Origin of the sequence: Pseudomonas sp. So3.2b, assembly GCF_019464415.1 — a bacterium.
Taxonomy (GTDB): Bacteria; Pseudomonadota; Gammaproteobacteria; order Pseudomonadales; family Pseudomonadaceae; genus Aquipseudomonas; species Aquipseudomonas shahriarae.
The window spans coordinates 686,576-801,918 of the sequence record NZ_CP080494.1 but is presented as its reverse complement, the minus strand read 5'-3'; the positions used below and the strand labels follow the sequence as shown (position 1 = coordinate 801,918).

Sequence of the window (115,343 nt, the reverse complement as noted above, 5' to 3'; positions counted from 1 at the left end):
TAAAAACTCTTCTTCTACTTATCGGCAAAACTGCGCCAGACTATAGCCCGTTAAGGCGAAAAGCCAGTTCGGCCCACTCCGGGCGTGTTGACCGCAAGTGATGATCGCGCCCCAATCATGGCAAACGAAACGACAGTCCCAACTACAAAACCCAACTCTCTGGCTGGCTGGATCAAGCGTCTGGACGAGGTTCTCCTGCCCGTCCCGCAGGCGAGCCACATTGCCGTGTGCAAGGCCATCGGCGACAGTCGCCGTTCGTTGCGAGATATTGCAGAGCTGATGCAAGACAGCCCGGCACTGGTCCTGAGCGTCATGCGTGAAGCCAACAACCAGGCCCACGGCAGCCTGGCAGAGCCCGCAGAAAACCTTGAAGTGGCGATCAACCGCCTCGGCCTCAAGCGCACCGAAGAACTGCTCGCGCGCCTGCCGTCGGTGCCGCGCAATGAAATCCCCGTGGCCCTGCGCCAATTGCAGCTGATCAGCCAACATGCCTCGCAGCAAGCCAGCGGCCTGTTTGCCAGCCGCCTGGCGCGCCTGTGGCAGGATATTCATTGGGGCAGCCTGCTGTTTCTTTCACCGCTGTGGCCGATGGCCGTTGCCTACCCCAAGCTCCTGGAGGAATGGGAGCTGCGGGTGATCCACAAGGGTCAATCGGCACGCAAGGTCGAACAGGAATTGTTTGGCGTGCCCCTGCTGGCACTGTGCCTGGAGCTGACCGAGGCCTGGCGCCTGCCGATCTGGGTGTCCCAGGGCTACCAACTGCTGCTCAAGGAACAACGCTTACTGGTCAAGGCCCTGCACATCGCCCGCGATGAAGTGCCGTTGAGCCAGCAGCAAAAACTCGATGCCGACCCGGCGCTGCGGCGCTGGCTGAACCAGCCGGCCAATACCGTGCTACTGGCCAATGGTATGGCACTGGCGGCCCAGGAATCCTGGGCCTGCCCCCATACCCAGCGCTGGCAGTACCTCACCGCGTTGTACCTGCAACAACCACTGGCCGACGTGCAGCAACAGGTGCACCAACAGGCGGTCATCAGCGCGCGCCATACCCTGACCGCCGGTCTCTGGCATCCGGCACTGGCGCTGATCTGGCCGTGGCATGTGCAACGGGTGCATCGCGGCCTGCTGCCCGCACCGCCGCCGACCGCCGAAGCCCTGGCGGTGTGGCGCAAGCGTTGTACTGAGCTGCTGGTGGAGCCCAGCCGCTTCGCCAATGCGATGCACTTGACCACCTGCGCCAAGGAGGCCCTGGTTGCCAGTGGCATGCAGCGCGTGATGTTGCTGATGGCCGACAAGGCCTTGGCCACTTTGCGCGTGCATCAGGTCGATGGCCTGCCCAAGGACGCTGCCAACCTGAGCCTCGAGTCCGCACAAAGCACGCTGCTGCAACGCTTGCTGGAAAAGCCTGCGCAAGTGCGCCTCAACCCGGAAAATCACGCACAATTCGCGGTGCTGCTGCCTGCTTCATTGCGGCGCCTGTTCGTCGGCGAGCATTTGCTGCTGCGCTCCTTGAGCTGTAACGGCCGGGTGGTGATGCTGATGATTGCCGACCAGGGGGGCGGGCCGTTCTCCGAAACCACCGTGCAGGCCTTCGGCAAAACCGCCCAATGCATCGAGAAAGCCCTGCACTGCTTTACCAACCGCACCGCTTGATGCTTGCGTTACAATCGCCCTCTTTTATCACCCAACCTAGCGCCCGGGAGACCTCACATGCCTGACTTTTCTGGCTTGCCGCTGGTGATCGAACCCAGCGACCTGCTTAGTCGCCTCGCCGCCGAGCCGTTGATTCTGGTGGACCTCACCAGCACCGCCCGTTATGCCCAGGGGCATATCCCCGGCGCGCACTTTGTCGATCCCAAGCGCACCCAGTTGGGCCAGCCACCGGCCCCAGGGCTGCTGCCGGCCAAGGCCGACCTGGAGAAACTGTTCGGCGAACTGGGCCACACCCCGGATGCCACCTACGTGGTGTATGACGACGAAGGCGGCGGCTGGGCCGGGCGGTTTATCTGGTTGCTCGACGTGATCGGCCACAAGAAATATCACTACCTTGATGGCGGCCTACTGGCATGGCTGGATGAACAGCACCCCGTGTCCACTGAGGTCACCGCAGCCGTCGGCGGCCCGGTCAGCCTGACCCTGCACGACGAGCCCACGGCCACCCGCGAATACCTGCAAAGCCGCCTCGGCGCTGCCGACCTGGGCATCTGGGATGCCCGTGGCCCGCTGGAATACAGCGGCGAAAAAGTCCTCGCGGCCAAGGGCGGGCATATTCCCGGCGCAGTCAACTTCGAATGGACGGCGGGCATGGACAAGGCACGCAACCTGCGGATCCGCCGCGACATGCCGCAGATCCTCGAAGGCCTGGGCCTGACCAAAGACAAAGAAATCATTACCCACTGCCAGACTCACCACCGTTCTGGCTTCACCTACCTGGTGGCCAAGGCGCTCGGTTATCCGCGAGTCAAAGGTTATGCCGGTTCCTGGGGCGAATGGGGCAACCACCCCGACACCCCCGTCGAGATTTAAGGTTTAAGGACAGTTCATGAAAAAGCGTTTGTTTATCCTCAGCCAGTACCTGCTGCCCCACCACCTGCTGTCGCGCCTGGCCGGCTGCATTGCCGAATGCCGTGTGCGCTGGTTTAAAAATGCCTTCACCACCTGGTTCGCCAAGCGCTATCAGGTGGATATGTCCCAGGCGCTGGTAGAAGACGTGACCGCTTACGAGCACTTCAACGCCTTCTTCACCCGCGCCCTGAAAGACGGCGCCCGCCCCCTGGACCCAACCCCAGGCGCGGTGCTGAGCCCGGCAGACGGCGCAGTCAGCCAGCTCGGCCCGATCGAGCACGGCCGCGTGTTCCAGGCCAAGGGCCACAGTTTCAGCGTGCTGGAACTGCTCGGTGGCGACGCCGCCGTTGCCGCACCGTTCATGGGCGGCGACTTTGCCACCATTTACCTGTCGCCGAAGGACTACCACCGCGTGCACATGCCACTGGCCGGCACCCTGCGGGAAATGGTCTACGTGCCTGGGCGGATTTTCTCGGTCAACCAGACCACGGCCGAAAACGTGCCGGAGTTGTTTGCGCGTAACGAGCGTGTGGTTTGCCTGTTCGACACCGAACGCGGCCCGATGGCCGTGGTATTGGTGGGCGCGATGATTGTCGCGTCGATTGAAACCGTATGGGCCGGCCTGGTAACGCCGCCCAAGCGCGAGCTGAAAACCGTGCGCTACGACGAAGCCGCCCGTGCGCCGATCCACCTGGAAAAAGGTGCGGAACTGGGGCGTTTCAAGCTGGGTTCGACCGCTATCGTGCTGTTTGGGCCGGATCAGGTGAAGTGGGCTGAAGAACTGGTGGCGGGAACGCCGGTGCAGATGGGCCAGGGTATCGCGCTGCCAAAAGCCTGATCCGAATACAGCGAAAATCAAATGTGGGAGCGGGCTTGCTCGCGAAAGCGGTGTGACACCTTAGTTGACTGACACACCGCCTTCGCGAGCAAGCCCGCTCACACATTTTTGACCGCGTTCCTGTCGTTATTGACCGTCGCGGTCACGCAGCCCCAACAGATACAACACACCATCCAACCCCAAGGTCGAAATCGCCTGCTTGGCCGATTGCTTGACCAGCGGCTTGGCCCGGAACGCCACGCCCAACCCCGCAATAGCCAGCATCGGCAGGTCGTTGGCGCCGTCGCCGACCGCAATGGTCTGCTCCAGACGCAAACCTTCCTTGTGTGCCAGCTCCTTGAGCAAGTCAGCCTTGCGTTGCGCATCGACAATCGGTTCGACCGCCACGCCCGTCACCTTGCCATCCACCACTTCCAGCTCGTTGGCGAACACGTAGTCGATGCCCAGCTTGGCCTGCAATTGCTTAGCGAAGTAGGTAAAGCCACCCGAGAGGATCGCGGTCTTGTAGCCCAGGCGCTTGAGTTCGGCGAACAGGGTTTCGGCACCTTCGGTCAAGCGCAGGGAGGCGCCGATGGAATCGAGGACGCTGACGTCCAGGCCCTTGAGCAATGCCAGACGCTCCTTGAAGCTGGCGCGAAAATCCAGCTCGCCGGCCATGGCGCGCTCGGTGATCGCCGAGACTTGCTCGCCCACACCTGCGGCCTTGGCCAACTCGTCGATAACTTCGGCTTCGATCAGAGTCGAGTCCATGTCGAACACCGCCAGGCGCCGGTTACGACGGAACAGCGAATCTTCCTGGAAGGCGATATCCACGTTCAGTTCCTGGGCCACGCTGAGGAACTCGGCGCGCAAGGCTTGCGGGTCAGCCGGCTCACCGCGTACGGAGAACTCGATGCAGCCCTTGCCCTGGTCCGCCGGGGTGTCCAAGGGCATGCGACCCGACAGACGGTCGATATGGTCGATATTCAAGCCATATTGCGCAGTGATCGAGCTGACCCGCTGCAATTGTTCAGCGGTGACCTTGCGCGTCAGCAGGGTGACGATGTGGCGTTTCTTGCCTTGGCCGGCCACCCAGTGCTGGTAATCCGCTTCGGATACCGGGGTGAAACGCACCTGCTGGTCCAGCTTATAGGCGGTAAACAGGATGTCCTTGAGCACAGACGACGCCTGTTCGGTATCTGGAATCTCCACCAGGATGCCGAACGACAGGGTGTCGTGGATCACGGCCTGGCCGATGTCGAGAATGGTCACGCCACCCTGGGCCAGAACACCGGTAATGGCTGCGGTAAGACCCGGACGGTCAACACCGGTGATGTTAATCAGGACAATTTCGCGCAAAGCGCACCCCCGAGCTGGAAAAAAACCGCATTCTACCCACTTTCAGTGACCATCGGGCACAGCCAGCGCTTTGCCGGTCTTGGGCCTGTCGCTATACTGCGCGTCAACTTCACGGACCAAGAGCCGAGCGCAAGTGAACCGGCCCACGCCAGTAAAAACCGATAACTTCTTCCTGCTGATCTTCCGGGCACTGCGCCACCGCCGTGTACCGATCGCATTACGCATCGCCAGCCATAACGTGATCCTGGTCGCCCTGGCCCTGGTAATCTACGCCTGCGTGATGGGTTTGCAGTTCAAACAGGCCATGCACGAGCAAGCCGACGCCCTGGGCGAGAGCTTGACGACCCAGACCGCCACCTCGGCGACCGAGCTGTTGGTGTCCAATGACATCCTCAGCCTCAACGTGCTGCTCAACAACCTGACCAAGAACCCGCTGGTGGCCCACGCGGCCATCTACAGCGTGGACAACCGGATCATGGCCGAAGCCGGGCAACGCCCGAGAAACGGCCTGCTGGGTGAGGCCGAAGGCCTGTACCAGAGCAATATCACGTTTCAGGATGTGAAAGCCGGCCAATTGCGCATCAGCCTGGACATGCAACAGTTCCAGCAGCCGATGACCATCAGCCTGCAAAGCATGGGCATCCTCAGCGCGATCCTGCTGGCCTTGGCCCTGGCCTTGAGCCTGCGCCTGGGCCGGCATATCTCCACGCCGCTGATGCAGTTGCGCATCTGGCTGCGCGACATCGACGAACACACCCCGGCCACCGACCGCCAGGATGAGATCGGCGACCTTGCCCGCCAGTTGCACACCAGCTTTGCCCCGGAGCCGGTCATACCTGAAGCCAAGCCCGAGCCGGAGTTCGACGACACCGACTATGACGACGAACCCGAGTTCGAAGTGCGCAACCTGCGCGATCCGAGCTTCGACGAGTCGACGCCGATGGCTGGCCTCAAGCCGGCACCGCGTACGGCCATCAAGGCCGAAGAAGACCGCCTGGACGATGACGATCCGTTTGCCGACCTGCGTGACGAGTCGGCGCCAAGCCCGGTGGTCGCGCCTCGGCCTGCGAGCAGCCAGCCCCAGCACAGCGCGGTATTGGCCGTGCAACTGGGCGCCCAGGAGCAATTGCGCCGCCTGCCACGGGCACGCCTGACCGAGTTGCTGGAACGCTACCGCGATTGCCTGGACCAGGCAGCCTCGCTGTACCAGAGCGAACTGCACACCCTGAACGACGGCAGCACGTTGATGCTGTTCCACAGCGAAGACAGCGGCGAAGACTACCTGACCAATGCCATCTGCTGCGGTGAACTGCTGCGCGCCCTGGGCCATGCCTTGCAGATCGAAGTCGCCGACAGCGGCATCACCCTGCAACTGCAACTGGGCCTGACATTGGGCGATGATCTGTATGGCATGAGCCAGATTGATCTGCTGCTGACCGAAAACGCCCAGGACGCCCTGGCCTTGTCGCAACACAGCCGCAACCTGCTGCTGGTGGAGCGCAAGATCAGCGACGACGCCTTGATCCGCCAACGCGCACGTATCCGCCCGATTGCCAGCCCTGAAGGCGCGTGCTGTGTAGAGCGCTTGATGGAACCTTACCCGTCGATGCTGGAACGTCAGCTGGCACGGATGCATGAGACCCGCAACAAGCCAGCAATGTGACACAGGCTTGTGTGGGAGCGGGCTTGCCCGCTATAGCGCTGGATCAGTCATCAAGTGTCGACTGACACTGCGCTATCGCGGGCAAGCCCGCTCCCACATTTGATCTGCGCCAAACAAAAAGGCCCGCTTACTCAGCGGGCCTTTTATTTGGCTGCGATTCAGGTCAGAACCTGAACACTTCCATATCCGTACGAATCGGCGATGCCATCGGGATCTTCGGCTTTTCCGGGGCTGCCGGCTTGGCCGGCGCCGGGGCCTGCTTGCGCGGGGCCTCGGCAATCGGTGGCTGGTTGGCCAATGGCTTGAGGGCAACCGACAACTGCTCAGCCAAACGCTGCAACAACACGCCCTGGGCCTGGACCTGGGAAGCGGTGCTGCCGGCATGCTGCTCCTGCAGATGCACAATGCGGTTGTCCCGCACCTGGCCACGGCGGTCGATCAGGCGCCATTGCGCGTCAAGGATGGCCGGCTGCGAAGCCCCGGAGTCCAGGCGCGTGATAGTCAGCAACACCTGCACATCCGGCGTAAAGCTGGTGGGCGCCGGCGACAGCACCACACGCTGGCTGTCCAGATGGCCGGCCACCTGGCGCAGCATCAACTGGTTGATATCCGACGACAGGCTACCGGCCCAACGGCCGTCGATGGAGCCTTGCAGGCTGCCATCGTCCTGGCGTTGCAGCAGGGTTTCACGTTGCAGGTAATCGGCAACCACGACCGGCCCGAGCAAGACCGCCATGCCAGCACTTTGCGCAGGCTGCGCCGGATTTCCGCTATCCAGCTGGTACAGCGACACCGGTTGGTGCGTAGTGCAACCCGCCAACCCCAAAAGGCCAGCGAGCATCAAAAATAAAGGAAGGCGTGGAGCAGTCATCATCCCATCCAGGTGGCTGCCACAAGGCAAACCACAATGTAATACTAAAAATAACCTATACGCGCTCAGCCACGCCGGCGCTGGAAAGGCCATATCATCCGTGAATATGCGCCATGACTCCAGCGCGAAAGCGCCGATCTACGCGTTAAATCGTAGATCGGGTGCTCTATATCGCTTTAAGCAGGTGTTTCTACCAGCAAAGCATCCACCCGCTGGAAGCCACGGGGCAATTTGTTCCCGCGGCGTCCACGTTCACCCTTGTAATGCTCAAGGTCATCAGGGCGCAGGGACAGCGTACGCTTACCGGCCTGCAGCACCAGGGTAGAGCCTTCCGGGATCACCGCGATGTCGGTCACGTACTCTTCGCGACTGGCCACCCGCTCCCCTGGGATACCAATGATCTTGTTGCCCTTGCCCTTGCCCAACTGCGGCAGGTCGCTGATCTTGAACACCAGCAAACGCCCCTCGGTGGTCACCGAGGCCAGCCAATTGCCTTCACGGTCCTCGACCGGACGCGGCAGGATCACCTTGGCGTTGTTCGGCAGGCTCAACAGCGCCTTGCCCGCCTTGTTCTTGGCCTGCAAATCCTCGCCCTTGACCACGAAACCGTAGCCGGCGTCAGAGGCGATGACGTACAGCGAGTCATCATCGGGCAGCAATACACATTCAAAACTTGCCCCTGGCGGCGGCGCCAGGCGGCCGGTCAACGGCTCGCCCTGGCCCCGTGCAGATGGCAGGGTATGGGCCGGCACCGAATAACTGCGCCCGGTGGAGTCGATAAACACCGCGAACTGGTTGGAACGCCCGGCTGCGGCGGTCTTGAACCCATCGCCGGCTTTGTACGACAAACCGGTGGCATCAATATCATGCCCCTTGGCGGAACGAACCCAACCCTTTTCCGACAGAACGACGGTAATTTTCTCGTTGGGCAACAGCTCGGTTTCGGTCAGGGCCTTGGCTTCGGCGCGCTCGACAATTGGCGAGCGGCGGTCGTCGCCATAGGTTTCGGCATCTTTGATCAATTCGCTGCGCACCAGCTTCTTGAGCTTGGCTTCGCTGCCCAGCAGGGCTTGCAGCTTGGCTTGTTCCTTGAGCAGCGCGTCCTGTTCGTCGCGCAGCTTCATCTCTTCCAGGCGCGCCAACTGACGCAGGCGGGTGTCGAGGATGTAGTCGGCCTGGATCTCGCTCAGCTCGAAACGCGCGATCAGCTCGGCTTTCGGGTGCTCGGCGGTGCGGATAATGTGGATCACTTCATCCAGGTTGAGATAGGCGATCAGCAAGCCGTCCAACAGGTGCAGGCGACGCTCGACCTTGTCCAGGCGGAACTGCAGGCGGCGGCGCACGGTATTGACCCGGAACTCCAGCCACTCCACCAGCAGGTTGCGCAGGTTTTTCAGCTGCGGCTTGCCGTCCAGGCCAATGATGTTGACGTTGACCCGGTAGCTGGATTCCAGCTCGGTGCTGGCAAACAGATGCTGCATCAGCACTTCGTGATCGACCCGGCTATTGGTCGGGATGATCACGATGCGGCAAGGGTTCTCGTGGTCGGACTCGTCACGCAGGTCCGCCACTTGCGGCAGCTTCGACGGCTTGGCCTGCATCAGCGCGGCAATCTGTTCCAGCACCTTGGCGCCGGAGACCTGGTGCGGCAAGGCGGTGACGATGATGTCGCCATCTTCGATGTGGTACACCGCACGCATGCGCACCGAGCCCTTGCCGGTCTCGTACATTTTCAGCAGGTCGGCACGCGGCGTGATGATTTCCGCTTCGGTCGGGTAATCCGGGCCCTGGATATGCTCACACAGTTGCTCAACCGTGGCCTTGGGCTCATCGAGCAGGCGCACGCAGGCCGTGGCGACTTCACGCAGGTTGTGCGGTGGCACATCAGTGGCCATGCCCACGGCGATGCCGGTGGTGCCGTTGAGCAGGATATTGGGCAGGCGCGCCGGCAATACCAATGGCTCGTCGAGGGTGCCGTCGAAGTTCGGGCCCCAGTCTGCCGTGCCTTGGCCCAGCTCGCTGAGCAGCACTTCGGAGTAGCGCGACAGGCGCGCCTCGGTATAACGCATGGCAGCGAACGACTTGGGATCATCCGGCGCCCCCCAGTTGCCCTGGCCATCGACCAGGGTGTAGCGGTAGCTGAACGGCTGGGCCATCAGCACCATGGCTTCGTAGCACGCCAAGTCGCCGTGGGGGTGGAACTTGCCGAGCACGTCACCGACGGTACGCGCCGACTTCTTGTGCTTGGAGTCCGCGTCCAGGCCCAACTCACTCATGGCGTAGATAATGCGCCGCTGTACCGGTTTCAGGCCGTCACCGATATGCGGCAAGGCACGGTCCATGATCACGTACATGGAGTAGTTGAGGTAGGCATTTTCGGTGAAGTCAGCCAGCGACCGGCGTTCTACGCCGTCTAAGCTGTCTGCAAGGATGTCACTCATGCGGGCCTCATCATTGTCTGGTCTGGCGTAGCAGCAAGGTGCCGCCACGCTGGGTAAATTCAAGTTGTTTCAATGCGCTCATGCCCAACAGCACTTGCTCGCCACCCAGCCCCGGCGCCACCAGGGCGCGCACGTCCTGCAGGACGATATCGCCCAACTGCAGGCGGTCGAGGTGGGTGCGATAGCCCTGGCTGCGGCCGTTGGCGGTGCTCAAGGTCACCGGCAAACCGCGCTTGAGCCCCAGGCGTTCGGCCAACTCGGCCGGCACCGCCACATCGGTGGCGCCGGTATCGAGCATGAAATCCACCGGCTGGCCGTTGATCTGGCCAGTGGCGACGAAATGCCCCTGGCCGTTGCCGACCAGTTTCACTTCGATATAACCCTCGTGTTGCTGTGAGGTGACCACGGCATTGGGGTTTTCCTGCCGCGCCTCCCATTGCCCGAAAAACCGCGTGGCCAGAAACAGTCCGGCACCCCAGGCCACGAACATCAACACCCGCCCGGCACGCTTGCCCGGTGGTTGCGCACTCAAGGCTGGGCGCTCCAGCCACCGGCCGGGGCGGCAAAACGATAGACCATCGGGCGTTTTTCAGCATCGGCCCGAGCGCCGAAATTATTGTCGATGCCAATCCAGGCGCCGTCGGCGTCAATCAACAGGGCTTCCGCCAGGCCGTAGTTCTGGGGGTAACGTCGATTTGGCACCAGGGCCTCATCGGCATACGACCAGCACAACTCGACCTTGGCCGTCACGCTGTCGCGCCGGCAGATCTGGAACGCGTTGCGCTCCAGGGTAAACAGCTTGCCGTTGAACAACGCCAGGTCAGCAAAGTCCTTGGACACCGCCCTGGCCCCCGGAAACTGCGCCGGTTGCATTTCCTGGCCGGCTTCGCTCAACAGTACGCACGGGCCATCACAATCCCAAACGCTTTGCCCGCGCTTGATCGAGATCAGCCCGCGCCGCTCACGCTCGGCTGCCAGCCAGATCTGGTTGCCCTCGGGGTTGACCGCCAAGCCCTCAAACAGGGCATTGAAGTGCAACAACAGGCCACTGGCCCGCGCCTCGCGGACCATGCCAGGGGCAATCTTCAGCCACTCGGGATCACCGCTTGCCGGCACCTGCAGCACGGCCGCATGGGCTTCGCTGACGATATAGCGATTACCCGCGGCGTCACAGCTGATGCCTTCAAAATCCAGGTCGCCGCCGCGAATTACCGACGCCGCCGTGGTGCGTGCGCGCAAGCCCCAGGGCAGGCCAGACTCGGGCACCGGCGGCACGTTGATCGTTACCGTCTCGGCCTGCCAGGTGTCGGCGCGGGTATCGAGGCGGTAGATCTGGTCGTCGTCGCGGTCAGAGACCGTCCACAAGTCCTTGCCACACAAGGCCAGGCCCGACAGGTTGCCGCCGCGCATGCCGTCTACAGGGTGTTCGGACAACAACTTGAGCTCGGCCGCAGGCTGGGCAACCACTGGGGTAGCAGCCAACCCGCTCAACAACAGTATCGCCAGGGCGAAACCGCTGCGCATCAGCCCAATACCTCGGCCAGGTTGCCTTTGGACTCCAGCCAGGCCTTGCGGTCGCCGGCGCGCTTCTTGGCCAGCAACATGTCCATCATTTCCGAAGTGGCGGCATAGTCTTCGAGGGTCAACTGCACCAGGCGCCGGGTGTTCGGGTCCATGGTGGTTTCGCGCAGTTGCGGCGGGTTCATTTCACCCAGGCCCTTGAATCGGGTGACTTGTGGCTTGCCGCGCTTCTTCTCGGCCACCAGGCGGTCGAGGATGCCGTCGCGTTCGGCCTCGTCCAGGGCGTAGAAGATTTCTTTGCCCAGGTCGATGCGGTACAGCGGCGGCATGGCCACGTAGACGTGACCGGCATCCACCAGCGGGCGGAAATGCTGGACGAACAGTGCGCAGAGCAACGTGGCAATGTGCAGACCATCGGAGTCGGCGTCGGCCAGGATGCAGATCTTGCCGTAGCGCAACTGGCTCATGTCCTCGGCGCCTGGATCGACGCCAATGGCCACGGCGATGTTGTGCACTTCCTGGCTGGCCAGGACTTCGCTGCCATCGACTTCCCAGGTGTTGAGGATCTTGCCGCGCAGCGGCAGGATCGCCTGGAATTCCTTGTCCCGCGCCTGTTTGGCCGAACCACCGGCGGAATCACCTTCGACCAGGAACAGTTCGGAGCGCATCGGGTCCTGGCCGGCGCAGTCCGCCAGCTTGCCGGGCAACGCCGGGCCCTGGGTAATGCGCTTGCGCTCGACCTTTTTGCTGGCCTTGAGGCGACGGCCGGCGTTGTTGATCGCCAGCTCCGCCAGGGCCAGGCCCAGTTCCGGGTGCTCGTTGAGCCACAGGCTGAACGCATCCTTGACCACGCCCGAGACAAACGCCGCGGCCTCGCGGGACGACAGGCGTTCCTTGGTCTGGCCGGAGAATTGCGGCTCCTGCATTTTCATCGACAGCACAAAGGCGATGCGTTCCCAGACGTCTTCCGGCGCCAGCTTCACGCCGCGCGGCAACAGGCTGCGGTATTCGCAGAATTCGCGCATGGCATCCAGCAAGCCCTGGCGCAGACCGTTGACGTGGGTACCGCCCTGGGCGGTGGGGATCAGGTTGACGTAGCTTTCCTGGACGCTGTCGCCCCCTTCGGGCAGCCACAGCAAGGCCCAGTCCACGGCCTCCTTGTTACCTGCCAGGCTGCCGCAGAACGGCTCGTTGGGCAGGCGTTCGAACTCGCTGACCGAGTCTTCGAGGTAGGAGCGCAAGCCGTCTTCGTAGTGCCACTCGACCTTTTCGCCGGTGCCTTTGTCTTCAAAACTGACCAGCAAGCCCGGGCACAGCACGGCCTTGGCCTTGAGTACGTGCTTGAGGCGGCTGATGGAGAATTTCGGGGAATCGAAGTACTTCGGGTCCGGCGCGAAGTACACGCTGGTCCCGGTATTGCGCTTGCCGACCGTGCCGACCACTTCCAGCTCGGTGGCCTTGTAGCCATCGGCGAAGGTCATCTGGTATTCGTTGCCGTCGCGCTTGACCTTGACCCGCACCTGCGTGGACAAGGCGTTGACCACGGAAATACCCACACCGTGCAAGCCGCCGGAAAACTGGTAGTTCTTGTTGGAGAACTTGCCGCCCGCGTGCAGCTTGGTGAGGATCAGCTCGACACCCGACACGCCCTCTTCCGGGTGGATGTCCACCGGCATGCCGCGCCCGTCGTCGGACACTTCCAGGGAATGGTCGGCGTGCAGGATGACCTGGACCGACTTGGCATGCCCGGCCAAGGCTTCGTCGACGCTGTTGTCGATGACTTCCTGGGCAAGGTGGTTCGGCCGACTGGTGTCGGTGTACATGCCGGGGCGTTTGCGCACCGGGTCGAGGCCCGAGAGGACTTCGATGGCGTCGGCGTTATAAGAGCTAGCGCTGGGAGTGGCCATGGGGTCTCGTCGTGAGTCGTTCGATTAAAAAGTAACCTGCGGTTTCACAATGCGGTGAAATCGAAGGATTGGTACTGATCTGCACCAATGCCGGCAAAACTCAACAGCGCCGGCAACTGTCGGCCAAAGCCCTGGTAACCGTGGTCGCCGCCAGCCTGGATACGCAAGGCACAGGCCCGGTAATACTGCTCGGCGAGGCGATAATCCAGTGTTTCGTCCCCGGTCTGCAACCACACCTGATAGCGCTGGGCATCCTGGGGCGCTGCAACCTCAAGCTCAGCCAGGGCCGCGACGTGATCGTGGGTCAGTTCCCAGGTTTCATCGGTGTAGAGGTTCGTCTGGGTGCCCAGGTAACCGTCGAACATGCGATGGGGGCTGACCGCCGGGTTGACCAACAGCGCCTTGAGGCCATGGCGTTCGGCAAGATGGGTTGCATAGTAGCCGCCGAGTGAGCTGCCGACCAGCAGCGGCCGCCCCAGCTCGCCGATCGCCTGCTCCAGCTGGACCATCGCCTGGCGTGGGTGGTGATGCAAGGCCGGCACCCGCAGTTGGTCGGCCAGACCGAGACTGTCCATCACGCCCATCAGTAAGCTGGCCTTGGTCGAGGCCGGCGCACTGTTGAAACCGTGGATATACAAGATCGAAGCGGACATGCAGGGCTCTCCGTGCGTTATCAGCCAAAGGGGCGCAGTTTACAGGGAACGCGGGGGTTGTGGGTGCAGCCCATCGCCGCTGGCGGTACTATCGCTGACGCCGCGTTGATGAGCCGCCAGGCAGGAAAACCGCATGCAACTAGAATGGCTTGAGGATTTTATCGAACTGGCCCGCACCCGCAGCCTGTCGCGGGCCGCCGAAAATCGCTGTGTCACGCACCCGGCGTTCGGCCGACGTATCCGCGCCCTGGAAGAATGGGTCGGTACACCCTTGATCGAGCGCAAACAGCCCCTGTCACTGACGCCTTGCGGCGTGCTGTTCCTGGACGCCGCGACACAATCATTGCAACTGCTGACCACTGTCAGGGCGCAATTCAAAGGCACCACCCTGAGCCGCGACGAGCCTGTGCGCATCGCCACCGGCCGGACCCTGGCCAGCGATTTTTTCCCGGACTGGTACGAGTCATTGCACCAGCGCCTGGGCAATTTTGCGGTGTCATTGGTCACCAGCGGGGCGCAAGAAGCGATCAGCAAGTTATCCGCCGGTGAGGTCGACCTGCTGTTGAGCTTTTCCAGCCCATTGACCCAGACACTGCTGGGCGCGGAGCGTTGCGACTCCCGGGTACTGGCCAATGAGGAACTGTTGCCGGTCAGTGCGCCGGACGCCAATGGCCTGCCGCGCCAGCAGATCTGCACCGCGCCCTGCGCCATGAGCATCCCCTGGCTGGCCTTTTCTCCGTCCCTGGCACTGCGCGGCGTGCTGGCCCAGCACCTTGAGCGGCTGCCACAGCACCTGGCGCTGCGCATGGTCTACCAGGCGGACTCTTATGACGCCATCCTGGAAATGGCCAAGCGCGGCAGAGGCCTGGCATGGCTGCCGCGCATGGTGGTCAAGGATGCGCTGGCCTCGGGCGAGTTGCTAATTGCAGGCGGCCCCGAGTTTCACGTCGCCTTCGACGTCTCGCTGCATCGCCTGCACGCCAACCAGAGCGAAATGGTCATGAAGATCTGGGAAGGTCTGTGAACCTGTCGTTGCGCCAACAGCGTTTGCGCTCATAGCTTCTGGCATTGCATCAACTCCAAGATGCGTAAAACCCAATGCCTGTCGGCCCCGTGCCAAAACAGCTCAAACCTGTGCCGAAACGGCAATTGCTGTTCGTGCGCACTTGATTCAATTTCACCCGGGCTTTCACCCATAACAATTAATGCCTTCGATCTCGTCAGGCCGCGCTGCGGTTCGGCGAATCCGAATGCCAACTGTGAAACAGACCCGGTGCACACCCATGACAGTCCCATCATCCGTCTTATCATCGGCACAGGCTCCAACCCAGCGAGGTCCATGGAAGGAGATCGTCGCTGCCAGTGTCGGTAACGCCTTGGAGTTTTATGATTTGCTGATCTACGGCTATTTCGCAGTAGTGATCAGCAAACAGTTTTTCCCATCCGATAACGAAACCACCTCACTGCTGCTGGCCGTAGGCTCGTTTGGCATTTCCTTCCTGATGCGCCCCCTGGGCGCCATCGTGCTCGGTTCCTACACCGACAGGGCCGGGCGAAAGGCATCGTTAACGATGTCGATCATGATCATGCTGATCGGCACCGCAATGATTACCTTTGCCCCGACCTATGAGCAGATCGGCTTGGCAGCGCCGCTGTTGATCATCGTTGCGCGCATGCTCCAGGGCTTTTCTACGGGCGGTGAGTTTGGTGCGGCGACCGCATTCATGGTCGAGCACGCCGATGCCAAACGCCGTGGCTTCTTTGCCAGTTGGCAATTGTCGACCCAGGGCCTGGCGACCGTACTGGCCGCGGGGGTCAGTGCAATCCTCAGCTATGTGCTGTCGGATGTGCAGTTGAACGACTGGGGTTGGCGTGTGGCCTTCGGCTTCGGCCTGCTGATCGGGCCGGTGGGTTTCTATATTCGCACGCAAATCGATGAAACCCCGGACTTCAAGAAAACCGCCGCCAGCACAAAGTTGAAGACGCCGCTGCGCGATGTGTTGGTCAAAGGGCACGTCAGCCTGTTGCTGGCTATCGGCGTGGTGGCCGGGGCCACAGCATTCAACTATGTGCACAAGCTGTACATGCCCATTTATGCCCTTAAACAACTGAACATCACCGCCACCTCTTCGTATCTCGGGGCGCTGATGACTGGCGTGACCCTGATGTTGATGGCCCCGGTATTTGGCGGCTTATCCGATCGCTACGGACGCTTTCGGGTACTGACAATCGCCTTGCTGCTTACCGGGTTTTCGTCCTATCCGATGTTCGCCCTGCTCAACGCCTTCCCCAGCTTTTCTACGCTGCTGACCGTGCAGGCGATTGTCGGGTTGTTGATCGCTGCCTGCCTGGGGCCCATCCCGGCGATGCTTGCCGATATTTTCCCAACCAGCATTCGCGGGACCGGCCTGGCGCTGAGCTACAACTTTTCCGTCACCCTGTTTGGTGGTTTTGCGCCCTTGATCGTGACGTGGATGATCGACGCCAGCGGCAGCAAGCTGGCCCCCAGCTTTTATGTCATGGCGACCATTCTGATCAGCGTACTGGCGATTATCTGCCTGGGCCGACGCATGCGCGGCACCCACCCCGCTGCCCATTAAACAAACCCTTCTTGCTTGTCGCGCGCCAAGCCCGCGCGGCAAGTGCACACCTCGGTCAGTCGGAGACTGAAATGAAAACCCTTGAGCAGGTTCGTGCAGCACTCAAACCCTACCCCGTGGAGGTCCAGTTCCCTGATCTGAGCCAATGGAAAACCGGTAACTGCGGGATCGACTACATACACAGCTTCGACAGCGGCACGCCAGGGCCCCATGTGCTGATCATGGCACTGACCCATGGCAATGAAGTCAGCGGCGCAATCGCGGTGGACGCCCTGTTGCGTAGCGGGGTGCGCCCGCGCCAGGGGCGATTGTCACTGGGCTTTGCCAACATACAGGCCTATCAACGCTTCGACCCACAGGACATTGATGCGACCCGCTTTATTGACGAGGACATGAACCGCGTCTGGCTGCCATCAACCCTCGACGGCCCGCGCGACTCCGCCGAATTGCGCCGCGCCCGGGAGCTGCGCCCGCTGATCGACAGTGTGGATTTGCTGCTCGATATCCACTCAATGCACGAAGAATCACCGCCGCTGATGATGTGCGGTGCATGCGCCAAAGGCCTGGCGTTCGCCCAATCATTAGGCGTACCGGCAACCATCGTCGCAGACGCCGGCCACGCCAACGGCCGGCGCATGCGTGACTACGGCGGATTCGGCGATGCCGCCAGCCCCAAGAATGCGCTGCTGATCGAGACCGGCCAGCACTTTTCGAAAACCAGTGAACGGGTCGCCCTCGACGTGGCGGCCCGCTTCCTGATTGCGACTCAGGCAGTCGTCGAGGCGGATGTATCGACGTTTCTCAGCCAGGAAAAACCTGCAGCCCAGCAATGTTTGCAAGTCACCGACCCAGTGATCGCCCACAGCATGGACTTCAGTTTCACCGATGACTTTCGTGGCCTGGAGCGGATCAGCCACGCTGGCACGGTGATCGCCCGGGATGCCCAGCGCGAAATCGTCACGCCGTATGACAACTGCGTGTTGATCCAGCCTTCACTGCGGCATCTGGGGCAAGGCGTTACGGTGGTGCGGTTAGCGCGGGACTACCGTCAATAGATCAGTAGCCATTGCTACCGTAATCGACGGTGAAGGCAAACCCCTGGACCCGCTCTACGCCTGTTTCCAAGCGTCCATCGGCATGCAAACGCAGCCAGCGATAGCCAGGGGCCTGTTCGCTGACGTTGAAATCCTCACTGCCCGGGGCGAACTGGATACAGGTCGACGGCGACGCCAGCAGGCGCACGCCATGGCGTTCGCGGTCGATTTCCTGGTGCACATGCCCCCACAGCACCGCCCGTACCTGGGGAAACCGGTCGAGGACGGCGAACAGCGCCTCAGGGTTACGCAGGCCAATCGGCTCCATCCAGGCACAGCCGATAGGCACGGGGTGATGATGGAAGCACACCAGGTGATGGCGGCCCGGTGCTTCGCTCAACGCCTGGGCCAAGAGCTGCAGTTGCACATCCGCCAGATAACCCGGCACAGAGCCCGGCACGGCGGAGTCCAGCATAATGACCCGCCAGTTGCCCACATCCACCACCGGCTCCAGCAACGCACTGCCCATGGTGGCCTCGGCCATGACCTGCGGCTCATCGTGGTTGCCCGGGATCCAGCGCGCCGGGGCGCCGACCTGCTGGCTCAGTTCACGAAACAGCTGGTAGGACGCAAGCGTGCCGTCCTGGGACAGGTCGCCGGTGGCCAGCAGCAAATCAATCTGCGGCTGCTGGGCGCGGACCAGGTCAATCACCCGCTGCAGGCTGTCACGGGTGTTCATGCCCAGCAGCGTGCCGTCGGCCTCGGCAAACAGGTGGCTGTCAGACAGTTGCACCAGCAACGCCGGCGCATCAGGGTTCACGATGGATACGCTCGGCAAGGCGTTCTCCCAGGGCGATCACGAAAAATGGACAATGGGCGCAATTATGCTGGGGCAGGATACAAAGAGGAAACCCGTGAAGCAGACGCAGTTCACATCTACCGCACGACTTCAAACTCATGGCCCAACGCCAGGCAATGGCTCAACCACTCGCCGAGGAACACATTGAGCTGGGCTTTCTCATCGGGCTGGTGCATGAACACATTGGGGTAAGGATAGATGCTGCGAAAGCGCCGTGCATGTTCGGCGCTGACTACTTCGGCCATCTGTGCATCGTGATACACCTGCACTTCCAACTGCGGCACCGGCAGCCACGGCAGGCTGTGCTCCTGGCGCACCCGCAGGGTGCTGGTGTAGGGGCAGGTGAGGATCACTTCCAGGTTCAACACGCCGAGCATCTGGTCGCCGTGGGTCACGGCGATCCGGCGCGCTTCGGGCGCGTGGCGCATGTCCGGCAACAGGCGCATCAGCCGCGCGTAGTTAGCCTCGCAAGCGGCTTGCAAGCCGATCAGATCAACCCGGTAGCGTTCCCGTACCTTTACTGCCATAGCCCCCTCACTTCCGCGCGATTAAGCGCAAGCCATTGCAGGGCGATAATGCTGGCTGCGTTGGAAATTTTACCGTCGCGTACCGCTTGCAGGGCATCTTCAAAAGCCCAGACGGTGACACGGATATCTTCTGCCTCCTCGGCCAGGCCATGGATACCGCCGGCACCGGCACTGTCGCAACGCCCCAAAAACAGGTGGACGAATTCGGTGCTGCCACCCGGCGAGGGGAAATATTTGGTGATCGGCCACAGCGCGGAGAAGGTCAGCCCAGCTTCCTCTTCGGCTTCGCGGTGTGCAACCTCCTCCGGTTGCTCGTCCTTGTCGATCAGGCCGGCCACCATTTCCACCAGCCAGGGGTTGTCGGTGCGACCCATGGCGCCCACACGAAATTGCTCGATCAACACCACTTCATCGCGCTGCGGGTCGTAGGGCAGTACACACACGGCATCGTGGCGCACAAAAATCTCACGGTTGATAACCGGGCTCATGCCGCCATCGAACAACTCGTGACGCAGTTGCACGCGATCGAGCTTGTAGAAGCCGCTGTAGGCATTGTCGCGCTGAACCTCTTCGAATCTGGTCGGCGTCGATTTCGCACTGTCGGTCATATCAACCCTCGTTTAATCCGGTGTGTGTCTTAGCATCGCGCCATCCTACAGCGCTCGCGCGCCTCGGTGCAGCCCCTTTGCGGTTGCCGGGACGGGCGGCGGCGGTCACACTCACTGTAATCAGCTTAGTGGCGAACTGACTGGGATGCCGATAGTCGAAGCCCCATATCTTTCGCTCTTCTCCGCTTTATGAAGGACGCCCATGTCGCTGTTAAAAGTCGCCTCCGTGGCCTGTATTGCCCTGACGCTCGGTGCTTGCCAGAGCCTGTTCCAACCCAGCTACCGTGCGCCGCTGGAAGCCACTCGCGATGCCTCCGAGGTGGTGCAACCCGGCTGCACCACTGCCGATTGCCCGCTGGTGAACATCGATACGGTGCATTTCGCCAGCGAGCCCAAGCTCGATGCGTTGATCGAGCAACGCCTGCTGGAAATGACCCGCACCACCCCCGGCGCCCCGGTGCCGGCGACCTTGAATGCCTATCGGGAAAAATTCCTGCGTGAGTCCGGCCCGCGCAACAGCATGTATTTGCAGGCCAAGGTACGGGAGCAGCATGACGGCTTGGTGATCATCGAGCTGTCCAGCTACCTGGACACCGGCGGTGCCCACGGCGAACCCGGCCGTGGCTTCATCAACTACTCGCGCCAACAGCAAAAAAACCTGACCCTGGCGGACATGCTGCGCCCGGGCAAGGAAGACGCGTTCTGGAAAGCCGCCCAAGTGGCCCACAACAGCTGGCTGATCAGCACTCGCCTGAGCCTGGAGCCGGAGTACGTGAAAAGCTGGCCCTTCCAGAAAACCCCGAACGTGGCGCTGACCTACGGTGCCGTGGTGCTCAAGTACCCTACGACCACCATTGCGCCTTACGCCATGGGCCACGTCGAGTTGCAGATTCCTTACGCTCGCCTCGACGGCATCATCAAGCCTGAGCTGGTGCCCGTGCGCCGCTGAAAGCGCGCCCAAGGATAAATTGCAACAGCCCTGCCAGCGTCAGTGCCGGCAGGGTCGCGCCAATATCCGGGTACAGATTGACCAGCAGATGATAGGTACTGACTCCTCCCAGCCAGGCCAGCAATGCCGGCCAGCGCAGGCTTGTAGCCAGGGCCTGGCCACGCCGGCGCAGAATGAAGTGGTCCACCAGCACCACGCCAAACAGCGGCGCGAATACCGAGCCGATCAACAGCAGGAAGTTCTGATACTGGGCCAAGGGCGCAAAGCAGGCGATCAGCGTGCACACAAGCCCAATCGCCAGCGCCAGGTGCTCGACTTTCAGGCGCAATAGCATGCCGCTGGACACCGCCGCCGAGTGAATATCAGCGAAGGCGTTTTCTGATTCATCCAACAGAATCAGCAACAGCGGAATCCCCAGGCCAGCCCCGGCCAACGCCAGCAACAGCGCATTGACTTCGCCACTGGGCGCAAACGCCAGGGTGTAGGCCACGCCCAGGCTCATCAGCCAGAAACTACCGATAAAAAAGCCCAGGGCGGTGCCGCCGAACACACGGGTGGCGCGCTGGCCGAAGCGTGAGTAATCGGCAATCAGCGGCAGCCAGGACAACGGCATGGCAATGGCGATGTCAAACCCGACGGCAAACGGCAGCGAACCATCGCCGGCCTGGGCCCACAGCGCGGCCAGGTCGGCCTTGGCGAACAGGTTCCAGGTCAGCCACAGGCACGCCGCCAGCAACAGCCAGATCCCCCACTTGCGCAGGATCTGCCGCACGAAGGTCAACGGGCCGCTGACCGCGAGCAACGTGGCGAGGCCGCCGAAGAACACGGTCCAGAGCAACGGGCTGGCCCACAGGCTGCCGGCGCTGAAAGCCCGGGTACCCAGCAGGCTGGCGGCATCGCGCATGACAATAATCTCGAACGAGCCCCAGCCGATCAGTTGCAACAGGTTCAACAGCGCCGGCAGGCTCGCCCCCTTGGCGCCGAGGCTGAGCTTGAGGGCGGCCATGGACGACAGGCCGGTGTCACTGCCGATCACCCCGACGGCAGCCAGCAACAGCACGCCCACCAGGGTACCGAGCAAGATCGCCAACAACGACCCCGACATGCCCAGCCCCGGCGCCAACAGTGCACCGGTTTGCAGGACCATCAGGCCGATGCCGAGGGAGAACCATAGGGAAAACAGATCGCGGGCGCCGAAGACTCTTTTATCGGCAGGCACCGCGATGTCAGGGGAATAGGTGCTGGGTTGAATGCTCAAGGGGGTTATCTCAGAGGGACATGATCGTTCCCACGCTCTGCGTGGGAATGCCGCTTTGGACGCTCCGCGTCCGCTTTGTGACGCGCAGCGTCACGGGATGCATTCCCACGCGGAGCGTGGGAACGATCATTGGGCTCAGACCTTTTTGTAGAGCTGACTGCCTTCCTGCTTGAACCGCTCCGCCTGCTCGGCCAAGCCCTTGGCCACATCCACGTCCACCGCCTCGATGCGCTGGTTGGCCGCGTACTCGCGCACTTCCTGGGTGATTTTCATCGAGCAGAATTTCGGCCCGCACATCGAGCAGAAATGCGCGACCTTGGCCGAGTCCTTGGGCAGGGTTTCATCGTGATAGGAACGTGCGGTGTCCGGGTCCAGGCCGAGGTTGAACTGATCTTCCCAGCGGAACTCGAACCGCGCCTTGCTCAAGGCGTTGTCGCGGATCTGCGCGCCCGGATGACCTTTTGCCAAGTCGGCCGCGTGGGCCGCAATCTTGTAGGTGATGATCCCGGTCTTCACGTCATCCTTGTTCGGCAGGCCCAGGTGTTCCTTGGGCGTGACGTAGCAGAGCATGGCGCAACCGAACCAGCCGATCATCGCCGCGCCGATGCCCGAGGTGATGTGGTCGTAGCCCGGTGCAATATCGGTGGTCAGCGGGCCCAAGGTGTAGAACGGCGCTTCGTCACAGCACTCCAGCTGCTTGTCCATGTTCTCCTTGATCAACTGCATCGGCACATGGCCAGGGCCTTCGATCATGGTTTGCACATCGTGTTTCCAGGCGATCTTCGTCAACTCGCCGAGGGTTTCCAGCTCACCGAACTGCGCCGCATCGTTGGCGTCGGCAATCGAGCCTGGGCGCAGGCCATCGCCGAGGGAGAAACTGACATCGTAGGCCTTCATGATTTCGCAGATTTCGTCGAAATGCGTGTAGGTGAAGTTCTCTTTATGGTGCGCCAGGCACCACTTGGCCATGATCGAGCCGCCCCGGGACACAATGCCGGTGACGCGCTTGGCGGTCAGCGGTACATAGCGCAGCAACACGCCGGCGTGGATGGTGAAGTAGTCGACGCCCTGCTCGGCCTGTTCGATCAAGGTGTCGCGGAACAGCTCCCAGGTCAGGTCTTCGGCGGCGCCGCCGACTTTTTCCAGGGCCTGGTAGATCGGCACGGTACCGATCGGCACCGGCGAGTTGCGGATGATCCACTCGCGGGTTTCGTGGATGTGCTTGCCGGTGGACAGGTCCATCACCGTGTCCGAGCCCCAGCGAATACCCCAGGTGAGTTTCGCCACTTCTTCTTCGATGGACGAACCCAGGGCGCTGTTGCCGATATTGCCGTTGACCTTCACCAGGAAGTTACGGCCGATGATCATCGGCTCCAGTTCGGTGTGGTTGATGTTGGCCGGAATGATGGCGCGGCCACGGGCGATTTCTTCGCGCACAAACTCCGGGGTGATGATTTTCGGCACGCTGGCCCCGAAGCTGTGCCCGGCGTGTTGCTGGTCGAGCAGGCCAGTGGCGCGAGCCTCTTCGAGCTTCATGTTTTCGCGGATGGCGACGTATTCCATCTCGGCGGTGATGATGCCTTTGCGCGCGTAATGCATCTGGGTCACGTTGGCCCCGGCCTTGGCGCGGCGCGGGTTTTTCACGTGGGCAAAACGCAGGGCGGTCAGCTCGGCGTCGCTCAGGCGCTGCTGGCCGAAGTGCGAACTGAGGCCCGCCAGGCGCTCGGTGTCGCCACGGGATTCGATCCACGGCGAGCGCACATCGCCCAGGCCTTTGCGCACGTCGATGATGATATTCGGGTCGGTATACGGCCCGGAGGTGTCGTAGACCACCACTGGCGCATTGATTTCGCCGCCGAAGTCGGTGGGGGTCACGTCCAGGCTGACTTCACGCATCGGCACGCGGATATCCGGGCGAGTGCCCTGCACATAGACTTTTTGCGAGCGGGTAAACGGCTGCACGGATCCGGAATCGACCTTGGCCGACTCACTCAAATGCACGGTGTTTTTTAGTTTTGTACTCATCACGGGCTCTCCAGACACATCCAGGCAGTGGATTTTTGTCGGAGTGAACCTGTGGCGGACGGACGCACTGGAACCAGTGCTGTGCTTGGCGCACGAGGGCTGTTCGATTGTCGAACAACATCCCGGACGAAGCACAAGAGGACTCGCCGGGTGACGAGAAATCTTGTTCCCTACGCAGGCGCTAACCTGATCAGGTTCAACGGGATCCGGTATTTACCGATCTCAGCCTCATAGCAAGGCACCCCGACAAGAACGAGGCCAGTCTAGACCATGGAGCAGGCAAATTGCCAATAGCGGTGCATTCAGCGTGATGAATGGCGCAATTACAGGATTGTTGTGCCGGGGTACGGCCACTACACTCGGCTCCTGCCTCAGCGGCTTGACGCTATGGATTGCTCGTCGTAGCCTTGAACGCTAAATTATTGTCGTAATATTTATCTAGGGATCGCCTCATGCTGCGCAAACTTTCACTGGCTCTTGCCGTGTCTTGTGCGACCAATGGAATGGTCTGGGCAGCAGAAGCGCCCTTGTCGACCAAAACCGATCTGGTCAGCGTCTACCAGGAAGCGGTGGACAACAACGCCGACCTGGCCGCCGCCCGCGCCCAATATGGCGCGCAAAAAGAAGTGGTGCCCCAGGCCCGTGCCGGCTTGCTGCCCAACCTTTCGGCCGGCGCCGACGTGAACAACGTACGCACCCAGATCGACACCCCGTCAGCCACCGCCAATCGCGATGCCCACACCTGGCGTGCGACCCTGAGCCAGCCACTGTTCCGTGCCGACCGCTGGTTCCAGTTGCAGGCGGCCGAAGCGGTCAATGAACAGGCCGCACTGCAGCTGTCGGCCACCGAGCAGGAACTGATCCTGCAAAGCGCGGAAAACTACTTTGCGGTGCTGCGCGCCCAGGACAACCTGGCCTCGACCAAGGCCGAAGAAGCCGCTTTCAAGCGCCAGCTGGACCAGTCCAACGAGCGTTTCGACGTGGGCCTGTCGGACAAGACCGACGTGCTGCAATCCCAGGCCAGCTACGACACCGCGCGGGCCAACCGGATCCTCGCCCAGCGCCAGGTGGATGACGCGTTTGAAGCGCTGATCACTCTGACCAACCGCCAGTACAACGCGATCCAGGGCATTGTCCACACCCTGCCCGTTTTGCCGCCAGCGCCGAATGACGCCAAGGCCTGGGTCGACACCGCCGGACGGCAGAACCTGAACCTGCTGGCCAGCAACTATGCGGTCACCGCTGCCGAAGAAACCCTCAAGCAACGCAAGGCCGGCCACGCGCCGACCCTGGACGCGGTGGCGCAATACGAAAAAGGCGACAACGACGCCCTCGGTTTCAGCAACCCCAACGCGTTCGGCCAGCCCTATCGTGGTGATGTCGAGCAACGCACCATCGGCCTGCGCCTGAATATCCCGCTGTACAGCGGCGGCCTCACCAGCTCCCAGGTACGTGAATCCTATTCGCGCCTGGGCCAGACCGAACAGCAACGCGAAGGCCTGCGCCGCCAGGTGGTGGAAAACACCCGCAACCTGCACCGCGCGGTGAACACCGATGTGGAACAGGTACAGGCACGCCGCCAGTCGATCATCTCCAACCAGAGCGCAGTGGAAGCCACGGAAATCGGTTACCAGGTGGGCACACGCAATATCGTCGACGTGCTCGACGCCCAGCGCCAGCTGTACACCTCGGTGCGCAACTACAACAACAGCCGTTATGACTACATCCTCGACAACCTGCGCTTGAAGCAGGCGGCAGGGACGTTGAACCCAGGGGATCTGCAGGATCTGGCGCGGTACCTGAAGGCTGACTACAACCCGGACAAGGATTTCCTGCCGCCGGATCTGGCCAAGGCCGCGTCCGAACAACTGAAGGCCCGCCCCAACAATTGAGCCACACCACAACAGCCGTGTGAGAGTTGGCTGGTGTGGGAGCCGGGCTTGCCCGCGATACAGGCACCTCGGTTTATCTACACGTCTCTTTAGTGATTCTTAGGTTTGTGTACATATCCGTTGCTGCGGTCATGGCCACTTAGGGTTCCGCCCTTACGGCGGCTCACTTTGGGGCTTTCCAAAGTGAGCCGCCGTAAGGGCGGAACCAATAGCCGCCGTAACCGCAGCAACGGAAATGTACACAACCCCAATAAGCACTAGATAAAAGAGTTATGTAGATACCTATGGCTATCGCAAGCAAGCCAGCTCCCACATTTTTGACCGAGCGGGGGTCAGGGTTTGATTAGTCTGTCCAAGCCATCGAGCAAACGCTTCAACGCGCCCTGATTAGCCTGCATCACCTTAAGCCCCGCCAGCGCCCGCTTGCGCGCATCCTGCGGTAGCTCGAACAGCTGCCGCACCACCTCGGCCAACCCCTCGGCCTCATCCACTTCCTGCAACGCTCCGGCCTCGCGCATCATCGCGGCGATTTCGAGGAAGTTGAACAGGTGCGGGCCACTGATCACCGGTTTGGCCAGCGCCGCCGGCTCCAGCAGGTTGTGCCCGCCATTGGGCACCAGGCTGCCGCCGACAAAGGCGCTATCGGCCAAGGCGTAGAGAAACAGCAGCTCGCCCATGGTGTCGCCGAGCAATACCGAGGTGTCGGCACCGACCGGCGCGCCGCTGGAGCGCTGCACCGTAGCAAAACCCTGCTGTTGGCAAAGCTCCAGCACTGCGTTGAACCGCTCCGGGTGACGGGGCACCAGGATCAGCAGCGCGTTGGGGTAACTGGCCAGTAGTTGTCGATGGGCAGCCAGCACCACTTCATCTTCGCCCTCGTGGGTACTGGCGGCGATCCATACCGGGCGCTCGCTGGCCTGCCATTGCTCGCGCAACGCAGCGGCGCGCGCCAGCAGTTCGGGGTCGATGGTCAGGTCAAACTTGATCGAGCCGGTGACTTCGACTGTTTCCGGGCGCGCGCCCAGGCTGCGGAAGCGCTCGGCCTCGGTGGCGGTCTGCACGGCAAACAGGCTCATTTCTGCCAGCATTGGCGCAGTCAGCTTGGCGAAACGCCCGTAACCCTTGGCCGAACGTGCCGACAGCCGCGCATTGGCCAAGGCCACGGGGATCCCGCGCTTGGCACATTGATGAATATGGTTGGGCCACAATTCGGTTTCCATGATGACCGCAAGCCTGGGCTGCACCCGGTCCAGAAAACGCTTGGCGGCACACGGTAAATCGTAAGGCAGGTAGCAATGCTGGATGCGCGGTTCATCGGCGAACAGCGCCTGGATCCGCTCCGAACCGGTGGGCGTCATGCAGGTAACGGTGATCGGCAACTGTGGATGCCGCTCCAGCAAACCGCGGATCATCGGCGCGGCGGCGATGCTCTCGCCCACCGACACCGCGTGCACCCAGATCCCGCCGGGCTTGAGTACCGGCAAGCCGTAGGAAAAGCGCTCGCTGACGCGCTTGGCGTAGGCCGGCGCCTTGCGGGCCCGCAGCCATAGACGTAAGGCCACCAACGGCAGCGCCAGGTAAAACAGACAGCTATAGAGAGTTCTATTCATGGCGGCGGAGTTTATCGGCTTTTTCAGCCGATCGCCTGCAAACACGCGGTAAAACGTTCGGCCAGAAAGCGCGCCGCCGGGCCCAGGGGCTCATCGCGCCGCCACACCAATTCCACCACCAGGGCCGGCGGCGTCCACTCGCTGTCCAACTCGACCATCTGCCCCTGATACGTCGGGTACTGCACCACATGCCGGGGCAACCAGGCCCAGCCCAGGCCGCGCACCAACCATTCGGCCAGCACGTAGAAACTGTCGGCGCGCCATACCTGGGGGCTGGCCGCCTCGCTGCCGGGGTAAACGCTGGTCTGGGTCGACATCAGCAATTGGCGAAACTGCGCCAGACGCTGGCAATCGACAAACCCACCCCTGGCCAGCGGGTGCCCGACGCCACACACCGTGACCATTTCCACACTGCCGACCACCCGCCGTTCAAGGGCCTCAGGGATCTGATCGTGGTAGAACAGCAACCCCAGGTCGGCCTTGCGCTCCACCAACTTGCGAGCGACATCGCCCTGGGCCGTGCTGGACAACTGCACCTCCAGGCTGGGAAATTTCCCGGCCAGCGCCTCAAGACTGTCGAGTACCGGCTGATACAGCATGGCTTCGTCCTGGGCCAGACGCAGCCGCGCTTCTTCGCCGCGCATCAGGGACAGGGCGCGGCCGTTGAGGCGCTCACACTGGCGCAGCACTTCCCGGGCTTCCTCCAGCAATACCGTGCCGGCCTCGGTCAGGCGTGGCTGACGACCGCTGCTGCGATCAAACAGGCTCACGCCCAGGTCGGCCTCCAGCAGGGCGATGCCATTGCTCACCGCCGATTGCGCCTTGCGCTGGTCCCGTGCCACCGCCGAGAACGAACGCTGCTCGGCGACGCTGACAAACAGGCGCATCTGCTCCAGATTCCACTGCACGCTCATCGGCTCAACCCATCTTGAATTCGGATAGGTAATGACTTTACCCCATCTGCGGATTCTCTAGAATGCCGGCCTTATTACGCGCCCCAATTCCGAGGAACACCCCATGAACGCCGCCTACTACTACCTGGCCATTGCCATCTGCTCGGAAGTGATCGCCACCGTTTCCATGAAAGCGATCAAGGGCTGGAGCACGCCGATCCCCCTGCTGCTGGTGATCGTCGGCTATGGCGTCGCATTCTGGATGCTGACCCTGGTGGTGCGCACCGTGCCCGTGGGCGTGGCCTACGCGGTGTGGGCGGGGCTGGGGATCGTCATGGTCAGCATCGCGGCGCTGTTTATCTATGGGCAAAAACTCGATCTGCCGGCGATGCTGGGGATGGGCATGATTGTGCTGGGGGTGGTGGTGATTCAGTTGTTTTCGAAAACCGCAGGCCACTGACCTTCTACAGTTGTTGATCCTGGGCAAAGATCCCGCTGTCGAGTCTGTATACTTGGCCTCTTGTTCTGAACACTGAGGTCGCCCCATGCCATCCGTTATTTCCACCGACGTCCTGATTGTCGGCGCCGGGGTTGCCGGCCTCTGGCTCAATGCGCGCCTGCGCAGCCAGGGGTTCTCCACGATTGTGGTGGAGAACGCGACCTTGGGTGGCGGGCAGAGCGTGAAGTCCCAGGGGATCATTCACGGCGGTGCGAAGTACGCCCTGCATGGCGCCCTGACCGGCGCCTCCGAAGCCATTGCCGATATGCCGCGACGCTGGCGGGAAGCGCTGGCGGGTACTGGCGAGCTGGACCTGACGGGCGTGCGCCTGTTGTCCCAGGCCCATTACCTGTGGTCGCCGGGCACCCTGGCCGGCAACCTCACCAGCTTCTTCGCCAGCAAGGCGGTGCGTGGCCGCGTCGATCAGGTCAAGGGCGACGATTTGCCGCCGGCCCTGCAAGACCGCCGCTTCAAGGGCAAGGTCTATCGCCTGGCCGAACTGGTGGTGGACGTGCCGAGCCTGATCGAGCGCCTGGCACAATTGGCCGGCGACGGCCTGCTCGCCGGGCAACAGATCGAACCGCTGCTGGAAGGTGGCATCCTCGTTGGCCTGAAAGTCGATGGCCGGGCGATCCGCGCCCAGCGCATCGTGCTGAGTGCCGGCGGCGGCACCGCCGAGCTGCTGACGGCCCTGGGCCTGAGCCAGCCGGCCATGCAAAAACGCCCGCTGCATATGATCATCGCCAAGGGCCCCGGCCTCAAACCCCTGTACGCGCACTGCCTGGGTGGCGGCACCAAGCCACGGATCACCATCACCACCCACCCGGCCGCCGATGGCCATTGGGTGTGGTACATGGGCGGTGATATTGCCGAGACCGAAGGTGTACACCGCACGCCCGCCGAGCAGATCGCCACGGCGCAAAAGGAACTGGCGCACCTGCTGCCATGGATCGACATGAGCCAAACCCAATGGGCGACCCTGCGGGTAGACCGCGCCGAGCCCCTGCAAACGGGCCTGACCCGGCCGGATAACGCGTTCCTCGCCGAACAGGGCCGCTTGCTGGTGGGCTGGCCGACCAAGCTGGCCCTGGCGCCGGACTTCGCCGACCGGGTGCTCAGCGCCCTGCAACGTGACGGCATCCGGCCAACGCCAAGCACACCGCTGCCCGAACTGCCGCGCCCGGCCATCGCCCAACCTGCCTGGGAGCAATTGTTGCCATGAGCCTACCGACCCTGCATGACCTCCATCGCCCCCTGGGCAGCACCGGCCTGCTGGTGTCGCCACTGGGCCTGGGCACCGTGAAGCTGGGGCGCGACCAGGGGGTGAAGTACCCCAATGGTTTCCAGATCCCCAATGATGAAGAAGCGCGCATGTTGCTGCGCCAGGCCCGCGAGCTGGGGATCAACCTGATCGACACCGCCCCCGCCTACGGCCATAGCGAAGAGCGCCTGGGGCCGTTGCTGCGAGGCCAGCGCCAGGACTGGGTGATCGTCAGCAAGGTCGGCGAAGAATTTGCCGACGGCGTGTCCCGTCACGATTTCAGTGCCGCCCACACCCGGTTGTCCGTGGAGCGCAGCTTGAAACGCCTGGAAACGGATTTTATCGACCTGGTGCTGGTGCATTCCGACGGTAATGACTTGCATATCCTCAACAACTGCGAGGTGTACCAGACTCTGGCGGAGCTTAAGCGCGAGGGCAAGATTCGCGGTTTCGGCTTCTCCGGCAAAACCGTCGAAGGCGGGGTGAAGGCTCTGGAACAAGGCGATTGCGCCATGGTCACCTACAATCTGAGCGAGCAAAACGAAAAAGCCGTGATTGATTACGCTGCCGCCCATGGCAAAGGCATCCTGGTGAAAAAGGCCCTGGCCAGTGGCCATGCCTGCCTTGAACCGGGAGTGGATCCAATTCACGCCAGTTTCACCTTGTTGTTTGCGCAAACGGGCGTGGCCAGTGCTATTGTCGGGACCATCAACCCGCTGCACCTTGCCCATAATGTGGCAACCGCTGCCAAGATCATTCGCCAATCCTGATGCCGCCGACGCGGCCGACCCCGACGCAAGAAGGAGCCGACATGCCGCGAACGCTCATAAGAAAAAACCCCAGTAATTTCAAAACACTGCCGCTGTACGTCGAAGCCACCCCCGAAGGCCTGAGCTACCAGAGCGTGGGCATGCCGCTCAACTTTGCCCAGACCCTGCAGCGGCGCAAGCCAGTGGACGTAGCAGACGCCGAACGCTTTGCCCTGGAACTGGCCAACCTCGGGGTGTCGGTGCGCCTGACGCTGCACTGGCAAAACCGCGATTACTGGGTGTTGGTGCGCCAGCGCCGGCAGGACCGTGGCGATGTGGTGCTCAAGCTGATTTCCGGCTACGTGCCAGCCCATGAACTGAACCTGCCGCTGCACACCGCTATTCAGGAAATCGCCGAGGAATGCCTGCTGGAAACCCCGGAGGGCTGGCTCGGCGGACGTTTCAATGACACTTGGCTGCCGGCGCCCTACTCCAGCGCCCTGCACTACCGCGAGGCATTGCCGTTTCGCCTGTCGCCGCTGTCCGGCGCTGCCCGCCCGGTGCGCTGCGCCAGCATGCAGTTGATCGAACGCCCGCGGGCCTATGTGCACCTGCCCACGGCCTCACTGCAATTGATCTATGACCTGCGCCTGGAAGTGCCCAAGGAAGCCAAGTCCCTGAGCCTGTTCCATGTGGACGAACGCCTGGAGGGCGACCAACTGGTGGCCCGCCTGGACCGCCAGCGCCCGGATTTGTACCTGATGCCCCTGAAGGACGGCCAGCCGTGCGCCGAGCTGTATACCCTGAAGAAGGATCAACTGATCCCGGCGAGCACCCGTGGGTTGTACCTGGCGGAGAGTTTTGCCCAGCAGGAGGGCTGGTTGGTGCGTGATGAGCGGATCCGCTGGAAGGACTGGCTCAGGCAACAGGGCCTGAGCGCGCCGGAGAAGGAATCGAAGTTGAAGCAATTGACCGGGCGGGCCAGGCAGATCTTGCGCAAGATGGTGCCGAAGAAGGCGGGTCGCTGAAGCAGCCCCGCCTGTGGCGAGCGGTACCTACTGGTTGAGTAGTCGCTCCAGACCAACCTTCAGCGGCGTCGGCTCAGGCAATGTGAAGCTTGCCGCCAAGCGCTGGTTGTTGGCTCTGGAGTGCCGGATATCCCCCGAGCGCGGCGCTGTGTAGCTGACAGCCGGCAACGAGCCGATGATTTCCGACAGCGCCTGCAGCAACTGCTTGAGGGTGGTGGTGTGGTTCCAGCCGACATTGATCGCGCCCAGGGGGGCATCCGCCATTTCCACGGCTTGCACCAGTACCGCTACCAGATCCCCTACGTACATGAAGTCACGGGTTTGCTCACCGTCGCCGAATACGGCAATCGGCAGGCCTTTTTGCGCGCGCTCGCTGAAGATGCTGATCACCCCGGAATACGGCGATGACGGATCCTGGCGCGGGCCAAAAATATTGAAGAAGCGGAAAATCACCGGCTCCAGGCCATGCTGGCGGCGATAGAAGTCAAAGTAGTGCTCGCTGGCCAGCTTGTCCGAGGCATATGGCGTCAACGGCGCCTTGGCGGTTTGCTCGTCGATCGAGTCGCCCTCGCCGTTATTGCCATACACCGCCGCACTGGAGGCAAACACCACGCGCTTGACCCCAGCCTGGCGCATGGCCTCGCAGACATTCAGGCTGCCCACGAAGTTGCTCTGGTGCGTACTGACCGGGTCATCCACCGACGCCTGCACCGAAGCAACCGCCGCCAGATGCACCACCGCCGTCGCCCCCACCGCTGCGCGGGCGACCAGTGCGGCATCGGCCACATCGCCTTCGAGCAGTTGCAGGCGCGGGTTATCCAATGGCAGGTTACTGCGCTTGCCGGTGGACAGGTTATCCAGCACGCGCACCGCATAGCCCTTGGCTAGCAGTGCATCGACCAGATTGGAGCCGATGAAACCAGCGCCGCCGGTAATCAGTACGAGAGCATCAGACATAGCGGTAAACCTATTGGGCGGCATCGTTGGTTTGACGAATTTTATCGACAATCGCGGTGGTCGAGCTGTTCTCCACCAACCCCAGGACTTTGACCTTGCCGCCATAGGCATTGACGATATCGGCGCCGACCACCTGGTCGACCGAGTAATCCCCGCCCTTGACCAATACATCTGGCTTGACCTGGGCCAGCAGGTTTTCCGGGGTGCCCTCGGAGAAGCTGATCACCCAGTCCACCGCGCCTAACCCAGCCAGCACCGCCATGCGCCGATCCACGCTGTTGATGGGCCGGCCAGGGCCTTTGAGGCGGCTGACCGAAGCATCGTCGTTGATCGCCACGATCAGGCGATCACCCTGGGCACGAGCCTGCTCCAGGTAAGTCACATGGCCGGCATGCAGGATGTCGAAACAACCATTGGTGAAGACAATGCTTTCGTTATGGGCGCGGGCATCGTCAATCGCCAGCAGCAACTGCTCAAGGCTCAACACGCCACGCTCCGAACCTTCCTCACGCTGGATCGCGCGACGCAGTTCCGGGGCGCTGATGGACGCCGTACCCAGCTTGCCGACCACGATGCTCGCCGCCAGGTTGGCCAGGGCCACCGCGTGGGGCAACTCCTCGCCGGCGGCGATCGCCGCCGCCAGGGTGGAAATAACGGTGTCGCCGGCGCCGGTGACGTCGAACACTTCCCGCGCTCGCGCAGGCAGGTGCATGGCCGGGTGACCGGGGCGCAACAGGGTCATGCCGTGTTCGCCACGGGTCACCAGCAACGCGCCGAGGTCGAGATCGGCCATCAGGCTTGCGCCTTTGCTCACCAAATCGTGCTCATCGACGCAGCCGCCGACGATGGTTTCAAATTCGCTGAGATTCGGCGTGATCAGGCTGGCGCCCCGGTAGACCGAGAAGTCCTTGCCCTTGGGGTCGGCCAGCACCGGGATACCCCGGGCCTTGGCGGCCTGGATCAGCACCTGGTGGTTTTTCAGTGCGCCTTTGCCGTAGTCCGACAGCACCAGCACCTTGATGCCTTCAAGCAACGCGTCGACCTGGTCACTGAGGGCCAGGGCGTCGGTGGCAAAGGGTTCTTCAAAGTCGATACGCAGCAATTGCTGGTGACGGCTCATGACCCGCAGCTTGACGATGGTCGGCTGGTGGGCAATGCGCTGGAACAGCGCACGCACGCCAGCGCCGCGCAGGCTGTTGGTCAGGCTGTCGGCGGCTTCGTCGTCGCCGGTCACGCCGACCAGGGAGGCCGGGGCGCCGAGCGCGGCGATGTTAAGGGCAACGTTGGCGGCGCCCCCTGGACGGTCTTCGATTTGCTCGACCTTGACTACCGGTACCGGTGCCTCAGGGGAAATCCGTGAGGTACCGCCATGCCAGTAACGGTCGAGCATGACATCGCCGACCACCAAGACAGGGGCTTGATCGAATCGCGGCATGGACAACTTCATGGAGCAACCCACATACAAAATGAACAGGGGCGCGATATTAGCACAGGGAAAAGCATCGACCGATTCAATCCTGGCGGTCAATGCCAGCCTGGCTGCAATGGCGCCTCAATAGGCATCTGTCACGTGGGAGGGCGCCACCGGGTCGCCTTCTTCGAACTCCTTGGCGTGCAACCGCGCGTAGTAGCCGTTCTGCGCCAGCAACTCGACGTGGGTGCCGCGCTCGACAATCTGGCCGTCATCCATCACCAGGATCAGGTCGGCTTTCTCGATGGTGCTCAGGCGGTGGGCAATCACCAGGGTCGTGCGGTTCTTCACCACATGGTCCAGGGCGGCCTGGATATGGCGCTCGGACTCGGTGTCCAGGGCCGAGGTGGCCTCGTCGAGAATCAACAGCGGCGCATCCTTGAGCAGGGCCCGGGCAATCGCGATGCGTTGGCGCTGGCCGCCGGACAGCAGCACGCCGTTCTCGCCCACCAGGGTTTCGTAGCCCTGGGGCATCTTCACGATGAACTCATCGGCATAGGCTTCGCGAGCAGCATGGTGCACCGCGTCGGTGGGTGCGCCGGCCAGGTCGCCATAGGCGATGTTGTTGGTCACGGTGTCGTTGAACAAGGTGACCTGCTGGGTCACCAGGGCAATTTGCCGGCGCAGGTTACGCAGGGTGAAATCCTGCACGCGTACGCCATCGAGCAGAATCTGCCCCTGTTCGTGCTGATAGAAGCGTGGGATCAAGCCGGCCAGGGTGGATTTGCCGCTGCCCGAACGCCCTACCAGTGCGACCATTTGCCCAGGCTCGACGATAAAGCTGATGTCGTTGAGCACTTTCTTGTCGCTATCCGGGTATTGGAAGCTGAGGTTGCGCACTTCAATGCGCCCCGCCAGACGCTCATGTTCAATCACGCCCTGGTCAACTTCTACCGGCTCATCCAACTGCTCGAAAATACTTTCGGCGCCCGCCACACCCTTCTGGATGGTCGAGCTGACTTCGGAAAGCTGGCGAATCGGCTTGGGCAACAGGCCGGCCATGGTGATGTAGGCCACCAGATCACCCGGCGAGGCATCGCCACGCAAATACAGGACCAGGAACATGACCACGGCCATCGCACTGTAGGTCACCAACTGCAGCATCGGCGTGTACACCGCGCCGGTCTTGGTCATCGCCAGCTGCTTCTCGGTGTTGCTCAGGCTCGCCTGCTTGAAGCGCACCTTTTCATACTGCTCACCGCCAAAGCTGCGGACCACGCGGTAGCCGTGGATCGTCTCGGATGCCACATGGGTCACGTCGCCCATGGACACCTGGATTTTCTTGCTTTGCTTGCGGAATTTACGACTGGTGCTGTTCACCATCATGCCGATCACCGGCAGGATCGCCAGCATCACCAGGGTCAGTTTCCAGTTCATCCACACCAGGGTGCAGAACAGGAAAATCACGGTCATGCCTTCACGGATAACCACCTTGATCGCATCGGTGGCAGCACCGGTGACCATGGTCACGTTAAAGGTAATGCGCGAGATCAGATGGCCGGAGTTGTTCTTGTCAAAGAAGCGGTTGGGCAACTCCAACAGCTTGTTGAACAGCACTACACGCAGGTCGTGGACCAACCCCAGGGAAACCCGGGCCAGGAAGAAGTTGCCGAGGAACGAACCTACGCCCTGCCAGGCCGCGATCAGCACGATCATCAGCGGCACGGTTTCCAGCAACTGCAACTTGCCCAGATAGGGGTTGCCGGGGAACAGACTGGCCTCGGGGTTCGCCAGGCCATCGACAAAATACTTGAGGATATAAGCGAGCATCGGCTGGGTCGATGCGAAGATCAGGAACCCGACGATACTCAGGATGAACAGACCCACATAAGGCCGTACGTAAGTCAGGAGGCGAAAGTAAATCGCCAGCGTCGACTGGGTTTTCGGTTCAGGACTGCTCATGGGAATCCGCGCAAATCAGTAAGGCGCGGATCATATCACAGGCCTCTTCAGCCCAAAAAACATGAGCAGGGGCCAGCCTTGCACCAAGTCGGTTAAGATAACCGGCTATTGATGGGAGTCAGGCATGCAAGTAATCGATCACAACACCTATGAGGCACTGCGCGCCGGCGCGCAGGTGCTGGAAGCCGATGGTTCTGGCGACAAGGTGCTCCGGTTGACCGATGGTTGCATGCTCAAACTGTTCCGGCGCAAGCGCCTGCTCAGTTCAGCGCTGTTCTACCCCTATGCACAACGTTTCGCCAACAACACCCGCGCCCTGCAGCAACGGGATATCCCCTGCCCGCGCATCATTGCGGTGTATCGCATCCCCAGCATTGCGCGGGATGCGGTGTACTACAGCCCGCTGGCCGGGGAAACCATCCGCCAGTTGCAGCTTGCCAAAACCGAGGCCGACGCCCTGCGTGTGCGTCTTGGCAGCTTCATTGCGCAATTGCATGAGAAGGGCGTGTACTTTCGCTCGCTGCACTTTGGCAACGTGGTCCTGACACCGGAAAACACCCTGGGGCTGATCGACATTGCCGACCTGAGTTGCCAGACCGCCCCCCTGAGCCAGAGCAAGCGCCTGCGTAACTTCAGCCACCTGCGACGCTACCCTGAGGACCGCCAGTGGCTGCTGGGCGATGATGCCGGGCAAGCCTTTTTCGATGGCTATCGCCAGGGCTTGCCGGCAGGCAGTCAACAGGCGCCGTTGATTGAGCGCCTGCGGCAACTACTGGACTGATCTTACTGGGTGATGACCAGTACCGTGGCGCCTCGACGATTGGCGAAGCGCTCGACGATGCGCAGGTTGCGCTCGGCCAGCCAACTGGTGAGCCAGGGCTCGTTGCCGCGGGCTTCGATCAGGAAGTAGCGGAATTTACCTGCGTGCGCCGGAGACATCGCAGCTTCACGGGTCAGTTTCTTGAGCAGATAACCCCGTCCAGCGTAATAGCCGATACGGCCATCATCGAAGTAAGCAGGCACATCCGGCTCGACATTCGCCGCCATCCAGCGCCCCGCCTCGACGTACTGGACCTTGCCCGGCCCGGTGGACACCACATTGGACAGCATCACCAATAGGCATATCGCCACCAGCGCCTTGCCCAGGCGCGGGAACTGCTGGGCAAACATCTGCAGCGCCATCGCCAACGCTGGCACCAACAGCAGGTTCAAGAAGCTCATGTAGCGCATGTTCATGAACTGCTGCTGGATAAAGAACAACAACAATACCAGCAGGTACAACACCGCCGCCCAGGCAAAAGGCCGGTATTCATGCCAGTAGCGCTTGATCGCCTGCCAATTGCGGCCCCGTAAAAACGGCACGGCAAACGGACCGCAAATATTCACAAAGCTGATGGCCATGGTCGCCAGGATGCCAAAGAAGATGATGCGCCCTGCTTCATCCCGGGAGTACTTGTTGATCAGCGAGTTGGCGAACTGCTCGCGCAGCAAATCGAATGACGCCAGGACACTGCTCGGGTTGATCATGTCCATATAGTAGGCAACGCGCGCCGACGAAAAACCACCCGTTGCCGTGACCAACACCATCCCCGCAACCACGCCGAGCAGCGGTAGCGCAATAAACTGCAGGAGTGCCAGGCGCCGCTCACGCACCCACAGGCCAGGCAACTGCCATAAGCCCAGCGCAGGCAACAGCAACAACGCTTCCAGCCGGAAGGCTGCCGCCGCGACAATTGCCAGGTGGATGGTTGCCGCACGCAGCCACCCCCCTCGAGCCTGCCAACGCATGGCCAGCCAGAGCGTCAGGGTGCAGAAAAACCAGAAGCCGAACTCACGCAGGATCTCACCGCGAAACTCGTTGAACGCCGGCATCGCCAGCACCACCAGGCAGGCCCAGGGCGCAACCTGCACCGAGCGCTGGCGAACGCAGTCAACCAGCAGGGCACAGGTCCCGGCGGCAAACAGCGAACACCATAAGTGGGCACTCAGTTCTATGGGCAGGGCTGTAACCGAATGGGTGCCGGCCAGGAGCAGGGAGAACCAGGGCCAGTTGAACAGGGCAAAGGCGGCTTTCGGGCCGTGGACGTAAGCGGTCTGGGCAATGGTCAGGTAGAAAGCCGCATCACGCCCGACCGTCGCTGCGCCCAATATGGCGATCAGGGATAGCAGCAGACTCCCGAAAAATGCCACTCGAACGGGATGTTCGACGACAACACTCAACACCCGGGCCCAAAATTTACTGCCTATTCCAACCACACCCCCCCCTTAAAACCTGGCGTCACATCGTGCGCACAAGATTTGGAAACATATATTCCAGAAAAACCACCACGCCACAAAAAACCAACGCCCGGTCATTGCAATCAACTCAGGCGCTTCATAGGTCATTCCAGGCGTAGCGTAACAGGCTATAAAACGCTTACTTGAACATCAGCTGAAGCGCCTTGCGTGTGTACGACCAGCGAGTCAGGGCACGCCAGTCTGTACGTACCGCCTGGCAGTAAAACTGCCTGGCAAGCGTGTATTCACCAGCACTGAAGCAATTGCGAAACAAAGACAGGCAGCGCTGCGCGAGAAACGCACGGCGCAAGCCTTGCAACTCTGCCGGCATACGCACTGGCGAAAACACCTCGTCAACCAGGCTCACACCCGCCGCCACACTGTGCTTGATGTCATGCCGCAAGCTGTCTGCATGTTTGTAGATCAAGGCCAGCGGCTGGTCGATAACCGTGCAGGGCACGCGCGCCAGGGCCTGGGCAAACACCGGGATATCCTCGGCGTTGCGCATGCGCTCCGGGTAGTTGCCTACCGCAAAAATCTCCCGGTGCATGGCGCAGGCGCCATTGGAGATGGCGATGGTCTTGTCCAGCAAATACCCGCGCACCCGCAGATAAGGCGTAGCAGGCAACGGCTTGACGGCATGCAGGCGGCGCTTGCCATCTTCAAATACCGACCAGTGGCCACCGATGATCAGGCGGCTATCCGGGTGAGCAGCAATATGCTGCGCAACCAGGGCCAGGGCGCCCGGGGCCATTTCATCATCGGCGTCCAGGAACATCAGGTACTGGCCCGCAGACTCCTCAATGCCACGATTGCGCACCGAGGCCAGGCCGCCATTGGGCTTGCGCAACACCTGGAAGCGTCCCGGATGCTTGGCCAGCAGAGCGTCCAGCACCTGCGGCGTGTCGTCGGTAGAGCCGTCATCAATCACCAACAACTGCGCATCGGCTTCGTCGAGTTGCGCCAGCACCGACTCAACCGCGCGCCCCAGGGTGCGCGCGTAGTTGTAGGCAGGGATGACGACGCCAATCAGTGCTTCAGTCAACGGCTTGCCCTTCCACACCATCTTTGACGACCAGGATGTCTTCCATGATCAGGTACTGCAGGTCGGAGCCGAAGAACATGTTCAATGCGTCGGTCGGCGAGCAGATCATTGCTTCGCCACGGCGGTTGAGCGAGGTGTTCAGGGACACACCGTTGCCGGTCAGCACTTCCAGCTCTTTCATCATGTCGTAGTAGCGCGGGTTGTACTCGCGCTTGAGCACCTGGGCGCGGGAGGTGCCATCTTCATGGACCACTTCCGGCACGCGGGTTTTCCACTCTTCGGCGACTTCAAAGGTGAAGGTCATGAACGGGGCCGGGTGATCGACCTTGATCATCTGCGGGGCCACGGTGTCGAGCATCGACGGGCAGAAGGGCCTCCAGCGCTCGCGGAACTTGATCTGGTGGTTGATCCGGTCAGCCACGCCCACGGCGCTCGGGCAACCGATGATCGAACGACCGCCCAAGGCGCGCGGACCGAACTCCATGCGTCCCTGGAACCAGGCTACCGGGTTGCCGTCGACCATGATCTGGGCGATGCGCTTGGGCATATCGTCGATCTGGCGCCACTTCGGCTTGCTCGGGTGCTTGGCACACGCGGCAATCACTTCTTCGTTGCTGTAGGACGGGCCGAGATAGACGTGCTCCATCTTCTCTACCGGTACCCCACGGGCATGGGACACATAGGCCGCCGCGCCCACGGCGGTGCCGGCATCGCCGGACGCCGGCTGCACGAACAGCTCCTTGACGTCATCGCGGGCAATGATCTTCTGGTTCAACTTGACGTTCAACGCGCAGCCGCCGGCGAAGGCCAGCTTGCCGGTTTCCTTGAGGATATCGCCCAGGTAATGGTCGATCATCTGCAACGACAGCTTCTCGAACAGAGCCTGCATGCTGGCCGCGTAGTGGATGTACGGCTCGTCGGCGATATCGCCTTCGCGCTTGGGGCCCAGCCACTCGATCAGTTTTGGCGAGAAGTAGAAGCCCTTGCCCTTCTCTTTATAGCGGCGCAGGCCGATGACGTTGGCATAGTCGGTGTTGATCACCAACTCGCCATTTTCAAAAGAGGCCAGGCGCGAGAAATCGTACTTGCTGGCATCGCCATAGGGTGCCATGCCCATGACCTTGAACTCGCCGTCGAGCATCTCGAAACCGAGGAACTCGGTGATCGCGCCGTACAGGCCGCCCAGGGAGTCCGGGTCGTAGAATTCTTTGATCTTGTGGATCTTGCCGTTCTCGCCATAACCGAAGAAGGTCGTGGCGTACTCGCCTTTACCGTCGATCCCGAGGATCGCGGTCTTCTCCTGGAAGCCCGAGCAGTGATAGGCGCTGGAGGCGTGGGCCAGGTGGTGTTCAACCGGTTCGATCTTGATCTTCTTCGGATCGAAGCCCAGTTGCTCCAGGCACCAGACAATCTTGTTGCGATAGCGCTTGTAGCGCCGGTTGCCCATCAGGATCGCGTCAAGGGCGCGGTCCGGGGCGTACCAGTAACGCTTGGCATAGTGCCAGCGAGCCTCGCCGAACAAGCTGATCGGGGCAAACGGGATCGCCACCACATCAACGTCGGAGGGTTTGATGCCAGCCTGTTCCAGGCAGAACTTCGCCGATTCGTAGGGCATGCGGTTCTTTGCATGTTTATCACGTACGAAGCGCTCTTCTTCGGCCGCCGCGATCAGCTTGCCGTCGATATACAGGGCTGCGGAAGGATCATGGCTAAGGGCGCCGGACAGGCCAAGAATCGTCAATGCCACTGGGGTCTAGCCTCTTTTAGTCTGCATGCAGGCGCTGGCGCCTGAAAAATATGTGCCCCTCGCCTCGGCGAGAAAAGCTAAAGGGCGGGATTATAGCTTAAAAGCGGCAAAACGCCTCTAGCCGCAAATGGCAGGGAGAAACAAGAGGCATCATCGGAAAATCTCGATACTGCCATCGCGGTTCTGTCGGTAGACGGTGTAGGGCAGTACCAAAGTATCGAGGACACCCGACAGGGCAAAATCAATGGCAATCCAGGGTACCGAGGCAATCTGCTGGTCTTCCAGGCTTTTCTTGCCGTTGGGTTCGCCATTCAGGGAGCAGAAGTCATACACCACCCCGCTGTAGATACGGGGCACGCTCTCGCAGTGGCTGCGCAGGTCCTTGAGTTTCTGGCTGGCTACTGCGTCTTCGCGAAACACCGTGTCGAGGGTGCCGCAGGCGGTGGTCGAAAGGACAATGGCGGCAAGCAGCAGAATATTTGTAGGATTCACGGGCAACCCTCTTTGGCATGGGGCGGACAGCCTAACCCAAGATGGCGTAAGACGAATATGCCGGCATTTTGCGGGAATATTCGTCGGAAACGCCACGCAGAATCGTTAAACTCGCGCCCTTTTTTCCGCGCCCGCGCTGCGCGTCATAGAAGTTGGTTCGCTCATGAAAGTTGTTGCTCCCACCTGTTTTGCGATGTTGTTCCCCAGCCTGCTGGGCCTGCAGCAAACGGCCCTGGCCGAAGAGGCCCCACTGATTCTCGACCCCAGTGTGGTGACGGGCTCACGTAGTGCCAGCCGCAGTTTCGACCTGCCCTACTCGGTGGACAGCATCAGCCGTGAGCAGATCAGCGACGGCCAGCTGGGCATCAATGCCTCGGAAGCCCTGTCCCGCGTGCCGGGGCTAGTGGTGCAGAACCGCCAGAACTATGCCCAGGACCTGCAGATTTCCTCCCGTGGCTTTGGCGCGCGCTCGGCGTTTGGCGTACGCGGGATCAAACTGATTGCCGATGGCATCCCCGCCAGCACCCCGGACGGCCAGGGCCAGGCCGCCACCTTCAACCTCGACACCGCCGACCGCATCGAAGTCCTGCGCGGCCCGGCCGCCACCCTGTATGGCAGCAACGCCGGCGGGGTGATCCAGATGTTCTCGCGCAACGGCGAAGGCCCACCCCGTATCGGCGCCGAAACCCTGGTCGGCAGCGATGGCCTGAACAAGCATCACCTCAGCGCCGAGGGCGCGGTGCAGGGCGCCGGTTTTGTCCTCGATGCCTCACGCATGGACACCGACGGCTACCGCGACCACAGCAGCGCCCGCCGCGACCAGACCTTCGCCAAGCTCAACCTCGAGCCCGATGACGACAGCAAGCTGGCCCTGATCTACAGCAGCCTGGAGCAGAACGGCACCCAGGACCCGCTGGGGCAGACCTGGGCAGGCTACAAGGCCGACCCGCGCTCGGTGAGCAGCAATGCCCTGGCGTACAACACACGCAAGAGCATTGATCACCAACAGGTAGGGATGAATTACGAGCGGTACATTGGCGATGCGACATTGCAGGTGAATGCCTACACCGGGCGCAGGAGTGTGATTCAGTATTTGTCGATTCCCAAAGGCACACCCACAAATGAGCTTGGCGGCGGCGGCGTAGTGCAATTCGACCGCAAGTTCTACGGCGGTGGCGTGCGCTGGATGCAGCCCATAGACAGCGTGCCGGGCGAATTGATGATCATCACCGGCCTGGACTTCGACCAGAGCGAAGATAGCCGTCACGGCTACAAGAACTACAACGGCAATACCCTCGGCGTGAAAGGCGAATTACGCCGCAATGAAATCGACACCGCCCGCAGCCTCGACCCGTACATCCAGGCCAACTGGGCCATCGACCGGTGGACCCTGCAAGCCGGGGTGCGCCACAGCACCATGGAGCTTGACGTCAATGACAAGTTCTTTAGCAATGGTAATGGCGATGCCAGCGGCAACAAGACCTATCAAAAGAATACGCCCTCAGTGAGCGTGATGTACGCCTTCACACCCGATCTGCATGGTTACATCAGCGCCGGCAAAGGCTTCGAGACACCGACCCAGGCAGAGCTGGCTTACGCCCCTGGTGACATCGAAGGTTTCAACTTTGGCCTGAAGCCGTCAGAAAGCACTCAATATGAAGTGGGCTTGAAGGCGCAGGTGAACAACAGCACGCGGGTCAACGCTGCCGTATTCCAAATAACTACGGAAGATGAGTTGGTGGTCAATGCATCGAAGGATGGACGCACCAGCTACCAAAACGCCGGCCGCACCCTGCGCCGTGGCTTTGAGCTGGGTATCGAAAGCCAACTGAGCGAACAGTGGAGCGCCAACCTCGCCTACACCCGCCTGCAAGCCACCTACGACAGCAACTTCAGCAACAGCGGCAAAACCGTGGAGAAGGGCAACTACCTACCCGGCGTCCCACAGACCACGCTGTTTGCCGAGCTGAACTGGAAACCACGGGACTGGGTCAGCACCGCCGTCGAAGGCATGTACCGCAGCAAGATCTATGTCGAAGACACCAACCAGAAACAAGCGGCACCGGCTTACAGCGTTTTCAACTGGCGTGCACGCTTTGAACAGAAAGTCGAACACTGGACCTTTCACCAGACCCTGCGCCTGGACAACCTGCTGGATCGCCAGTACATCGGTTCGGTGATTGTCGGCGATGGCAACGATCGTTATTACGAAGCCGCGCCCGGCAGGTCGTGGTATGCGGGCGCAGGAGCCCAGTACAGCTTTTGAGTGATAAAAACCAATGGGCAAATAACATTGCCCATTTGGCTCCCACATTAATAGCAGACACTTCCTATAACCCAGCCTCTACACTTTGGAAAAGCCACCACCAAACTCACAAAGAACCACAAACAAAAATACCCACTCAACTTTTAAGCAATCATCCATCAGCTTTTAATTGCCACTCTCCATTGGCTCCGTAAACCAGCTCATGATCTATGGGCTCTCGATAGGGATCACCGAAGTTCACATAACCGCCATCACCTTTGCCATTAGAGGCGGTTGGCTGCCATTGCTGGGTATCGGCGTTAAAAAATTCGGCGTCATCACCAGCGGTTGTGTCCTTTGGATTGCGCACACCCGACTGAACTTTATCTATTGGGCTTGTTGGATTTACCGGGTCTATCGGCTTATTTTTACCGACTGGATCACTGTAAAAAGAAAACGGATGAAAGCCTGTTATCGAAGTCATTTGCACACTCCCGGAATTAACATTTCGACCACTCAATAAACATCTATATAAGATATTCCTATCAAGCGTCGATACAACCTATTAACCCCAACAAACAATGTCCAGAGCACTACTTAATCAAAATATTAAGTAATGCCCCTTGCCTTCGAAAACACTGTGATTTCCCAGACCTGAAGAAATCGCTACGACTTATGACGGCCTCACGCGGATCACCCAACTAACTCGCTCACCTTGGGCAAGCGCTGATCAATCACACGATACAAAGCACTATCAGCCGGCCAGTTGCGCATAAACCGCGCACGGTCCTTGGCAAACGCCGGTACGAAGCTGCTCAGCGAGCCATGCTGACACATCGAATCCAGATCAATCAGCACCCAACGCCCTCCTTGCCAGAACAGGTTGCGCCCCTTGAAGTCACCATGGCTGATCCGCTCGCGAATCAGCTCGCCAAACAGGCGATCCAGGGCCAGCAGTTCAGGCTCGGGCACCTCGCCGCTGTCCACGTAAGGGGCCAGGTGCTCGATCAGGTCGGGCCCGGAAAGGTGCTCGGTGACCAGATAAGCCCGGCTGCGCAGCCAGAAAAAGCGTCGCTCCAGAAGCGCCAGGGGCTTGGGCGTGGCAATCCCCAGGAATGTCAGGCGGTTGCCTTCGCTCCAGGCGTGCCAGGCGCGGCTGGGCCTCCAGAAGCGCCTGAGCCAGTGCATAAAACCCTTGATGTTGTAGCGCTTGATCACCAGCGCTCGACCCGCAGCATCAACCCCGGCCACCGTGGCCGAGGCGCCGGCCTTGTACATTTGGCCCTGGTCGACAAGCCTATCGACGTTTGCCAGTACCGGCAGCAGGGTAGCTTCTTCTTCACGCCGGATGGCGCGCAGCCCAAAGGCCCCGCGCACTACGCTGAACAAGGTGCACTCACGGCCAATCTTGCCCATGAAGTCTTTCAGGCGCCAGGCGCGCACTTTGCGCACCTGTTTTTGCAAGGCTTCCAGGGGCAACGCGTGCTCGCCGTTGCTTAACAGGTAGTGCACCAGTAATTCTTCGGTAAACGGTTCGAGGTCGCTCGGTAACTGGGCAAAAAACACCCCGAGGTTTTCCAGCACCCGGTTACGTGACAGGGGTTTACCCGCCTGTTCGACGCAGATCCCCCCCCCGTCGATCAAATACAGCTTGTCAGCCTGACGCATCAAGTTGTCCAGGTGCAGATCTTCCTGCCACAAACCCTTGGCGTGCATCTGGGCAATCGCACCCAGCGCTTCGGCCAGTACCGCCTGTTGCTCATCGGCCAAGGGCGGCAAGGCTTCGACTGCCGCCCAGGCGTCGGCCAGGCTTTGGGCCCCTTCCAGAAACTCGAACAGCAGCCAGCCACCCTCACCGTCTTGCAGGCCGTCGGCGAGCAACAGCGGGGTAGTGAGGCCTTGCTCGGCGAGCAGGCGCACGCCCTGGAGTTCGCGCTGGAAATGTCGCGCGGCGTTGCTACCCACCAGCAACTTGGCCAGCACCGGCCGGCCACGCCAGATGGCCGCGCCCACATAACGCTGGCCGGGCAACACCCGCAACAGGCTCAGCAGTTGCAACTGCCCAGGGCCCGCTGCATCCGCCAACTCAATACTCAAGGGCAACGTGGGCGTACGCCCGGCGTTTTTGAGCTCAGACAACCGCATCAGCGGGCCTCCTTGTGACTGCGCCGCCCCGCCAGGTACTGCGCCCAGGTATCCACCAGCGAACTGTCCTCCGGCTGGTCGAGGTAGGCCGCCAGGAATTGCCGCACCTGCGCAGATGTCCATGCGCCGGCACGGCGCAGCAATGGCTCAAGGTCTTTGACCCGATCACGCCGGCCCAGCAACAGCGGCCGGGTTTTTTCCAGGTCGATCAACTGCGCCGCGTAACCGTCGCCGGTGGCCTGCAGGAAGATATGTTTAGGGTAAAAACAGCCATGCACCTGGCCGACGCCATGGAGCTTGCGCGCCAATTGGCCGCAAGCCACGAGGATCGCGTGGTGCTGGGCGGCACTCAGGGCCGGCCACTGCTCAAGCAATGAGTCCAGGTCATTCCAGCCATCCAACGCGCGGGTCAGCAGCAAGGCGCGGTATTCGCCGGCAACCTTGCGCTCGCCATAAAAGGCGGCCTGCAAGGCCGGGATCGCCTTCTGCCGATAGCGGCTGATATTGCGAAACTCACGGGCAAAGGTCGGCTCGCCAAAGGGCCGATGCAGGGTGCGCGTCAGGTAGTTGCTCTGGCGCTTGAGGTAAAAGCCACGGCCTTCCAGTTCCAGGCGGAACACACTGCTCCAGCCGCCGCGACTGGTGTTGGGCTCATCCACTGCGTCCAGTTGCCTGGCCCACAGGGCGTCGAAGTCAGCCAGGCCATTGCGCTCCAGCAAGGCCCGGTCTTCAGTTGCCAGGAAGTCATTCATTCGCGTCCCTCGAAAAACTTCAGCACATGGCGAATCCGCTGTTTATCCGACGTATTCAGGTGCTTGCGCCGACAATATTGCATGTAGAAGCGTAGGCGCTGGGTGGCCGACAAGTGGTATTTGGCAACCTTGTCCAGGCACGCCAGGTCCTTGGTGATCCGGTACTTGAGCCAGAACCCGCGCCAGAAGTCGCCGTTGGGGCAGTCGATCAGGTACAGGGTCTGCTGGTCGTCGATCAACAGGTTGCGCCACTTCAAATCGTTGTGGGTAAACCGGTGGTCGTGCATGGTCCGGGTGTATTCGGCGAGCTGGCGGCTGACCTTGTCGACCCATACCGGGTCGGACAATTGCGGATCCTTGCGTTCGGCCAGGGCCGCCAGGTCTTCGGTGCGGGGCAACTCGCGGGTGATCATCGCCCCACGATCATAGGCCAGGCCCTTGCGCTCCAGGCCCCAGGCCACGACTTCGGCCGTGGGAATGCCCCACTTGGCGAAGCGCTTAAGGTTCTGCCATTCGGACTTGACCCGTGGCTTGCCCAGGTAACGCCGCAACCCCTTGCCGGCGCCGGTGTAGCGCTTGACGTAATAGTTGACCCCGCCGCGCTGCACACGAATGACTTCGGACAGCGGATCACGGGTCAGCCGCTCGCCTTGCAGGGCAAACACCGCATCGAGGCTACCAAAATCGTCCACAAGCTCCGAGTAAGCAGGTTCCAGGTTCCAACCCGCCATCAGAGCGCACCTCCGTACCGGACTTTACGGTCATAGAGCTTGCTGGCCTTGCGCTCCAGCCACTGCAGCAGCGCGCCTTCCTCGGCCAGGATCTGGCGCAGGGGTTGCTGGAAGTAGCCTTTGAGGAAACGCAACTTGTCGCGGCGGGTCAGGCCGATATCCAGGATCGAGAAATACAGGGCCGCCAAATCCTTGTTGCGCCAGCGCTGACTGATGCGCGGGCGCACTTGGGCACGGTGCAGGTCGATCACCGACAGTTTGAAGTCATCGGCCGTCACCGGTTTGTCGGTGTGCAGCAGGAAGTGGCAGATGTAGCAGTCACGATGGTTGACGCCAGCGCGATGCATCATCCCGGTCATGCGGGCCACCTCGGCAATCAGCGCGCGCTTGAGACGCGGCTCGGGTGGCTGCTTGAGCCAGTCCATGCTCAAGTCTTCCAGGCTGATGGTCGGTGCCAGCTCTTGGGTGACAATAAAGGAATGCTGGTCGGCCGGGTTGGCGCCGCGCTCGCCGTAGGCCACGGCGGTCATGGTCGGTACGCCCACTTCGTGCAGGCGCTGAATTGCCTGCCACTCCTGCCCGGCACCCAGCACCGGCAGTTTGGCGGTGAACAGGTTCTTGAAAATTTCACCCCAGCCGATGCCACGGTGGATTTTCACAAAGTAGCCGCGTCCATCCACCTCGGTGCGCAAGGTGCGACGGGCTTCCAGTTCACGGTAAACCTCACCCTCCAACAGCTCGACTTCGGCGAACGCATCGCGCCCGGCCCAAAGGCTCTTGAACGGTTCGGCAAGAATCAACTTCATCAGTGTTGCTCCGCCAGAATTACATCCGCAGCGTGCTGCGGCATGCTATAGAGGTCGGCCGTCTCGGCGAAGGCCAGACCATTGCGGCTCCAGGCCGCACGTTGCTGCTGATCACTGAGTATCCCGGCCAGGTACTGGTTGAGCTGGGCCTGTTCGAAAGGCTCGTCCAGCACACGCCCGCAATCAGCTTCGCTGATGTAATGGGCATAACCACACACCGCTGTGACCAGTACCGGCAACCCGGCCACCAGGGCTTCGAGCAGCACGGTCCCGGTGTTTTCGTTGTACGCCGGGTGAATCAACAGGTCGGCGCCCAGCAGGAAACGCGGGATATCACTGCGCCCCTTGAGGAACTGCACATTGTCGCCCAGGCCCAGGGTAGCACTCTGCAATTGGAATACTTTGGGGTCGTCCTGGCCAATTACAAACAGGCGGGTGCGCTTCTTCAGGTCTGGCGGCAGTGCGGCCAGCGCCTTGAGGCTGCGGTCCACGCCCTTGGTCTTGAAGCCCGAACCGATCTGCACCAGCAGCAGATCGTCGTCCGCGAGGTTGAATTCGGCACGGAAGCCGGCGCGGATCTCGGCCGCATTCGGCGGCGCCCGACGGTCCTGGGCGATGCCCGGTGGCAGCAGGTGGAAGCGCGCCAGCGGCGTGTCGTAGTGTTTGATAAACAGCGGCTGCTGGACCTCGGAGATCATCAGCACTTGGGTCTTGGCCTCCTTGGCAAACACCGCGCGCTCGTACTCGGCAAAGTGCCGGTAGCGGCCAAAGCTGCGATACAGCGAATGCCGCAGGTTCTGTGCCTTGTCCTCAAAACAGCCGTCTGCCGCGTAGTACACATCCAGGCCGGGCATTTTGTTGAAGCCGATCAAGCGGTCCACCGGGCGTTTGGCCAGGTCGGCCTGCATCCAGGCGGTCAACTTCTCGTTGCGCCGATGGTTGAAGAACGCCTTGACCGGCGCCACCAGCACTTCAAAACCGGGTGGCACGTCGCCTTCCCAGATCAAGGTGTACACACGAATCTGGTGACCGCGCTGCTGACACTCCAGGGCGATGCGCATGAAGTCGCGCTGCAAGCCACCAAAGGGGAAATATTTGTACAGTACAAATGCCAGTTGCATCAGTGCAGCTCCTCAGCCAATAACAACGTGCTCAGTCGGCTGGCCACACGCTCAGGGTTCAGGCGAGTAAAGCACAGTGGCCACTCGCGCTTGAGATCAAACCGGCGCTGGTCTTCAGCGCTCGGTTGGTAGGTGCATTTCTTTTGCAGGCAGGGCGCGCAGGGGAAATCGCTGCCCAGATGAATCTGCGCCTTGCCATAGGCACCGGTCAGGCCCGGGTTGGTCGGGCCGAACAGGGAGATCGTCGGCACATCCAGCGCAGCGGCCAGGTGCCCGAGGCCGGTATCCACCGCCACACAGGCCCTGGCGCCGGCCAATACCCGCGCCACACCGGCCAGGTTCAGCTTGGGCAAGACTTCGGCATTGGCCAGGCCCTGGGCCAGGCGTTCGGCGCGGGCTTTTTCCGCGGCATTGCCCCACGGCAGTTTCACATCCACTCCCAGGCTGCCCATGCGCTCGGCCAACTCGCGCCAGTAGGCTTCGGGCCAGTGCTTGGTGTCCCAGGTGGTGCCGTGCAGCAGCAGCACAAAAGGCTTCTTCGGCGGCAGGCCGAGCAGTTTCTCAGTGCTCAGGCCGTAATCCCCAAGGCCTTTGGGCAGGTCATAGCCCAGGGCCACGGCGAACAGCTGGCGCAGGCGCTCCACCGCATGCTGGCCACGAGCAACCGCCAGGCGCCGGGAATAGAAGCGCGCAGCAATGGGTTCGCGAGCTGAATCTCTGTCAAAGCCCGCCACCGGCGCCCGCACATAGCGGGTCAGCCAGGCGCTTTTAAGCAGGCCCTGGGCGTCGATTACCAGGTCGTATTTAGTCGACTGGATCTGCTTCTTGAAGCGGCGCCACTCGCCACTCTTGAAGGTCTGCCAGAGGTTCTTGCGCCAGCGGCGAATCGCCACGGGGATCACCTTGTCCACCGCCGGGTGCCAGGTGGGGATTTCGGCGAAGCCTTCTTCCACCACCCAGTCAAAGCGAATCCCCGGGATCGCCCGGGCCGCGTCGGTCAATGCCGGCAAGGCGTGGATCACATCGCCCAGGGATGAGGTCTTGATTACCAGTACCCGCAACTCAATGAACCTCGACCACGTTGCCCTGCAAACGCTGCAAGGCTTCGGCTACCGCATCGGGCAGCAACTGGCGCAGGCAATTGTAGTGGCCGAAACGGCAGGTGCGGTCAAAGCACGGGCTGCAATCGAGGCCCAGGCGCACCACTTCGACCTTGTCGGCCAATGGCGGGGTAAAGCCCGGCGAGGTGGAGCCGTACACCGCCACCAGCGGGCGGTTCAGCGCGGCGGCCACGTGCATCAGGCCGGAGTCGTTGGACACCACCGAGTCGGCGCAGGACAGCAGGTCGATGGCCTCGGCCAATGACGTATCGCCACTGAGATTGACCGCTTCTTCGCGCAGGCCGGGGATCAGGCGCTGGCGGATATCCTCGCCCACCGAGTGATCGTTTTTCGAGCCAAACAGCCAGACTTGCCAACCTTCGCGGATTTTCAGCTCGGCGACCTTGGCGTAATGCTCCGACGGCCAGCGCTTGGACTCGCCAAACTCGGCGCCTGGGCACAGCGCCAGCACCGGCCGATCGAGGCTCAGGGCGAACTTGGCCAGGGCCGCGTCGCGGGTGACCGGGTCGATGAGCAGGCTCGGCCGTGGATACGGCGTCGGCAACTCGGCATTGGGCGCATAGGCCAGGGCCATGAAGCGCTCGATCATCAGCGGGTAGCGGGCCTTGTCGAGCTTGCGCACGTCATTGAGCAAGCCATAGCGGAACTCACCGCGCCAGCCGGTACGCTTGGGGATGCCGGCGAAGAACGGCACCAGGGCCGACTTCATCGAGTTGGGCAGCAGGATCGCCTGGTCGTACTGGCCGGCCAGGGACTTGCCGATCCGCCGCCGGGTCGCCAGCTCCAGCGCGCCATGGCCGAGCGGGAAGCTCAAGGCCTGCCGTACCTCGGGCATGCGCTCCAGGATCGGCCGGCTCCACTCGGGGGCAAGCACGTCGATTTGGCAGTCGGGATGACGCTGTTTCAGGCACTGGAACAGTGTCTGCGCCATTACCATGTCACCGACCCAACTGGGCCCAACGATCAGAATATTCATGTAGTTTCCACAAACGATTCGGGGAGGCTCATGCCTCCCCGCCTCGATAATTACTGTAGGTCACGGTTTGTGTGGGAGCGGGCAGGCCCGCGATAGCATCACCGCGTGCTGTCAGCCAGACCGCAGCGCCTGCATCGCGGGCCAGCCCGCTTCCACCTAAAGCCGGTCTCCACATTCAATTGGGGTCGCCGTAGTGTTTTAGCTTAACCCCAGTTCTTGCCAGATCCGTTTCACCTGCCGCCGTTCGTCGGCAAACTGATCCCCGGCCACCACACCCGCCTCGTTCTGCAAGGCCTGGCGATGGGCTGCCGAGCGGTAGGCCTTATACACCTCGCGCAACAGGTGGGCATCGGCGGCGGGCATCAGCCCGACCTGCTCCAAGCCTTCCAGGATGCGGATATTGTCGGTATAGCGCAGCAGCAATGGATGTTGCGCAGACCACGCCAAAGCGGCGTATTGCACCATAAATTCAATATCGACGATACCTCCTGCGTCCTGCTTGAGATCGAACAGCGCCGTGGGCTCGAAGGCATTCGCCGCGGTGCCGGCTGCGGTCGACTTAGTGCCCAGGTTGTCACGCATCTTGGCGCGCATCTCGCTGACCTCCTGGCGCAGCTTCGCCAGGTCCTGCGTGCGCCCCAGTACCCGCGCCCGTACGGCCTCAAACGCCCGGCCCACGTCCTGGCTGCCGACCAGCACCCGCGCGCGCACCAGGGCTTGATGCTCCCAGGTCCAGGCCTCGTTTTCCTGATAACGGGCAAATGCCCCCAGGGAGCTGACCAGCAGGCCGGATGCGCCAGAAGGTCGCAGGCGCATATCCACTTCGTACAATTGCCCAGAGTTGGTCTGGGTGGTCAGCAGGTGAATGATGCGCTGGCCCAGGCGGGTAAAGAACTGCGCGCCATCAATCGGCTTGGCGCCGTCGGTTTCGGCCTGGGGGTCACCGTCGTGGATAAACACCAGGTCCAGGTCCGAGCCATGTCCCAGTTCGATACCGCCGACCTTGCCATAACCGACGATGATAAATCCGGGGTCGCACAAGGTACCGTCCAGGCGTTGCGGCGTACCGTGGCGGGCCACGGTCTGGCGCCAGGCCAGGGCCAGCACCTGCTCCAGAATCGCCTCGGCGAGCCAGGTCAGGTAGTCGCTGACCTTCATCAGCGGCAGGCTGCCAGCGATTTCCGAGGCCGCGACCCGCAACCGGTGCGCCAGCTTGAAGTGGCGCAGGGCTTCCATTTGCTGCTCAAGGTCATCCTCAGGGATGCGTGTGAGGCGCTCGCGCAGTTCGGCGGCCAGTTCCGGCGCCAAGGGCGGCTTGAACAGGCGGCCTTCGTTAAGCAATTCGTCCAGCAGCAGCGGGAAGCGGGTGATCTGCTCGGCAATCCACGGGCTGGCGGCGCACAGGGTCAACAACCGACGCAAGGCGTCAGGGTTTTCCGTCAACAGCACCAGATAAGCAGAACGCCGCGCGACGGCCTCTACCAACGGCAGCACACGCTCCAGCACCAGGTCCGGGTTGGCATGTTCGACAGCCTGGGCCAGCAGGCGCGGGATAAACGCATCCAGGCGCTCACGCCCCAGGCGCTGCATCGCGCGCAATTGCGGGCTGCCGCGCAGGCTGGCCAAGGCTTTCAGGGCCTTGGGCGCGTCGGCAAAGCCGCCTTCGGCCAATTGGCGACAGGCGGCCTCCTCATTTTGGGATTCTTCCCACAAGGGCAGCCACTCGCCACCCACCACCAATTCGCTTTCCACCCCCTCCTCTTCGTCCGGATCGGCAATCACCTGGCGGAAATGCCAGTCCACCCGGCCACGCCAGTACATCAACTGTTCATGGAACGCCGTCCAGTTGGCAAAACCCAACATAAAGGCAATGCGCGCCTGGTCCTCGTCCGTGTTGGGCAGCATTTGCGTCTGGCGATCGGCAATGGCCTGGATCGCATGCTCGGTGTAGCGCAGGAACTCATAGCCGGCACGCAACTCGGCAATCACCGCCGGCGGCAGGTAGCCCTGGCCTTCCAGGGTGCCCAGCACCTTCAGCAGCGGCCGTTGTTGCAGGCTGAGGTCGCGGCCACCGTGAATCAGCTGGAACGCCTGGGCGATAAACTCCACTTCGCGGATGCCGCCAGCCCCCAGCTTGATGTTGTCGGCCATGCCCTTGCGCCGCACTTCCTGCTGGATCAACTGCTTCATGGTGCGCAGCGCTTCGATCGCAGAAAAGTCCAGGTAACGCCGATAGACAAACGGGCGCAGCAGGTCGAGCAGTTGCGCGCCGGCCACCTGGTCGCCGGCCACCACCCGCGCCTTGATCATCGCGTAGCGTTCCCAGTCGCGGCCCTGGTCCTGGTAGTACTGCTCCAATGCGTTGAAGCTCAACACCAGCGCCCCGGCGGAGCCGTAGGGCCGCAGGCGCATGTCGACCCGGAACACAAAGCCGTCGACGGTCATCGGGTCCAGGGCCTTGATCAGTTTCTGGCCCAGGCGGATAAAGAACTCCTGGTTGTCGAGGGCCCGCTTGGCGCCCACGGTCTCGCCGCCTTCGGGGTAGGCGAAGATCAGGTCGATGTCCGACGACAGGTTCAGTTCCACCGCACCCAGCTTGCCCATGCCGAGGATGACCATCTGCTGCGGCTCGCCGCTGCGCCCGCCGATGGGGGTGCCGAATTGCGCGCAGTGGCGCTGGTACAGCCACTGGTAAGCCTGGTCGATGCTGGCGTCGGCCATGTCCGACAGGTCGCGGCAGGTCTGTACCAGGTCCGCCTGTCGGGTCAGGTCGCGCCAGATGATCCGCACTTGCTGGCGGGTGCGCTGGCGACGCAGCACACGCCCCAGCTCATCTTCTGTTTCAGCCTGTTGCACGGCTGCGGCAATCTGCCCACACAGCTCATCAGGCGCAAAGCCGCGGTCCAGCTCGCCCCAGGCCACCAGCTCAAGCAACATCAAAGGGTCACGAACACTCTGTTCAATCACAAAATCGCTGGCGGCACACACCCGGGCGAAGTCGGCCCAACGTTGCGGCGTCCACGCAGACAGGCCATGATCGGCATCCAGCATGGCCGCCGCGTCACGAAATGACTGCTCGGCCCGGTTGGCAAATGGCAACAGAACGGCTGGGAGTTCAACCAGCGTTGGAAGGCTCATGGTCTATCCTTGATCGGCGCGTGAATGGCGAGTGGCTGTGAACGCAAGAACCACGCTCGATGAAGGACTGTCGAACAAAAGTTAGAAATAGCTGAAAAATCATTAATTTTGGCAGGCAACATTAAACTTCTACCTTTTCTTGTTCGCAAAAGATCAACAATAACGATTATGCTCACCAGCCAGACCGAGCAACCACCTCGGTCTTGTGTAGTTTTACTACTCGTATATACATTCGAAAGGCTGAAATGGCCGACGATTTGTAGTAAAACTACAGGACGCCGAAGCAACCTTCGGCCATCCAAGAATTTATGTCGTCTGCCCACAAGGCCAGTCGCAAACTTCAGGCAACCGATTCTGGTAGCCTTTCCGCCCTGGAGCAAGCCATGCAAGACCTCGATCCCGTCGAAACCCAGGAATGGCTGGACGCCCTGGAATCGGTTCTCGACAAAGAAGGCGAAGACCGTGCTCACTACCTGATGACCCGTATGGGCGAACTCGCGACCCGCAGCGGCTCGCAACTGCCCTACGCCATCACCACGCCATACCGCAACACCATCCCCGTTACCCACGAAGCACGCATGCCTGGCGACCTGTTCATGGAACGCCGCATTCGCTCGCTGGTACGCTGGAACGCGATGGCGATGGTTATGCGCACGAACTTGAAAGATTCTGACCTGGGCGGTCACATCTCCAGCTTCGCTTCCAGCGCAACCCTGTATGACATTGGCTTCAACTACTTCTTCCAGGCCCCGACCGAAGAACACGGCGGCGACCTGATCTACTTCCAGGGTCACACCTCGCCAGGCGTCTACGCCCGTGCGTTCATGGAAGGTCGCATCACCGAAGACCAGATGAACAACTTCCGCCAGGAAGTCGACGGTGGCGGCCTGTCGTCGTACCCGCACCCTTGGCTGATGCCTGACTTCTGGCAGTTCCCGACCGTATCCATGGGTCTGGGCCCGATCCAGGCGATCTACCAGGCACGTTTCATGAAGTACCTGGAAGCCCGTGGCTTCATCCCCGAAGGCAAGCAGAAGGTCTGGTGTTTCCTGGGCGACGGCGAGTGCGACGAGCCGGAATCCCTGGGCGCCATCTCCCTGGCCGGCCGCGAGAAGCTGGACAACCTGATCTTCGTCATCAACTGCAACCTGCAGCGCCTCGACGGCCCGGTTCGCGGCAACGGCAAGATCATTCAGGAACTCGAAGGCGTGTTCCGCGGTGCCCAGTGGAACGTAACCAAAGTCATCTGGGGCCGTTTCTGGGACCCACTGCTGGCCAAGGACGTCGACGGTATCCTGCAACGCCGCATGGACGAAGTCATCGACGGCGAGTACCAGAACTACAAAGCCAAAGACGGCGCGTTCGTACGTGAACACTTCTTCAACACGCCTGAACTCAAGGCGATGGTTGCCGACCTGTCCGACGACGAGATCTGGAAACTCAACCGTGGCGGCCACGACCCGTACAAGGTCTACGCGGCGTACCACGAAGCGGTCAACCACAAAGAACAACCGACCGTCATCCTGGCCAAGACCATCAAGGGTTATGGCACCGGTGCCGGCGAAGCGAAGAACACCGCCCACAACACCAAGAAAGTCGATGTCGACAGCCTGAAGTTGTTCCGCGACCGCTTCGACATTCCGGTCAAGGACGAAGAGCTGGAGAACCTGCCGTTCTTCAAGCCCGAGCCAAACAGCGCCGAAGCCCGCTACCTCAGCGAGCGTCGCACTGCACTGGGCGGTTTCGTGCCACAGCGCCGCGCACAGAGCTTCAGCGTACCGACGCCGGACCTCAGCACCCTCAAGGCAATCCTTGACGGTTCGGGCGACCGTGAAATCTCCACCACCATGGCCTTCGTGCGGATCCTCGCGCAACTGGTCAAGGACAAGGAAATCGGCCCGCGCATCGTCCCTATCATCCCGGACGAAGCCCGTACCTTCGGTATGGAAGGCATGTTCCGCCAGTTGGGCATCTACTCCTCCGTCGGCCAGCTCTACGAGCCAGTCGATAAAGACCAGGTGATGTTCTACAAGGAAGACAAGAAGGGCCAGATCCTCGAAGAAGGCATCAACGAAGCGGGCGCCATGAGCTCCTTCATCGCTGCCGGTACTTCGTACTCCAGTCACAACCAGCCGATGCTGCCGTTCTACATCTTCTACTCGATGTTCGGCTTCCAGCGCATTGGCGACCTGGCTTGGGCAGCAGGCGACAGCCGTACCCGTGGTTTCCTGATCGGCGGTACCGCCGGGCGCACCACGCTGAACGGCGAAGGCCTGCAACACGAAGACGGTCACAGCCACATCCTGGCTGCCACCATCCCGAACTGCCGCACCTTTGATCCAACCTACGGCTACGAGCTGGCGGTGATCATCCAGGACGGCATGAAGAAGATGACCGAAGAGCAGCAGGACGTTTTCTACTACATCACCGTGATGAACGAGTCCTACCAGCAACCTGCCATGCCGGCCGGTGTTGAAGAAGGCATCATCAAGGGCATGTACCTGCTCGAAGAAGACACCAAGGAAGCGGCACACCACGTGCAACTGATGGGCTCCGGCACCATCCTGCGCGAAGTGCGTGAAGCGGCGAAGATCCTGCGTGAAGAGTTCAACGTCGGCGCTGATGTGTGGAGCGTTACCAGCTTCAATGAACTGCGTCGCGACGGCCTGGCCGTAGAGCGCAGCAACCGCCTGCACCCAGGCCAGAAGCCTGCGCTGAGCTACGTCGAAGAGTGCCTGGCTGGCCGTAAGGGGCCGGTTATCGCCTCTACCGACTACATGAAACTGTTTGCTGAACAAATTCGCCAGTGGGTCCCGTCCAAGGAATTCAAAGTCCTGGGCACCGATGGTTTCGGCCGCAGTGACAGCCGCAAGAAGCTGCGTCACTTCTTCGAAGTCGACCGTCACTTTGTGGTGTTGGCAGCCCTGGAAGCCTTGGCTGACCGTGGTGAGATCGAACCCAAGGTGGTGGCTGACGCCATCGTCAAGTTCGGGATCAACCCGGAAAAACGCAACCCACTGGACTGCTGAGGAGACTTTTTGTGAGCGAACTCATTCGCGTACCTGACATCGGCAGCGGTGAAGGTGAAGTAATCGAGCTGTTTGTAAAGGTCGGCGACACCGTCGAAGCCGACCAGAGCATCCTGACCCTGGAGTCGGACAAGGCGAGCATGGAAATCCCATCGCCGGCTGCCGGCGTAGTGGAAAGCATCGCGGTCAAGCTCGAAGACGAAGTCGGCACTGGTGACTTCATCCTCAAGCTGAAAGTACAAGGCGCTGCTGGAGCTTGAAATCGAAGGTGCCGCTGATGCGGCCCCGGCGGCGGCGCCTGCTGCCGCTGCTGCACCGGCACCAGCCGCCGAAAAACCTGCTGCTGCCGAGGCGCCTGCTGCCCCGGCCGCAGCTCCGGCCGCTGCCACTGTCCAGGACATTCACGTCCCGGACATCGGCTCGTCGGGCAAGGCCAAGATCATCGAGCTGCTGGTCAAAGTCGGCGACACCGTCGAAGCCGACCAGTCGCTGATCACCCTGGAGTCCGACAAGGCCTCCATGGAAATCCCATCGCCGGCTGCCGGCGTAGTGGAAAGCATCGCGGTCAAGCTCGAAGACGAAGTCGGCACTGGTGACTTCATCCTCAAGCTGAAAGTACAAGGCGCTGCGCCTGCTGCTGCTCCGGCGCCTGCCGCTGCCGCTGCTGCTCCGGCCGCCAAGACTGAAGCTGCACCGGCTGCCGCCGCCCCGGCTCCTGCGGCAAAAGCCGAGGCCGCACCGGCCCCGGCGGCTGCCCCTGCGCCAAGTGGTGCCAAGGCTCACGCCGGCCCTGCCGTGCGTCAACTGGCCCGTGAATTCGGCGTCGAGCTGAGCGCTGTCAGCCCTACCGGCCCACATGGTCGCGTGCTCAAGGAAGACGTGCAGGTCTACGTCAAGTCCATGATGCAAAAAGCCAAGGAAGCTCCGGCTGCCGGCACTGCTACCGGTGGCTCGGGCATTCCGCCGATCCGCACCGTAGACTTCAGCCGCTTCGGCGAAATCGAAGAAGTGCCGATGACGCGCCTGATGCAAATCGGCGCAGCCGGTCTGCACGCCAGCTGGCTGAACATTCCGCACGTGACTCAGTTCGACCAGGCCGATATCACCGACCTGGAAGCTTTCCGCGTTGCGCAGAAAGCCGTGGCCGAGAAGGCTGGCGTCAAGCTGACCGTGCTGCCACTGCTGCTCAAGGCCTGCGCGCACCTGCTCAAGGAGCTGCCGGACTTCAACAGTTCGCTGGCACCAAGCGGCAAGGCGATCATTCGCAAGAAATACGTGCACATCGGCTTCGCCGTCGACACCCCGGATGGCCTGCTGGTACCGGTCATCAAGAACGTCGACCAGAAGAGCCTGCTGCAACTGGCTGCCGAAGCGGCTGCACTGGCTGCCAAGGCCCGCGACAAGAAGCTGACTCCGGACGACATGCAAGGTGCCTGCTTCACCATCTCCAGCCTCGGGCACATTGGCGGCACTGGCTTCACGCCAATCGTCAACGCGCCGGAAGTGGCGATCCTCGGTGTTTCCAAGGCCACTATCCAGCCTGTGTGGGACGGCAAGGCCTTCCAGCCGAAGCTGATGCTGCCACTGTCGCTGTCCTACGATCACCGCGTGATCAATGGCGCGGCCGCTGCACGCTTCACCCAGCGCCTGAGCCAGTTGCTGAACGACATCCGCACCATCCTGCTGTAAACGGCAGCGGCCTCCCCTTCACCGGGGAGGCCTGGCTGCAACGATTTCCGAGCGCCACGCTCGTACCTCAACCCCGCCAATTTGGCGGGGCTTTTTTTGCCCGCCTCAATTGCCCAGGCGCCTACAAAGGCCACGCAGGATAACCGTCCATCATTGCGACTGTAGAAATCCGCTGCACGGCCGATAACCCACTTATAGCACTTAGCCTTCATCCTCTCTTGTCAGTCCGTGCTGCATGATGCAACCTTGCCGCAGACAGCAATAAAGAGGGCGATAGCCCAGCGCGATGCGCATTTTTCCAAGCGAGCTCCCCCATGAAAAGCCAACCCGATGTCGCCCGAACGGCGGCCGAGGTCGTGACGCAATTACCGGTGCCTTCGCGCCTCGGTATGCTGCGTTTCGAGCGGCTGAATGAGGCCAGCTGGGCGCTGCTGTACCTTGACCCCAATTGTGAACGCCAATTCGGCTTGCCCGCCGTAGAGCTGTGCTCGCTGATCGGCTCGCCCTACGCCAGCCTGATGGAGCCCCAGGCACGCTACCAGTTGCATGACGCGATCCAGCAGCAACTAACCGCCAGCCCCCACTACCTGGTGCGCTACACCTTGCACACCAACGACGGCCAGTTGAGCCTGCTGGAGGTCGGCGAGGCCTACAAGCAGCACAATCGCCACCTGCTACGCGGCTACCTGATGGTGGTAGACGGCTTGTTCAGCAACCTGGCGCCGATGCCCACCGCCGACCTGGAGGACCAGAACAGCCGCCTGCAGATCGCCCTGGAGCTCAACCAGCGTGCACAACAGGAACAGTTACAGCACCTGGAGCGGGTGCGCGCCCAGCAGGAGCTGATCCTGCTGCTGGCCCGCCAGCGCTACAGCACCAACAATTCCCTGCAAGAAGCCGCCGAACTGATCACCCGCAGTGCTTGCGATATCTACCAGATCGACTGTGCCAGTATCTGGAACCTCGAAGGCCAGCAACTGGTGCCGATTTCTGCTTTTCACCGCGCCGACCAGCAGCACCATCTGCCCTTGCCGATTGATGCCAGCGGCTTCCCGGACTACCTGGAAGCCCTGCAAAGCAGCCGCGCCATCGACGCCGGCAATGCCCTGCGCGATCCGCGCACCCGGGACATGGCCGAAAGCCTGCGCCCCCTGGAAGTCCACGCCATGCTCGACGCCAGTATCCGCGTGGATGGCCAGGTGGTGGGCGTGCTGTGCCTGGAACAAAGCACTTGCACCCGAGATTGGCTGTCCGATGAAATTGCCTTTGCCGGTGAATTGGCCGACCAGTTCGCCCAGGTCATCAACAACCACAACCGTCGCACCGCCACCAGCGCCCTGCACCTGTTCCAGCGCGCCGTGGAGCAAAGTGCCAACGCCTTCCTGCTGGTCAATTGCGACGGCGTAGTGGAGTACGTCAACCCCAGCTTTACCGCAATCACCCAGTACAGCACCGAAGAAGTCCACGGCCATCGCCTGGCCCAATTGCCGGCCCTGGAAAACCTCAGCGAACTGCTGTTCGACGCGCCCTCCAGCCTGGCCCAAAGCAACAGCTGGCAGGGCGAGTTCAAGAGCCGGCGCAAAAACCTCGAACCGTACTGGGGCCAGTTGTCGATTTCCAAAGTGTATGGCGACAACCGCGAACTGACCCACTACATCGGCATCTACGAAGACATCACCCAGGCCAAGCTTGCCCAGCAGCGTATCGAGCGCCTGGCCTACACCGACAACCTGACCAACCTGGGCAACCGCCCGGCGTTTATCCGCAACCTCGACGAACGCTTCGCCCGCGACAGCGACGCGCCCATCAGCCTGTTGCTGGTGGATATCGACAACTTCAAGCGGATCAACGACAGCCTCGGCCACCAGACCGGCGACAAGTTGCTGATCAGCCTGGCCCGGCGCCTGCGCAACAGCCTCAATGCCGGCGGCAGCCTGGCGCGTTTTGCCAGTAACGAATTTGCGGTGCTGCTCGACAACGCCGACCTTGAAGTCGGCCAGCAAATGGCCTGCCAGTTGTTGATGACCCTCGACAAACCGATGTTCGTCGACAACCAGTTGATCAGCGTCACCGGCTCCGTGGGCCTGGCCTGCGCCCCGCTGCATGGCCGCGACCCCCAGACCCTGATGCGCAACGCCGGCCTGGCGCTGCACAAGGCCAAGGCCAACGGCAAGCACCAGGTGCAGGTGTTTACCGAAACCCTGAATGCCGAGGCCAGTTACAAACTGTTCGTGGAAAACAATCTGCGCCGCGCCCTGACCCAGAACGAGCTGGACGTGTTCTACCAGCCCAAGCTGTGCCTGCGCAGCGGGCGCCTGCTCGGCATGGAGGCGCTGTTGCGCTGGAACCACCCGGAAAAGGGCATGATCCGTCCGGACCAGTTCATCAGCGTCGCCGAAGAGACCGGCCTGATCATCCCCATCGGCAAATGGATCGCGCGCCAGGCCTGCCGCATGAGCAAGCAGTTGAGCGCCGCGGGCATGGGCAACTTGCAGGTGGCGATCAACCTGTCGCCCAAGCAGTTTTCCGACCCGGACCTGGTGGCCTCCATCGCCAGCATCCTCAAGGAAGAACAGCTACCGGCCAACCTGCTGGAGCTGGAGCTGACCGAGGGCCTGCTGCTGGAAGCAACCGAGGACACGCGCCTGCAACTGGATCAGTTGAAGAGTTTCGGCCTGACCCTGGCCATGGATGATTTCGGCACCGGCTACTCGTCCCTGAGTTACCTGAAGAAATTCCCCATCGACATCATCAAGATCGACCGCAGCTTTATCCATGAAATCCCGGACAACCAGGACGACATGGAAATCACCTCGGCGGTGATCGCCATGGCGCACAACCTCAAGCTCAAGGTGGTCGCCGAAGGCATCGAGACTGCCGAGCAACTGGCGTTCCTGCGCCGCCATCGCTGCGACGTCGGCCAGGGCTACCTGTTCGACCGGCCAATCCCCGGCTCCGAGCTGCTGGACAGGCTCAAACGCTATCCGCGCGGGCCAATCGCCTGACAGCGCTGTAACACTCGGGCACACTGGTGGTCTGAACTGTTAACTCAACCTGACGAGAGGACTGATCATGGTCTTGCGCTCGGAAATCCTGGTGAATAAAAACGTGCTGCCTACTGCCGAACAAGCCTTGCCTGGTCGTGAAACCCCGATGAACCTGCCCGAGACGCACTTCGTCAACGGCAACCCGCTGCTGGGCCCGTTTATGGACGATGTGGGGTTTGCGATTTTTGGCCTCGGCTGTTTCTGGGGCGCAGAACGCAAATTCTGGCAGCGCGACGGCGTGGTCAGTACCGTGGTCGGCTACGCCGGCGGCTTCACACCAAACCCGACCTACGAAGAAGTCTGCTCGGGCCTGACCGGCCATAGCGAAGTGGTGCTGGTGGTGTATGACCAGGCCAAACTCAAGTACGAAGACCTGCTGAAGATGTTCTGGGAACTGCACAACCCAACCCAGGGCATGCGCCAGGGCAATGACATTGGCAGCCAGTATCGCTCGGTGATCTACGCGACCACGCCTGAGCAACTGGAGGCTGCGAAGGCCAGTGCACAGGCCTATCAGGAAGAACTGACCAAGGCCGGCCTGGGCGAGATCACCACGGAAATCGACGAGGCGCCCACGGTGTACTTCGCCGAGGCCTATCACCAGCAGTACCTGGCGAAGAATCCCCAGGGTTATTGCGGGATCGGCGGTACTGGCGTGACCTGCCCGATCTGACGTCAAAAGCATCGCGGGCAAGCCCGCCCCCACATGGGATCACATCACCATGTGGGAGCGGGCTTGCCCGCGATAGCACTCTAAAGAGCGATGCCGTTACTCGGCGATCAGCCAATCCATCTGCCACCCACCCTGGGTCTGCCCCAGTTTTTTCGACAGCCACGGCAGCAGCTCACGCAACTCCTCCTCCAGCCCCCACGGCGGGTTGGCAATCGCCAGGCCCGAACCGGTCAGGGTGTTGGGGGTATCCAGCGGATGCACCAGCAACTCCACGCGCAGCAGCTTTGGCGCGCCGGTGCCGGCCAGGTCCTGGTAGAAACGGCGCAACATGCGCTGGTCCTTGACCGGGTACCAGATCGCGGCGACCGTCTGGCGCATGCGGCCCACGGCTTCCTTGAGGGAGGCGGCGCAACGCTGCATCTCGTCGAGTTGCTCGAACGGCGGGTCGATCAGCATCAGCGCGCGCTTTTCCGGCACCGGCAGCAAGGCCCGTGGCACATGCCAGCCTTCGCCCAGATGGACCTTCACACGGCGGTCGCCCTTCATGTTGTCCTTGAGCAACACGCCGTCTTCCGGGTGTTTTTCGTTGAGCAGCACGCGGTCCTGGGGGCGGGTCAGGCGTCGCGCCAGTTCTGGCGAACCAGGGTAATAGCGCAATTGGCCATCCGGGTTCATCTCGTGCAGCACCCGCATGTAGTCAGCGGTCAGCGCCGGCAGGTCCGCCTCGCCCCACAGGCGGGCAATGCCTTCCAGGTATTCACCGGTGCGGTTGGCCTGGTCGCCTTGCAGGTCATACAGACCAATCCCGGCGTGGGTGTCGAGATAGGCAAACGGCTGTTCCTTGCGCGACATCAGGGCGATGAGGCGGGTCAAGGTCAGGTGTTTGAAGACATCGGCGTGGTTGCCGGCGTGAAAGGCGTGACGATAATTCATGGTTGCTCCTGCGCAGGGGGCGAAGTTTACCTTTTACGCGGGCAAAGGTGCAGGGCTGCATGCCGGGCGGTGCTTATGTCGCAAATGTAGGAACAGCAGCGAAAACGTTCTAGCGAGTTATGTGCGAGCGGGCTTGCCCGCGATGCAGGCGACGCGGTATTACCCGTACTCTGCGCTGATGCCATCGCAGGCAAGCCAGCTCCTACCTTATCCGGGGCTGCCCCATGCAATCCAGGGAGGTCAGTATCCACCATGAAAGACGCCACAATCGCATTGCACCACGGCTTCAAATCGGACCCGACCACCAAGGCGGTCGCCGTGCCGATCTACCAGAACGTCGCCTTCGAGTTCGATAACGCCCAGCATGGCGCCGATCTGTTCAACCTCGACGTACCCGGCAATATCTACACGCGGATCATGAACCCCACCAACGACGTGCTGGAACAGCGCATGGCCGCGCTGGAAGGCGGGATCGCGGCCCTGGCCGTGTCGGCGGGCAGCGCGGCCATTCACTATGCCATCCAGGCCCTGACCCGCGCCGGCGACAATATCGTCTCCACCCCACAGCTGTACGGCGGCACCTACACCCTGTTCGCCCACCTGCTGCCGAGCTTCGGCGTTGATGTGCGCTTCGCCCGCAACGACTCGGCCGAGGCCATCGCCGAGCTGATCGACGACAACACCAAGCTGGTGTACTGCGAAAGCATCGGCAACCCGGCGGGCAATATCGTCGACCTGCAGGCCCTGGCCGACGTCGCCCATGCCCGCGGCGTACCGCTGATGGTGGATAACACCGTCGCCACGCCGATCCTGTGCAAGCCGATCCAGTTTGGCGCGGATATCGTCGTGCATTCCCTGACCAAGTATGTCGGCGGCCACGGCAACTCCCTGGGCGGGGTGATTGTCGACAGCGGCACCTTCCCCTGGACCGACTACCCGCAGAAATTCCCCGGACTCAACCAACCCGAGCCGGCCTACCATGGCGTGGTGTACAGCGAGAAATTCGGCCCCGCAGCCTTTATTGCCCGTGCCCGTACCGTGCCGCTGCGCAACACCGGTGCCGCCCTGGCCCCGATGAACGCCTTCCTGCTGCTGCAAGGCCTGGAAACCCTGGCCTTGCGCATGGAGCGCCACACCGAGAACGCGTTGAAAGTCGCACAGTTCCTGCAGGCCCACGAGCAGGTGGAATGGGTCAGCTACGCCGGCCTGCCGGATCACCCGCACCATCACCTGGCGCAAAAGTACATGCAGGGCAAACCCTCGGCGATCCTGTCCTTCGGCCTGAAGGGCGGCTATGCCGCCGGGGTGCGCTTCTACGATGCGCTGCAGATCTTCAAGCGCCTGGTGAATATCGGCGACGCCAAGTCCCTGGCCTGCCACCCGGCGTCCACCACCCACCGGCAGATGAACGAGCAGGAGCAGGCCAAGGCCGGCGTACGTCCGGAGATGATCCGCCTGTCGGTGGGCATCGAGGCGATCGAGGACCTGCTCGATGACTTGCAGCAGTCACTGAACGCCTGACTCAACCCCGCTCGCCGGCCAGGTAGGCAATCAATGCCTGCTGCCCGGCGTAAGGTGGGCGCACAAAGTACGCGACCTTGTGCTGCAAGGTCGCTGGCGCGAAGGCGTCGTGCACGTCGGGATGCTCCTGGGCCAGCCATTGCAGCAGGTTATCCACCAGGGTCACGCTGGACTGTTCGCCAAGCTGCTTGAGTAGCGTGGGGGGCACCTCCCACCAGGGACTTTTCCTCGCCGCCCCCACTCCCGTGGCCGGCACTTCCTGGAGCTGGCCGTTGATCCAGTAGCGTCGAAATACCGCAAGCACCTCCCCCGCACCAGGCCCCAGCCCTTGCAGGATCGGCAGCAGATAGCCACCATCCCAGAAGCGGAAAAACACTTCCTGCCCCTCGGGCAAACGCACCTTGGTCAGGCTGGCGAGATGTTCGACCACCGTGGGCAGCGGGCTGGAGGAAATGGCCAACCAACCCCAATCGGTAGCCGCGCATTCGGCCACCCAGTCGAGAAACCCACTGCTCTCGCTGACCAATGCCACATAGGGCATCACCTCAGCCCAGGCGGCGTACTCGCTGCCGGCCCACACCGGGCTCAATGGCCCGCCATCTGCCTGGCGCCAGGCCGCCACCGGCTGACACTCACTGGTACTGGCCAGGATGACAAACAGCTGCTCGCCGTCCTGCAGCGGCTCCTGGGCCAGCCACTCACGGGGGGTCATCAGCGCAAGCCCCCCACTCGATGCTGCGGAGTGTCGCAGACGCCATTGTTGCAGCGCTCACACTCCTCACAGAACGGCGCACTGCGCCTGAAGCTGAACACCTGTGCGGCACTCAACGGTGCGGCCAACACCGCCAGCAGGGTTTCCTGAACCCCTGGACGCAGGGGTGATGGCGCCGTGGCAGCCGACGGCGCACCGCCCAACTGGATCGGTGTGCTGCTGAAAATCCCCCCGGCCGACAATGTGATCCATTGCCCACCGGCCTGCAGCGTCAGGCTGGCGCCGCCATCGACCACCATTTGCTGGCCTGCGCCGAGGCTGATCTGCTCGCCCGCCTGCAACGAATAACGCGCCACTTGCACCTGTTGCTGCCCCGCGATCACCAGGTGATCGTCCTGCTTGAGTTCCGTCAGCCGGTTGCCGTGGGTAATCCGCTGCTCTTCGCCGTGCAACTCGTGGTGCGACTCGCCACTTACCTGCACATGCCGCTGGTGATCCACCTGCAGGCGCAGATCGTGGAGCACGTGCTGGGTCCAGTCGCGCTGGGCACGCAGGTAGATCTGCTCGGCGCCCTTGCGGTCTTCGATGCGCAGCTCGTTATAGCCGCCACCCCCTGGGCTGCTCTGACTGCGGAAGATGCTGCGAGTCTTGTCCGCCGGCAGGTCGAGGGGCACTGGCGTCGCGCCATTGGCCAGGCAGCCGACCACCAGCGGCATATCGACATCGCCGTTGACGAACCCCACCAGCACTTCCATGCCCACCCGCGGGATCACCACGCTGCCGTAGTGCTCGTGGGCCCAGGCGCTGGCAACCCGCAGCCAGCAGCTGGAGTGTTCGCTGTATTGGCCGTGGCGATCCCAGGCCAGTTGCACCTTGACCCGGCCAAACTCATCGCAATGGATTTCGCTGTCGACCGGCCCGGTGACCACGGCGTTCTGAAAGCCTGCAACCGGCGCCCTCGCCGCAGGCAGCGGCGGGCGAAACGGCACGTCCCAGGGCGTGGCGAAGAACTCGTTGCGATACCCCTGCTCATCCATCGCGCCGACAGACTCCTCCAGCACTTGCGGTTGCCGGCCCTGGTGGATCACCCGCGTCACCAGCCACAGGCCATTCCATGCCTGGCGCGGATGGTCGGCCAGTGTGAGGAACTGTCCGCTGACCAGCGCCGTCTGGTCGCCCTCGCCGTAGGCTTGCCGCTGGTCGCTGCGATGACGCTCCAGCGCCCGCTGCGCCAGGTGCTTGCCATGGGTACGGTCGGTGAAGTGCCCAGGGTAGCCCTGGGCCTCCAGCGGCGGTAGCTGCTCGCCGAGGGCGGCGCTTTCCAGCACCAGACGCGGCTTGCGAAAATCATAGTCGCGCAGGTTGACCCCGGTAGTCCGCGCCTCCAGGCGCACCGTGAAACGCTTGATCACCAGCGCCGCCGCCACCATGCCCGAACCCGGCGCATAGCCCGTCGGCTGGTCTGCCTGGGCAAACACCGTCTGATCATCGCCGAACACCAGCAGATGCCCGTCCGGCCGGTGTTGAAAGTGATAATGAATCCCCAGTTCGGCGCACAGCCGCTGGATAAATGCCAGGTCGGTTTCATCGAACTGCACGCAGTACTCGCGCTCGGGATAGGTCGCGCCCAGTCGCCACTCAAAGGCATCGCGCTGGATGCCCTGCCCCTCCAGCACCAGGCTGACAATCTGCGGCACCGTCTTGTGCTGGAAAATGCGTTGCCGGGCACTGTGTTGCAGATAGGCCAACTGCGGCACCAGGCTCAATTGATAATGGGTCAGGCGCCGGCCCGAGTCACCTTGCGCGACCCGCTGGATTTGCCCATGGATGCCATGGCCCTGGGCATCAAAGGTGAGAAAGGCCTGGCGGTGCAGGAGGTTTTCCAGATCCAGGTCCGGCTGTTCGCTGACCAACTCAAGATCGAAACGATAGGGCTGGCTGATAGCCTCCTCGCCCTTGAACGCCAGGACCTTGAGGTCACTGGGCTGGCCATCGACGGTCAGGCTAAACGCACTTTGATTGGCAGGAGCGAACATCCGGTGTTTCTCTGCAAGTGGAGGGCCTGGAATTCTGCACCAGCCATTTGCCGAGCTGCGTACGCTGCAGGCAATTCAGTTAATCCCTACAACGCAGGCTCCATCGTCGCACCCAAAAAAAACGGCCCGACATCCAGGGATGCGGGCCGCTTTCAGTTCAGCAGGCCATCAAGGCCTGCATGAACGCCTCACTTGTTGAGGTTGTAGTCTTTCTCGGCAGCTGTGAAGCGCTCAACCATACCGGCAGTCGGGGCGCCCATCTTGCTCACGAAGTAGATCGCCAGGCTGGCGAACAGGAAGCCTGGGATGATTTCGTACAGACCCAGCAGCTCGAAGTGTTTCCACACGATCACGGTGATCGCGCCGACTAGGATACCGGCCAGTGCGCCGTTGCGGGTCATGCCTTTCCACAGGACCGAGATCAGGACCACAGGACCGAACGCGGCGCCGAAGCCGGCCCAGGCGTAGCTCACCAGGCCCAGTACGCGGTTTTCTGGGTTAGCAGCCATCGCGATGGCGATCAACGCAACCACCAGCACCATGATCCGGCCGACCCATACCAGCTCAAGCTGGGAAGCGCCCTTGCGCAGGAACGCCTTGTAGAAGTCTTCGGTCAGGGCGCTGGAGCACACCAGCAACTGGCAGCTCAGGGTGCTCATCACGGCAGCCAGGATGGCCGACAGCAGCACGCCAGCAACCCAAGGGTTGAACAGCAGCTTGGCCAGCTCGATGAACACACGCTCTGGGTTTTCGGTCACGGGACCGGCCACTTCCGGGTGTGCCGAGAAGTAGGCAATACCGAAGAAACCTACGGCCACGGTGCCGGCCAGGCACAGGATCATCCAGGCCATGGAGATGCGACGCGCCTTGGCAATCGACTTGACCGAATCCGCCGCCATGAAACGCGCGAGGATGTGCGGCTGGCCGAAGTAGCCCAGGCCCCAGCCCATCAGCGAGATGATGCCGATGAAGGTAGTGTTTTTCAGCATGTCGAAGCTGGTTGGATCCTTCGCTTCAATAGCCAGGAAGGTGGTATCGACACCGCCGGTGGCCAGCAGCACGATGATGGGCGTCAGGATCAACGCGAAGATCATCAGGGTGGCTTGTACGGTATCTGTCCAGCTTACTGCCAGGAAACCACCGATAAAGGTGTAGGCAATCGTCGCCGCAGCACCGGCCCACAGCGCCGTCTCGTAGGACATGCCGAAGGTGCTTTCGAACAGACGGGCACCGGCCACGATGCCAGAAGCGCAGTAGATGGTGAAGAACACCAGGATCACTACCGCCGAGATAATCCGCAGCAGGCCGCTCTTGTCTTCAAAACGGCTGGAGAAGTAGTCCGGCAGGGTCAGGGCGTCGCCGTTGTGTTCGGTCTGCACGCGCAGGCGACCTGCCACAAACAGCCAGTTCAGGTAAGCACCGACGATCAGGCCGATGGCGATCCAGCTTTCCGACAGGCCCGACATGTAGATGGCACCTGGCAGGCCCATCAACAACCAGCCGCTCATATCCGAAGCGCCAGCCGAGAGTGCGGTGACGACGCTGCCGAGGCTGCGACCACCGAGGATGTAATCGGAAAGGTTATTGGTGGAGCGATAGGCCATGAGACCAATCAGCACCATTGCCGCGATGTAGATCACAAATGTGATCAAGGTTGGATTACTTACGCTCATTGAGTTACGCCCTGGCTTTGTTTTTATGTAGCGGCGGTCTGTCAGGCCATCTACAACCGAGTAGTGTGTAGACGAAGCTGCGTGCCGCGCATTTATGACTGACGTTTCCCCAGGAAAGCCATCAGCCGATGAACCGAACCCTAGGGTTGGTTGCACCTTGGGCGTGAATGCTATTCAACAAAGCAAATAAGGTGCAACCAGTTTCGTGAGAATTAGTTGCACCCTGGCGCGTTTTTCGGCAAACGGCGGTTTTTTGCTCCTTTTCGGAGCAAGAACAGCCAAATCCAGAAGCAAATGCACCAATATTCAGCCGATTTGGTCGAGTGAAAATGATTTCTGACGAGCAGCGTGAATTTCATGAAGAAAATGGGTTGCACCCGGTTGCACCTCGTACGGCGCAAAGCTAATCTTGCCGCCAGCTGATGCCACACAGTAGTGGCACCCATGAGGATAAAAATATGGCTACGACCACCCTTGGGGTCAAACTCGATGACCCAACCCGCGAACGCCTCAAGGCCGCCGCGACCTCCATTGATCGCACGCCGCACTGGCTGATCAAGCAGGCAATTTTCAATTACCTGGAGAAACTCGAGGGTGGTGCAACCCTGACCGAGCTCAACGGTTCGGGCCTCAAGGACGCAGACGACGCGGGCGAGGTGCAGAACGACCACGCTCACCAGTGCTTCCTCGAATTTGCCGAAAGCATCCTGCCGCAATCGGTGCTGCGCGCCTCGATCACCGCCGCTTACCGCCGCCCCGAGCCGGAAGTGGTGCCGATGCTGATCGAGCAGGCTCGCCTGCCGGCCCAGATGGCCGAAGCCACCAACAAGCTGGCCGCCTCGATTGCCGAAAAACTGCGTAACCAGAAGAGCGCCGGCGGCCGTGCCGGTATCGTCCAGGGCCTGCTGCAGGAATTTTCCCTGTCGTCCCAGGAAGGCGTGGCCCTGATGTGCCTGGCCGAAGCGCTGCTGCGGATCCCCGACAAGGGCACCCGTGACGCGCTGATCCGCGACAAGATCAGCACCGGCAACTGGCAGCCGCACCTGGGCAACAGCCCATCGTTGTTCGTCAACGCCGCCACCTGGGGCCTGCTGCTGACCGGTAAACTGGTCGCCACCCACAATGAGGCCGGCCTGACCTCCTCCCTGAGCCGCATTATCGGCAAGAGCGGCGAGCCGATGATCCGCAAGGGCGTCGACATGGCCATGCGCCTGATGGGCGAGCAGTTCGTCACCGGCGAAACCATCGCCGAGGCCCTGGCCAATGCGAGCAAGTTCGAAGCCAAAGGCTTCCGCTACTCCTACGACATGCTCGGTGAAGCTGCACTGACCGAACACGACGCACAGAAGTACCTGGCCTCGTACGAACAAGCCATTCACTCCATCGGCAAAGCCTCTCACGGCCGTGGGATTTATGAAGGCCCGGGCATCTCCATCAAGCTGTCGGCCCTGCACCCGCGCTACAGCCGCGCCCAGTACGAGCGCGTGATGGACGAGCTGTACCCGCGCCTGCTGTCCCTGACGCTGCTGGCCAAGCAATACGACATCGGCCTGAACATCGACGCCGAAGAAGCCGACCGCCTGGAGCTGTCCCTGGACCTGCTCGAGCGCCTGTGCTTCGAGCCGCAACTGACCGGCTGGAACGGTATCGGTTTCGTGATCCAGGCTTACCAGAAGCGCTGCCCGTACGTGATCGACTACGTGATCGACCTGGCACGCCGCAGCCGTCACCGCCTGATGATCCGCCTGGTAAAAGGCGCGTACTGGGACAGCGAAATCAAGCGCGCCCAGGTCGAAGGCCTGGAAGGCTACCCGGTCTACACCCGCAAGGTGTACACCGACGTTTCCTACATCGCCTGCGCACGCAAGCTGCTGTCGGTACCGGAAGTCATCTACCCGCAGTTCGCCACGCACAACGCCCACACCCTGTCGGCCATCTACCACATCGCCGGCCAGAACTATTACCCCGGCCAGTACGAGTTCCAGTGCCTGCACGGCATGGGTGAACCGTTGTACGAACAAGTTGTAGGCAAGGTTTCCGAAGGCAAGCTGAACCGTCCATGCCGCGTGTACGCGCCGGTCGGCACCCACGAAACCCTGCTGGCCTACCTGGTGCGTCGCCTGCTGGAAAACGGCGCCAACACCTCGTTCGTCAACCGTATCGCCGACCAATCCATCTCGATCCAGGAGCTGGTGGCCGATCCAGTGGCCAGCATCGAGCAGATGGCGACGCTGGAAGGCGGCTTCGGCCTGCCGCACCCGCGTATCCCACTGCCACGCGACCTGTACGGCAGCGAGCGCGCCAACTCGGCCGGTATCGACCTGGCCAACGAACACCGCCTGGCGTCGCTGTCCTGCGCCTTGCTGGCCACCGCGCACAACAACTGGAAGGCCGCGCCGATGCTCGGTTGCGCGTCCAGCAATGAAGCCGCTGCGCCGGTGCTGAACCCGTCCGACCTGCGTGATGTGGTTGGTCACGTCCAGGAAGCCACGATCGAAGACGTCGACAACGCTATCCAGTGCGCCCTGAATGCCGCACCGATCTGGCAGGCCACCCCGCCGGCCGAACGCGCCGCGATCCTCGAACGTGCCGCCGACTTGATGGAAGGCGAGATCCAGCCACTGATGGGCCTGCTGGCCCGTGAAGCCGGCAAGACCTTCGCCAACGCCATCGCCGAAGTGCGTGAAGCCGTGGACTTCCTGCGTTACTACGCCGTGCAGGCGCGTAACGATTTCACCAACGACGCCCACCGCCCACTGGGCCCGGTGGTGTGCATCAGCCCGTGGAACTTCCCGCTGGCGATCTTCAGTGGCCAAGTCGCCGCCGCACTGGCCGCCGGTAACCCGGTATTGGCCAAGCCGGCCGAACAGACCCCGCTGGTCGCCGCGCAAGCCGTGCGCCTGCTGCTCGAAGCCGGCATTCCGGAAGGCGTGCTGCAACTGCTGCCGGGCCAGGGCGAAAGCGTTGGTGCCCGCCTGGTGGGTGATGATCGCGTCAAAGGCGTGATGTTCACCGGCTCCACCGAAGTGGCGCGCCTGCTGCAACGCAATGTCGCCGGACGCCTGGATGCCCAGGGCCGCCCAATCCCGCTGATCGCCGAAACCGGTGGCCAGAACGCGATGATCGTCGACTCCTCGGCTCTGACCGAACAGGTGGTGATCGACGTCGTCTCCTCGGCCTTCGACAGTGCCGGCCAGCGTTGCTCGGCCCTGCGTGTACTGTGCCTGCAGGAAGATTCGGCAGACCGCGTTATCGAAATGCTCAAGGGTGCCATGGCCGAATGCCGTCTCGGCAACCCGGAGCGCCTGTCTGTGGATATCGGCCCGGTAATCGACGCCGAAGCCAAGGCGGGCATCGAGAAGCACATCCAGGCCATGCGCGACAAAGGCCGTACCGTGTACCAGGTGGCAATTGCCGACAGTGAAGAAATCAAGCGCGGCACCTTCGTGATGCCAACCCTGATCGAGCTGGAAAGCTTCGACGAGCTGCAACGGGAGATCTTCGGCCCGGTCCTGCACGTGGTGCGCTACAAGCGTAAGGAAATCGACCAGTTGATCGGTCAGATCAATGCTTCTGGCTACGGTCTGACCCTGGGCGTGCACACCCGTATCGACGAGACCATCGCCAAGGTGATCGACAACGTCCATGCCGGTAACGTCTACGTTAACCGCAACATCGTCGGTGCCGTCGTCGGCGTGCAGCCATTCGGTGGCGAAGGCCTGTCGGGTACCGGCCCGAAAGCCGGTGGTCCGCTGTACCTGTACCGCCTGCTGTCGACCCGCCCTACCGATGCGATCGAGCAATCCTTCGTACGGGGCGATGCACTGGCCGCACCGGATGTGCGCCTGCGTGACGCCATGAGCCAACCGCTGAGTGCCCTGAAAACCTGGGCCGACGGCAACAAGTTCAGCGAACTGAGCGCCCTGTGCAGCCAGTTCGCCGCGCAATCGCAAAGCGGTATCACCCGCCTGCTGGCCGGCCCGACCGGCGAGCGCAACAGCTACGCCATCCTACCCCGCGAGCACGTGCTGTGCCTGGCGGACGTAGAAGGCGATCTGCTGGCGCAACTGGCGGCCGTACTGGCTGTGGGTAGCTCGGCAGTGTGGCCGGAATCTGACCTGACCAAGGCACTGTTCCCACGGCTGCCGAAGGAAGTTCAGGCGAAGATCCAGCGTGTAGCCGATTGGACCAAGGACGAAGTGATCTTCGACGCCGTCCTGCACCACGGCGATTCCGACCAACTGCGTGGGGTTTGCCAGCAAGTGGCGCAACGCAGCGGCGCGATTGTCGGGGTCAATGGCCTGTCCTCGGGCGAAACCAACATTGCGTTGGAGCGCCTGGTGATCGAGCGTGCGTTGAGCGTCAACACCGCTGCGGCGGGTGGTAACGCGAGCCTGATGACTATCGGCTAGTCACCACCGAGCACTCCCACGCTCTGCGTGGGAGTGCAGCCCAGGACACTCCGCGTCCGCGACGCAGAGCGTCGCAAGAGGCGTTCCCACGCAGAGCGTGGGAACGATCTTGTACATTCATCCTGCCTTTGTTTTGCTGCTCCATCACCCAGATCAATCTTGCTATCGCGCCTCTATTCGCGCACTTAGACTGCGGCCTATTCCCAAATAGGTAAGCCGCCATGTCCGAGACGCTCCTCAGTTCCCGCAATCTGGCTTTCGAGCTGTATGAAGTCCTCGATGCCGAGGGCCTGACCCAGCGCGAGCGGTTTGCCGAACACACTCGCGAAACCTTCGATGCCGCCATCGGCACCGCCCGCCACATCGCCGAAAAGTACTTCGCCCCCCACAACCGCAAGGGCGACGAGAACGAACCGCGCTACGAAGATGGCCAGGCGATCCTGATCCCGGAAGTGAAACCTGCCGTGGATGCCTTCCTCGAAGCCGGCTTTCTCAATGCGGCGCGCAGTTTTGAAGCCGGTGGCATGCAACTGCCGACGCTGCTGTCCCAGGCCTGTTTTGCGCACTTTCAGTCAGCCAATGCGGCTTCCACCTCGTACCCGTTCCTGACCATGGGCGCGGCCAACCTGATCGAGAGTTTTGGCACCGAGGAGCAGAAGCAACGCTTTCTGCAACCGATGATCGAGGGCCGCTTCTTCGGCACCATGGCCTTGACCGAACCCCATGCCGGCTCGTCGCTGTCGGATATCCGCACCCGCGCCGAGCCGGCGGCGAATGGCACCTACCGCCTCAAGGGCAACAAGATCTTTATCTCCGGTGGCGATCACCCGCTGTCGGAAAACATCGTGCACATGGTCTTGGCCAAACTGCCGGACGCGCCCGCCGGGGTGAAGGGCATTTCGCTGTTTATCGTGCCCAAGTTCCTGGTCAACGACGACGGCAGCCTGGGCCCGCGCAATGATGTGCTGCTGGCCGGGCTGTTCCACAAGATGGGCTGGCGCGGCACCACCTCCACCGCGCTGAACTTCGGCGATAACGGCGAGTGTGTCGGCTATCTGGTGGGCAAGCCGCACCAGGGTCTGGCCTGTATGTTCCAGATGATGAACGAGGCGCGGATTGGGGTCGGCATGGGTGCGGTGATGCTCGGTTATGCCGGTTACCTGTACTCCCTGGAATACGCCCGGGAACGCCCGCAAGGCCGCCTGCCCGACAGCAAAGATCCGAACACCGCGCCGGTGTCGATCATCCAGCACGCTGATATCAAGCGCATGTTGCTTACGCAAAAAGCCTATGTAGAAGGCGCCTTCGACCTGGGCCTATATGCCGCGCGCCTGTTCGATGACACCACCACCCTGGACAGCGAAACCGGGCGCAGGCAGGCCCATGAGTTGCTGGACCTGCTGACCCCGATCGTCAAATCCTGGCCCTCGGAGTTCTGCCTGAAGGCCAACGAGCTGGCGATCCAGATTCTCGGCGGCCACGGCTACACCCGCGAATACCCGGTGGAGCAGTACTACCGCGACAACCGCCTGAACCCGATCCACGAAGGCACCCATGGCATCCAGTCCCTGGACCTGCTGGGACGCAAGCTTGCGCAAAATGGCGGTTCGGGCCTGAAGCAGTTGATTCGCCTGATCGCCGAGACCGGCGCACGGGCCCAGCAATACCCGTCACTCACGGCCATGCGCGAACCACTGGAGCAGTTGGTGGCGCGCCTGCAAAGCGTGACCCTGGGGCTGTTGACGGATCTCGCCCAAGGCAAGGTCAACAGCAGCCTGGCGAACTCGGCGCTGTACCTGAAAGTGTTTGGGCATACGGTGATTGGCTGGCGCTGGCTGGAACAGGCGATCCGCGCCGAAGAAGGGCTGGCCAGGGGGAATGCGACGGATGTGACTTTCTATAAAGGCAAGCTGCAAGCGGCCCGGTACTTCCTGACGTGGGAAGTACCGGGCTGCCATCATGAACTGTCGATCCTGCAGGCGCGGGACGATACGTGCCTGGCCATGCAGGATGAATGGTTCTGATCAGGGCTGGCCGATGGCCTTGGCAATCACGTCGACCGTGGCGCTGACTTGCTCTTGGTAACGGTCGAGTTCCTGCTGGTGACGCTGCTGCATGTCGATCTGTTCGGCACATAGATTCAGCGCCGCCAGCACCAGCAGCTTGTCGCCGATCAGAGTCGGGTACTTCTGCTTGGTGGTTGCCAGGGACGCCTTGAGCAGGGTCACGGCCTTGAGCAGGGTGCTGTCTTCCCCATCCGGGGCCTTGATCGAGTAATCCTCACCGAGAATCGAAACGACCTTTATCCCTTCACTCATGCGCTGACAGGACCTGCGCTCACACGCTCAACCAACGCCTGGATACGGGCTGCGGTGGCGCCCTGCTTTTCTTCCTGCTCCATCAGGTTCAGTTGCAAGCTGTCGTTCTCATCCTTGGCGCGGGCCAGCTCGGCCTTGAGGGATTCGTTGGTGCCCAGCAGAGCTTGATTCTGCTGCACCAGGTCACTGACCAGTTGTTCCAGTTGGCTGAGGGATGTTTCTAACATTTTGAATTCTCGGGCTTTTTCAAAGGGCGGTGACGATAAAGAAAATTCACCGTGGAAGCCAGGGTTATCCTGGCGCGCAGCCCCGATTTCACGGGTCAGGCCACGCTGTGGAGCCTTAGTGACTGCATTTACGCCATCTGGTTCCTGAATCCATTCCAATCCGCGCAGGATGCGACAAAAACGCGCACCCCCTCAAGACTTTAGTCGTACGTCCGATAGGTCATGCTTACCCCGCCTCAAAGCCGCACGGATCGCGCCTCTCCCAGGACCACTGCATGTCTCTTCGTAATATGAATATCGCGCCGCGCGCGTTTCTCGGCTTCGCGTGCATTGGTGCGCTGATGTTGTTTCTCGGTGTTTTTGCGCTGAATCAGATGGGCAAGATCCGGGGTGCCACCGAAGACATCACCCTGAGCAGCGTGCCGAGCATTCGCGCCCTCGACGACTTCACCCAACTGACCCTGCGCCTGCGTGTGTTGTCCTACCGCCTACTGACCAACCGCGAGCCGGAGGTGCAACAAAAGACCCTGGAAGCCTTTGAACTGCGTAACCAGCAGATTCGGACAGCCCAGAGCGTGTATGAAAAGCTGATCGACAGCCGCGAGGAACGCTCGGCCTACGACGATTATGTGCGCCTGCTGGGCCAGTACCGGCAGATCGAAGAGCGGATGAAGAGCCTGTCGCGCAACAATCAGATCGAAGAGCTGCGCACCTTGCTCAACACCGAACTGCTGAGCAACTCCGAGGCAGTCAACGCGGTCCTGACGCGTCTGCTGGACATCAACAATTCGATGGCCAACGACAGCAACCAGAAAGCCGCCGAGCAATATGATTCGGCCTTCGAGCTGGTGGTCGCCCTGCTGGTGCTGGCCACGGCGCTGACCATGCTATTTGCCTGGCTGCTGACCCGCAGCATCACCCTGCCCATCGCCCAGGCCCTGGACGCGGCCGAGAAGATTGCCGAGGGCAACCTGACCCAGCCGATCAAGGTCGATGGCGATGACGAAGCCGGCCGCCTGTTGCGCGCGATGAATAAAATGCAGGAGAAATTGCGCGACACCCTGCAGCGCATTTCCGGCTCGGCCACCCAACTGGCCTCGGCTGCCGAAGAACTGAACGCCGTCACCGATGAAAGCGCCCGTGGCCTGACCCAACAGAACAACGAGATCGAGCAGGCGGCCACCGCCGTCAACGAGATGACCAGCGCCGTCGAAGAAGTGGCGCGCAATGCCGTCAGCACTTCCGAAGCCTCGAAAAACGCCACCGCCTCGGCCGGCGATGGCCGCGACCTGGTGCAGGAAACCGTCAGCGCGATTGAGCGCATGAGCGGCGATGTGCAGGGCACCGCCACGCTGATCGGCGCCCTGGCCGAAGAGTCGCGGGATATCGGCAAGGTATTGGATGTGATTCGCGGCCTGGCCGACCAGACCAACCTGCTGGCCCTGAACGCCGCCATCGAAGCCGCGCGCGCCGGGGAAGCCGGGCGCGGGTTTGCCGTGGTTGCCGATGAAGTACGGGCCCTGGCCCATCGTACCCAGCAATCGACCAGTGAAATCGAGCGGATGATCGGCAGTATCCAGGCCGGCACCGAACAGGCAGTGGATTCGATGCGCAACAGCACCGAGCGCGCCGAATCGACGCTCAATATCGCCAAAGGCGCGGGGATGTCCCTGGATACCATCAATAGCGCAATTATCGAGATCAACGAGCGCAACCTGGTGATCGCCAGCGCCGCAGAAGAGCAGGCGCAGGTCGCGCGGGAAGTGGACCGCAACCTGGTGAACATCCGCGACTTGTCGGTGCAGTCGGCCACCGGCGCCAGCCAGACCAGTGCGGCGAGCAGTGAGTTGTCGCGCCTGGCGGTGGATTTGAATGGGATGGTGGGTAGATTCCGTCTCTAACAGACACTGCATCATAAATGTGGGGGCTTGCCTGCTCCCACATTGGTTCTGCGTAAACCTGAAAAGCTTTTTGACAGCGCAGCAATTCAACAGGTTAGAATCGCTGGCACGCAGACTGCATGGTCAGTCTGCGCCCGCCTTATTTTCGGAGTACTGCCTTTGAATGCGACGACCATCAACAGCCTGTTCTTGATCGGCGCGTTGCTGGTAGGTGCGAGCATTCTGGTGAGTTCTCTTTCGTCCCGCCTGGGGATCCCGATCCTGGTGATCATCCTGGCCGTGGGCATGCTGGCCGGCGTCGATGGCGGCGGGATCATTTTCGATAACTACCCAACCGCTTACCTGGTGGGCAACCTGGCATTGGCAGTGATCCTGCTCGATGGCGGCTTGCGGACCCGGGTCGCGAGTTTTCGCGTGGCACTGTGGCCAGCCCTGTCGCTGGCGACCGTGGGGGTGTTGATAACCACCGGCCTCACCGGTATGGCGGCGGCCTGGCTGTTCGACCTCAATATCATCCAGGGCCTGCTGATCGGCGCCATCGTCGGCTCCACCGATGCCGCCGCCGTGTTCTCGCTGCTGGGCGGCAAGGGCCTGAACGAACGGGTCAGTGCCAGCCTGGAAATCGAATCCGGCAGCAACGACCCGATGGCGGTGTTCCTCACCGTGACCCTGATCGACATGCTTGCCAGCGGCCAGACCGGCTTGCACTGGAGCCTGTTGACCCACCTGATCCGCGAGTTCGGCATCGGCGGCATTATCGGCCTGGGCGGCGGCTGGTTGATGCTGCAACTGGTCAACCGGATCAACCTGGCCAACGGTCTGTATCCGATCCTGGTGATCGCCGGCGGCCTGTTCGTCTTCGCCCTGACCAATGCCTTGCACGGCAGCGGCTTCCTCGCCGTGTACCTGTGCGGCCTGGTGATCGGCAACCGCCCGGTACGCAGCCGCCACGGCATCCTGCATATGCTCGACGGCATGGCCTGGCTGGCGCAGATCGGCATGTTCCTGGTGCTGGGCCTGCTGGTCACGCCCCATGACCTGCTGCCCATCGCCCTGCCGGCCCTGGGCCTGGCACTGTGGATGATCCTGTTTGCGCGGCCGCTGTCGGTGGCCGTCGGCCTGCTGCCGTTCAAGGCCTTCCATGGCCGCGAAAAAGTGTTTATCGCCTGGGTCGGCCTGCGCGGCGCGGTGCCGATCATTCTCGCGGTGTTCCCGTTGATGGCCGGCCTGCCCCACGCCCAGCTGTATTTCAACCTGGCGTTCTTTATTGTGCTGGTGTCGTTGCTGGTGCAAGGCACCAGCCTGCCGTGGGTCGCCAAACTCTTGAAAGTGACGGTACCACCCGAGCCTGCGCCGATTTCCCGGGCAGCCCTGGAAGTGCACGTCACCAGCGAGTGGGAGCTGTTCGTCTACCGCCTGGGGGCGGAGAAATGGTGCATCGGCGCGGCCCTGCGCGAGCTGAAAATGCCCGAAGGCACACGGATCGCCGCGCTGTTTCGTGGCCAGCAACTGCTCCATCCGTCGGGTAGTACGGTGCTGGAAGCCGATGACCTGCTGTGCGTGATCGGCCATGAACACAACCTCGCCGCCCTCGGCAAGCTGTTCAGCCAGGCACCACAACGGGGCCTGGACCTGCGCTTCTTCGGCGACTTCGTGCTGGAGGGCGACGCCCAGCTGGGCGCGGTTTCGGCGCTGTACGGGCTCAAGCTCGACGGCATCGACCCGGACATGCCACTGAGCAGCTTTATTACCCAGAAAGTCGGTGGCGCCCCGGTTGTCGGCGACCAGGTGGAGTGGAACAACACCATTTGGACGGTTGCCGTGATGGACGGGAACAAGATCGGCAAAGTCGGCGTCAGATTCCCCGAAGGAAGTCGCCCGGGGCCCGGATTCTTCCTCTAAACTGCGGGGCGACGATGCGCCAGTGGCCATCAGCACGCCCCCTATTCTTCATCTTGTTCGATCGGTCTCTATGACATTCCTGCGCACTTTTTTAGCCACTGCCCTGCTCGGTCTGACCCTCTGCGTCAGCCCCGTGTATGCCGCCGCCCCGCCAAGCATCGAGAGCGTGCAACAGACCCTGGACAAGCTGCCTGACCGCAAACTGCCCGACGCCGACATGAAGGCGCTGCAAAATGTGTTGCAGCAGACCCTGACCCTGCTGGGCAACAAGCAGGATTACGAGCAACGCCTGACTGACCTCAAGCGTCAGCTCGAAGGCGCGCCCCGCCAGACCACGGAAAACTCCCGTGAACTGGCCCGCCTCAAAAGCACCAAAGTGGTGCCTGTGGCCCAGCGCTACGCCAGCCTGCCGGTGCCCCAGCTCGAACAACTGCTGGTGCAGCGCAGCACCCAGCAGGGCGACCTGCAAAAGGAGTTGGCCGACGCCAACAGCCTGAGCATCGCCGCCCAGACCCGCCCCGAGCGCGCCCAGACCGAAATCAGCAAGAGCCAGACGCGCATCCAGCAGATCAATGGCATCCTCAAGGCCGGCAAGGACAATGGCAAACCCCTCAACGGCGACCAGCGCAACCTGCTGAATGCCGAACTGGCGGCGCTCAATGCCTTGATCCCGCTGCGCCGCCAGGAGCTGGCGGGCAACAGCCAGTTGCAAGACCTGGGCAACAGCCAGCATGACCTGGCGGTGGAAAAAACCACGCGCCTGGAGCAGGAAATCCAGGACCTGCAAACCCTGATCAACCAGAAACGCCTGGCCCAGTCCCAGGAAACCGTGACTCAGCAGTCCATCGAAGCGCAGAAGGCCGGCGGCAGCAGCCTGCTGACCACGGAAAGCGCGGCCAACCTGAAACTGTCCGACTACCTGCTCAGAAGCACCGACCGGCTCAACGAGCTGACCCAAGAGAACCTGAAAACCAAGCAGTTGCTGGACAGCATGACCCAGAGCGATTCGGCCCTGGACGAGCAGATCAACGTGCTCAAGGGCAGCCTGCTGCTGTCGAAAATTCTCTATCAACAGAAACAGGCCTTGCCGCGCCTGAAGGTCGACCGGGATCTGGCGGACGATATCGCCAACATTCGCCTGTACCAGTTCGAGGTCAACCAGCAGCGCGAACTGATCAACTCGCCGAGTGCCTACGTCGATAACTTGCTGGCCAACCAGCCCGAAGACCAGGTCACCCCGCAATTGCGCCGCACCCTGCTGGAACTGGCCGTGACCCGCAGCGACCTGCTCGAGCGCCTGAGCCGGGAACTGAGCGCACTGCTCAACGAATCCATCACCCTGCAACTGAACCAGAAACAGCTGCTCAGCACCGCCGCCAGCCTGCGCGCGACCCTCGACGAACAGATGTTCTGGATCCCCAGCAACAAACCGCTGGACGTCGAATGGCTGGAAGCCGTGCCCACCCGCCTGGAAAAACAGGTCAACACCCTGCCCTGGGCCTCCAGCCTCAGCGAACTGTATGACGGCCTGACCCAGCGCCCGCTGCTGTTCTTGCCCCTGCTGCTGTTGATCGGCGCCCTGCTATGGCGACGTAACAACCTGTACGAGCGGCTGAAAAAAATCCATATGGATATCGGTCACTTCAAACGTGACAGCCAGTGGCACACCCCGATCGCCATTCTGGTGAATATCCTGCTGGCCTTGCCGGTGACCCTCGGCCTGGCGCTGTGTGGCTACGCCCTGCAAATCGATGCCCGTGGGCAGAACGCCAATCTGGGCATGGCCCTGGTACAAATCGCCCAGGCGTGGTTGGTGTTCTACACCGCCTATCGCATCCTGGCGCCGGGCGGTGTGGCCGAACTGCATTTCCGCTGGGAAAAACCCCAGGTCGAATTCCTCCAGGGCTGGATCCGCAAACTGGGGCTGGTGGTGTTGGCGCTGGTGGCCGTGGTGTCCATCGCCGAACATCAGCCGGCGGCCCTGGCCAACGATGTGCTGGGGATCGCTGTGGTCCTGACCTGCTACGGGCTGATGGCCTGGCTGCTCAGTCGCCTGTTGCTCAATAGCCCTACCCATGAAAAGGCCTCGCTGTTTCGCAAGGTGGTCGGCGTGGCGTTTACCGCGCTGCCCATCGCGCTGTTTATTGCCGTGTGTTTTGGCTACTACTACACCGCGCTCAAACTCAGCGACCGCCTGATCAACACCCTGTACCTGCTGATGTTCTGGCTGGTGATCGAAGCCACCTTCGTCCGTGGCCTGGGTGTGGCCGCACGGCGCCTGGCCTACTCCCGGGCACTGGCCAAGCGCCAGGCGGCCAAGGAAGCCGGCGACGGCGAAGTGGTGATCGAGGAACCGACCCTGGATATCGAGCAGGTCAACGAGCAGTCCATGCGCCTGATTCGCCTGGCCTTGCTCGGCGGCTTTATCGCGGCGCTGTACTGGGTCTGGTCAGACCTGATCTCGGTGTTCTCCTACCTGGACAACATCACCCTCTACGAGTACACCAGCGGCACCGGCGCCAATATCAGCATGGTGCCCATCAGCATCGGCGACATGCTCGGCGCACTGATCATCATCGGCATCACCTTCGCCCTGGCGCGCAACCTGCCGGGCCTGCTGGAAGTGCTGGTGCTGTCCAAACTCGACCTGGCCCAGGGCAGTGCCTATGCCACCACCACCTTGCTGTCGTATGTGATTGCCGGTGTGGGCTTTGTGTCGACCCTGTCGACCCTCGGGGTCAGCTGGGACAAGTTGCAATGGCTGGTGGCCGCGCTGTCGGTGGGCCTGGGTTTCGGCATGCAGGAGATCTTCGCCAACTTTATCTCCGGCATCATGATCCTGTTCGAGCGCCCGGTGCGCATCGGCGACACCATTACCATCGGCAACCTGTCGGGGACGGTGAGCAAGATCCGCATCCGCGCCACCACCATCACCGACTTCGACCGCAAGGACATCATTGTCCCGAACAAAACCTTTATCACCGGGCAGTTGATCAACTGGTCGCTGACCGACACCATCACCCGGGTGACCCTCAAGCTTGGCGTGGACTACGGCTCCGATCTGGACCTGGTGAAGGAATTGTTGCTCAAGGCCGCCAGGGATAACCCACGGGTACTGAAAGACCCGGAACCCCTTGTGTACTTCCTGAACTTCGGCGAAAGCACCCTCGACCACGAATTGCGCATGCATGTACGCGATCTGGGCGACCGCAACCCGGTGATTGATGAGGTCAACCGCTTTATCAACCGTGAGTTCAAGAAGCAGAGCATCAACATTTCGTTCCGTCAGATGGAGATTTACCTGAAAAACCTGCACGGCCAGGAATACAAGCTGGTGGAAGTCGAACCCGTGAGCAAGCCGGCGAATGACGGCTCGCCACAACCCACACCGCCGGCCAAACTCGACTAACCGCGCTATCCCCAGCAGAATGCTCGGACATTCTGCTGGAGATGGCCGGTGAAAGCCCTCGACGACCTGACCTTCGACAACCGCTTCGCCCGCCTGGGCGATGGTTTCTCAACCCACGTATTGCCCGAGCCCATCGACGAGCCACGGCTGGTGGTGGCGAGCAACGCCGCCATGGCCCTGCTGGACCTCGACCCGGCCGTGGCCGACACGCCGGTGTTCGCCGAACTGTTCGGCGGCCACACGCTGTGGGCCGAGGCCGAACCGCGGGCGATGGTCTATTCCGGGCATCAGTTTGGCTCTTACAACCCGCAACTGGGGGACGGCCGCGGCTTGCTGCTGGGCGAGGTGTATAACGCGGCGGGCGAGCACTGGGACTTGCACCTCAAGGGCGCCGGGCAAACGCCTTACTCGCGCATGGGCGATGGCCGCGCGGTGCTGCGTTCGTCGATCCGCGAGTTTCTCGCCTCCGAAGCCTTGCACGCCCTGGGCATCCCCAGCAGCCGCGCCCTGTGCGTGATCGGCTCCGACACCCCGGTATGGCGCGAGAAGCAGGAACGCGCGGCCATGGTGCTGCGCCTGGCGCCGAGCCATATCCGCTTTGGGCACTTCGAATACTTCTACTACACCCAGAAAACCGAGCTGCACCAACAACTGGCCGAGCATGTGCTGAAGCTGCACTTTGCCCAATGCCAGGAGCAACCCGAGCCCTACCTGGCAATGTTCCGCGAGATCGTCGAGCGCAATGCCGAGCTGATCGCCAAGTGGCAGGCCTACGGGTTTTGCCATGGGGTGATGAACACCGACAATATGTCGATCCTGGGGATTACCTTCGACTTCGGGCCGTTTGCCTTCCTCGATGACTTCGACGCCCACTTCATCTGCAACCACTCCGATCACGAAGGCCGCTATTCCTTCAGCAACCAGGTGCCCATCGGCCAGTGGAACCTCAGCGCCCTGGCCCAGGCGCTGACGCCATACATCAGCGTTGAAGCCCTGCGCGAGACCCTGGGCCTGTACCTGCCGCTGTACCAGGCCCATTACCTGGACCTGATGCGCCGCCGCCTGGGCCTGACCACCGCCGAGGACGATGACCAGAAACTGGTGGAGCGCCTGCTGCAACTGATGCAGAACAGTGGCGTGGACTACACCTTGTTTTTCCGCCATCTGGGCGACGAATCCGCCGCACTGGCCGTGGCGCGCCTGCGTGATGACTTTGTCGACCGCGCGGGCTTCGATGCCTGGGCCGACGAGTACAAGGCCCGGGTTGAGCGCGACGGTACTGGCAGCGAGGCAGAACGCCGCGAGCGCATGCACGCGGTCAACCCGCTGTATATCCTGCGCAACTACCTGGCACAAAACGCCATCACCGCCGCCGAGTCAGGCGACTACAGTGAAGTGCGAAGACTGCATGAGGTGTTGAGCACGCCATTTGAAGAACAGCCGGGGATGGAACAGTACGCGCAGCGGCCGCCCGATTGGGGCAAGCATTTGGAGATCAGTTGCTCGTCCTAACCCTGCTCAATGAATACGCTCATTTCCGGTCATTCCTTCCACTTGCCGTTATCGCATCTTGCTATGAGCGTTAGTCCCGGGATCAAATTATCGCAGTATGCGATAAGCGCTCAGCAGACCAGTGGTGGTATCTCATACCTGCGTAGGCAGCCTGGATACGCCGTCAAACATGTGCACAGGCAAAAATGTGAGCCCGTGCGTCGCTACCGCCTAACCTTGATAATCTTGGCCCTGGCTCCAAATAGTGTTCATTGGCAACGTCAACGGAACCCCATCATGTCCGATTCTCTTGTAATCCCCTGCCCACACTGCAACGGCCTCAACCGCATCCCCCACGAACGCCTGGGCGATGCCCCGAAGTGCGGGCGCTGCAAGCAGCCGATGTTGCTGAGCAAACCGTTTGAATTGAACCAGGGCGATTATTCCAGCCAGATCAAGGGCGATTTACCGCTACTGGTGGACGTGTGGGCCGCGTGGTGCGGGCCGTGCAAGGCGTTTGCGCCGGTGTTTGAACAGGCCGCCGGGCAGTTGGCCGGCAAGTGCCGGCTGGCCAAGCTCGATAGCGAGGCCAACCAGCAGCTTTCGGCACAATTGGGGATTCGCTCGATTCCCAGCCTGATCCTATTCAAGAACGGCCGGGAAGTAGCGCGCCAGAGCGGGGCGTTTCCGTTACCGCAACTGATGAGCTGGTTGCGTAGCCAAGGGGTGTAACCCCAGATGACAGTGGGTCAGTTGATGCCTCTGCAAGCTGGCCCCCCCTGATCGCAGGCAAGCCAGCTCCCACATTGAGCGTGTTCACTCTTCAGATCAGGCGTTTTCCAGCAAGTTATGCAGCTCCACAAACTGCAGGGTCAGTTTGTGGCGCGGGTCCAGGTGGATCAGCGGTTTGCTTTCCTGATGGGACTCGCGCATGCGCACCGAGCTGGCCAGGTACACCGGCAGCACCGGCAGGCCTTCGGCAATCAACTCGTCCAGCATCTTCTGCGGCAGGCTCGCGCGGGCCTGGAACTGGTTGACCACGATGCCTTCCACTTCGAGGCCTTCGTTGTGGTCCTCCTTGAGTTCTTCGATTTCCGCCAGCAGGCCATACAGCGCCTGCCGTGAGAAGCTGTCGCAGTCGAAAGGGATCAACACACGATCAGCGGCGATCAGCGCCGAAACCGCATAGAAGTTCAGGGCCGGCGGCGTATCCAGGTAAATCCGGTCGTAATCCTCGGACAATTCATCCAACAGCTTTCGCAACTTGTTGATCTTGTGCTTGGCCTCGAGCTTGGGCTGCAGGTCCGCCAGCTCTGCGGTGGCAGTGATGACATGCAGGTTGTCGAAGGGGGTTTCGTAGATATCCACCTGGTTTTTCTTCGAAAACGGCCCGGAAGACAGGGTCTGCTTGAAGAAGTCGGCAATACCCATGGGAATATCGTCGCCCGTCAGCCCCGTCAGGTACTGGGTCGAGTTGGCCTGGGCATCGAGGTCCACCAACAGGGTTCGATAGCCTTCACTGGCACTGACCGCCGCCAGGTTGCAGGCGATGCTGGATTTGCCAACGCCGCCTTTTTGATTGAACACCACGCGCCGCATGGAAAAACCTCCGTGTATCAATGAATGCCCGAGTGTAGAGGGCAAAAGCGCCCGCTCGCTACCTTGATCAAGCTTGTACTACAGCATCTGGGGATGGATCCCGCATAACTATCTCGTAACACGCCAACCAATACAGAGTTACCTGACACCAGACACCCGTAGCCATTGGCGGACAATCACTGATCCTTTTTCGCCGACTTTGTAATATCTCGTGAACAATTCTTTACCAAAGTTTGCTAGAACCCCACAGCACCGGGATAATGCGCGCCACTCGGCCATCGCGCCATGTCCCGTCGCGGCGGGGCAATTTGCAGCACAAGGAAGCCCGCAGGGGCGGGAAATCTTCTCAGTGATCAACTTCAACATCGCCCAATGGCGTGCCTGGGCCCCTGGGCTCGACAGCGAGGATGCCTGGCGCGACTGGTGCCATGCCAAGGTGTTGCTCGCCCAAAGCGATGCCGCGCCCGATGTGTCGTTCCTGCCGGCCATGCAGCGCCGGCGCCTGAGCCGCCTGGCGCGGATGGCCTTCAGCGTCGGCTGGCCATTGGCCGAAGGTTTGCAGGATCTGCCGCTGGTGTTTGTTTCACGTCACGGCGAAACCCCACGCACCCTGGATATTCTCAGCGACCTGGCCAATGACCAGCCCCTGTCGCCCACCCAGTTCAGCCTGTCGGTGCACAACGCGGTAATTGGCCTGTGGTCGATCCTGCGCAATGAAACCAGCGAAATGACTGCCCTGGCAGCCGCGGGCGACGGCCTGGAGCACGGCATGCTCGAGGCCGCCGCCCTGCTCAACGAGGGCGCGCCGGCGGTATTGCTGGTGATTACCGAAGAGCAGCCACCTCCAGCCTACGCACGCTGGATCGACGACGTGCCGTTCCCCTACGCCCTGGGCCTGCTGCTGACCCCAGGCGACGAATGGCAACTGGCGCTGCACACCGCGACTGTCCAACCTGCCAAGACCCAGTGGCCCCATGCCCTGAACCTGCTGTGCGCCCTGCTTACCGAGCAGGGGGCCTGCCAACATGCCTGGAAGAACCGAGTATGGAACTGGCAACGCAAACCCTGACCGACAAGCCCCGGGACGCCTATTACTGGCGCCTGTTCGCCACGGCCGCCAGCTTCGTGCTGTTCGGCCTGGGCGGCCTGTGCCTGCGCCTGCTGGTGTTTCCCCTGCTCAGTTGCCTGCCGGGGGATGCGCAGCAGCATCAGCGACGTGCGCGCCTGACCATCGGCCGCCTGTTCTGGTTCTTTATCAACATGATGTACCGCGCCGGCATTCTCACCTACAGCGTCGAGGGTGCCGAAAAACTCGGGCGCCCCGGGCAGATGATCATCGCCAACCACCCGTCGCTGATCGACGTCGTCGTGCTGATCGGCCTGGTGCGCGATGCCAATTGCGTGGTCAAGCAAAGCCTGTGGCATAACCCTTTCACCCGTGGCCCGGTGAGCGATGCCGGCTATATCAGCAATGACGGCAGCATCGACATGCTCGATGCCGCCGCAGGCGCCCTGAGGGGCGGCCAGACCCTGATTATCTTTCCCGAAGGCACCCGCACCGTACCGGGCAAAGCCCCGGCCTTTCATCGCGGGGCCGCCGCCATCGCCCTGCGCGGTGCGACAATCATCACCCCCGTGGTGCTCAAGGTCAGCCCGACCACGCTGACCAAGGCCGAGCCCTGGTATCGCATCCCCCACCGCCGCTTTCACTTCAGTTTGCAGGTGGGTGCCGATATAGACCCACAGGTGTTTGCCTCACAAGGGCCAGCGCCTCAGGCCTCACGCAAGCTCAACGATTACCTGCATCACTATTTCATTAAGGAGCTCGCCGAAGATGAGCAACCCAAACAGCCTTGAGCACGAAATCAAAACCCTGATCATCGAGGCCCTGGGCCTGGAAGATATCGACGCCTGCGACATTGGCAGCGAGCAAACCCTGTTCGGCGAAGGCCTGGGCCTGGATTCGGTAGACGCCCTGGAACTGGGCCTGGCGATCCAGAAAAAGTACGGCATCAAGATCGACGCCGACGCCAAGGACACCCGCAATCACTTTATCAACGTGGCCAGCCTCGCGGCGTTCGTCACGGCCAGACAGGCAGCTTGAGACCCAACCATGCAAACTCGTGACGATATCTTCAACACCCTGCGCGACGCCCTGGTGGAACTGTTTGAACTGGACCCGGCACGGGTCACTCTCGACGCCAACCTGTACCAGGACCTGGAAATCGACAGCATCGATGCCGTGGACCTGATCGACCATATCAAGCGCCAGACCGGCAAGAAAATCGCCGCCGAAGAGTTCAAGGCCGTGCGTACGGTCAATGACGTGGTCGAGGCGGTCTACCGCCTGGTCCAACCGGCCGCATGAGCCGGCTGATCGGCCTTGGCCTGTTGCTGGTAGGGCTGCTGTACCCTTTTGCGGTGTATTACGGCACGGAGCATTTCGCTCCGTGGCAATTCGGCCTGCTGCTGGCCAGCCTGTGGTTGCTGCGCGCGCTGACCGGCCCGCGACGCCCTGGCAGTGGCTGGATGGCGGTGGCTGCAATTGTGTTTTGCCTGCTGCTGGCCTGGTTCGACAACCCGCAACTGCTGCGCTGGTACCCGAGCCTGGTCAGCGTGTTCATGCTGGCGCTGTTCGGCCTGAGCCTGAAATACGGCCCGCCGATGGTCGAGCGCCTGGCGCGCCTGAGCGATCCGCAATTGCCCGAAAAGGCCATTGCGTACACACGCCAGGTCACCGTGGCATGGAGTGTGTTTTTCTTGTGCAACGGCCTGCTCGCCGCCGCGCTCACCCTGTGGGCACCGCTGAGCTGGTGGACGTTGTACAACGGTCTGATCGCCTACGGCTTGATGGGGCTGTTGTTTGCCGTGGAATGGCTGATACGACAAAGGGTTCGAGGCCGCGTATGAATTGGGTCAATCTTGAGCATCTGTTGCTTGAGCCTGTGGAACTGCGTTTGGTCACTACCGAACCGTCGATGAATCACGCGCAACTGTGCGAGCGGGCCCTGAGCCTGGCGTCCGGCCTGCAAGCCCGTGGCATCCAGCGCCTGGCGGTGCACCTGAACGATGCCGGCGAGCTGGCGATCGCCTTGCTGGGCGCCTGGCAGGCCGGGGTCAGCGTGTTGCTGCCCGCCGACCTGCAACCCCAGACCCGCCAACGCTGGGCCGCTGATGTTGACGCCTGGCTGACCGAAGCGGGCGACCTTGACGCGCTCTACCAGCCCCCAGTTGCCGCCGCCGCCCTTGACCTGGATACCTGCCAGTTGAGCCTGTGCACCTCCGGCTCCAGCGGCGAGCCCAAGCGCATCGACAAAACCCTGCGCCAGCTGGCCAATGAGGTCCAGGCCCTGGAAGCCTTGTGGGGCGCCGACCTGGGCCAGGCCTGCATCATCGGCAGCGTCGCCACCCAGCATATCTACGGCCTGCTGTTCCGCGTGCTGTGGCCGCTGTGCGCTGGCCGCACGTTTGTACGTGAGCAACTGCCGTTCCCCGAAGACTTGCAGCGCGTCAGCCGCCAGCACCCGCACTTTGCCTGGGTGGCCAGCCCGGCCCTGCTCAAGCGCATGGGCGACAATCTTGACTGGGCCGCCTTGAGCACGGTCAAGCGCGTGTTCTCCTCCGGTGGCGCACTGCCCGGCGACGCGGCCGACAGCCTGCATCAACGCCTGCAGCAGTGGCCGACGGAGATCCTCGGCAGCTCGGAAACCGGCGGCATTGCCTGGCGCCAGGGCCACGCGCCGTGGCAGCCGTTTGCCGATGTGCAACTGAGCCAGGATGCCGACGGCGCCTTGCGCATTGCCTCGCCGTACCTGCCAGCGGGGCATGTCGAGCAGACTGCCGATGCCGCCCAGATCCACGCCGACGGGCGCTTCGAACTGCTCGGGCGCCTGGATCGGATCGTCAAGCTGGAAGAAAAACGCATCTCCCTGCCGATGCTCGAACAAGCCCTGGCGGATCACGCCTGGGTCGCCGAAGCGCGCCTGGGCGTGGTCCAGGAAAACCGCGCGTCCCTCGGCGCCCTGGTGGTGCTCAGTGGCGACGGCCTGCACGCCTTGCGCAACCAAGGCCGACGGACCGTCACCCAAACCCTGCGCCAACACCTGGGCCAGCATTGCGAAGCCCTGGCCCTGCCCCGCCGCTGGCGCCTGTTGCGGCAGTTACCGCTCAACTCCCAGGGCAAGCTGCCCCAGGCGCACATCGAAGCCCTGCTGCTGGCGCCGCGCCCCAAGGCGCCGGACGTCCTGGCGCAGGTCGAGAGCGACGGCGAATGGACCCTGCAACTGAGCATTCCGCCGGACCTGGCCTACTTCAGCGGCCACTTCCCCCACACCCCGGTGCTGCCGGGGGTTGTGCAGGTGGAATGGGCGTTCAATCTGGGCCAGCAACTGCTCGATCTCCCGCCGACCTTTGCCGGCATGGAAGTGCTCAAATTCCAGCAACTGGTGCGCCCGGGCGATGTGGTCGAGTTGCACCTGCGTTTTGATCGCGAGCGGGGCAAGTTGTATTTCGCTTATCGCAATGACAGTGCGGCGTGTTCCAGCGGGCGGGTTTTGCTGGAGAATTCTCATGCATAGGTTGGGTGAGCGCTGCGCGCTCAATCGCGGGCAAGCCCGCTCCCACAATGGGTACACATTCCCAATGTGGGAGCTGGCTGGCCTGCGATGCAGGCAACTCGGTCCATCAGGTGTCCACCACCATGCATAACCCCTGCGCCCTGATCCCGGTCTACAACCATGAAGCCGCCGTGCCCGCCGTGGTCCGCAGCCTGCTGGAGCATGGCCTGCCCTGCCTGCTGGTGGACGATGGCAGCAGCCCCGCCTGCGCCGCCGTACTGGCGCAACTGGCCAGCCTGGACAACGTCTCGCTGATCACCCTGCCCACCAACCAGGGCAAGGGCGGTGCGGTGCAAGTCGGTTTTCGCGAAGCCGCACGCCTGGGCTTTACCCATGCCCTGCAAGTGGACGCCGACGGCCAGCACGACCTGCGCGAAGTCGCCCTGTTTATCGACGCCTCGCGCACTCACCCCGATGCGGTGATCTGCGGCTACCCCGAATACGACGATAGCGTGCCCAAGGGCCGCCTCTACGCCCGCTACCTGACCCATGTCTGGGTGTGGATCAACAGCCTGTCGCTGCAGATCCGCGATTCGATGTGCGGCTTTCGCATCTACCCGCTGGCACCGGTGCTGGCGCTGATGGACTCGGCGCGGATCGGCAAGCGCATGGATTTCGACTCCGACATCCTCGTGCGTCTGTCATGGCGCAACCAGCCGATGCGCTGGCTGCCGACCAAGGTGCATTACCCGGCCGATGGCCTGTCGCACTTTCGGATGTTCCACGACAACCTGCTGATTTCGTCGATGCACACCCGGCTGTTCTTTGGCATGTTGCTGCGCGCGCCGCTGATCCTCTGGCGACGGTGGCAAGCATGAGCGAAAACACCCGGCATTGGGCCGACCGCCAGGAGCGCGGCAGTTTCTGGCTGATGAAGCTCACCGCGTTCGCCGCCAAGGTCCTCGGGCGCCGGGTACTGAGCCCACTGCTGTATGGCATCGTCCTGTACTTTTTCGTGTTTGGCCGCGCTGCGCGCCAGAGCATCTGGCAATACCAGCAGCGCCTGGCCGACTGGAGCGGGCGCGACGAGCTGCGCCCCAGCCACAAAAAGGTCTTCAGCCAATTCATGGCCTTCGCCGACGCCTTGCTGGACAAGCTCGACGTATGGAACGGCAAGCTGCGCCTGGAACAGATCGAGATCATCGACCCGGCCCAGTTGCGCGGGCAACTGCGCGGCGAACGTGGGCAGATGCTGGTGGGTGCGCACCTGGGCAACCTGGAAGTGTGCCGGGCCCTGGCGGAGCTGGGCGAGAAAGTCACCATGAATGTGCTGGTGCACACCAAGCATGCCGAACAGTTCAACCGCCTGCTGGGCGAAGCCGGGGCGAGCAACCTGCGGCTGATCCAGGTCAGCGAACTGGACCCGGCGGTGATGCTGTTGCTCAGCCAGCGCCTGGACGACGGTGAATGGCTGGCAATTGCCGGCGACCGTATCCCGCTGCATGGCGGGCGCACCGTGCGCGTGGATTTTCTCGGCCATAGCGCGGCCTTCCCCCAGGGCCCGTGGTTGCTGGCCGGGCTGCTCAAATGCCCGGTCAACCTGCTGATGTGCCTCAAGCACCAGGGCCGCTATCGTTTGATCATCGAGCCCTTCGCCCAATTGATCGAATGGAAACGCAGCGACCGCCCGCAAGTGATCGCCCACTGGGCCGCCCGCTACGCCGAACGCCTGGGCCAGTTCTGCCTGGAAGCGCCCCAACAATGGTTCAACTTTTACCCTTTCTGGAAGACCGATGACGACGCATCTGCTTGAGCCGGTAACCTTCGGCGAACTCCCTTTGCGCATCGAAGATGTGCTGGCCCTGGCCAACCGTCAGTCGCCCACTCGCCTGCAAGACGATGCCGGGTACCGCCAGCGCATCGCCAAGGGCGCGCAGTTCCTCGATTCACTGCTGGACAAGGAAGGCGTGATCTACGGCGTGACCACCGGCTATGGCGACTCGTGCGTGGTGGCGGTGCCGTTGCAGCATGTCGAGGCATTGCCACGCCACCTGTACACCTTCCACGGCTGCGGCCTGGGCAAGTTGCTCGACGCCCAGGCCACCCGTGCGGTGCTGGCGGCGCGTTTACAGTCGCTGTGCCATGGCGTGTCCGGGGTGCGGGTTGAACTGCTGGAGCGCCTGCATGCGTTTCTTGAACACGACATCCTGCCGCTGATCCCGGAAGAAGGCTCGGTCGGCGCCAGCGGCGATCTGACGCCGCTGTCATACGTGGCCGCGACCTTGTCCGGCGAGCGTGAAGTGCTGTTCCGGGGCGAGCGCCGCCAGGCTGCCGATGTCCATCGCGAGCTGGGCTGGACCCCGCTGGTGCTGCGACCCAAGGAAGCCCTGGCGCTGATGAACGGCACCGCGGTGATGACCGGCCTGGCCTGCCTGGCCTTCGCCCGCGCCGACTACCTGCTGCAACTGGCCACACGCATCACCGCGCTGAACGTGGTGGCGTTGCAAGGCAACCCGGAGCACTTCGACGAACGCCTGTTCGCCGCCAAACCACACCCCGGGCAGATGCAGGTCGCAGCCTGGCTGCGCAAGGACCTGGCGATCGACGCCCCGACCGCGCCGCTGCACCGCCTGCAAGACCGCTACTCGCTACGCTGCGCGCCCCACGTCCTCGGCGTGCTGGCCGACAGCCTGAACTGGCTGCGCTCGTTTATCGAGATCGAACTCAACAGTGCCAACGACAACCCGATCATCGACGCCGAAGCCGAACGTGTGCTGCACGGCGGGCACTTCTACGGCGGGCATATCGCCTTTGCCATGGACAGCCTGAAGAACCTGGTGGCCAACGTCGCCGACCTGCTCGACCGGCAACTCGCGCTGCTGGTGGACGAGCGCTACAACCATGGCTTGCCGAGCAACCTGTCGGGCGCCCCGGCGGACCGCGCAATGATCAACCACGGCTTCAAAGCGGTGCAGATCGGCACCAGCGCCTGGACCGCCGAAGCGTTGAAAAACACCATGCCGGCCAGCGTGTTTTCGCGCTCCACCGAATGCCACAACCAGGACAAGGTCAGCATGGGCACCATCGCCGCCCGCGATGCGATCCGCGTCTTGGAGCTGACCGAACAAGTGGCCGCCGCCACCTTGCTCGCCGCCAACCAGGGCGTGTGGTTGCGCGCCCAGGTCAAGGATGCACGGCCGTTGCCGCCAGCCCTGGCTGCGATGCACGAGGCACTGGCCAAGGACTTCCCGCCGGTGATCGAAGACCGGGCCCTGGAGGGCGAACTGCGCCTGTGCCTGCAACGCATCGCCGCGCAACACTGGAGGCTGCATGCGTAGCCCCGGCGTATTGCACAGCGACACACAAATCCTCGTACCGTTCTTCGACATCGACACGATGAACGTGGTCTGGCACGGCCACTACGTGAAGTACCTGGAAATCGCCCGTTGCGCGTTGCTCGACAAGCTCGGCCACAACTACACGGCAATGCTCGAATCCGGCTATGCGTGGCCGGTGATCGACATGCAACTGCGCTACGTGCGTGGCGCCACCTTTGGCCAGACCCTCAACGTGCGCGCCAGCCTGGTGGAGTGGGAGAACCGCTTGAAGGTCAACTACCTGATCACCGACCTTGCCAGCGGCGAGCGCCTGACCCGCGCCAGCACCGTGCAAGTGGCCGTAGAAATTGCCAGCCGCGAGATGCAACTGGCCTCGCCAACCGTGTTCACCACCGCCGTCGAAAGGGCCTTGAAATGCTGACCCCTGTGGGAGCTGGCTTGCCGGCGATGGACGTCAACGCTAACCCAGGGGCCCTGACACTGCGCAGCGCCCTGAGGTTTTTTGCGAGCAAGCTCGCACCTACAGCAGCCGGGTTGTTGCTGAGCTTCGGGGCTTATGCTTTTGACCTGCAACAGCTCAGCGATCAACTGGCCAAGCCTACGGTGATCCACGGCAACTTCATCCAGGAAAAACACCTGCGTGCCCTGCCCCAGCCGCTGACCAGCACAGGTACCTTCGTCCTGGCCAAGGACCACGGCCTGCTCTGGCTGCTAAAAACCCCGCTGCAGCAGGACTACCGCATCAACGCCCAGGGTATTGCCCGCCGTGATGCAAACGGTTGGCAGCCACTGCCGAACAAAAGCGCCGGCGCCGAGCAGAACCGTTTGTTCCTCGCCGTCCTGCAAGGCGACAGCAGTGGCTTGCAGCGCGACTTCGAGTTGCAGCTGCAAGGCGAAGCCAAGGCCTGGAAACTCACGTTGATCCCGCGCTCGCTGCTGCTCAAGCAAGTGTTCACCCAAATCAATATCGACGGCGGCGAACTGGTGCACACCATCGAGTTGCTGGAAACCCAGGGCGACAGCACCCTGTTGCGCATGCAGGACAGTACCAGCACGCAACCTTTGAGCGACGCGGAGCAACACGACTTTGCCCAGTGAGCGTTGGTTGCCGCGCCTGTTCCTGATCCTGCTGGTGGCCGTGCTGGCCCTGGCCGGCTGGCAATGGCGCCAGGGCGCGCCGTTGTCGGCCAACCTGATGGAACTGGTGCCAGGTAACACCCCGGACGCCCTGGAGCTGGCGGCCGAGCAGCGCATGCAGGAACCCCTGAACCGCGAGATGCTGGTGCTGGTCGGGCATGCCGAGCGTCAGCAGGCGGTGGCCATGGCCGAACAATTGGGCGAGCGCTGGCAGGCCAGCGGTCTGTTTGAAAAAGTCACCTGGACCCTGCAAGCCGACCTGCCCGCCCTGCGCCAGCAATTGCTGCAAGGGCGCCTGGCGATGCTGTCGACCAAGGACCGCGAACAGTTGATCGGCGAGCCTGCGGCGTTTATCGCAGAGCGGGTACACACACTGTTCGATCCCTTTACCGGCTTCAGCCTGGTCCCCAGCCAGGACGACTGGCTGGGCCTGACCGGACGCATCCAGAGCAGCCAGCCACAACACGGCGCGGTGCAACTGGATATCGGCAGCGGCGCGCTGATCGCCGACGCCGACGGCAAGAGCTGGGTATTGCTGCGTGCGCGTACCCAGGGCAATGCCTTTGATATGAAGCTGCCGCTGCAAGTCGCCGACTTGCTGCAAGCCAGCCGCGAACAGGCCGCCCAGCACGGCGTGCAACTGCTCGCCGCCAGCGGCCTGCTGTACGCGGCCAACGGTCAACAACAAGCCAGCCGCGAGATGACCTGGGTCGGCGGTGGCGCAACGGTGGGGATCCTGTTGCTGTTGCTGCTGGCGTTTCGTCGCTGGCGGGTGTTGCTGGCGTTTGTCCCGGTGCTGGTGGGCATGCTGTTTGGCGCGGTGGCCTGTGTGGCGCTGTTCGGCCATATGCATGTGATGACCCTGGTGCTGGGCGCGAGCCTGATCGGCGTGGCCGTCGACTACCCGCTGCACTACCTGTCCAAGAGCTGGAGCCTGCAACCCTGGCGCAGCTGGCCAGCCTTGCGCCTGACCCTGCCGGGCCTGAGCCTGAGCCTGGCCACCAGTTGCATCGGCTACCTGGCCCTGGCCTGGACGCCGTTCCCGGCGCTGACCCAGATCGCCGTGTTCTCCGCCGCCGGCCTGGTGGGCGCCTACCTGTCGGCGGTGTGCCTGTTGCCGGCGCTGCTCAACGGCATGGACCTGCGCCCGGCGCAATGGCCGCTGCGGGTCGCCGAGTTCCTGCTGGGGGTGCGTGAGTCGCTGCTCAAGCGCCTGCCGAGCCAGGCATTGCTGGTGCTGGCCCTGCTGTTCTGCGCCGGTGGCCTGTGGCATCTGAACAGCAAGAACGATATTCGCCAGTGGATCAGCGCGCCGCCGCAACTGCTGCAAGAAGCCCAGGCGATTGCCCGCATTACCGGCTACCAGCCCACCAGCCAGTTCTTCCTGGTACGCGCGGACAATCAACAGCAGTTGCTGGAACGCCAGGCTGCGTTGAGCCTGCGCCTGGATCAACTGGTGCACATGGAAAAACTGCAAGGCTACCTGGCGCTCAATCAACTGGTCAGCCCCCCCGGCGAACAGCAGCAATTGCGCGAAGCCCTGAATCAACTGCCCGCCCTGTGGCAGCCGCTGCTCGACCTCGGCATCCCCGCCAGCGCCCTGCAAGCAGAGCTGGCGCAGTTGCAGGCGCTGCCCACCGCCGACATCGACGCCGCCCTGGCTGGCCCGCTGGCCGAGCCGTGGCGCCTGCTGTGGCTGGGCAATGTCGAGGGCGGCGTGGCGGCGATGGTCAGCCTGCAAGGCTTGAACAACCCGGCGCTGCTGCGCATCCAGGCCCTGGACCTGCCGGGCGTGCAACTGGTGGACCGCCTCGGCGACTTGAACCAGGTATTTGCCGCAACCCAGATCAGCGCTGCCGAATTGAAATTATTGTCCTGTGTACTGATCGTCTTGCTGCTGATTCTGCCCTTTGGCCTGGGCGGCGCGCTGCGGATTGTCGCCCTGCCGCTGCTGGCGGCGCTGTGCAGCCTGGCCAGCCTCGGTTGGCTGGGGCAGCCGTTGACCCTGTTCAGCCTGTTCGGCCTGCTGCTGGTGACGGCGATCAGCGTCGATTATGCAATCCTCATGCGCGAACAGATCGGCGGTGCCGCTGTCAGCCTGCTGGGGACGTTGCTGGCAGCCGTCACCACCTGGCTGTCCTTTGGCCTGCTGGCGGTGTCCAGCACCCCGGCGGTGAGTAATTTCGGCCTGTCGGTCAGCCTGGGCCTGGCCTTCAGCTTTATGCTGGCGCCATGGGCCGGCCGCCAGGAACATGCGCAATGATGCCCACTAATTTTTTTGAGTTGAATGTAATGATCGCCAACCCGGCAAGGAGCCACAGTGCCCACAGTTGAAATGGAACGCCGCCAGGTCGTGGTGATCGGTGCCGGCCCGTCCGGTGCCATTGCGGCCGCGCTGCTCAAGCGTAACGGGCATGATGTATTGATCATCGAGCGCGAGCACTTCCCGCGTTTTTCCATCGGCGAGAGCCTGCTGTCCCACTGCATCGACTTTATCGAAGAGGCCGGCATGCTCGAGGCCGTCAACGCCGCCGGTTTCCAACTGAAAACCGGTGCCGCGTTTGCCTGGGGCGAGCGCTACAGCGCCTTTGATTTCGGTGACACATTCAGCGACGGCAAGCCCACGACCTTCCAGGTCCAGCGCGCCGACTTCGACAAGTTGCTGGCCGATCAGGCGGCGCTGCAAGGCGTAGAGATCCGTTACGGCCAGACCCTGGTCGGGGTGGATTTCGCCGCCGGCCACCGCTACCTGCATGTACGCCGCGAAAACGGTCGCGAATACCACATCAAGGCCGGCTTCGTCCTCGACGCCAGCGGTTACGGTCGCGTGCTGCCACGCCTGCTGAACCTGGAAGCGCCGTCGAACTTCCCGCTGCGCCAGGCGGTGTTCACCCACGTCGAGGACCATATCGAACATCCGGGCTTCGACCGCAGCAAGATTCTTATCACCACCCACCCGACCCAGCGCGATATCTGGTTCTGGACCATCCCGTTCAGCAACGGGCGCTGCTCGGTGGGCGTGGTCGCGGCCAAGGAGCATTTCGCCGGCTGCGATGGGGATCTGGATGCCTGCCTGCGCCGCTTTATCGAACAAACCCCGAGCCTGTCCAGTGTGCTGGCGAATGCCGTGTGGGATACCCCGGCCCGGACCATTGGCGGCTACTCGGCGAACGTCACCACCCTGCATGGCCCGGGGTTTGCGCTGCTGGGCAATGCCGCGGAGTTCCTCGACCCGGTGTTCTCGTCCGGCGTGACCATCGCCATGCGCTCGGCCAGCATGGCCGCCGGGCTCTTGCACCGCCAGCTCAAGGGCGAAAGCGTGGACTGGCAAACCGAGTTCGCGGTGCCGCTCAAACGCGGGGTCGACACCTTCCGCTGCTACGTCGAAGGCTGGTACGCCGGCACCTTCCAGGATGTGATCTATCACCCTGGCAGCTCGCCGGAAATCCGCCGCATGATCAGTTCGATCCTCGCCGGCTACGCCTGGGATGAACGCAACCCCTTTGTCAGCGAACCCAAGCGCCGCTTGCGGATGCTCTCGGAAATTTGTGCGGCAGAAAACCTATGAGCAGCCCACCTGTGTCAAAAGAGTACTTGAGTAAAAACTACGTCGAAGAAACCAAATTCGGCTTCTGGTTCCTGCGCAGCCACACCTGGCAGCATCATGTGCTGCGCGTGGCAATCAACGACCTGCGCAGCCTGTTCAGCACCCCGCTGCCGGAAGCTCCAGTGCTGCTGGATGCCGGTTGCGGCCAGGGCAAGTCGTTCCGTTATTTGCAGCAGGTATTCGCCCCCCAGCGCCTGATCGGCCTTGACGCCGACCCCCACAGCCTCGACCTGAGCCGTGCCGAAGCGGCGCGCCAGGGCATTGATATCGAGTTGATCGGCAGCGATTGCGCAACCCTCAAGGTGGCCGATGACAGTGTCGATATCCTGTTCTGCCACCAGACCTTCCACCACCTGGTGGAGCAACAGCGGGCACTCACCGAGTTCTATCGGGTGCTCAAGCCGGGCGGCTACCTGCTGTTTGCCGAGTCCACCGAAGCCTATATCGACACCTGGGTGATTCGCTGGCTGTTCCGCCACCCGATGCATGTGCAGAAAAGCGCCGCCGAGTACCTGGAGATGATCCGCGACCAGGGTTTCGAGTTTGGCCCGCAGAATGTGTCGTACCCGTACCTGTGGTGGAGCCGCTCGGCTGACTTCGGCCTGCTGGAGCGTTGGGGCCTGCGTCAGCCCAAGCCGTTTGGCGAGCGTGAAGAGACCCTGGTGAATGTGGTTGCACGCAAGCCACTCGCAGGCCCGCCAGCATGATCCGCGCGTTGTTGATCGGCTGCCTGTTGCTGCTGGCCGCGTGCGCCAGCCAGCCGCCACTGCCGGTGCATACACCGAGCCTGGCCTTGCCCCTGCAATTGCATATCGAGCGCGAGCAGGACGGCCAGCGCCAGGACTGGTTGCTGGTGATCCAGCGCGAAGGCGAGGCCCTGCGCTGGTCACTGATGGACCCGCTGGGCATCCCCCAGGCCCGGCAAAAGCTGGTGGCCGGCCGTTGGCAGGCAGATGGCCTGCTACCGCCCAACCCCCAGGCCCGCGAGCTGTTTGCGGCGCTGCTGTTCGCCCTGACCCCGGCCGCTGAAATGCCCGGCAACTACCCCCAAGCCCGTGAAGGCGATGGCGTACGGGTACTCAAGCCGCACTGGCAGGTGATCTACCGCGCGCCCCTGACCTTCAGCGTGAACATGCCCGGCCAGCACCTGAACTATCGCGTCACCGCGCTTGAGAGCAGCCCATGACCGCCTACCTCAATGCCCTGGGGATCATCTGCGCCCTAGGCCGCGGCCAGCAGGCCGTGCGGCGCAATCTGTTTGCCGGGGATTGCTCGGGTATGCGCGCCGAGAGCGGCTGGGTGCCCGAGCGAGTACTGCCGGTGGGCAGCGTGCCTGGCGAACTGGCGCCACTGCCGCCGCACCTGGCCCAGCAGAGCAGTCGCAATAATCAGCTGTTGCTGGAGGCCGCCTTGCAGATCGAAGGCCCGATCCGGCAGGCGATCGACACCTTTGGCGCCTCGCGTATCGGTGTGGTGCTGGGTACCAGCACCTCGGGCATTGATGAAGCCAGTCGCGGCATCGCCCATTACCTGCGCGAAGGGCAGTTCCCCGAGGCCTATGACTACCGGCAACAGGAACTCGGCGCCCCGGCCAACTTCCTCGCCGACTGGCTGCAACTGAGCGGCCCGGCCTATGTGATTTCCACCGCCTGCACCTCCAGCGCCCGCGCAATGATGAGCGCACGCCGCCTGCTGGACCTGGGCCTGTGCGATGCGGTGCTGTGTGGCGGGGTCGATAGCCTGTGCAAGCTGACCCTCAATGGCTTTACCTCGCTGGAAGCGGTCTCCAGCGAACGCTGCAACCCGTTTTCGGTGAACCGCAACGGCATCAATATCGGCGAGGCGGCGGTGCTGTTCCTGATGAGCAAAACCCCGGCGCCCATCGCCCTGCTGGGTAGCGGCGCCAGTTGCGATGCGCACCATATTTCTGCGCCGGAACCCAGCGGCAAGGGCGCATTGCAGGCCATGCGCAAGGCCCTGGCCAGCGCGAAACTGGCGCCGGCGCAGATCGGTTACCTGAACCTGCACGGCACCGCCACCCAGCATAACGACGCCATGGAAAGCCTGGCCGTGGCAAGCCTGTTCCCCGCCGGTGTAGCCTGTTCCTCGACCAAGCCCATGACCGGCCATACCCTCGGCGCCGCCGGGGCGCTGGAAGCGGCATTCTGCTGGCTGAGCCTGATGGAAGGTGCTGTGCCGCCCCATATCTGGGACGGCCAAGCCGACCCGGCGCTGCCCGCCCTGCGCTGGGCCAAGGTCGGCGACCTCCTGGAAAAACGCTGCCTGATGAGTAACTCGTTTGCCTTCGGCGGCAATAACGTCAGCCTGATTATCGGAGACGCCCTATGAGCCATTGGCCACTCGCCGAACTGCTGCCCCACGCCGGGGACATGATCCTGATCGACCAGGTGTTGGCGTTCGATGAAGAACAGATCCGCACCCGCGTCACCGTCAAGCCCGGCGGCCTGTTCAACCGCCCTGACGGCAGCCTGCCGGCCTGGGTCGGCGTCGAGTTGATGGCGCAAAGCGTGGCCGCCTATGCCGGCTGCCGCGCACGCCAGAACGGCGAAGCAGTGGAGTTGGGCTTCCTGCTGGGCACGCGCAAATTCGAATGCAATGTCGAGCACTTTCCCGCCGGCAGCGAACTGACCATCCACGGCCTGCGCTCCCTGGAAGACGACAACGGCATGGGTGTGTTCGAATGCCACCTGACCGGCGACGGGATCCAGGCCAGCGCCCGCCTGAACGTATTTCGACCGCCCCAGGCGGCCAACTATTTAGCTGAATCGAAGGACACGCGTCATGACTGAATCCGTACTGGTCACCGGCTCCAGCCGGGGTATCGGCCGCGCTATCGCCCTGCGCCTGGCCCAGGCCGGCCATGACATTGTGCTGCATTGCCGCAGCGGCCGCGCCGAGGCAGATGCCGTACAGGTCGAAGTCGAGGCCCTGGGCCGCAAGGCGCGGGTACTGCAATTCGACGTGGCGGACCGGGCCACCTGCAAGCAGATCCTTGAAGCCGACGTAGAAGCCCACGGTGCCTATTACGGCGTGGTGCTGAATGCCGGGCTGACCCGCGATGGCGCGTTCCCGGCGTTGTCGGAAGACGACTGGGACGTGGTGATGCGTACCAATCTCGATGGTTTCTATAACGTGCTACACCCAGTGATGATGCCGATGATCCGGCGTCGTGCGGCCGGGCGCATTGTATGTATTACCTCGGTCTCGGGGCTGATCGGCAACCGTGGCCAGGTCAACTACAGCGCGTCCAAGGCCGGCCTGATCGGCGCCGCCAAGGCCCTGGCCATTGAGCTGGGCAAGCGCAAGATCACCGTCAACTGCGTGGCCCCGGGCCTGATCGACACGGCAATGCTCGATGAGAATGTGCCGGTGGAAGAGCTGATGAAAATGATCCCCGCGCAACGCATGGGCACCCCCGAAGAGGTCGCCAGTGCGGTGAACTTCCTGATGTCAGCCGAAGCCGGCTACATCACCCGCCAGGTCCTGGCCGTGAACGGGGGCCTGTGCTGATGAAACGTGTGGTAGTCACCGGCATGGCCGGCATGACCTCCCTGGGCAGCGACTGGGACACCATCGTCGCCAACTTCCGCGCCCGGCGCAGCGGTATCCGGCGCATGGACGAGTGGGATCGCTTCAGCGAACTGAACACCCGCCTGGCCGGGCCGATTGACGACTTTGTGGTGCCCGCCCACTGGACCCGCAAGCAATTGCGCAGCATGGGCCGGGTCTCGCGCCTGGCGGTGTGGGCCGCCGAGCAGGCGTTGCAAGACGCCGGCCTGCTGGGCGATGCGTCGATCAAGGATGGGCGCATGGGTGTGGCCTGCGGCTCATCCACCGGCAGCACCGACGAGATCAAGGCATTCGGCAATATGCTGCTCAACTCGGTGGCCGAGGGTCTGAACGCCAACTCCTACGTGCGCATGATGCCGCACACCACGGCGGCCAATATCAGCATCTTTTTTGGCCTCACCGGGCGCCTGATCCCCACGTCCAGCGCGTGTACCAGTGGCAGCCAGGGCATCGGCTATGCCTATGAAGCGATCAAGTTCGGCCGCCTGCCACTGATGCTCGCCGGTGGCGCCGAAGAACTGTGCCCCACCGAAGCCATGGTGTTTGACGCGCTCTACGCCACCAGCCTGAAAAACGACGCGCCGCAAACCAGCCCACGGCCCTACGACAGCGGTCGCGACGGCCTGGTGATCGGCGAAGGCGGCGGCATGCTGGTGCTTGAGGAGCTGGAACATGCCCTGGCCCGTGGTGCGCATATCCATGCCGAAATCGTTGGTTTTGGCAGCAACGCCGACGGCCAGCACACCACGCGACCTGAACAGACCACCATGCGCCGCGCCATGGAGCTGGCCCTCGAAGATGCCGGCCTGGCGCCGGATGCCATCGGTTATGTGAACGGCCACGGCACCGCCACCGAACAAGGTGACATTGCCGAAACCCTGGCCACCAGCAGCCTGTTCGGCAGCCGCATGCCCATCAGCTCGCAGAAGAGTTTCCTCGGCCATACCCTGGGCGCCTGCGGGGCGCTGGAGTCGTGGTTCAGCATCGAGATGATGAACCGCGACCAGTACGTGCCGACCTTCAACCTCGATCAAGTGGACCCGCGCTGCGGCGAGCTGGATTACCTGCGCGGCGAGTTCCGCCAGATGCACAACGACTACGTGATGAACAACAACTTTGCCTTTGGCGGCGTCAACACGTCGCTGATCTTTCGCCGCTGGCAGTAAGCCTTTTATTTGATTGGAGAGAACGCAATGTCTTCGTTGCTACGCGCCACCCTTATCGCCCTGACGCTGCTGACCGCTGCCGGCTGCACCAGCAAGCCGGTGCTCAACACCCAGCACGCGCTTGCCGCCAACGAGCAGGTCAGTGAAGAGAAAATGAAACAGAGCATCCTCACCGCCCTGGACAAGCGCAACTGGACCGTGCAACGCGCCGACCCACGCCTGATCCAGGCCCAGATCAATGTGCGCAACCGCTACTACGCCGAAATCGACATTCGCTACACCGGCACCAGCTACGCCATCACGTATCGCGACAGCCAGGAACTGGGCTACAAGAACGGCAAGATCCATCGCAACTACAACCGCTGGGTGAGCATGCTCGACCGCGACATCATGGCCGCGTTGCGCTCTAACGGCGCCGCGCAAGCGGGTACCGCGGCGCAGTTGTTCAAGGAGACGGGGACGTCGAAGCAGAACTGATCGGCGCCTGAAAAACCGGCATCTACCTTGCACCAGAAACGACAAAGGGCGCCTTTCGGCGCCCTCTTCACAAGCAGGCTGGCTTGGCCTTAACAGCTAAAAACTGCTCACTGGAAAGTTCAGCGATTTTGTAAGTTCGTTTGCCATGCCGATCCTTACGCTTGATTCGATCAAGTCGTCCAAGGCTGACGGTGGCAACGCTGTCGCATTTCGCCCAGCACACTGGGTTAGCTTTCAAGCTGCAAGTGGTGTGCGAGTACCGTCTGCGGCGCCGTGGTACTTAGGGGCACAACCGTTACCAACAGCTTATTGGTCCTGTGCCTGCGTATCACAATGACGGGTCTGATCTTGATGATTTCCGGCACCTCATAGCCTCGAAAATCACGAATCAACACACTGCCTTCTTTGGGCTGATAGAGAAGTGTCATCCATGTCACTCAGTGAAAAACAAACGGTTCCGGTACCTGATATGTGAACGCCGCTACACCAACGCCTTACGCGTCAGCAGCTCGACAAACGCCTTGGCCATGGGTGACTGCTGGTCCTTGCGCTGAACCAGCCACACTGCCGTTACCGCCTCCGGGTCGAGCAAGGTGCGGTAGACCACACCGTCGATGCGGATGCGCTGGTATGACGCCGGCAACACCGAGACTCCCAACCCCGCCGCCACCAGGCCGATGATGGTCATGGCCTCGCCCGCCTCCTGGGCGAAGTGCGGGCTGAAACCGGCATCGCGGGCCAGGTTGATCAACTGTGCGTACAAACCACTCCCGTAGGCCCGTGGGAAGAATACGAAGGGTTCTTCAGCCAACTGCGTCAGGTGCAAACCGCGCTCGCTGCCTTGCGCCAACGGATGCCCGGCACTGAGTACCGCCACCAGGGGCTCACGCATCAGCTCTACGACACTCAATGCATCGGGCAATGGCAACGGGCGCATCAAGCCGACCTGGATCGTTTCGTCCCCCAGCGCATCAGCCACCTCGGTGCTGCTCATCTCCTGCAAATTCAAATGCACTGCCGGGAAGGCCTGGCGAAAAGCAAAAATCGCCTGTGGGATGCTGGAGTTGAACGGCGCCGAAGAGGTGAAGCCAATCTTCAGTTCCCCCAGCTCCCCCAACTGCGCCCGGCGTGCCACATCCGCAGCCTTGTCGACCTGGGCCAGTACCAGGCGGGCTTCCGTGAGGAACAAGCGCCCAGCCTCGCTCAGCTCGACCCGACGATTGGTGCGTTCGAACAACCGGGCGCCGACCTCCTGCTCCAGCGCCTGGATCTGCTGGCTCAAGGGCGGCTGAGAGATGCCCAGGACCTGGGCGGCCCGGCCGAAATGCAGCTCTTCAGCCACGGCGATGAAGTAGCGCAAGTGGCGCAATTCCATGAAAACCTCATTAGGTCGTAAAAGCTATCAAACAGGTCGAACAATATATTGGAAAGAATCATTAGCCAGCTATATTCTTTTTGCATGGCCAGTCCTGGCTGCCTTTGCTTCCCGAGGTCCCGCGTGAAAGCTGCCGTCGCTCCGCTTGCCCAAGAACGTCCGCCCACTGCCCTGGATGAGGTGGTGGCGCAACTCAACGACGTGTACATCGAAAAAGGTACGCCGTTGTTTATGCGTACAGTGCTGGCGCTGTTTTCCGGGGGCTTTGCCACCTTTGCCCTGCTGTATTGCGTACAGCCGATGATGCCGGTGCTGTCCCACGAGTTTTCCATCAACGCCGCGCAGAGCAGCCTGATCCTCTCCGTCTCCACCGCGATGCTTGCCTTTGGCCTGCTGATCACCGGGCCGATTTCCGACCGCCTGGGGCGCAAACCGGTGATGGTCACCTCGCTGTTCTGCGCAGCCGTGTGCACCATCGCCAGCGGCCTGATGCCGACCTGGGAAGGCATCCTGTGGATGCGCGCGCTGCTCGGTCTGTCCCTCAGTGGCCTGGCGGCCGTGGCCATGACCTACCTCAGCGAAGAGATCCACCCGCAGCACATCGGCCTGGCCATGGGCCTGTACATCGGCGGCAACGCGATTGGGGGCATGAGCGGGCGCCTGATCACTGGCGTATTGATCGACTTTGTCAGCTGGCACACGGCAATGCTGATCATCGGCGCACTGGCGCTGATTGCGGCGACGGTGTTCTGGAAGATTCTGCCGCCCTCGCGCAACTTCCGCGCCAGCAGCCTCAAGCCGCGCAACCTGATCAACGGTTTCGTCATGCACTTCAAGGATGCCGGCCTGCCCTGGCTGTTTCTTGAGGCCTTTGTGTTGATGGGGGCGTTTGTCACGCTGTTCAACTACATCGGCTACCGCTTGCTGGCCGATCCCTATGACCTGAGCCAGGCGGTGGTGGGCCTGCTGTCGGTGGTGTACCTGTCAGGCATCTACAGCTCGGCGAAGATTGGCTCGCTGGCCGACCGCCTCGGCCGCCGTCGCGTACTCTGGGCCACGATTGTGCTGATGCTGGCCGGCATCACCCTGACCCTGTTCAGCCCGCTGCCACTGATCATCATCGGCATGCTGATCTTCACTTTCGGCTTCTTCGGCGCCCACTCGGTAGCCAGCAGTTGGATCGGCCGCCGCGCCCTGCAAGCCAAGGGGCAGGCGTCGTCGCTGTACCTGTTCAGCTATTACGCAGGGTCGAGCATTGCCGGGACGGCAGGTGGGTTTTTCTGGCATTACGCCGGATGGAACGGGATTGGCGGGTTTATCGTCGCGCTGCTGATCGTGGCGTTGCTGGTGGCGTTGAAGCTGGCCAAGTTGCCACCGCTCAAACTGTAGGAGCTGGCTTGCCAGCGATGTGGCCCGAAGAATCACCACAAAGCTCAGGCATGTCATCGCCGGCAAGCCGGCTCCTACAACAATCGTCAGCCAATAAAAAACCGGCCTGAGCCGGTTTTTTATTAGCTGATGCTTACTCGTGATACTGCGCCGACAACTCATGCACCGCACGCAGGAACGCGCCTGCATGCTCTGGGTTCACTTCCGGGGTGATGCCATGGCCGAGGTTGAACACGTGGCCGCTGCCCTTGCCGTAGCTGGCGAGGATGCGGCCCACTTCGGCGCGGATCGCTTCCGGCTTGGCGTAGAGCACGGTCGGGTCCATGTTGCCTTGCAGGGCCACCTGGTTGCCGACGCGGCGACGGGCTTCGCCCAGGTCGCAGGTCCAGTCCAGGCCCAGCGCATCGGCGCCCGCATCAGCGATGCTTTCCAGCCACAGACCGCCACCCTTGGTGAACAGGATCACCGGCACTTTGCGGCCTTCGTGTTCGCGGATCAGGCCACTGACGATTTTGCGCATGTAGGCCAGGGAGAACTCCTGGTACGCCGCCGCCGACAGGTTGCCGCCCCAGGTGTCGAAGATCTGCACCGCTTGCGCGCCGGCCATGATCTGGCCGTTGAGGTAGGACACGACCGACTGCGCCAGCTTGTCCAGCAGCAAGTGCATGGCTTGTGGGTTGTCGTAGAGCATGGCCTTGGTCTTGCGGAAGTCTTTCGACGAACCGCCTTCGACCATATAGGTGGCCAGGGTCCACGGGCTGCCGGAGAAGCCGATCAGCGGTACGCGGCCATTGAGTTCACGGCGGATGGTGCTGACGGCGTCCATCACGTAACCGAGGTCTTTGTGTGGGTCCGGGATCGGCAGGGCTTCGATGTCGGCCAGGGTGCTGATCACTTTCTTGAAGCGTGGACCTTCGCCGGTTTCAAAGTACAGGCCTTGGCCCATGGCATCGGGGATGGTCAGGATATCGGAGAAAAGAATGGCCGCATCCAGTTGTGGATAGCGGTCCAGCGGCTGCATCGTGACTTCGCAGGCGAACTCCGGGTTCATGCACAAGCTCATGAAATCGCCCGCGTTGGCGCGGCTGGCGCGGTACTCCGGCAGGTAGCGACCGGCTTGACGCATCATCCACACGGGGGTGACGTCTACGGGTTGCTTGAGCAGGGCACGAAGGAAACGGTCGTTCTTGAGGGCAGTCATGTCGGCATCCGCAAAAAAAGTGCGGGCATTTTCTCAGAGCCGGACGCAAAAGGCACGGTTACAGGTCAGCCTTTTGTCTATCGGGTCAATTTGTCGCGGACATGAAAGCACCGCAAAACAAATGTGGGAGCGGGCTTGCTCGCGAATGCGGGTTGTCAGTGGACATATCTGGTCACTGTTAGATCGCATTCGCGAGCAAGCCCGCTCCCACATTTTTGATCCCATTCCAGGGGGATCAGTATTAGACCTGCAAGTAGTCCAGGATACCTTCGGCGGCGTTGCGGCCTTCGAAGATCGCCGTCACCACCAGGTCAGAGCCGCGCACCATATCGCCACCGGCGAAGATTTTCGGGTTGCTGGTCTGGTGCTTGTACTGGCCTTGTTCCGGGGCCACGACGCGGCCCTGGCTGTCGGTCTGGATCTGGAACTGCTCGAACCACGGCGCCGGGCTTGGGCGGAAGCCGAAAGCGATGACCACGGCGTCAGCCGGGATGATCTCTTCGGAACCCGGGATCGGCTCGGGGCTGCGGCGGCCCCGGGCGTCCGGTTCGCCGAGACGGGTCTCGACCACCTTCACGCCTTCGACGCGGTCTTCACCGACAATCGCGATCGGCTGGCGGTTGTAGAGGAATTTCACGCCTTCTTCCTTGGCGTTCTTCACCTCTTTGCGCGAGCCCGGCATGTTGGCCTCGTCACGGCGATAGGCACAGGTCACCGACTTGGCGCCCTGGCGGATCGACGTGCGGTTGCAGTCCATCGCGGTGTCACCACCGCCCAGTACCACGACCTTCTTGCCTTTCATGTCGACGAAATCTTCCGGCGACTTTTCAAAGCCCAGGTTGCGGTTGACGTTAGCGATCAGGAAGTCGAGCGCGTCATACACGCCCGGCAGGTCCTCACCGGCAAAGCCGCCCTTCATGTAGGTGTAGGTGCCCATGCCCATGAATACCGCATCGTATTCTTCGAGCAGTTGCTCCATGGTGATGTCTTTGCCGATTTCGGTGTTGAGACGGAACTCGATACCCATGCCGGTGAAGACTTCGCGGCGATTGCTCAGCACGGTCTTTTCCAGCTTGAACTCGGGGATGCCGAAGGTCAGCAGGCCACCGATTTCCGGGTTCTTGTCGAACACCACCGGGGTCACACCGCCACGCACCAGCACGTCAGCACAACCCAGGCCCGCCGGGCCCGCGCCGATAATCGCCACGCGCTTGCCGGTCGGCTTGACCTTGGACATGTCCGGGCGCCAGCCCATGGCGAACGCGGTGTCGGTGATGTACTTCTCCACCGAGCCGATGGTCACCGCACCAAAGCCGTCGTTGAGGGTGCAGGCACCCTCGCACAGACGATCCTGGGGACACACCCGGCCGCAGACTTCCGGCAGGGTGTTGGTCTGGTGCGACAGCTCGGCGGCGGCGAGGATATTGCCCTCGGCCACCAGCTTGAGCCAGTTGGGAATGAAGTTGTGCACCGGGCACTTCCATTCGCAATACGGGTTACCGCACCCCAGGCAGCGGTGGGCCTGATCGGCCGAGTGCTGGGGTTTGAAGGGTTCGTAGATCTCCACGAACTCTTTCTTGCGTTGACGCAACAGTTTCTTCTTCGGATCTTTGCGCCCGACATCGATGAACTGGAAGTCGTTATTCAGACGTTCAGCCATGTTAAAACCTCATCAAACTCTTCAGGCGCATATCACTGCGGGTTGGCACGGATGCTGGAAAGCAACGATTTCAGGTTGGCAGCCTTGGGCTTGACCAGCCAGAAACGACGCAGGTAATCATCGAGGTTCTCGGCGAGGTTACGACCCCATTCGCTGCCGGTTTCCTCGACGTACTCGTCCAGCACGTGCTGCAAGTGGTTCCGGTAGGACTCCATGGCCTCGCCGCTGATCCGCTGGATCTCGACCAACTCGTGGTTGACCTTGTCGACGAAGGTGTTGTCCTGGTCCAGCACGTAGGCGAAACCGCCAGTCATGCCCGAACCGAAGTTGTAACCGGTCTTGCCCAAGACGCAGACGAAACCACCGGTCATGTACTCGCAGCAGTGATCGCCAGTGCCTTCGACCACGGTGTGGGCACCGGAGTTACGCACGGCGAAACGCTCGCCGGCCGTACCGGCAGCGAACAGCTTGCCACCGGTAGCGCCGTACAAGCAGGTGTTGCCGATGATGGCACTGTCCTGGGTCTTGTAGATGCTACCCGCTGGCGGAACGATCACCAGCTTGCCGCCGGTCATGCCCTTGCCCACGTAGTCGTTGGCGTCGCCTTGGAGGTACATGTGCAGGCCGCCGGCGTTCCACACGCCAAAGCTCTGGCCCGCAGTGCCCTTGAAGCGGAAAGTGATCGGCGCCTTGGCCATGCCCTGGTTGCCGTGTTTGCGGGCGATTTCGCCGGAGATCCGCGCGCCGATGGAACGGTCGCAGTTGCAGATATCCAGGGCGAACTCGCCACCGCTGGCGTCATTGATCGAGGAGCCGGCCATGTCGACCATTTTCTCGGCCAACAGGCCTTTGTCGAACGGCGGGTTGCGATCCACCTGGCAGAATTGTGGCTTGTCTGCCGGGATGTGATCGCTGCCCAACAGCGGCGTCAGGTCCAGGTGCTGTTGCTTGGCGGTCTGGCCTTCGAGGATGTCCAGCAGATCGGTACGCCCGATCAGCTCTTCCAGGGAGCGCACGCCGAGCTTGGCCAGCCATTCACGGGTTTCTTCGGCGACGTAGGTGAAGAAGTTCACCACCATGTCGACGGTGCCGATGTAGTGATCCTTGCGCAGCTTCTCGTTCTGCGTGGCCACGCCGGTCGCGCAGTTGTTCAGGTGGCAGATGCGCAGGTATTTGCAGCCCAGGGCGATCATCGGTGCGGTACCGAAGCCGAAGCTTTCAGCGCCGAGGATCGCGGCCTTGATCACGTCGAGGCCGGTTTTCAGGCCGCCGTCGGTCTGCACCCGGACCTTGCCGCGCAGGTCGTTGCCGCGCAGGGTCTGGTGAGTCTCGGCCAGGCCCAGCTCCCACGGTGCGCCGGCGTACTTGATCGAGGTCAGCGGCGAAGCGCCGGTGCCGCCGTCATAGCCGGAGATGGTGATCAGGTCGGCATAGGCCTTGGCCACGCCAGCGGCGATGGTGCCGACGCCGGCTTCCGCGACCAGTTTCACCGAGACCAGGGCCTGCGGGTTGACTTGCTTGAGGTCGAAAATCAGCTGCGACAAGTCTTCAATCGAGTAGATGTCGTGGTGCGGCGGCGGCGAAATCAGGGTCACGCCCGGCACTGCATAACGCAGCTTGGCGATCAGACCGTTGACCTTGCCGCCTGGCAGCTGGCCGCCCTCACCGGGCTTGGCGCCCTGGGCGACTTTGATCTGCAGCACTTCGGCGTTGACCAGGTATTCCGGGGTTACGCCGAAACGGCCAGTGGCGACCTGCTTGATTTTCGAACTCTTGATGGTGCCGTAGCGCGCCGGGTCTTCGCCACCTTCGCCGGAGTTGGAACGCGCACCCAGGCGGTTCATGGCTTCGGCCAGGGCTTCGTGGGCCTCGGGAGACAAGGCGCCCAGGGAGATACCGGCAGAGTCGAAACGCTTGAGGATCGACTCCAGTGGTTCGATTTCGCTGATAGCCAACGGCGTGTCCAGGGTTTTCACCTGGAACAGGTCGCGGATCATCGACACCGGGCGGTTATCCACCAGCGCGGTGTATTCCTTGAACTTGGCGTAGTCGCCCTGCTGCACAGCGGCTTGCAGGGTGCTGACCACGTCCGGGTTGTAGGCGTGGTATTCGCCACCGTGCACGAACTTGAGCAGGCCACCTTGCTGGATCGGCTTGCGCGCGCTCCAGGCCTCCAAGGCCAGGGCTTTCTGTTCGGCTTCGATATCGACGAAACGCGCGCCCTTGATGCGGCTTGGCACGCCACGGAAACTCAGTTCGCAGACTTCTTCCGACAGGCCGATGGCCTCGAACAACTGCGCGCCACGGTAAGAGGTGACGGTGGAGATGCCCATCTTCGACAGGATCTTCAGCAAGCCCTTGGTGATGCCTTTACGGTAGTTCTTGAATACCTCGTAGAGGTCACCCAACACTTCACCGGTACGGATCAGGTCGCCCAGCACTTCGTACGCGAGGAACGGGTAAACGGCCGAGGCGCCAAAGCCGATCAGCACCGCAAAGTGGTGCGGGTCGCGGGCGGTGGCGGTTTCGACGAGGATGTTGGAGTCGCAACGCAGGCCTTTTTCGGTCAGGCGATGGTGCACCGCGCCGGTAGCCAGGGAAGCGTGGATCGGCAGCTTGCCTGGGGCGATATGGCGGTCGGTCAGCACGATCTGGGTACGACCGGCGCGCACGGCTTCTTCAGCCTGATCGGCGACGTTGCGCACAGCGGCTTCCAGGCCGAGGCTCTCGTCGTAGTTCAGGTCGATGATCTGCCGGTCGAAGCCTGGACGCTCCAGGGTCATCAGCGAACGCCACTTGGCCGGGGAAATCACCGGCGAGCTGAGGATCACGCGCGAAGCGTGCTCTGGCGATTCCTGGAAGATATTGCGCTCGGCACCGAGGCACACTTCCAGGGACATGACGATGGCTTCACGCAGCGGGTCGATCGGCGGGTTGGTGACCTGGGCGAACTGCTGGCGGAAATAGTCATACGGCGTGCGCACGCGCTGGGACAGCACGGCCATCGGCGTATCGTCGCCCATGGAGCCGACCGCCTCGTAGCCTTGCTCGCCGAGTGGGCGCAGCACCTGGTCGCGCTCCTCGAACGTGACCTGGTACATCTTCATGTACTGCTTGAGCTGGTCGACGTCATAGAACGCCGAACCGTGGTCGTTGTCTTCCATGGTCGCCTGGATGCGCAGGGCGTTCTTGCGCAGCCATTGCTTGTACGGGTGACGCGACTTCAAGCGGTTGTCGATGGCATCGGTGTCGAGGATCTGCCCGGTTTCGGTGTCCACGGCAAGGATCTGACCAGGGCCGACGCGGCCTTTGGCAATCACGTCTTCAGGCTGGTAGTTCCACACGCCAACTTCCGAAGCCAGGGTGATGAAGCCGTTGGTGGTGGTCACCCAACGCGCCGGGCGCAGGCCGTTACGGTCGAGCAGACACACCGCGTAGCGACCATCGGTCATGACCACGCCGGCCGGGCCGTCCCACGGTTCCATGTGCATCGAGTTGTACTCATAGAACGCCCGCAGATCGGGGTCCATGGTCTCGACGTTCTGCCACGCAGGCGGAATGATCATGCGCACGCCACGGAACAAGTCGATGCCGCCGGTGACCATCAGTTCGAGCATGTTGTCCATGCTCGAGGAGTCGGAACCCACACGGTTGACCAGTGGGCCGAGCTCTTCGAGGTCCATCAGGTCGTTGGCGAACTTGGTGCGACGGGCCACGGCCCAGTTGCGGTTGCCGGTGATCGTGTTGATCTCGCCGTTGTGGGCGAGGAAGCGGAATGGCTGGGCCAGCGGCCATTTCGGCAGGGTATTGGTGGAGAAGCGCTGGTGGAACACGCAGATCGCGGTTTGCAGGCGCTCATCACTCAGGTCCGGATAGAAGGCGGTCAAGTCCGCCGGCATCATCAGGCCTTTATAAATGATGGTCTTGTGGGAAAAGCTGCAGATGTAGTGATCGGTGTCCAGGGCGTTGGCCACGGACGAACGGCGACGCGAGGTGAACAGCTTGATCGCCATGTCCTGGTCGCTCAGGCCGTCGCCTGCGATAAACACTTGTTCGATCTGCGGCAGGCGCTCATGGGCCAGGCGGCCGAGCACGCTGGTGTCGATCGGCACTTTGCGCCAGCCAACGAGTTGCAGGCCGGCGGCGAGGATCTCGCGGTTCATGTTCTCGCGAGCGGCCTCGGCTTTGACCGGGTCCTGGTTGAAGAACACCATGCCCACCGCGTATTGCTTGGGCAAATCGGCGCCGAAGGTTTCCTTGGCGACAGCGCGCAGGAACAGGTCGGGCTTTTGAATCAGCAAGCCACAACCGTCACCGGTTTTGCCGTCGGCGTTGATCCCACCGCGGTGGGTCATGCAGGTCAGGGCCTCGATAGCCGTTTGCAGAAGGGTATGACTGGGTTCGCCCTGCATATGGGCTATCAGGCCGAAACCACAGTTATCCTTGAATTCGTCGGGTTGGTACAGACCTGCTTTCATAGACACTTTCTCACCAGGCTGCCTCTTATTTCGAGGCAAATTTCTTTTCAATTCAACCGGTTACCTTCCACGCCGAACGTACGCCGGCTTAGCGGGGGCAAAAGGGAGGTCATTGTACACACCGACACAGACGCCCACAAATTTGGCGACGAACTGTCGCAAATCTATGTCGCATTTATGAAAGGTTTAAAGCGATATGCTGTGCTAGTCAAAACTTTTTTAATTCTGACTGCTACTACTCAAAAGCCACTGTGGCGCAGACACCACAAAGCGCGCGGCCT

89 protein-coding genes, 2 pseudogenes and 1 riboswitch are annotated in these 115,343 nt (G+C 62.1%); of the genes and pseudogenes, 49 read left to right on the top strand and 42 right to left on the bottom strand.

The annotated features are described in order from the left end of the window. The first annotated feature begins 117 nt into the window (after positions 1 to 117). Genes K1X80_RS03480 through asd form a run of 3 tightly spaced genes read left to right on the top strand, consistent with a single transcriptional unit; the run spans position 118 to position 3,403 of the window. Complete coding sequence (locus K1X80_RS03480) at positions 118 to 1,653, top strand: HDOD domain-containing protein (protein WP_057958146.1); 1,536 nt, start codon at positions 118 to 120, stop codon at positions 1,651 to 1,653. A gap of 57 nt (positions 1,654 to 1,710) precedes the next feature. Beyond that, positions 1,711 to 2,526: a rhodanese-like domain-containing protein gene (locus tag K1X80_RS03475; protein WP_200659355.1), complete on the top strand. Its 816-nt coding sequence runs from the start codon at positions 1,711 to 1,713 to the stop codon at positions 2,524 to 2,526. Positions 2,527 to 2,542: 16 nt separating this feature from the next. Next, positions 2,543 to 3,403, top strand: a complete 861-nt coding sequence (gene asd / locus K1X80_RS03470; RefSeq protein WP_057437374.1) for an archaetidylserine decarboxylase — start codon at positions 2,543 to 2,545, stop codon at positions 3,401 to 3,403. Between the two features lie 126 nt (positions 3,404 to 3,529). Here the strand turns inward: asd and serB are convergent, their stop codons facing one another. Further along, on the bottom strand, positions 3,530 to 4,741 hold the full coding sequence (gene serB / locus K1X80_RS03465; protein WP_115127251.1) for a phosphoserine phosphatase SerB: 1,212 nt from the start codon (positions 4,739 to 4,741) through the stop codon (positions 3,530 to 3,532). A 133-nt stretch (positions 4,742 to 4,874) separates the two neighbouring features. Between serB and K1X80_RS03460 the strand changes: the two genes are divergently transcribed. Beyond that, positions 4,875 to 6,404 (top strand): AhpA/YtjB family protein, encoded by a 1,530-nt coding sequence (locus K1X80_RS03460; protein ID WP_169989284.1) that lies wholly within the window; start codon positions 4,875 to 4,877, stop codon positions 6,402 to 6,404. A 163-nt stretch (positions 6,405 to 6,567) separates the two neighbouring features. On the opposite strand, the gene K1X80_RS03455 is transcribed toward K1X80_RS03460, so the two are convergent. The 6 genes from K1X80_RS03455 to K1X80_RS03430 form a co-directional block, all read right to left on the bottom strand. Then, on the bottom strand, positions 6,568 to 7,275 hold the full coding sequence (locus K1X80_RS03455) for a membrane integrity-associated transporter subunit PqiC (protein ID WP_057444497.1): 708 nt from the start codon (positions 7,273 to 7,275) through the stop codon (positions 6,568 to 6,570). Positions 7,276 to 7,451: 176 nt separating this feature from the next. Further along, entirely contained in the window at positions 7,452 to 9,716 is a 2,265-nt protein-coding gene (parC, locus tag K1X80_RS03450; protein WP_170059980.1) for a DNA topoisomerase IV subunit A, read from the bottom strand. 10 nt (positions 9,717 to 9,726) lie between these two features. After that, a complete protein-coding gene (locus K1X80_RS03445; protein ID WP_057437365.1) occupies positions 9,727 to 10,248 on the bottom strand; it encodes a TIGR02281 family clan AA aspartic protease in 522 nt (173 codons plus the stop codon). Continuing rightward, a complete protein-coding gene (locus K1X80_RS03440; protein ID WP_057958140.1) occupies positions 10,245 to 11,240 on the bottom strand; it encodes an esterase-like activity of phytase family protein in 996 nt (331 codons plus the stop codon). The genes K1X80_RS03445 and K1X80_RS03440 overlap by 4 nt, the downstream gene beginning before the upstream one ends. Further along, entirely contained in the window at positions 11,240 to 13,144 is a 1,905-nt protein-coding gene (gene parE, locus K1X80_RS03435) for a DNA topoisomerase IV subunit B (RefSeq protein WP_057437361.1), read from the bottom strand. Before parE ends, K1X80_RS03440 begins: the two co-directional genes overlap by 1 nt. A 44-nt stretch (positions 13,145 to 13,188) precedes the next feature. Beyond that, entirely contained in the window at positions 13,189 to 13,797 is a 609-nt protein-coding gene (locus K1X80_RS03430; RefSeq protein ID WP_057958139.1) for a YqiA/YcfP family alpha/beta fold hydrolase, read from the bottom strand. Positions 13,798 to 13,930: 133 nt separating this feature from the next. On the opposite strand from K1X80_RS03430, the gene K1X80_RS03425 reads away from it, so the two are divergent. The 3 genes from K1X80_RS03425 (at position 13,931) to K1X80_RS03415 (ending at position 17,452) form a co-directional block, all read left to right on the top strand. Then, complete coding sequence (locus K1X80_RS03425; RefSeq protein ID WP_057437349.1) at positions 13,931 to 14,821, top strand: LysR family transcriptional regulator; 891 nt, start codon at positions 13,931 to 13,933, stop codon at positions 14,819 to 14,821. A gap of 226 nt (positions 14,822 to 15,047) precedes the next feature. Beyond that, positions 15,048 to 16,397 carry an MFS transporter gene (locus tag K1X80_RS03420; RefSeq protein ID WP_309500974.1) on the top strand — a complete coding sequence of 450 codons (1,350 nt, stop codon included), beginning with the start codon at positions 15,048 to 15,050 and terminating at the stop codon, positions 16,395 to 16,397. Between the two features lie 71 nt (positions 16,398 to 16,468). Beyond that, on the top strand, positions 16,469 to 17,452 hold the full coding sequence (locus tag K1X80_RS03415; RefSeq protein WP_120731380.1) for a M14 family metallopeptidase: 984 nt from the start codon (positions 16,469 to 16,471) through the stop codon (positions 17,450 to 17,452). A gap of 1 nt (position 17,453) precedes the next feature. On the opposite strand, the gene cpdA is transcribed toward K1X80_RS03415, so the two are convergent. The 3 genes from cpdA to K1X80_RS03400 all read right to left on the bottom strand — a co-directional run bounded on the left by cpdA (position 17,454) and on the right by K1X80_RS03400 (position 19,425). Continuing rightward, positions 17,454 to 18,269 carry a 3',5'-cyclic-AMP phosphodiesterase gene (cpdA, locus tag K1X80_RS03410; RefSeq protein ID WP_057958135.1) on the bottom strand — a complete coding sequence of 272 codons (816 nt, stop codon included), beginning with the start codon at positions 18,267 to 18,269 and terminating at the stop codon, positions 17,454 to 17,456. Between the two features lie 98 nt (positions 18,270 to 18,367). Then, positions 18,368 to 18,817 carry a DUF1249 domain-containing protein gene (locus tag K1X80_RS03405; protein ID WP_057437343.1) on the bottom strand — a complete coding sequence of 150 codons (450 nt, stop codon included), beginning with the start codon at positions 18,815 to 18,817 and terminating at the stop codon, positions 18,368 to 18,370. Then, positions 18,808 to 19,425 carry an NUDIX domain-containing protein gene (locus K1X80_RS03400; protein WP_057437341.1) on the bottom strand — a complete coding sequence of 206 codons (618 nt, stop codon included), beginning with the start codon at positions 19,423 to 19,425 and terminating at the stop codon, positions 18,808 to 18,810. The genes K1X80_RS03405 and K1X80_RS03400 overlap by 10 nt, the downstream gene beginning before the upstream one ends. Before the next feature lie 202 nt (positions 19,426 to 19,627). On the opposite strand from K1X80_RS03400, the gene K1X80_RS03395 reads away from it, so the two are divergent. Next, the gene (locus K1X80_RS03395) at positions 19,628 to 20,374 is read left to right on the top strand and encodes an RsiV family protein (protein ID WP_057437337.1); all 747 of its coding nucleotides are present in this window, start codon (positions 19,628 to 19,630) and stop codon (positions 20,372 to 20,374) included. On the opposite strand, the gene cytX is transcribed toward K1X80_RS03395, so the two are convergent. Together cytX and thiC are read right to left on the bottom strand one after the other, a co-directional pair. Then, complete coding sequence (cytX, locus tag K1X80_RS03390; RefSeq protein WP_169989279.1) at positions 20,343 to 21,632, bottom strand: putative hydroxymethylpyrimidine transporter CytX; 1,290 nt, start codon at positions 21,630 to 21,632, stop codon at positions 20,343 to 20,345. The two genes, K1X80_RS03395 and cytX, sit on opposite strands and share 32 nt — an antisense overlap. Positions 21,633 to 21,767: 135 nt before the next feature. Beyond that, positions 21,768 to 23,657, bottom strand: a complete 1,890-nt coding sequence (gene thiC / locus K1X80_RS03385) for a phosphomethylpyrimidine synthase ThiC (RefSeq protein WP_057437335.1) — start codon at positions 23,655 to 23,657, stop codon at positions 21,768 to 21,770. Positions 23,658 to 23,807: 150 nt separating this feature from the next. Next, positions 23,808 to 23,913, bottom strand: a riboswitch (TPP riboswitch). Positions 23,914 to 24,109: 196 nt separating this feature from the next. Between thiC and K1X80_RS03380 the strand changes: the two genes are divergently transcribed. Then, a complete protein-coding gene (locus K1X80_RS03380) occupies positions 24,110 to 25,549 on the top strand; it encodes a TolC family outer membrane protein (RefSeq protein WP_120731374.1) in 1,440 nt (479 codons plus the stop codon). A 332-nt stretch (positions 25,550 to 25,881) separates the two neighbouring features. Here K1X80_RS03380 and waaA read toward each other — a convergent pair whose 3' ends face one another. Beyond that, complete coding sequence (waaA, locus tag K1X80_RS03375) at positions 25,882 to 27,159, bottom strand: lipid IV(A) 3-deoxy-D-manno-octulosonic acid transferase (RefSeq protein ID WP_216312465.1); 1,278 nt, start codon at positions 27,157 to 27,159, stop codon at positions 25,882 to 25,884. 23 nt (positions 27,160 to 27,182) lie between these two features. After that, positions 27,183 to 28,073 carry a LysR family transcriptional regulator gene (locus K1X80_RS03370; protein WP_057958130.1) on the bottom strand — a complete coding sequence of 297 codons (891 nt, stop codon included), beginning with the start codon at positions 28,071 to 28,073 and terminating at the stop codon, positions 27,183 to 27,185. Positions 28,074 to 28,176: 103 nt separating this feature from the next. Here K1X80_RS03370 and K1X80_RS03365 point away from each other — a divergent pair, with 103 nt between their 5' ends. The 4 genes from K1X80_RS03365 to K1X80_RS03350 all read left to right on the top strand — a co-directional run bounded on the left by K1X80_RS03365 (position 28,177) and on the right by K1X80_RS03350 (position 31,589). Beyond that, positions 28,177 to 28,512 carry a multidrug efflux SMR transporter gene (locus tag K1X80_RS03365; protein ID WP_057437331.1) on the top strand — a complete coding sequence of 112 codons (336 nt, stop codon included), beginning with the start codon at positions 28,177 to 28,179 and terminating at the stop codon, positions 28,510 to 28,512. An 85-nt stretch (positions 28,513 to 28,597) separates the two neighbouring features. Next, positions 28,598 to 29,773: an FAD-binding oxidoreductase gene (locus K1X80_RS03360; protein WP_216312464.1), complete on the top strand. Its 1,176-nt coding sequence runs from the start codon at positions 28,598 to 28,600 to the stop codon at positions 29,771 to 29,773. Beyond that, positions 29,770 to 30,582, top strand: coding sequence for an aldo/keto reductase (locus K1X80_RS03355; protein WP_220172659.1), 813 nt, complete (start codon positions 29,770 to 29,772; stop codon positions 30,580 to 30,582). Before K1X80_RS03360 ends, K1X80_RS03355 begins: the two co-directional genes overlap by 4 nt. Before the next feature lie 41 nt (positions 30,583 to 30,623). Next, positions 30,624 to 31,589, top strand: a complete 966-nt coding sequence (locus K1X80_RS03350) for a hypothetical protein (protein WP_057437325.1) — start codon at positions 30,624 to 30,626, stop codon at positions 31,587 to 31,589. A gap of 27 nt (positions 31,590 to 31,616) precedes the next feature. On the opposite strand, the gene K1X80_RS03345 is transcribed toward K1X80_RS03350, so the two are convergent. The 3 genes from K1X80_RS03345 to msbA all read right to left on the bottom strand — a co-directional run bounded on the left by K1X80_RS03345 (position 31,617) and on the right by msbA (position 35,919). Beyond that, complete coding sequence (locus tag K1X80_RS03345) at positions 31,617 to 32,546, bottom strand: NAD-dependent epimerase/dehydratase family protein (protein ID WP_057958127.1); 930 nt, start codon at positions 32,544 to 32,546, stop codon at positions 31,617 to 31,619. Between the two features lie 10 nt (positions 32,547 to 32,556). Further along, positions 32,557 to 33,993, bottom strand: a complete 1,437-nt coding sequence (hldE, locus tag K1X80_RS03340; protein WP_057958126.1) for a bifunctional D-glycero-beta-D-manno-heptose-7-phosphate kinase/D-glycero-beta-D-manno-heptose 1-phosphate adenylyltransferase HldE — start codon at positions 33,991 to 33,993, stop codon at positions 32,557 to 32,559. A gap of 105 nt (positions 33,994 to 34,098) precedes the next feature. After that, positions 34,099 to 35,919, bottom strand: a complete 1,821-nt coding sequence (gene msbA, locus K1X80_RS03335) for a lipid A export permease/ATP-binding protein MsbA (RefSeq protein WP_057958125.1) — start codon at positions 35,917 to 35,919, stop codon at positions 34,099 to 34,101. A gap of 124 nt (positions 35,920 to 36,043) precedes the next feature. On the opposite strand from msbA, the gene K1X80_RS03330 reads away from it, so the two are divergent. Further along, entirely contained in the window at positions 36,044 to 36,700 is a 657-nt protein-coding gene (locus K1X80_RS03330) for a phosphotransferase (protein ID WP_169989278.1), read from the top strand. A gap of 2 nt (positions 36,701 to 36,702) precedes the next feature. Here K1X80_RS03330 and K1X80_RS03325 read toward each other — a convergent pair whose 3' ends face one another. The 4 genes from K1X80_RS03325 to K1X80_RS03310 form a co-directional block, all read right to left on the bottom strand. Then, on the bottom strand, positions 36,703 to 38,067 hold the full coding sequence (locus K1X80_RS03325) for a hypothetical protein (RefSeq protein WP_233098297.1): 1,365 nt from the start codon (positions 38,065 to 38,067) through the stop codon (positions 36,703 to 36,705). A gap of 268 nt (positions 38,068 to 38,335) precedes the next feature. After that, the gene (locus K1X80_RS03320) at positions 38,336 to 39,241 is read right to left on the bottom strand and encodes a glycosyltransferase family A protein (RefSeq protein ID WP_233093217.1); all 906 of its coding nucleotides are present in this window, start codon (positions 39,239 to 39,241) and stop codon (positions 38,336 to 38,338) included. Beyond that, complete coding sequence (locus K1X80_RS03315; RefSeq protein WP_057437314.1) at positions 39,234 to 40,988, bottom strand: carbamoyltransferase; 1,755 nt, start codon at positions 40,986 to 40,988, stop codon at positions 39,234 to 39,236. The genes K1X80_RS03320 and K1X80_RS03315 overlap by 8 nt, the downstream gene beginning before the upstream one ends. 150 nt (positions 40,989 to 41,138) lie before the next feature. Continuing rightward, positions 41,139 to 41,480, bottom strand: a complete 342-nt coding sequence (locus K1X80_RS03310) for a YceK/YidQ family lipoprotein (RefSeq protein ID WP_057437310.1) — start codon at positions 41,478 to 41,480, stop codon at positions 41,139 to 41,141. A 163-nt stretch (positions 41,481 to 41,643) separates the two neighbouring features. On the opposite strand from K1X80_RS03310, the gene K1X80_RS03305 reads away from it, so the two are divergent. Then, positions 41,644 to 43,746 carry a TonB-dependent receptor gene (locus tag K1X80_RS03305; RefSeq protein WP_220172658.1) on the top strand — a complete coding sequence of 701 codons (2,103 nt, stop codon included), beginning with the start codon at positions 41,644 to 41,646 and terminating at the stop codon, positions 43,744 to 43,746. Positions 43,747 to 43,897: 151 nt separating this feature from the next. On the opposite strand, the gene K1X80_RS03300 is transcribed toward K1X80_RS03305, so the two are convergent. The 9 genes from K1X80_RS03300 to glnE form a co-directional block, all read right to left on the bottom strand. Further along, positions 43,898 to 44,209: a hypothetical protein gene (locus tag K1X80_RS03300; protein ID WP_162947687.1), complete on the bottom strand. Its 312-nt coding sequence runs from the start codon at positions 44,207 to 44,209 to the stop codon at positions 43,898 to 43,900. Positions 44,210 to 44,418: 209 nt separating this feature from the next. After that, positions 44,419 to 45,870, bottom strand: a complete 1,452-nt coding sequence (locus K1X80_RS03295) for a lipopolysaccharide kinase InaA family protein (protein WP_198817278.1) — start codon at positions 45,868 to 45,870, stop codon at positions 44,419 to 44,421. Continuing rightward, positions 45,870 to 46,622 carry a lipopolysaccharide kinase InaA family protein gene (locus K1X80_RS03290; RefSeq protein ID WP_057958120.1) on the bottom strand — a complete coding sequence of 251 codons (753 nt, stop codon included), beginning with the start codon at positions 46,620 to 46,622 and terminating at the stop codon, positions 45,870 to 45,872. The genes K1X80_RS03295 and K1X80_RS03290 overlap by 1 nt, the downstream gene beginning before the upstream one ends. Continuing rightward, entirely contained in the window at positions 46,619 to 47,353 is a 735-nt protein-coding gene (locus tag K1X80_RS03285; protein WP_057958119.1) for a lipopolysaccharide kinase InaA family protein, read from the bottom strand. The genes K1X80_RS03290 and K1X80_RS03285 overlap by 4 nt, the downstream gene beginning before the upstream one ends. After that, positions 47,353 to 48,159: a lipopolysaccharide core heptose(I) kinase RfaP gene (rfaP, locus tag K1X80_RS03280; protein ID WP_057958118.1), complete on the bottom strand. Its 807-nt coding sequence runs from the start codon at positions 48,157 to 48,159 to the stop codon at positions 47,353 to 47,355. Before rfaP ends, K1X80_RS03285 begins: the two co-directional genes overlap by 1 nt. Continuing rightward, the gene (locus K1X80_RS03275; protein ID WP_057958117.1) at positions 48,159 to 49,280 is read right to left on the bottom strand and encodes a glycosyltransferase family 4 protein; all 1,122 of its coding nucleotides are present in this window, start codon (positions 49,278 to 49,280) and stop codon (positions 48,159 to 48,161) included. Before K1X80_RS03275 ends, rfaP begins: the two co-directional genes overlap by 1 nt. Beyond that, complete coding sequence (gene waaC, locus K1X80_RS03270; protein WP_057437702.1) at positions 49,280 to 50,341, bottom strand: lipopolysaccharide heptosyltransferase I; 1,062 nt, start codon at positions 50,339 to 50,341, stop codon at positions 49,280 to 49,282. The genes K1X80_RS03275 and waaC overlap by 1 nt, the downstream gene beginning before the upstream one ends. A gap of 1 nt (position 50,342) precedes the next feature. Next, a complete protein-coding gene (gene waaF, locus K1X80_RS03265; RefSeq protein WP_057958116.1) occupies positions 50,343 to 51,377 on the bottom strand; it encodes a lipopolysaccharide heptosyltransferase II in 1,035 nt (344 codons plus the stop codon). A gap of 198 nt (positions 51,378 to 51,575) precedes the next feature. Next, complete coding sequence (gene glnE, locus K1X80_RS03260) at positions 51,576 to 54,515, bottom strand: bifunctional [glutamate--ammonia ligase]-adenylyl-L-tyrosine phosphorylase/[glutamate--ammonia-ligase] adenylyltransferase (RefSeq protein WP_057958115.1); 2,940 nt, start codon at positions 54,513 to 54,515, stop codon at positions 51,576 to 51,578. A 383-nt stretch (positions 54,516 to 54,898) separates the two neighbouring features. On the opposite strand from glnE, the gene aceE reads away from it, so the two are divergent. From aceE to msrA, 4 genes and pseudogenes are all read left to right on the top strand, one after another. Further along, positions 54,899 to 57,544, top strand: coding sequence for a pyruvate dehydrogenase (acetyl-transferring), homodimeric type (gene aceE / locus K1X80_RS03255; protein WP_057958114.1), 2,646 nt, complete (start codon positions 54,899 to 54,901; stop codon positions 57,542 to 57,544). 11 nt (positions 57,545 to 57,555) lie between these two features. Then, a pseudogene (gene aceF, locus K1X80_RS03250) lies at positions 57,556 to 59,233 on the top strand (dihydrolipoyllysine-residue acetyltransferase). A gap of 314 nt (positions 59,234 to 59,547) precedes the next feature. After that, a complete protein-coding gene (locus tag K1X80_RS03245; protein WP_057958112.1) occupies positions 59,548 to 62,238 on the top strand; it encodes a bifunctional diguanylate cyclase/phosphodiesterase in 2,691 nt (896 codons plus the stop codon). A 67-nt stretch (positions 62,239 to 62,305) separates the two neighbouring features. Beyond that, positions 62,306 to 62,953, top strand: a complete 648-nt coding sequence (gene msrA / locus K1X80_RS03240) for a peptide-methionine (S)-S-oxide reductase MsrA (RefSeq protein WP_057444633.1) — start codon at positions 62,306 to 62,308, stop codon at positions 62,951 to 62,953. 96 nt (positions 62,954 to 63,049) lie between these two features. On the opposite strand, the gene K1X80_RS03235 is transcribed toward msrA, so the two are convergent. Continuing rightward, a complete protein-coding gene (locus K1X80_RS03235; RefSeq protein ID WP_057958111.1) occupies positions 63,050 to 63,886 on the bottom strand; it encodes a 23S rRNA (adenine(2030)-N(6))-methyltransferase RlmJ in 837 nt (278 codons plus the stop codon). A 252-nt stretch (positions 63,887 to 64,138) separates the two neighbouring features. Here K1X80_RS03235 and K1X80_RS03230 point away from each other — a divergent pair, with 252 nt between their 5' ends. Continuing rightward, positions 64,139 to 65,407 (top strand): O-acetylhomoserine aminocarboxypropyltransferase/cysteine synthase family protein, encoded by a 1,269-nt coding sequence (locus tag K1X80_RS03230; protein WP_057437305.1) that lies wholly within the window; start codon positions 64,139 to 64,141, stop codon positions 65,405 to 65,407. Between the two features lies 1 nt (position 65,408). On the opposite strand, the gene K1X80_RS03225 is transcribed toward K1X80_RS03230, so the two are convergent. The 3 genes from K1X80_RS03225 to putP form a co-directional block, all read right to left on the bottom strand. Then, entirely contained in the window at positions 65,409 to 66,119 is a 711-nt protein-coding gene (locus tag K1X80_RS03225) for a DUF4123 domain-containing protein (RefSeq protein WP_057958110.1), read from the bottom strand. Continuing rightward, positions 66,119 to 68,155, bottom strand: coding sequence for a type VI secretion system tip protein VgrG (locus tag K1X80_RS03220; RefSeq protein WP_220172657.1), 2,037 nt, complete (start codon positions 68,153 to 68,155; stop codon positions 66,119 to 66,121). Before K1X80_RS03220 ends, K1X80_RS03225 begins: the two co-directional genes overlap by 1 nt. 188 nt (positions 68,156 to 68,343) lie before the next feature. Continuing rightward, positions 68,344 to 69,828 carry a sodium/proline symporter PutP gene (gene putP / locus K1X80_RS03215; RefSeq protein ID WP_057958108.1) on the bottom strand — a complete coding sequence of 495 codons (1,485 nt, stop codon included), beginning with the start codon at positions 69,826 to 69,828 and terminating at the stop codon, positions 68,344 to 68,346. Positions 69,829 to 70,286: 458 nt separating this feature from the next. Here putP and putA point away from each other — a divergent pair, with 458 nt between their 5' ends. Further along, positions 70,287 to 74,240 (top strand): trifunctional transcriptional regulator/proline dehydrogenase/L-glutamate gamma-semialdehyde dehydrogenase, encoded by a 3,954-nt coding sequence (putA, locus tag K1X80_RS03210; RefSeq protein WP_120731350.1) that lies wholly within the window; start codon positions 70,287 to 70,289, stop codon positions 74,238 to 74,240. Between the two features lie 221 nt (positions 74,241 to 74,461). Further along, positions 74,462 to 76,264, top strand: a complete 1,803-nt coding sequence (locus tag K1X80_RS03205; protein ID WP_198791934.1) for an acyl-CoA dehydrogenase — start codon at positions 74,462 to 74,464, stop codon at positions 76,262 to 76,264. On the opposite strand, the gene K1X80_RS03200 is transcribed toward K1X80_RS03205, so the two are convergent. Further along, a complete protein-coding gene (locus K1X80_RS03200; RefSeq protein WP_057437293.1) occupies positions 76,265 to 76,558 on the bottom strand; it encodes a cell division protein ZapA in 294 nt (97 codons plus the stop codon). Further along, entirely contained in the window at positions 76,555 to 76,785 is a 231-nt protein-coding gene (locus K1X80_RS03195) for a hypothetical protein (RefSeq protein ID WP_029299225.1), read from the bottom strand. The genes K1X80_RS03200 and K1X80_RS03195 overlap by 4 nt, the downstream gene beginning before the upstream one ends. A gap of 275 nt (positions 76,786 to 77,060) precedes the next feature. Between K1X80_RS03195 and K1X80_RS28460 the strand changes: the two are divergent. The 6 genes and pseudogenes from K1X80_RS28460 to trxC all read left to right on the top strand — a co-directional run. Next, a pseudogene (locus K1X80_RS28460) lies at positions 77,061 to 77,783 on the top strand (MCP four helix bundle domain-containing protein); the annotation flags it as partial. Between the two features lie 30 nt (positions 77,784 to 77,813). Then, entirely contained in the window at positions 77,814 to 78,686 is an 873-nt protein-coding gene (locus K1X80_RS28455; RefSeq protein ID WP_408980322.1) for a methyl-accepting chemotaxis protein, read from the top strand. Positions 78,687 to 78,845: 159 nt separating this feature from the next. After that, positions 78,846 to 80,588, top strand: coding sequence for a potassium/proton antiporter (locus K1X80_RS03185; RefSeq protein WP_057958104.1), 1,743 nt, complete (start codon positions 78,846 to 78,848; stop codon positions 80,586 to 80,588). A 70-nt stretch (positions 80,589 to 80,658) separates the two neighbouring features. Further along, positions 80,659 to 83,997 (top strand): mechanosensitive channel MscK, encoded by a 3,339-nt coding sequence (gene mscK, locus K1X80_RS03180; RefSeq protein ID WP_120731346.1) that lies wholly within the window; start codon positions 80,659 to 80,661, stop codon positions 83,995 to 83,997. A gap of 48 nt (positions 83,998 to 84,045) precedes the next feature. Beyond that, positions 84,046 to 85,509: a protein adenylyltransferase SelO gene (gene selO, locus K1X80_RS03175; protein ID WP_057958102.1), complete on the top strand. Its 1,464-nt coding sequence runs from the start codon at positions 84,046 to 84,048 to the stop codon at positions 85,507 to 85,509. 276 nt (positions 85,510 to 85,785) lie between these two features. After that, positions 85,786 to 86,220: a thioredoxin TrxC gene (gene trxC, locus K1X80_RS03170; RefSeq protein WP_057958101.1), complete on the top strand. Its 435-nt coding sequence runs from the start codon at positions 85,786 to 85,788 to the stop codon at positions 86,218 to 86,220. A gap of 96 nt (positions 86,221 to 86,316) precedes the next feature. On the opposite strand, the gene K1X80_RS03165 is transcribed toward trxC, so the two are convergent. Beyond that, positions 86,317 to 87,087, bottom strand: a complete 771-nt coding sequence (locus tag K1X80_RS03165) for a ParA family protein (protein WP_057958100.1) — start codon at positions 87,085 to 87,087, stop codon at positions 86,317 to 86,319. A 349-nt stretch (positions 87,088 to 87,436) separates the two neighbouring features. Between K1X80_RS03165 and K1X80_RS03160 the strand changes: the two genes are divergently transcribed. The 20 genes from K1X80_RS03160 to K1X80_RS03065 all read left to right on the top strand — a co-directional run bounded on the left by K1X80_RS03160 (position 87,437) and on the right by K1X80_RS03065 (position 104,959). Continuing rightward, positions 87,437 to 88,156, top strand: a complete 720-nt coding sequence (locus tag K1X80_RS03160) for a beta-ketoacyl synthase chain length factor (protein WP_057958099.1) — start codon at positions 87,437 to 87,439, stop codon at positions 88,154 to 88,156. Further along, positions 88,132 to 88,944 (top strand): 1-acyl-sn-glycerol-3-phosphate acyltransferase, encoded by an 813-nt coding sequence (locus K1X80_RS03155; RefSeq protein WP_057437274.1) that lies wholly within the window; start codon positions 88,132 to 88,134, stop codon positions 88,942 to 88,944. Before K1X80_RS03160 ends, K1X80_RS03155 begins: the two co-directional genes overlap by 25 nt. Then, entirely contained in the window at positions 88,922 to 89,191 is a 270-nt protein-coding gene (locus K1X80_RS03150) for a phosphopantetheine-binding protein (protein ID WP_032862152.1), read from the top strand. Before K1X80_RS03155 ends, K1X80_RS03150 begins: the two co-directional genes overlap by 23 nt. Positions 89,192 to 89,200: 9 nt before the next feature. Beyond that, positions 89,201 to 89,455, top strand: a complete 255-nt coding sequence (locus K1X80_RS03145) for an acyl carrier protein (RefSeq protein ID WP_032862153.1) — start codon at positions 89,201 to 89,203, stop codon at positions 89,453 to 89,455. Beyond that, positions 89,452 to 89,997, top strand: a complete 546-nt coding sequence (locus K1X80_RS03140) for a hypothetical protein (protein ID WP_057437272.1) — start codon at positions 89,452 to 89,454, stop codon at positions 89,995 to 89,997. Before K1X80_RS03145 ends, K1X80_RS03140 begins: the two co-directional genes overlap by 4 nt. After that, positions 89,994 to 91,664, top strand: a complete 1,671-nt coding sequence (locus K1X80_RS03135; protein WP_220172656.1) for an acyl-CoA synthetase family protein — start codon at positions 89,994 to 89,996, stop codon at positions 91,662 to 91,664. The genes K1X80_RS03140 and K1X80_RS03135 overlap by 4 nt, the downstream gene beginning before the upstream one ends. Positions 91,665 to 91,786: 122 nt before the next feature. Continuing rightward, positions 91,787 to 92,521, top strand: coding sequence for a glycosyltransferase family 2 protein (locus tag K1X80_RS03130; RefSeq protein WP_057437268.1), 735 nt, complete (start codon positions 91,787 to 91,789; stop codon positions 92,519 to 92,521). Further along, complete coding sequence (locus K1X80_RS03125) at positions 92,518 to 93,456, top strand: glycosyl transferase (protein ID WP_057958095.1); 939 nt, start codon at positions 92,518 to 92,520, stop codon at positions 93,454 to 93,456. The genes K1X80_RS03130 and K1X80_RS03125 overlap by 4 nt, the downstream gene beginning before the upstream one ends. After that, positions 93,437 to 94,981: a histidine ammonia-lyase gene (gene hutH / locus K1X80_RS03120; protein ID WP_220172655.1), complete on the top strand. Its 1,545-nt coding sequence runs from the start codon at positions 93,437 to 93,439 to the stop codon at positions 94,979 to 94,981. Before K1X80_RS03125 ends, hutH begins: the two co-directional genes overlap by 20 nt. Then, positions 94,974 to 95,402 carry a thioesterase family protein gene (locus K1X80_RS03115; protein ID WP_057958093.1) on the top strand — a complete coding sequence of 143 codons (429 nt, stop codon included), beginning with the start codon at positions 94,974 to 94,976 and terminating at the stop codon, positions 95,400 to 95,402. The genes hutH and K1X80_RS03115 overlap by 8 nt, the downstream gene beginning before the upstream one ends. Beyond that, positions 95,396 to 96,079 carry an outer membrane lipoprotein carrier protein LolA gene (locus K1X80_RS03110; RefSeq protein WP_225923833.1) on the top strand — a complete coding sequence of 228 codons (684 nt, stop codon included), beginning with the start codon at positions 95,396 to 95,398 and terminating at the stop codon, positions 96,077 to 96,079. Before K1X80_RS03115 ends, K1X80_RS03110 begins: the two co-directional genes overlap by 7 nt. Then, on the top strand, positions 96,069 to 98,381 hold the full coding sequence (locus K1X80_RS03105; RefSeq protein ID WP_057958092.1) for an MMPL family transporter: 2,313 nt from the start codon (positions 96,069 to 96,071) through the stop codon (positions 98,379 to 98,381). The genes K1X80_RS03110 and K1X80_RS03105 overlap by 11 nt, the downstream gene beginning before the upstream one ends. 57 nt (positions 98,382 to 98,438) lie before the next feature. Beyond that, on the top strand, positions 98,439 to 99,686 hold the full coding sequence (locus tag K1X80_RS03100) for an NAD(P)/FAD-dependent oxidoreductase (protein WP_081044168.1): 1,248 nt from the start codon (positions 98,439 to 98,441) through the stop codon (positions 99,684 to 99,686). Between the two features lie 11 nt (positions 99,687 to 99,697). Then, positions 99,698 to 100,432 carry a class I SAM-dependent methyltransferase gene (locus K1X80_RS03095; protein ID WP_169989309.1) on the top strand — a complete coding sequence of 245 codons (735 nt, stop codon included), beginning with the start codon at positions 99,698 to 99,700 and terminating at the stop codon, positions 100,430 to 100,432. Continuing rightward, positions 100,429 to 100,911, top strand: coding sequence for a hypothetical protein (locus K1X80_RS03090; RefSeq protein ID WP_057958090.1), 483 nt, complete (start codon positions 100,429 to 100,431; stop codon positions 100,909 to 100,911). Before K1X80_RS03095 ends, K1X80_RS03090 begins: the two co-directional genes overlap by 4 nt. Further along, positions 100,908 to 102,074, top strand: coding sequence for a beta-ketoacyl-[acyl-carrier-protein] synthase family protein (locus K1X80_RS03085; RefSeq protein ID WP_057958089.1), 1,167 nt, complete (start codon positions 100,908 to 100,910; stop codon positions 102,072 to 102,074). Before K1X80_RS03090 ends, K1X80_RS03085 begins: the two co-directional genes overlap by 4 nt. After that, positions 102,071 to 102,535, top strand: coding sequence for a hotdog family protein (locus K1X80_RS03080; RefSeq protein WP_057437248.1), 465 nt, complete (start codon positions 102,071 to 102,073; stop codon positions 102,533 to 102,535). The genes K1X80_RS03085 and K1X80_RS03080 overlap by 4 nt, the downstream gene beginning before the upstream one ends. Then, the gene (gene fabG, locus K1X80_RS03075) at positions 102,528 to 103,256 is read left to right on the top strand and encodes a 3-oxoacyl-ACP reductase FabG (RefSeq protein WP_057437246.1); all 729 of its coding nucleotides are present in this window, start codon (positions 102,528 to 102,530) and stop codon (positions 103,254 to 103,256) included. The genes K1X80_RS03080 and fabG overlap by 8 nt, the downstream gene beginning before the upstream one ends. Continuing rightward, entirely contained in the window at positions 103,256 to 104,482 is a 1,227-nt protein-coding gene (locus K1X80_RS03070) for a beta-ketoacyl-ACP synthase (protein WP_057958183.1), read from the top strand. The genes fabG and K1X80_RS03070 overlap by 1 nt, the downstream gene beginning before the upstream one ends. A gap of 27 nt (positions 104,483 to 104,509) precedes the next feature. Continuing rightward, entirely contained in the window at positions 104,510 to 104,959 is a 450-nt protein-coding gene (locus tag K1X80_RS03065) for a hypothetical protein (RefSeq protein WP_057958088.1), read from the top strand. A 227-nt stretch (positions 104,960 to 105,186) separates the two neighbouring features. On the opposite strand, the gene K1X80_RS28035 is transcribed toward K1X80_RS03065, so the two are convergent. After that, entirely contained in the window at positions 105,187 to 105,387 is a 201-nt protein-coding gene (locus K1X80_RS28035) for a type II toxin-antitoxin system PemK/MazF family toxin (RefSeq protein WP_225923832.1), read from the bottom strand. A gap of 53 nt (positions 105,388 to 105,440) precedes the next feature. Beyond that, positions 105,441 to 106,334: a LysR family transcriptional regulator gene (locus tag K1X80_RS03055; RefSeq protein WP_057437242.1), complete on the bottom strand. Its 894-nt coding sequence runs from the start codon at positions 106,332 to 106,334 to the stop codon at positions 105,441 to 105,443. A gap of 171 nt (positions 106,335 to 106,505) precedes the next feature. Between K1X80_RS03055 and K1X80_RS03050 the strand changes: the two genes are divergently transcribed. Further along, on the top strand, positions 106,506 to 107,723 hold the full coding sequence (locus K1X80_RS03050; protein WP_233093224.1) for an MFS transporter: 1,218 nt from the start codon (positions 106,506 to 106,508) through the stop codon (positions 107,721 to 107,723). A gap of 133 nt (positions 107,724 to 107,856) precedes the next feature. On the opposite strand, the gene hemE is transcribed toward K1X80_RS03050, so the two are convergent. From hemE to gltB, 3 genes are all read right to left on the bottom strand, one after another. Beyond that, positions 107,857 to 108,924 carry a uroporphyrinogen decarboxylase gene (gene hemE, locus K1X80_RS03045; RefSeq protein WP_057437235.1) on the bottom strand — a complete coding sequence of 356 codons (1,068 nt, stop codon included), beginning with the start codon at positions 108,922 to 108,924 and terminating at the stop codon, positions 107,857 to 107,859. A 241-nt stretch (positions 108,925 to 109,165) separates the two neighbouring features. After that, entirely contained in the window at positions 109,166 to 110,584 is a 1,419-nt protein-coding gene (locus K1X80_RS03040) for an FAD-dependent oxidoreductase (RefSeq protein ID WP_034105894.1), read from the bottom strand. A 32-nt stretch (positions 110,585 to 110,616) separates the two neighbouring features. Continuing rightward, positions 110,617 to 115,062, bottom strand: coding sequence for a glutamate synthase large subunit (gene gltB / locus K1X80_RS03035; RefSeq protein ID WP_120731332.1), 4,446 nt, complete (start codon positions 115,060 to 115,062; stop codon positions 110,617 to 110,619). Positions 115,063 to 115,343: the final 281 nt, after the last annotated feature.

Coding starts and splice junctions, on each gene's coding strand:
- K1X80_RS03085 (WP_057958089.1), top strand. CDS start 100,908: ATGACCGCCTACCTCAATGCCCTGGGGATCATCTGCGCCCTAGGCCGC.
- msrA (WP_057444633.1), top strand. CDS start 62,306: ATGGTCTTGCGCTCGGAAATCCTGGTGAATAAAAACGTGCTGCCTACT.
- trxC (WP_057958101.1), top strand. CDS start 85,786: ATGTCCGATTCTCTTGTAATCCCCTGCCCACACTGCAACGGCCTCAAC.
- K1X80_RS03070 (WP_057958183.1), top strand. CDS start 103,256: ATGAAACGTGTGGTAGTCACCGGCATGGCCGGCATGACCTCCCTGGGC.
- K1X80_RS03350 (WP_057437325.1), top strand. CDS start 30,624: ATGCCGCGAACGCTCATAAGAAAAAACCCCAGTAATTTCAAAACACTG.
- K1X80_RS03305 (WP_220172658.1), top strand. CDS start 41,644: ATGAAAGTTGTTGCTCCCACCTGTTTTGCGATGTTGTTCCCCAGCCTG.
- K1X80_RS03225 (WP_057958110.1), bottom strand. CDS start 66,119: ATGACCCCCCGTGAGTGGCTGGCCCAGGAGCCGCTGCAGGACGGCGAG.
- K1X80_RS03065 (WP_057958088.1), top strand. CDS start 104,510: ATGTCTTCGTTGCTACGCGCCACCCTTATCGCCCTGACGCTGCTGACC.
- K1X80_RS03430 (WP_057958139.1), bottom strand. CDS start 13,797: ATGTCCGCTTCGATCTTGTATATCCACGGTTTCAACAGTGCGCCGGCC.
- K1X80_RS03330 (WP_169989278.1), top strand. CDS start 36,044: ATGCAAGTAATCGATCACAACACCTATGAGGCACTGCGCGCCGGCGCG.
- K1X80_RS03360 (WP_216312464.1), top strand. CDS start 28,598: ATGCCATCCGTTATTTCCACCGACGTCCTGATTGTCGGCGCCGGGGTT.
- mscK (WP_120731346.1), top strand. CDS start 80,659: ATGACATTCCTGCGCACTTTTTTAGCCACTGCCCTGCTCGGTCTGACC.
- msbA (WP_057958125.1), bottom strand. CDS start 35,919: ATGAGCAGTCCTGAACCGAAAACCCAGTCGACGCTGGCGATTTACTTT.
- fabG (WP_057437246.1), top strand. CDS start 102,528: ATGACTGAATCCGTACTGGTCACCGGCTCCAGCCGGGGTATCGGCCGC.
- K1X80_RS03285 (WP_057958119.1), bottom strand. CDS start 47,353: ATGGCGGGTTGGAACCTGGAACCTGCTTACTCGGAGCTTGTGGACGAT.
- K1X80_RS03040 (WP_034105894.1), bottom strand. CDS start 110,584: ATGGCTGAACGTCTGAATAACGACTTCCAGTTCATCGATGTCGGGCGC.
- K1X80_RS03165 (WP_057958100.1), bottom strand. CDS start 87,087: ATGCGGCGCGTGGTGTTCAATCAAAAAGGCGGCGTTGGCAAATCCAGC.
- K1X80_RS03115 (WP_057958093.1), top strand. CDS start 94,974: ATGCGTAGCCCCGGCGTATTGCACAGCGACACACAAATCCTCGTACCG.
- K1X80_RS03080 (WP_057437248.1), top strand. CDS start 102,071: ATGAGCCATTGGCCACTCGCCGAACTGCTGCCCCACGCCGGGGACATG.
- K1X80_RS03235 (WP_057958111.1), bottom strand. CDS start 63,886: ATGAATTATCGTCACGCCTTTCACGCCGGCAACCACGCCGATGTCTTC.
- K1X80_RS03365 (WP_057437331.1), top strand. CDS start 28,177: ATGAACGCCGCCTACTACTACCTGGCCATTGCCATCTGCTCGGAAGTG.
- K1X80_RS28035 (WP_225923832.1), bottom strand. CDS start 105,387: ATGACACTTCTCTATCAGCCCAAAGAAGGCAGTGTGTTGATTCGTGAT.
- K1X80_RS03480 (WP_057958146.1), top strand. CDS start 118: ATGGCAAACGAAACGACAGTCCCAACTACAAAACCCAACTCTCTGGCT.
- K1X80_RS03475 (WP_200659355.1), top strand. CDS start 1,711: ATGCCTGACTTTTCTGGCTTGCCGCTGGTGATCGAACCCAGCGACCTG.
- K1X80_RS03405 (WP_057437343.1), bottom strand. CDS start 18,817: ATGGCAGTAAAGGTACGGGAACGCTACCGGGTTGATCTGATCGGCTTG.
- thiC (WP_057437335.1), bottom strand. CDS start 23,657: ATGAGTACAAAACTAAAAAACACCGTGCATTTGAGTGAGTCGGCCAAG.
- K1X80_RS03140 (WP_057437272.1), top strand. CDS start 89,452: ATGAGCCGGCTGATCGGCCTTGGCCTGTTGCTGGTAGGGCTGCTGTAC.
- K1X80_RS03345 (WP_057958127.1), bottom strand. CDS start 32,546: ATGTCTGATGCTCTCGTACTGATTACCGGCGGCGCTGGTTTCATCGGC.
- hemE (WP_057437235.1), bottom strand. CDS start 108,924: ATGACTGCCCTCAAGAACGACCGTTTCCTTCGTGCCCTGCTCAAGCAA.
- K1X80_RS03400 (WP_057437341.1), bottom strand. CDS start 19,425: ATGACCGACAGTGCGAAATCGACGCCGACCAGATTCGAAGAGGTTCAG.
- K1X80_RS03300 (WP_162947687.1), bottom strand. CDS start 44,209: ATGACTTCGATAACAGGCTTTCATCCGTTTTCTTTTTACAGTGATCCA.
- K1X80_RS03290 (WP_057958120.1), bottom strand. CDS start 46,622: ATGAATGACTTCCTGGCAACTGAAGACCGGGCCTTGCTGGAGCGCAAT.
- K1X80_RS03425 (WP_057437349.1), top strand. CDS start 13,931: ATGCAACTAGAATGGCTTGAGGATTTTATCGAACTGGCCCGCACCCGC.
- K1X80_RS03125 (WP_057958095.1), top strand. CDS start 92,518: ATGAGCGAAAACACCCGGCATTGGGCCGACCGCCAGGAGCGCGGCAGT.
- waaA (WP_216312465.1), bottom strand. CDS start 27,159: ATGAATAGAACTCTCTATAGCTGTCTGTTTTACCTGGCGCTGCCGTTG.
- putA (WP_120731350.1), top strand. CDS start 70,287: ATGGCTACGACCACCCTTGGGGTCAAACTCGATGACCCAACCCGCGAA.
- K1X80_RS03230 (WP_057437305.1), top strand. CDS start 64,139: ATGAAAGACGCCACAATCGCATTGCACCACGGCTTCAAATCGGACCCG.
- K1X80_RS03150 (WP_032862152.1), top strand. CDS start 88,922: ATGAGCAACCCAAACAGCCTTGAGCACGAAATCAAAACCCTGATCATC.
- K1X80_RS03395 (WP_057437337.1), top strand. CDS start 19,628: ATGTCGCTGTTAAAAGTCGCCTCCGTGGCCTGTATTGCCCTGACGCTC.
- asd (WP_057437374.1), top strand. CDS start 2,543: ATGAAAAAGCGTTTGTTTATCCTCAGCCAGTACCTGCTGCCCCACCAC.
- K1X80_RS03370 (WP_057958130.1), bottom strand. CDS start 28,073: ATGAGCGTGCAGTGGAATCTGGAGCAGATGCGCCTGTTTGTCAGCGTC.
- K1X80_RS03145 (WP_032862153.1), top strand. CDS start 89,201: ATGCAAACTCGTGACGATATCTTCAACACCCTGCGCGACGCCCTGGTG.
- K1X80_RS03455 (WP_057444497.1), bottom strand. CDS start 7,275: ATGACTGCTCCACGCCTTCCTTTATTTTTGATGCTCGCTGGCCTTTTG.
- hutH (WP_220172655.1), top strand. CDS start 93,437: ATGACGACGCATCTGCTTGAGCCGGTAACCTTCGGCGAACTCCCTTTG.
- K1X80_RS03355 (WP_220172659.1), top strand. CDS start 29,770: ATGAGCCTACCGACCCTGCATGACCTCCATCGCCCCCTGGGCAGCACC.
- parE (WP_057437361.1), bottom strand. CDS start 13,144: ATGGCCACTCCCAGCGCTAGCTCTTATAACGCCGACGCCATCGAAGTC.
- rfaP (WP_057958118.1), bottom strand. CDS start 48,159: ATGAAGTTGATTCTTGCCGAACCGTTCAAGAGCCTTTGGGCCGGGCGC.
- waaF (WP_057958116.1), bottom strand. CDS start 51,377: ATGAATATTCTGATCGTTGGGCCCAGTTGGGTCGGTGACATGGTAATG.
- K1X80_RS03195 (WP_029299225.1), bottom strand. CDS start 76,785: ATGTTAGAAACATCCCTCAGCCAACTGGAACAACTGGTCAGTGACCTG.
- glnE (WP_057958115.1), bottom strand. CDS start 54,515: ATGAGCCTTCCAACGCTGGTTGAACTCCCAGCCGTTCTGTTGCCATTT.
- K1X80_RS03200 (WP_057437293.1), bottom strand. CDS start 76,558: ATGAGTGAAGGGATAAAGGTCGTTTCGATTCTCGGTGAGGATTACTCG.
- gltB (WP_120731332.1), bottom strand. CDS start 115,062: ATGAAAGCAGGTCTGTACCAACCCGACGAATTCAAGGATAACTGTGGT.
- K1X80_RS03220 (WP_220172657.1), bottom strand. CDS start 68,155: ATGTTCGCTCCTGCCAATCAAAGTGCGTTTAGCCTGACCGTCGATGGC.
- K1X80_RS03110 (WP_225923833.1), top strand. CDS start 95,396: ATGCTGACCCCTGTGGGAGCTGGCTTGCCGGCGATGGACGTCAACGCT.
- K1X80_RS03420 (WP_309500974.1), top strand. CDS start 15,048: ATGCCAACTGTGAAACAGACCCGGTGCACACCCATGACAGTCCCATCA.
- K1X80_RS03135 (WP_220172656.1), top strand. CDS start 89,994: ATGAATTGGGTCAATCTTGAGCATCTGTTGCTTGAGCCTGTGGAACTG.
- K1X80_RS03440 (WP_057958140.1), bottom strand. CDS start 11,240: ATGCGCAGCGGTTTCGCCCTGGCGATACTGTTGTTGAGCGGGTTGGCT.
- putP (WP_057958108.1), bottom strand. CDS start 69,828: ATGAGCGTAAGTAATCCAACCTTGATCACATTTGTGATCTACATCGCG.
- K1X80_RS03415 (WP_120731380.1), top strand. CDS start 16,469: ATGAAAACCCTTGAGCAGGTTCGTGCAGCACTCAAACCCTACCCCGTG.
- K1X80_RS03295 (WP_198817278.1), bottom strand. CDS start 45,870: ATGCGGTTGTCTGAGCTCAAAAACGCCGGGCGTACGCCCACGTTGCCC.
- K1X80_RS03090 (WP_057958090.1), top strand. CDS start 100,429: ATGATCCGCGCGTTGTTGATCGGCTGCCTGTTGCTGCTGGCCGCGTGC.
- parC (WP_170059980.1), bottom strand. CDS start 9,716: ATGAGTGACATCCTTGCAGACAGCTTAGACGGCGTAGAACGCCGGTCG.
- K1X80_RS03130 (WP_057437268.1), top strand. CDS start 91,787: ATGCATAACCCCTGCGCCCTGATCCCGGTCTACAACCATGAAGCCGCC.
- K1X80_RS03245 (WP_057958112.1), top strand. CDS start 59,548: ATGAAAAGCCAACCCGATGTCGCCCGAACGGCGGCCGAGGTCGTGACG.
- K1X80_RS28455 (WP_408980322.1), top strand. CDS start 77,814: ATGAATAAAATGCAGGAGAAATTGCGCGACACCCTGCAGCGCATTTCC.
- aceE (WP_057958114.1), top strand. CDS start 54,899: ATGCAAGACCTCGATCCCGTCGAAACCCAGGAATGGCTGGACGCCCTG.
- K1X80_RS03055 (WP_057437242.1), bottom strand. CDS start 106,334: ATGGAATTGCGCCACTTGCGCTACTTCATCGCCGTGGCTGAAGAGCTG.
- K1X80_RS03380 (WP_120731374.1), top strand. CDS start 24,110: ATGCTGCGCAAACTTTCACTGGCTCTTGCCGTGTCTTGTGCGACCAAT.
- K1X80_RS03275 (WP_057958117.1), bottom strand. CDS start 49,280: ATGCAACTGGCATTTGTACTGTACAAATATTTCCCCTTTGGTGGCTTG.
- hldE (WP_057958126.1), bottom strand. CDS start 33,993: ATGAAGTTGTCCATGCCGCGATTCGATCAAGCCCCTGTCTTGGTGGTC.
- K1X80_RS03155 (WP_057437274.1), top strand. CDS start 88,132: ATGGAACTGGCAACGCAAACCCTGACCGACAAGCCCCGGGACGCCTAT.
- K1X80_RS03205 (WP_198791934.1), top strand. CDS start 74,462: ATGTCCGAGACGCTCCTCAGTTCCCGCAATCTGGCTTTCGAGCTGTAT.